The 115343-nt window shown below is 70.7% G+C and carries 101 protein-coding genes, 5 tRNA genes, 2 pseudogenes and 1 riboswitch (2 of these 109 cut by a window edge); of the genes and pseudogenes, 73 read left to right on the top strand and 35 right to left on the bottom strand.

What is annotated here, in order from left to right:
• Positions 1 to 1976, top strand: partial view of an alpha-glucan family phosphorylase gene (glgP, locus tag ABH928_RS00795; RefSeq protein WP_370060831.1) — the 3' portion only. The gene continues 715 nt to the left of window position 1, outside the view; only the last 1976 of its 2691 coding nucleotides appear in the window; the start codon falls outside the window, past its left edge; it ends in the stop codon at positions 1974 to 1976.
• Positions 1977 to 2026: 50 nt separating this feature from the next.
• Here the strand turns inward: glgP and ABH928_RS00790 are convergent, their stop codons facing one another.
• Both ABH928_RS00790 and ABH928_RS00785 read right to left on the bottom strand, forming a co-directional pair.
• Positions 2027 to 2845 (bottom strand): hypothetical protein, encoded by an 819-nt coding sequence (locus tag ABH928_RS00790; RefSeq protein WP_370060830.1) that lies wholly within the window; start codon positions 2843 to 2845, stop codon positions 2027 to 2029.
• On the bottom strand, positions 2838 to 3350 hold the full coding sequence (locus ABH928_RS00785; protein ID WP_370060829.1) for a SigE family RNA polymerase sigma factor: 513 nt from the start codon (positions 3348 to 3350) through the stop codon (positions 2838 to 2840). The genes ABH928_RS00790 and ABH928_RS00785 overlap by 8 nt, the downstream gene beginning before the upstream one ends.
• A gap of 218 nt (positions 3351 to 3568) precedes the next feature.
• Here ABH928_RS00785 and ABH928_RS00780 point away from each other — a divergent pair, with 218 nt between their 5' ends.
• Positions 3569 to 4318: a hypothetical protein gene (locus tag ABH928_RS00780; protein WP_370060828.1), complete on the top strand. Its 750-nt coding sequence runs from the start codon at positions 3569 to 3571 to the stop codon at positions 4316 to 4318.
• Between the two features lie 70 nt (positions 4319 to 4388).
• Here ABH928_RS00780 and ABH928_RS00775 read toward each other — a convergent pair whose 3' ends face one another.
• From ABH928_RS00775 to ABH928_RS00760, 4 genes are all read right to left on the bottom strand, one after another.
• Positions 4389 to 6290 (bottom strand): ABC transporter ATP-binding protein, encoded by a 1902-nt coding sequence (locus ABH928_RS00775; protein WP_370060827.1) that lies wholly within the window; start codon positions 6288 to 6290, stop codon positions 4389 to 4391.
• A complete protein-coding gene (locus tag ABH928_RS00770) occupies positions 6287 to 8182 on the bottom strand; it encodes an ABC transporter ATP-binding protein (RefSeq protein ID WP_370060826.1) in 1896 nt (631 codons plus the stop codon). The genes ABH928_RS00775 and ABH928_RS00770 overlap by 4 nt, the downstream gene beginning before the upstream one ends.
• Positions 8183 to 8368: 186 nt before the next feature.
• Entirely contained in the window at positions 8369 to 9103 is a 735-nt protein-coding gene (locus ABH928_RS00765) for an anti-sigma factor (RefSeq protein ID WP_370060825.1), read from the bottom strand.
• A complete protein-coding gene (locus tag ABH928_RS00760) occupies positions 9100 to 9633 on the bottom strand; it encodes a sigma-70 family RNA polymerase sigma factor (protein WP_370060824.1) in 534 nt (177 codons plus the stop codon). Before ABH928_RS00760 ends, ABH928_RS00765 begins: the two co-directional genes overlap by 4 nt.
• Positions 9634 to 9754: 121 nt before the next feature.
• On the opposite strand from ABH928_RS00760, the gene ABH928_RS00755 reads away from it, so the two are divergent.
• Positions 9755 to 10351, top strand: a complete 597-nt coding sequence (locus tag ABH928_RS00755) for a hypothetical protein (RefSeq protein ID WP_370060823.1) — start codon at positions 9755 to 9757, stop codon at positions 10349 to 10351.
• Positions 10352 to 10420: 69 nt separating this feature from the next.
• Here the strand turns inward: ABH928_RS00755 and glgX are convergent, their stop codons facing one another.
• Positions 10421 to 12736, bottom strand: a complete 2316-nt coding sequence (gene glgX / locus ABH928_RS00750; RefSeq protein WP_370060822.1) for a glycogen debranching protein GlgX — start codon at positions 12734 to 12736, stop codon at positions 10421 to 10423.
• 261 nt (positions 12737 to 12997) lie between these two features.
• Here glgX and ABH928_RS00745 point away from each other — a divergent pair, with 261 nt between their 5' ends.
• A complete protein-coding gene (locus ABH928_RS00745; protein WP_370060821.1) occupies positions 12998 to 14188 on the top strand; it encodes an Ig-like domain-containing protein in 1191 nt (396 codons plus the stop codon).
• A 34-nt stretch (positions 14189 to 14222) separates the two neighbouring features.
• On the opposite strand, the gene ABH928_RS00740 is transcribed toward ABH928_RS00745, so the two are convergent.
• Positions 14223 to 15113, bottom strand: a complete 891-nt coding sequence (locus tag ABH928_RS00740; RefSeq protein WP_370060820.1) for a LysR substrate-binding domain-containing protein — start codon at positions 15111 to 15113, stop codon at positions 14223 to 14225.
• 150 nt (positions 15114 to 15263) lie between these two features.
• On the opposite strand from ABH928_RS00740, the gene ABH928_RS00735 reads away from it, so the two are divergent.
• The 5 genes from ABH928_RS00735 to ABH928_RS00715 all read left to right on the top strand — a co-directional run bounded on the left by ABH928_RS00735 (position 15264) and on the right by ABH928_RS00715 (position 20057).
• Entirely contained in the window at positions 15264 to 15683 is a 420-nt protein-coding gene (locus tag ABH928_RS00735) for a nuclear transport factor 2 family protein (protein WP_370060819.1), read from the top strand.
• A gap of 167 nt (positions 15684 to 15850) precedes the next feature.
• The gene (locus tag ABH928_RS00730; protein WP_370060818.1) at positions 15851 to 17095 is read left to right on the top strand and encodes an Ig-like domain-containing protein; all 1245 of its coding nucleotides are present in this window, start codon (positions 15851 to 15853) and stop codon (positions 17093 to 17095) included.
• Between the two features lie 125 nt (positions 17096 to 17220).
• Positions 17221 to 17997, top strand: coding sequence for an enoyl-CoA hydratase/isomerase family protein (locus ABH928_RS00725; protein WP_370060817.1), 777 nt, complete (start codon positions 17221 to 17223; stop codon positions 17995 to 17997).
• 269 nt (positions 17998 to 18266) lie between these two features.
• Positions 18267 to 18767, top strand: coding sequence for an ATP-binding protein (locus tag ABH928_RS00720; RefSeq protein WP_370060816.1), 501 nt, complete (start codon positions 18267 to 18269; stop codon positions 18765 to 18767).
• A gap of 315 nt (positions 18768 to 19082) precedes the next feature.
• Positions 19083 to 20057 (top strand): oxygenase MpaB family protein, encoded by a 975-nt coding sequence (locus ABH928_RS00715; protein ID WP_370060815.1) that lies wholly within the window; start codon positions 19083 to 19085, stop codon positions 20055 to 20057.
• On the opposite strand, the gene ABH928_RS00710 is transcribed toward ABH928_RS00715, so the two are convergent.
• Positions 19984 to 20304 (bottom strand): MazG-like family protein, encoded by a 321-nt coding sequence (locus tag ABH928_RS00710; protein WP_370060814.1) that lies wholly within the window; start codon positions 20302 to 20304, stop codon positions 19984 to 19986. The two genes, ABH928_RS00715 and ABH928_RS00710, sit on opposite strands and share 74 nt — an antisense overlap.
• A gap of 93 nt (positions 20305 to 20397) precedes the next feature.
• Between ABH928_RS00710 and ABH928_RS00705 the strand changes: the two genes are divergently transcribed.
• Positions 20398 to 21087 carry an aspartate/glutamate racemase family protein gene (locus ABH928_RS00705; RefSeq protein ID WP_370060813.1) on the top strand — a complete coding sequence of 230 codons (690 nt, stop codon included), beginning with the start codon at positions 20398 to 20400 and terminating at the stop codon, positions 21085 to 21087.
• Between the two features lie 71 nt (positions 21088 to 21158).
• On the opposite strand, the gene ABH928_RS00700 is transcribed toward ABH928_RS00705, so the two are convergent.
• The 8 genes from ABH928_RS00700 to gcvT form a co-directional block, all read right to left on the bottom strand.
• Positions 21159 to 23699, bottom strand: coding sequence for a collagenase (locus ABH928_RS00700; RefSeq protein ID WP_370060812.1), 2541 nt, complete (start codon positions 23697 to 23699; stop codon positions 21159 to 21161).
• A gap of 147 nt (positions 23700 to 23846) precedes the next feature.
• Positions 23847 to 24803 carry a LysR family transcriptional regulator gene (locus ABH928_RS00695; protein WP_370060811.1) on the bottom strand — a complete coding sequence of 319 codons (957 nt, stop codon included), beginning with the start codon at positions 24801 to 24803 and terminating at the stop codon, positions 23847 to 23849.
• Positions 24804 to 25058: 255 nt separating this feature from the next.
• Positions 25059 to 25517 carry a type II toxin-antitoxin system VapC family toxin gene (locus ABH928_RS00690; RefSeq protein ID WP_370060810.1) on the bottom strand — a complete coding sequence of 153 codons (459 nt, stop codon included), beginning with the start codon at positions 25515 to 25517 and terminating at the stop codon, positions 25059 to 25061.
• Entirely contained in the window at positions 25507 to 25776 is a 270-nt protein-coding gene (locus ABH928_RS00685; RefSeq protein ID WP_370060809.1) for a type II toxin-antitoxin system Phd/YefM family antitoxin, read from the bottom strand. Before ABH928_RS00685 ends, ABH928_RS00690 begins: the two co-directional genes overlap by 11 nt.
• A gap of 224 nt (positions 25777 to 26000) precedes the next feature.
• The gene (locus tag ABH928_RS00680) at positions 26001 to 27368 is read right to left on the bottom strand and encodes an L-serine ammonia-lyase (protein WP_370060808.1); all 1368 of its coding nucleotides are present in this window, start codon (positions 27366 to 27368) and stop codon (positions 26001 to 26003) included.
• Between the two features lie 158 nt (positions 27369 to 27526).
• Complete coding sequence (glyA, locus tag ABH928_RS00675; RefSeq protein WP_370060807.1) at positions 27527 to 28795, bottom strand: serine hydroxymethyltransferase; 1269 nt, start codon at positions 28793 to 28795, stop codon at positions 27527 to 27529.
• Positions 28796 to 28867: 72 nt separating this feature from the next.
• The gene (gene gcvH / locus ABH928_RS00670; RefSeq protein WP_370060806.1) at positions 28868 to 29245 is read right to left on the bottom strand and encodes a glycine cleavage system protein GcvH; all 378 of its coding nucleotides are present in this window, start codon (positions 29243 to 29245) and stop codon (positions 28868 to 28870) included.
• 133 nt (positions 29246 to 29378) lie between these two features.
• Positions 29379 to 30497 (bottom strand): glycine cleavage system aminomethyltransferase GcvT, encoded by a 1119-nt coding sequence (gcvT, locus tag ABH928_RS00665; protein ID WP_370060805.1) that lies wholly within the window; start codon positions 30495 to 30497, stop codon positions 29379 to 29381.
• A 203-nt stretch (positions 30498 to 30700) separates the two neighbouring features.
• A riboswitch (glycine riboswitch) is annotated at positions 30701 to 30831 on the bottom strand.
• 145 nt (positions 30832 to 30976) lie between these two features.
• Here gcvT and ABH928_RS00660 point away from each other — a divergent pair.
• Positions 30977 to 31741 carry an enhanced serine sensitivity protein SseB C-terminal domain-containing protein gene (locus ABH928_RS00660; RefSeq protein ID WP_370060804.1) on the top strand — a complete coding sequence of 255 codons (765 nt, stop codon included), beginning with the start codon at positions 30977 to 30979 and terminating at the stop codon, positions 31739 to 31741.
• A gap of 87 nt (positions 31742 to 31828) precedes the next feature.
• Here ABH928_RS00660 and ABH928_RS00655 read toward each other — a convergent pair whose 3' ends face one another.
• Entirely contained in the window at positions 31829 to 32488 is a 660-nt protein-coding gene (locus ABH928_RS00655) for a trimeric intracellular cation channel family protein (protein WP_370060803.1), read from the bottom strand.
• Between the two features lie 488 nt (positions 32489 to 32976).
• On the opposite strand from ABH928_RS00655, the gene ABH928_RS00650 reads away from it, so the two are divergent.
• From ABH928_RS00650 to ABH928_RS00630, 5 genes are all read left to right on the top strand, one after another.
• Entirely contained in the window at positions 32977 to 34017 is a 1041-nt protein-coding gene (locus tag ABH928_RS00650; protein ID WP_370060802.1) for an ABC transporter permease, read from the top strand.
• 73 nt (positions 34018 to 34090) lie between these two features.
• Entirely contained in the window at positions 34091 to 35767 is a 1677-nt protein-coding gene (locus tag ABH928_RS00645; RefSeq protein ID WP_370060801.1) for an ABC transporter substrate-binding protein, read from the top strand.
• Between the two features lie 135 nt (positions 35768 to 35902).
• Positions 35903 to 36895 (top strand): ABC transporter permease, encoded by a 993-nt coding sequence (locus ABH928_RS00640; protein WP_370060800.1) that lies wholly within the window; start codon positions 35903 to 35905, stop codon positions 36893 to 36895.
• A 65-nt stretch (positions 36896 to 36960) separates the two neighbouring features.
• Positions 36961 to 38019 (top strand): ABC transporter ATP-binding protein, encoded by a 1059-nt coding sequence (locus ABH928_RS00635; RefSeq protein WP_370060799.1) that lies wholly within the window; start codon positions 36961 to 36963, stop codon positions 38017 to 38019.
• A gap of 24 nt (positions 38020 to 38043) precedes the next feature.
• Complete coding sequence (locus tag ABH928_RS00630) at positions 38044 to 39141, top strand: ABC transporter ATP-binding protein (RefSeq protein WP_370060798.1); 1098 nt, start codon at positions 38044 to 38046, stop codon at positions 39139 to 39141.
• Positions 39142 to 39233: 92 nt separating this feature from the next.
• Here ABH928_RS00630 and ABH928_RS00625 read toward each other — a convergent pair whose 3' ends face one another.
• Together ABH928_RS00625 and ABH928_RS00620 are read right to left on the bottom strand one after the other, a co-directional pair.
• Positions 39234 to 40007, bottom strand: coding sequence for an enhanced serine sensitivity protein SseB C-terminal domain-containing protein (locus ABH928_RS00625; protein WP_370060797.1), 774 nt, complete (start codon positions 40005 to 40007; stop codon positions 39234 to 39236).
• Between the two features lie 170 nt (positions 40008 to 40177).
• The gene (locus ABH928_RS00620; protein WP_370060796.1) at positions 40178 to 40924 is read right to left on the bottom strand and encodes an IclR family transcriptional regulator; all 747 of its coding nucleotides are present in this window, start codon (positions 40922 to 40924) and stop codon (positions 40178 to 40180) included.
• A 181-nt stretch (positions 40925 to 41105) separates the two neighbouring features.
• Between ABH928_RS00620 and ABH928_RS00615 the strand changes: the two genes are divergently transcribed.
• From ABH928_RS00615 to ABH928_RS00605, 3 genes are all read left to right on the top strand, one after another.
• Positions 41106 to 42284, top strand: coding sequence for a cysteine desulfurase family protein (locus tag ABH928_RS00615; RefSeq protein ID WP_370060795.1), 1179 nt, complete (start codon positions 41106 to 41108; stop codon positions 42282 to 42284).
• 146 nt (positions 42285 to 42430) lie between these two features.
• Positions 42431 to 43585, top strand: a complete 1155-nt coding sequence (gene mnmA / locus ABH928_RS00610) for a tRNA 2-thiouridine(34) synthase MnmA (RefSeq protein WP_370060794.1) — start codon at positions 42431 to 42433, stop codon at positions 43583 to 43585.
• Positions 43586 to 43756: 171 nt separating this feature from the next.
• Complete coding sequence (locus ABH928_RS00605; RefSeq protein ID WP_370060793.1) at positions 43757 to 44287, top strand: TIGR00730 family Rossman fold protein; 531 nt, start codon at positions 43757 to 43759, stop codon at positions 44285 to 44287.
• On the opposite strand, the gene ABH928_RS00600 is transcribed toward ABH928_RS00605, so the two are convergent.
• Positions 44266 to 46128 carry an NAD-binding protein gene (locus ABH928_RS00600; protein ID WP_370060792.1) on the bottom strand — a complete coding sequence of 621 codons (1863 nt, stop codon included), beginning with the start codon at positions 46126 to 46128 and terminating at the stop codon, positions 44266 to 44268. The two genes, ABH928_RS00605 and ABH928_RS00600, sit on opposite strands and share 22 nt — an antisense overlap.
• Before the next feature lie 96 nt (positions 46129 to 46224).
• Between ABH928_RS00600 and ABH928_RS00595 the strand changes: the two genes are divergently transcribed.
• The 20 genes and pseudogenes from ABH928_RS00595 (at position 46225) to serA (ending at position 72375) form a co-directional block, all read left to right on the top strand.
• Entirely contained in the window at positions 46225 to 46914 is a 690-nt protein-coding gene (locus ABH928_RS00595) for an SDR family oxidoreductase (RefSeq protein ID WP_370060791.1), read from the top strand.
• Between the two features lie 114 nt (positions 46915 to 47028).
• Entirely contained in the window at positions 47029 to 48042 is a 1014-nt protein-coding gene (locus ABH928_RS00590; protein ID WP_370060790.1) for a methionine synthase, read from the top strand.
• Between the two features lie 42 nt (positions 48043 to 48084).
• Complete coding sequence (gene ligA, locus ABH928_RS00585; protein ID WP_370060789.1) at positions 48085 to 50256, top strand: NAD-dependent DNA ligase LigA; 2172 nt, start codon at positions 48085 to 48087, stop codon at positions 50254 to 50256.
• A gap of 329 nt (positions 50257 to 50585) precedes the next feature.
• A pseudogene (locus ABH928_RS00580) lies at positions 50586 to 52055 on the top strand (putative bifunctional diguanylate cyclase/phosphodiesterase); the annotation flags it as partial.
• 253 nt (positions 52056 to 52308) lie between these two features.
• A complete protein-coding gene (locus tag ABH928_RS00575; RefSeq protein WP_370060788.1) occupies positions 52309 to 52437 on the top strand; it encodes a lasso RiPP family leader peptide-containing protein in 129 nt (42 codons plus the stop codon).
• Between the two features lie 175 nt (positions 52438 to 52612).
• Positions 52613 to 54442, top strand: a complete 1830-nt coding sequence (locus ABH928_RS00570) for a lasso peptide isopeptide bond-forming cyclase (RefSeq protein WP_370060787.1) — start codon at positions 52613 to 52615, stop codon at positions 54440 to 54442.
• A gap of 3 nt (positions 54443 to 54445) precedes the next feature.
• A complete protein-coding gene (locus ABH928_RS00565; protein WP_370060786.1) occupies positions 54446 to 54697 on the top strand; it encodes a lasso peptide biosynthesis PqqD family chaperone in 252 nt (83 codons plus the stop codon).
• Between the two features lie 8 nt (positions 54698 to 54705).
• Complete coding sequence (locus tag ABH928_RS00560; protein WP_370061835.1) at positions 54706 to 55113, top strand: lasso peptide biosynthesis B2 protein; 408 nt, start codon at positions 54706 to 54708, stop codon at positions 55111 to 55113.
• A gap of 167 nt (positions 55114 to 55280) precedes the next feature.
• Positions 55281 to 55577 (top strand): Asp-tRNA(Asn)/Glu-tRNA(Gln) amidotransferase subunit GatC, encoded by a 297-nt coding sequence (gatC, locus tag ABH928_RS00555; protein WP_370060785.1) that lies wholly within the window; start codon positions 55281 to 55283, stop codon positions 55575 to 55577.
• Between the two features lie 6 nt (positions 55578 to 55583).
• Positions 55584 to 57077, top strand: coding sequence for an Asp-tRNA(Asn)/Glu-tRNA(Gln) amidotransferase subunit GatA (gatA, locus tag ABH928_RS00550; protein WP_370060784.1), 1494 nt, complete (start codon positions 55584 to 55586; stop codon positions 57075 to 57077).
• Positions 57074 to 57313: a hypothetical protein gene (locus tag ABH928_RS00545; RefSeq protein WP_370060783.1), complete on the top strand. Its 240-nt coding sequence runs from the start codon at positions 57074 to 57076 to the stop codon at positions 57311 to 57313. Before gatA ends, ABH928_RS00545 begins: the two co-directional genes overlap by 4 nt.
• Positions 57314 to 57349: 36 nt before the next feature.
• Positions 57350 to 58861 carry an Asp-tRNA(Asn)/Glu-tRNA(Gln) amidotransferase subunit GatB gene (gene gatB, locus ABH928_RS00540; protein ID WP_370060782.1) on the top strand — a complete coding sequence of 504 codons (1512 nt, stop codon included), beginning with the start codon at positions 57350 to 57352 and terminating at the stop codon, positions 58859 to 58861.
• 244 nt (positions 58862 to 59105) lie between these two features.
• Entirely contained in the window at positions 59106 to 59291 is a 186-nt protein-coding gene (locus tag ABH928_RS00535) for a hypothetical protein (protein WP_370060781.1), read from the top strand.
• A 29-nt stretch (positions 59292 to 59320) separates the two neighbouring features.
• A complete protein-coding gene (locus ABH928_RS00530; RefSeq protein WP_370060780.1) occupies positions 59321 to 62419 on the top strand; it encodes an AAA family ATPase in 3099 nt (1032 codons plus the stop codon).
• Between the two features lie 127 nt (positions 62420 to 62546).
• The gene (locus ABH928_RS00525) at positions 62547 to 63473 is read left to right on the top strand and encodes a 2-hydroxyacid dehydrogenase (protein ID WP_370060779.1); all 927 of its coding nucleotides are present in this window, start codon (positions 62547 to 62549) and stop codon (positions 63471 to 63473) included.
• Positions 63474 to 63722: 249 nt separating this feature from the next.
• Positions 63723 to 66641, top strand: coding sequence for a putative bifunctional diguanylate cyclase/phosphodiesterase (locus tag ABH928_RS00520; protein WP_370060778.1), 2919 nt, complete (start codon positions 63723 to 63725; stop codon positions 66639 to 66641).
• Positions 66642 to 66899: 258 nt separating this feature from the next.
• Positions 66900 to 68732, top strand: a complete 1833-nt coding sequence (locus ABH928_RS00515) for an acetolactate synthase large subunit (RefSeq protein ID WP_370060777.1) — start codon at positions 66900 to 66902, stop codon at positions 68730 to 68732.
• Positions 68733 to 68759: 27 nt separating this feature from the next.
• The gene (gene ilvN, locus ABH928_RS00510; protein WP_370060776.1) at positions 68760 to 69284 is read left to right on the top strand and encodes an acetolactate synthase small subunit; all 525 of its coding nucleotides are present in this window, start codon (positions 68760 to 68762) and stop codon (positions 69282 to 69284) included.
• Positions 69285 to 69526: 242 nt separating this feature from the next.
• Positions 69527 to 70525: a ketol-acid reductoisomerase gene (gene ilvC / locus ABH928_RS00505; protein WP_370060775.1), complete on the top strand. Its 999-nt coding sequence runs from the start codon at positions 69527 to 69529 to the stop codon at positions 70523 to 70525.
• 257 nt (positions 70526 to 70782) lie between these two features.
• Positions 70783 to 72375: a phosphoglycerate dehydrogenase gene (gene serA, locus ABH928_RS00500; RefSeq protein WP_370060774.1), complete on the top strand. Its 1593-nt coding sequence runs from the start codon at positions 70783 to 70785 to the stop codon at positions 72373 to 72375.
• Between the two features lie 169 nt (positions 72376 to 72544).
• On the opposite strand, the gene ABH928_RS00495 is transcribed toward serA, so the two are convergent.
• The gene (locus tag ABH928_RS00495) at positions 72545 to 73180 is read right to left on the bottom strand and encodes a DUF2461 domain-containing protein (protein WP_370060773.1); all 636 of its coding nucleotides are present in this window, start codon (positions 73178 to 73180) and stop codon (positions 72545 to 72547) included.
• A 208-nt stretch (positions 73181 to 73388) separates the two neighbouring features.
• Here ABH928_RS00495 and ABH928_RS00490 point away from each other — a divergent pair, with 208 nt between their 5' ends.
• From ABH928_RS00490 to cimA, 4 genes are all read left to right on the top strand, one after another.
• Positions 73389 to 73529: a hypothetical protein gene (locus ABH928_RS00490; RefSeq protein ID WP_370060772.1), complete on the top strand. Its 141-nt coding sequence runs from the start codon at positions 73389 to 73391 to the stop codon at positions 73527 to 73529.
• Positions 73530 to 73622: 93 nt separating this feature from the next.
• On the top strand, positions 73623 to 74669 hold the full coding sequence (locus tag ABH928_RS00485) for a 3-isopropylmalate dehydrogenase (RefSeq protein WP_370060771.1): 1047 nt from the start codon (positions 73623 to 73625) through the stop codon (positions 74667 to 74669).
• 178 nt (positions 74670 to 74847) lie between these two features.
• Positions 74848 to 75945 carry a branched-chain amino acid aminotransferase gene (locus tag ABH928_RS00480; protein WP_370060770.1) on the top strand — a complete coding sequence of 366 codons (1098 nt, stop codon included), beginning with the start codon at positions 74848 to 74850 and terminating at the stop codon, positions 75943 to 75945.
• Between the two features lie 266 nt (positions 75946 to 76211).
• Positions 76212 to 77801, top strand: a complete 1590-nt coding sequence (gene cimA / locus ABH928_RS00475; protein WP_370060769.1) for a citramalate synthase — start codon at positions 76212 to 76214, stop codon at positions 77799 to 77801.
• Between the two features lie 71 nt (positions 77802 to 77872).
• Here the strand turns inward: cimA and ABH928_RS00470 are convergent, their stop codons facing one another.
• From ABH928_RS00470 to ABH928_RS00435, 8 genes are all read right to left on the bottom strand, one after another.
• On the bottom strand, positions 77873 to 78469 hold the full coding sequence (locus ABH928_RS00470) for an ATP/GTP-binding protein (RefSeq protein WP_370060768.1): 597 nt from the start codon (positions 78467 to 78469) through the stop codon (positions 77873 to 77875).
• The gene (locus ABH928_RS00465; RefSeq protein WP_370060767.1) at positions 78450 to 79040 is read right to left on the bottom strand and encodes a DUF742 domain-containing protein; all 591 of its coding nucleotides are present in this window, start codon (positions 79038 to 79040) and stop codon (positions 78450 to 78452) included. The genes ABH928_RS00470 and ABH928_RS00465 overlap by 20 nt, the downstream gene beginning before the upstream one ends.
• 213 nt (positions 79041 to 79253) lie before the next feature.
• Positions 79254 to 79667, bottom strand: coding sequence for a roadblock/LC7 domain-containing protein (locus ABH928_RS00460; protein WP_370060766.1), 414 nt, complete (start codon positions 79665 to 79667; stop codon positions 79254 to 79256).
• 15 nt (positions 79668 to 79682) lie between these two features.
• Positions 79683 to 83114, bottom strand: a complete 3432-nt coding sequence (locus tag ABH928_RS00455; RefSeq protein ID WP_370060765.1) for an ATP-binding protein — start codon at positions 83112 to 83114, stop codon at positions 79683 to 79685.
• Positions 83115 to 83480: 366 nt separating this feature from the next.
• The gene (locus ABH928_RS00450; protein ID WP_370060764.1) at positions 83481 to 84065 is read right to left on the bottom strand and encodes an ATP/GTP-binding protein; all 585 of its coding nucleotides are present in this window, start codon (positions 84063 to 84065) and stop codon (positions 83481 to 83483) included.
• On the bottom strand, positions 84046 to 84414 hold the full coding sequence (locus tag ABH928_RS00445; protein ID WP_196192550.1) for a DUF742 domain-containing protein: 369 nt from the start codon (positions 84412 to 84414) through the stop codon (positions 84046 to 84048). The genes ABH928_RS00450 and ABH928_RS00445 overlap by 20 nt, the downstream gene beginning before the upstream one ends.
• Positions 84415 to 84647: 233 nt before the next feature.
• Entirely contained in the window at positions 84648 to 85061 is a 414-nt protein-coding gene (locus tag ABH928_RS00440) for a roadblock/LC7 domain-containing protein (RefSeq protein ID WP_196192549.1), read from the bottom strand.
• 14 nt (positions 85062 to 85075) lie between these two features.
• Entirely contained in the window at positions 85076 to 88879 is a 3804-nt protein-coding gene (locus ABH928_RS00435; protein WP_370060763.1) for an ATP-binding protein, read from the bottom strand.
• 514 nt (positions 88880 to 89393) lie between these two features.
• Between ABH928_RS00435 and ABH928_RS00430 the strand changes: the two genes are divergently transcribed.
• The 8 genes from ABH928_RS00430 (at position 89394) to ABH928_RS00395 (ending at position 91738) form a co-directional block, all read left to right on the top strand.
• On the top strand, positions 89394 to 89585 hold the full coding sequence (locus ABH928_RS00430) for a hypothetical protein (RefSeq protein WP_370060762.1): 192 nt from the start codon (positions 89394 to 89396) through the stop codon (positions 89583 to 89585).
• A 130-nt stretch (positions 89586 to 89715) separates the two neighbouring features.
• A complete protein-coding gene (locus ABH928_RS00425; protein ID WP_370060761.1) occupies positions 89716 to 90483 on the top strand; it encodes a fumarylacetoacetate hydrolase family protein in 768 nt (255 codons plus the stop codon).
• Positions 90476 to 91234, top strand: coding sequence for an HAD family hydrolase (locus ABH928_RS00420; RefSeq protein ID WP_370060760.1), 759 nt, complete (start codon positions 90476 to 90478; stop codon positions 91232 to 91234). The genes ABH928_RS00425 and ABH928_RS00420 overlap by 8 nt, the downstream gene beginning before the upstream one ends.
• 77 nt (positions 91235 to 91311) lie before the next feature.
• Positions 91312 to 91386 (top strand) — tRNA-Gln (locus tag ABH928_RS00415).
• A 17-nt stretch (positions 91387 to 91403) separates the two neighbouring features.
• A tRNA-Glu gene (locus tag ABH928_RS00410) sits at positions 91404 to 91476 on the top strand.
• A 20-nt stretch (positions 91477 to 91496) separates the two neighbouring features.
• A tRNA-Glu gene (locus ABH928_RS00405) sits at positions 91497 to 91569 on the top strand.
• 20 nt (positions 91570 to 91589) lie between these two features.
• Positions 91590 to 91662 (top strand) — tRNA-Glu (locus ABH928_RS00400).
• A gap of 4 nt (positions 91663 to 91666) precedes the next feature.
• Positions 91667 to 91738, top strand: a tRNA-Gln gene (locus ABH928_RS00395).
• Between the two features lie 132 nt (positions 91739 to 91870).
• On the opposite strand, the gene ABH928_RS00390 is transcribed toward ABH928_RS00395, so the two are convergent.
• Positions 91871 to 92584: an IclR family transcriptional regulator gene (locus ABH928_RS00390; protein ID WP_370060759.1), complete on the bottom strand. Its 714-nt coding sequence runs from the start codon at positions 92582 to 92584 to the stop codon at positions 91871 to 91873.
• Between the two features lie 122 nt (positions 92585 to 92706).
• On the opposite strand from ABH928_RS00390, the gene leuC reads away from it, so the two are divergent.
• From leuC to ABH928_RS00370, 4 genes are all read left to right on the top strand, one after another.
• Positions 92707 to 94131, top strand: a complete 1425-nt coding sequence (gene leuC, locus ABH928_RS00385; RefSeq protein WP_370060758.1) for a 3-isopropylmalate dehydratase large subunit — start codon at positions 92707 to 92709, stop codon at positions 94129 to 94131.
• A gap of 6 nt (positions 94132 to 94137) precedes the next feature.
• A complete protein-coding gene (gene leuD / locus ABH928_RS00380; RefSeq protein WP_370060757.1) occupies positions 94138 to 94734 on the top strand; it encodes a 3-isopropylmalate dehydratase small subunit in 597 nt (198 codons plus the stop codon).
• A 136-nt stretch (positions 94735 to 94870) separates the two neighbouring features.
• Positions 94871 to 95149 (top strand): hypothetical protein, encoded by a 279-nt coding sequence (locus ABH928_RS00375; RefSeq protein ID WP_370060756.1) that lies wholly within the window; start codon positions 94871 to 94873, stop codon positions 95147 to 95149.
• Between the two features lie 125 nt (positions 95150 to 95274).
• Positions 95275 to 95967, top strand: coding sequence for an HU family DNA-binding protein (locus ABH928_RS00370; protein ID WP_370060755.1), 693 nt, complete (start codon positions 95275 to 95277; stop codon positions 95965 to 95967).
• Between the two features lie 367 nt (positions 95968 to 96334).
• Here ABH928_RS00370 and cofC read toward each other — a convergent pair.
• A pseudogene (gene cofC / locus ABH928_RS00365) lies at positions 96335 to 96961 on the bottom strand (2-phospho-L-lactate guanylyltransferase); the annotation flags it as partial.
• A gap of 162 nt (positions 96962 to 97123) precedes the next feature.
• Between cofC and ABH928_RS00360 the strand changes: the two are divergent.
• From ABH928_RS00360 to ABH928_RS00350, 3 genes are all read left to right on the top strand, one after another.
• A complete protein-coding gene (locus tag ABH928_RS00360) occupies positions 97124 to 97969 on the top strand; it encodes a lysophospholipid acyltransferase family protein (protein WP_370060754.1) in 846 nt (281 codons plus the stop codon).
• Positions 97966 to 98970: an NAD(P)H-dependent glycerol-3-phosphate dehydrogenase gene (locus tag ABH928_RS00355; protein WP_370060753.1), complete on the top strand. Its 1005-nt coding sequence runs from the start codon at positions 97966 to 97968 to the stop codon at positions 98968 to 98970. The genes ABH928_RS00360 and ABH928_RS00355 overlap by 4 nt, the downstream gene beginning before the upstream one ends.
• 120 nt (positions 98971 to 99090) lie before the next feature.
• Positions 99091 to 100251: a D-alanine--D-alanine ligase family protein gene (locus ABH928_RS00350; RefSeq protein ID WP_370060752.1), complete on the top strand. Its 1161-nt coding sequence runs from the start codon at positions 99091 to 99093 to the stop codon at positions 100249 to 100251.
• Positions 100252 to 100308: 57 nt separating this feature from the next.
• On the opposite strand, the gene ABH928_RS00345 is transcribed toward ABH928_RS00350, so the two are convergent.
• Entirely contained in the window at positions 100309 to 100845 is a 537-nt protein-coding gene (locus ABH928_RS00345) for a DUF3515 family protein (protein ID WP_370060751.1), read from the bottom strand.
• Between the two features lie 19 nt (positions 100846 to 100864).
• Positions 100865 to 101098, bottom strand: a complete 234-nt coding sequence (locus ABH928_RS00340; protein WP_370060750.1) for an Lrp/AsnC family transcriptional regulator — start codon at positions 101096 to 101098, stop codon at positions 100865 to 100867.
• Between the two features lie 225 nt (positions 101099 to 101323).
• Here ABH928_RS00340 and ABH928_RS00335 point away from each other — a divergent pair, with 225 nt between their 5' ends.
• The 3 genes from ABH928_RS00335 to thiD all read left to right on the top strand — a co-directional run bounded on the left by ABH928_RS00335 (position 101324) and on the right by thiD (position 104263).
• Entirely contained in the window at positions 101324 to 102292 is a 969-nt protein-coding gene (locus ABH928_RS00335) for a thiamine-phosphate kinase (protein WP_370060749.1), read from the top strand.
• Positions 102293 to 102402: 110 nt separating this feature from the next.
• A complete protein-coding gene (locus ABH928_RS00330) occupies positions 102403 to 103428 on the top strand; it encodes an ATP-dependent 6-phosphofructokinase (RefSeq protein WP_370060748.1) in 1026 nt (341 codons plus the stop codon).
• Positions 103429 to 103453: 25 nt separating this feature from the next.
• Positions 103454 to 104263 (top strand): bifunctional hydroxymethylpyrimidine kinase/phosphomethylpyrimidine kinase, encoded by an 810-nt coding sequence (gene thiD, locus ABH928_RS00325; RefSeq protein WP_370060747.1) that lies wholly within the window; start codon positions 103454 to 103456, stop codon positions 104261 to 104263.
• Positions 104264 to 104378: 115 nt separating this feature from the next.
• On the opposite strand, the gene rpmB is transcribed toward thiD, so the two are convergent.
• Complete coding sequence (gene rpmB, locus ABH928_RS00320) at positions 104379 to 104564, bottom strand: 50S ribosomal protein L28 (protein WP_014138233.1); 186 nt, start codon at positions 104562 to 104564, stop codon at positions 104379 to 104381.
• Between the two features lie 257 nt (positions 104565 to 104821).
• Here rpmB and ABH928_RS00315 point away from each other — a divergent pair, with 257 nt between their 5' ends.
• From ABH928_RS00315 to ABH928_RS00260, 12 genes are all read left to right on the top strand, one after another.
• Positions 104822 to 106594: a DAK2 domain-containing protein gene (locus tag ABH928_RS00315; RefSeq protein WP_370060746.1), complete on the top strand. Its 1773-nt coding sequence runs from the start codon at positions 104822 to 104824 to the stop codon at positions 106592 to 106594.
• An 82-nt stretch (positions 106595 to 106676) separates the two neighbouring features.
• Positions 106677 to 108917 (top strand): ATP-dependent DNA helicase RecG, encoded by a 2241-nt coding sequence (gene recG / locus ABH928_RS00310; RefSeq protein WP_370060745.1) that lies wholly within the window; start codon positions 106677 to 106679, stop codon positions 108915 to 108917.
• Positions 108918 to 109046: 129 nt separating this feature from the next.
• Positions 109047 to 109559, top strand: a complete 513-nt coding sequence (locus ABH928_RS00305; protein ID WP_370060744.1) for a hypothetical protein — start codon at positions 109047 to 109049, stop codon at positions 109557 to 109559.
• A gap of 344 nt (positions 109560 to 109903) precedes the next feature.
• Complete coding sequence (gene rsmD, locus ABH928_RS00300) at positions 109904 to 110482, top strand: 16S rRNA (guanine(966)-N(2))-methyltransferase RsmD (protein ID WP_370060743.1); 579 nt, start codon at positions 109904 to 109906, stop codon at positions 110480 to 110482.
• A 17-nt stretch (positions 110483 to 110499) separates the two neighbouring features.
• Positions 110500 to 111009 (top strand): pantetheine-phosphate adenylyltransferase, encoded by a 510-nt coding sequence (gene coaD, locus ABH928_RS00295; RefSeq protein ID WP_370060742.1) that lies wholly within the window; start codon positions 110500 to 110502, stop codon positions 111007 to 111009.
• A gap of 63 nt (positions 111010 to 111072) precedes the next feature.
• The gene (locus tag ABH928_RS00290; protein WP_370060741.1) at positions 111073 to 112209 is read left to right on the top strand and encodes a cell division initiation protein; all 1137 of its coding nucleotides are present in this window, start codon (positions 111073 to 111075) and stop codon (positions 112207 to 112209) included.
• Between the two features lie 215 nt (positions 112210 to 112424).
• Positions 112425 to 113021 carry a DUF177 domain-containing protein gene (locus ABH928_RS00285; protein WP_370060740.1) on the top strand — a complete coding sequence of 199 codons (597 nt, stop codon included), beginning with the start codon at positions 112425 to 112427 and terminating at the stop codon, positions 113019 to 113021.
• A gap of 2 nt (positions 113022 to 113023) precedes the next feature.
• On the top strand, positions 113024 to 113197 hold the full coding sequence (gene rpmF / locus ABH928_RS00280) for a 50S ribosomal protein L32 (RefSeq protein ID WP_196192528.1): 174 nt from the start codon (positions 113024 to 113026) through the stop codon (positions 113195 to 113197).
• Positions 113198 to 113215: 18 nt separating this feature from the next.
• Positions 113216 to 113956 carry a ribonuclease III gene (gene rnc / locus ABH928_RS00275; RefSeq protein ID WP_370060739.1) on the top strand — a complete coding sequence of 247 codons (741 nt, stop codon included), beginning with the start codon at positions 113216 to 113218 and terminating at the stop codon, positions 113954 to 113956.
• A 41-nt stretch (positions 113957 to 113997) separates the two neighbouring features.
• Entirely contained in the window at positions 113998 to 114864 is an 867-nt protein-coding gene (mutM, locus tag ABH928_RS00270; protein ID WP_370060738.1) for a bifunctional DNA-formamidopyrimidine glycosylase/DNA-(apurinic or apyrimidinic site) lyase, read from the top strand.
• Between the two features lie 62 nt (positions 114865 to 114926).
• Positions 114927 to 115241 carry a hypothetical protein gene (locus tag ABH928_RS00265; protein ID WP_370060737.1) on the top strand — a complete coding sequence of 105 codons (315 nt, stop codon included), beginning with the start codon at positions 114927 to 114929 and terminating at the stop codon, positions 115239 to 115241.
• A 2-nt stretch (positions 115242 to 115243) separates the two neighbouring features.
• A protein-coding gene (locus ABH928_RS00260) for a WXG100 family type VII secretion target (RefSeq protein WP_370060736.1) crosses the window boundary here: on the top strand, positions 115244 to 115343 show its 5' portion. The gene runs 1037 nt beyond the window's last position; only the first 100 of its 1137 coding nucleotides appear in the window; its start codon is at positions 115244 to 115246; its stop codon lies off the right edge, out of view.

Below are 115343 nucleotides of genomic sequence, written 5' to 3'. Positions count from 1 at the left end.
GCCTCTACGGCGGCGGCAGCGAGCACCGGCTGCTCCAGGAGATGCTGCTGGGCATCGGCGGCGTCCGCGCGGTGCGCACCTTCTGCCGCCTGACCGGCCATGCCGACCCCGAGGTCTTCCACACCAACGAGGGACATGCCGGGTTCCTCGGCGTCGAACGCATCCGCGAGCTCACTCGTCCGGCGGAAGACGGCGGCATGGGTCTCGACTTCGACGCCGCGCTGGAGGCAGTACGCGCGGGCACACTCTTCACCACCCACACGCCGGTCCCGGCGGGCATCGACCGGTTCGACCGGTCCGTGGTCCACCGTCACTTCGCCACCGACGGTCCGGTCGGCTCCGGCGAGCCGCTCGGCGGCGTCCCCGTCGACCGGGTGCTCGCGCTGGGCGCGGAGACCTGGCCCGGCGGTGATCCGGCGCTGTTCAACATGGCCGCGATGGGTCTGCGCCTGGCGCAGCGCGCCAACGGCGTCAGCCTGCTGCACGGTCAGGTGAGCCGTTCCATGTTCAACGGCCTCTGGCCCGGTTTCGACGCGGCCGAGGTCCCGATCACCTCGATCACCAACGGCGTCCACGCGGCCACCTGGATCGACCCCGAGGTGGTCCGGCTGGCCGCGAGGGAGCTGGGCGCCGAGCGGATCGAGGACGCCATGGTCCTCGGCGAGGCCCGCCGCTGGGACGGCCTGGACGCCATCGCGGACGGTGAGATCTGGGAGATGCGGCGGCGGCTCCGGGCCCAGCTGGTCGACGAGGCGCGTGCGCGGGTGCGTGCGTCCTGGCGTCAGCGCGGCGCTGCCGTGGCCGAGTTGGGCTGGACGGGTGACGCGCTCGACCCGGACGTGCTGACCATCGGCTTCGCCCGGCGGGTGCCCTCCTACAAGCGGCTCACCCTGATGCTGCGCGACGCCGAACGGCTGCGCGGCCTGCTGCTGCACCCGACCCGTCCGATCCAGATCGTGGTGGCGGGCAAGGCGCACCCTGCGGACGACGGCGGCAAGGCGCTGATCCAGAAGCTGGTCGCCTTCGCCGACGACCCCGCCGTCCGGCACCGGATCATCTTCCTGCCGGACTACGACATGGACATGGCCGCGAAGCTCTACCCCGGCTGCGACGTCTGGCTGAACAACCCGCTGCGTCCGCTGGAGGCCTGCGGCACCTCGGGCATGAAGGCCGCGCTCAACGGGGCGCTCAACCTGTCGGTGCTCGACGGGTGGTGGGACGAGTGGTTCGACGCCAGCAACGGCTGGGCCATCCCGACCGCCGACGGCGAGCCCGACGAGGACCGCCGCGACGAGATCGAGGCGGCGGCGCTGTACGACCTGATCGAGCATCAGGTCGCCCCGCGCTTCTACGACCGCGACGCGCACGGGCTGCCGCGCCGGTGGATCCAGATGGTCCGCCACACGCTCAGCACGCTCGGCCCGAAGGTCCTGGCCGGCCGGATGGTCCGGGAGTACGTCGAACGGCTGTACCTCCCGGCGGCGGAGGCGAACCGCGCGCTTGCCGTGGAGGGGGTCGTGGCCCCCGGCTCGGTCGAGACGGCGTATTCCGGGGCCCGGGAGCTGGCGGAGTGGAAGTCCCGGATCCGCTCGCGCTGGCCCCAGGTACGGGTCGAGCACGTCGAGGCGGCGGGCGGCGCGGACGCGCCGGAGCTCGGCAGCACGCTCACCCTGCGGGTGCAGGTCCGTCTGGACGGTCTGGACCCGTCCGACGTCGACGTCCAGGTGGTGTCCGGGCGCGTCGACGACGCGGACGTGATCTCGGAGGTCGCGACGGTTTCGCTGAAGCCCGCCGACCGCGCGGACGTCGACGGCCGCTGGCGCTACGAGGGCCCTCTTGAGCTGAGCCGAACCGGCCCGTTCGGGTACACGGTCCGGATCCTGCCCAGCCACCGGCTGTTGGCGAACGAGGTCGAGCTGGGACTCGTGGCTGTCCCGGCCGAGATGTCCGGCCTGGCTGACGGAGTACTCCGGTAGGTGCGAATGTCGGGGGCGCGGGGCGGAGCCCCGTGCCCCCGGTCAGTGCACTACGGCTTGGCGGTGGGCTCGGTCACCTGGTTGTAGATCTCCTTGCCGGTTGCGTTGTAGGCGTGGACGTAGGGGGTCGCGGTGGCGGCGTTGCCCCCGGGGCTGGTGATGGCCGCCGAGTAGACGAACGCACCGCCTGCCATCACGGCCGGGTACTCGGTCGGGTTGTCGCCGTAGCTGATGGTGACCTTGGCGACGTCGGACGTGTAGTGCCCCGCGCCCAGCTGAAGGAACTGTCCCCCGTCGGCCGGCTCGCCGAGGCTGTCGAAGAACTCGATCAGGTGACCGGTGCCCCACAGACGGTCGTTGATGAACGTGGCCGGCATCGACATGCTGCTGCCCTTGTCACCCTTCGACTCGCACTGCACGTACTGGTGGGCGGCGTTGACCGCGACGACCACCCCGTCCGTGTCCTGCGCAGCCACGGAGCTGCGGACCGCGATCACCGCGTGGTAGTTCGAAGCGTCCGAGCCCAGGCAGGACGCCAGGATCCCGCCGACCGCACCCGCACCGATCGGGGTCGTCCTCGTGTCGGCAACGGTCGACTCCGCCGGGGGGCGAGGGGAAGCCGACACGGAGGAGGTGTCCGTGTCCGTCGGGGCTGCCTCGTGCAGCGGAGTGGGCGAGCGCAGCACGGTCGGGAGAGCCACGCACAGGGCTGCCGCGGCGCAGGCCGCGGTCGCGCCGAGGGCGTGCCGACGGCGGCGGCGCCGGTCGGCGCGTCGGCGGATCTCCGCGGCGGGCAGGGTCGGTGCCGGCGTCCCCGTGCCGAGCAGCCGCAACCGGTCGCCCAGGGAGTCGTGGCGGGGGTCAGACACGGAGTCGTCCTTCCGAGCCGGCCGTGGGCAGGTCGCCGAGTCGGGCCGCCAGCGCGGTCCGGCCGCGGGCGAGGCGGCTCTTGACGGCGCTGACGCTGGCGCCGGTCTCGGCCGCGACCTGCTCGACGGAGAGGTCGCACATGTGGTGCAGGACCATGGCGCTGCGCTGCGCCTCGGGCAGGTCGCGGAGCGCGGTGACCAGCATCAGGTGTTCCTCGGTGGGCGGCTCGACGGTGGGTGGTTCCTGCGGGTGGTGACGTCCAGCCAGGTGCAGGCCCCGGGCCAGACGCCGCCAGCGTGAGATGGCCAGCCGCCGGGCCGTGGTCCGGATCCACGCCTCCGGGGCCTCGTCCGTGTCGAACGTGCGCCTTCGGTCCCACGCGCGGATGAAGGCCTCCTGGACCACGTCCTGTGCTTCGGACCAGTCGCTGGTCATCGCGTAGAGCTGCCCGGTCAGTCGGGAGAAGGACGCCGCGTAGAACGCGTCGAACTCCTGTGGCGTCATCAAGGGCCTCTCTCCTGGTGCTGTCGATCGGCTCGCGTCAGCTTCCTGATCCTGGGCGGAGCTGCACTGCCTAAGCCTGTACGCACGAGCACCGTGCCCGGGTCGCACCCTCGCCTTGTGACATGGACCACGTGCCCGGGATGCGACCGCACGGGCGCCGGGTGGCGTACAGGGGTGCGAGCGTCAACCGGACGCCCCGCAGGAAAGGACACGGATTCATGCGTATTCGCCCGATCATGCTCATCGCGGCCACCACTGCAGCCATCGCGGCGGCGGGGGGAGTGGCCAGCGCAGCGACCGGCACCTCCCAGCCCACCGCCAAGGCGCACGCCAAGGCCCACGGCAAGCCGTCCGCTGCGCCCGCCGCCAAGGCCCACGGCGGCAACGTGACCGCGGTCCGCGTGGCTTCCACGCCGACCGCGTTCTCGGTGACCAGCACGAGGACGACCCCGATCGGTGCGGGTGCGGTCGCCGGGATCCTGGCGTCCTGCCTGGGTTCGGACGCTTCGAACTACCACGCGGTGATCGCGGTCCGCAGCTCTGTGGCTGCGCAGGACACGGACGGGGTGGTCGTCGCGGTCAACGCCGCCCACCAGTACGTGCAGTGCGAGTCGAAGGGTGACAAGGGCAGCAGCATGTCGATGCCGGCGACGTTCATCAACGACCGTCTGTGGGGCACCGGTCACCTGATCGAGTTCTTCGACAGCCTCGGTGAGCCGGCCGACGGGGGACAGTTCCTTCAGCTGGGCGCGGGGCACTACACGTCCGACGTCGCCAAGGTCACCATCAGCTACGGCGACAACGCGACCGAGTACCCGGCCGTGATGGCGGGCGGCGCGTTCGTCTACTCGGCGGCCATCACCAGCCCCGGGGGGAACGCCGCCACCGCGACCCCCTACATCCACGCCTACAACGCAGCCGGCAAGGAGATCTACAACCAGGTGACCGAACCCACCGCCAAGCCGTAGGCGCACAGTCCGGGGGCGCGGGGCCCCGCCCCGCGCCCCCGATGGCGCAACCAGCTCACCTGCCCAGCGGCTAGACCAGGCTGTCCTTCCAGGCCTGGTGCAACCCCGCGAAGCGGCCCGCGCCCGCGATCAGCTCGGCCGGGGTGCCGTCCTCGACGATCCGTCCCAGGTCCATGACCAGGACCCGGTCCGCGATCTCCACGGTCGACAACCGGTGCGCGATGATCACGGCCGTCCGTCCCGCCAGGACGGTGGCCATCGCCCGCTGGACCGCCTGCTCGCCGGGCACGTCCAGGGACGACGTCGCCTCGTCGAGGATCAGCACCGCGGGGTCCGCCAGCAGGGCGCGGGCGAAGGCGACCAACTGCCGCTGGCCGGCGGAGATCCGGCCGCCGCGCTTGCGGACGTCGGTGTCGAAGCCGTCTGGGAGCGCCGCGATGAAGTCGTACGCTCCGATCGCCCGCGCCGCGGACTCGACCTCCTCGCGGGTCGCGTCCGGGCGGCCGATGGAGATGTTCTCGGCGACCGTTCCCGAGAAGAGGAACGACTCCTGAGTCACCATCACGACGCCGCGCCGCAGCTCCGCCGTGGCGAGGTCGCGCAGGTCGACGCCGTCCAGGGCGACCCGTCCGGAGGAGGGGTCGTAGAACCTGGCCAGCAGCTTGGCCAGGGTCGACTTGCCCGCGCCGGTCGCGCCGACGACGGCGACGCTCTGGCCCGCCGGGACGCGCAGATCGAAGCGCGGCAGCACCTCGCGGCCGGTGCGGTAGGCGAACGAGACGCCGTCGAAGTCGACCGTGCGTCCCCGGACCCCCTCCTTCTCGCCCGCGAGTTCGGGAAGCTCGGCCGGCTCGGCCGGCTCGGGGACGGACGGCTCGTGGGCGAGCAGGCCCGCGATCTTCTCCAGCGCGGCGGACGCCGACTGGTAGCTGTTGAGGAACATCCCGACCTGGTCGATCGGGTCGAACAGCCGTCGCAGATACAGCACGAACGCGGCCAGCACGCCGAGCTGCAACTCGCCGTGGGCGACCAGGTACGCGCCCCAGACGACCACCCCCGTGATCCAGATGTTGGCCGTGGCCCGGGAGGTGGCGACGAACTTGGCCATCGACAGCAGACCGCCCGCGTTGGCGTCCGCGTAGTCGGCGTTGGCGATGCCGAAGGCCTGCTCGTTGGCCGCCTCGCGGCGGAACGCCTGGACCGGGCGGATGCCGTTCATCGTCTCGGTGAAGCGGACGATGACCGTTGCCACCGCCGTGCGCGAGCGGCGGTAGATGATCTGCGACCGCCGCCGGTACGCGCGGGTGAAGTAGTAGATCGGCACGACCGACGCGAGCGAGGCCAGGCCGAGGCGCCAATCCAGCACCAGCAGCAGGCCGCTGATGTACATCAGCGAGAGGATCACCGAGAGCAGCTCCTGCAGGCCCTCGTTGAGCAGTTCGCGCACCGTGTCGACGTCGCTGGTGGCACGGGAGATGATCCGGCCCGAGGTGTAGCGCTCGTGGAAGTCCAGGCTCAGCGCCTGGGCGTGCCGGAAGATCCGGCGGCGCATCTCCAGCAGGATGGCCTGGTTGAGTACGCCGGAGAGCCGGATGAAGGAACGTTGCAGCAGCGTGGCGACCGCCGCGCAGCCGAGGTAACCGGCCGTCACCGCGATCAGCGGGCCCGCGTCGTGGTGCTGCAGCGCCGGGATGCCGCGGTCGATGGCGTAGGAGACCAGCAGCGGGCCGACCTGCAGGGCGCCCTGCTGGACGGTGATCATCACCATGGCGAGGACCACCCGCGCCTTGTGCGGGCCCAGCAGCGAACGCAGCAGCGCGCGTGGCGCGCCGGGCGGGACGGGGATGTCCTCGCCGTCCTCGCTGCCGGTGGCGGGAGCGTCCTCGTCGGGCAGCGCGGCGCGGTCGGGTTCGAGCTCCTCCGAGAGCTCCGTCTGTTCGGACTCCGGCTGTTCGGTCTCGGTCACGCTCATCGCGTCAGGCTCCCGTCCTCGGCCCGCTCACCCGACATCAGTTCGCGGTACTCGGGGCTTGTTTCCAGCAGTTCGTGATGGGTGCCGACCGCCTCGATCCGCCCGTCGGCCAGCAGCGCGACGCGGTCGGCCAGCATGACCGTGCTCGGCCGGTGGGCGACGACCAGGGCCGTCGTGCCCTTGAGCGCGTCGCGCAGCGCCTGCTCGACCAGGGCCTCGGTATGGACGTCCAACGCGGAGAGCGGATCGTCCAGCACCAGGAAGGGCGGCGATCCGACGACCGCCCGGGCCAGCGCGAGACGCTGACGCTGGCCGCCGGAGAGGCTCAGGCCCTGCTCGCCCACCTGCGTCCCGGCGCCCTCCGGCAGGCCGCGGACGAAGCCCGCCTGGGCCACGTCCAGCGCGCGGTCGAGCGCCTCGGTCGACGCGTCGGGCGCGCCCATCAGCACGTTGTCGCGGACCGAGGCGGAGAAGAGGGTCGGTTCCTCGAAGGCCATCGAGACCAGCTCGCGCAGCCGGGGCCGGGGCAGGTCGCGGATGTCCGTGCCGTCCAGGGTGATCCGGCCGCCGTCGGTCTCGTAGAGGCGGGGCAGCAACGCGGTGAGCGTGGTCTTGCCGCTGCCGGTCAGACCGACCAGGGCCATGGTCTCGCCGGAGCGGATGTGCAGCTCGACGCCGCGCAGCAGGTCCGGGGAGTCGTCCGGGGCGTCCGGGTAGCGGAAGTGGACGTCCTCGAAGCGGATGCCGTCGCGGGCATGCTGCTCCGTGTCCGCGAGGTCGGTCGACTGGCCGTCAGGCGCGTCCTGCTCCTCGTCGAGGTCGGTGTCCATCACCTCGAAGAAACGGTCCGTCGCCGTGGACGCCTCGTTGCTGTAGGCGAGCAGCCAGCCGAGGGACTCGACCGGCCAGCGCAGGCCCAGCGCGGTGGAGAGGAAGGCCACCAGGGTGCCCGCCGTGACGCTCCCGTGGGCGACCTGGACGACGCCGACCGCCAGCGAGCAGCCGAGCGCGAGCTCGGGCAGGCCGACGATGACGGCCCAGAGGTCGGCCAGCAGCCGGGCCTTGCGCAGTTCGGTGTCGCGCAGCAGCTCGGCCTGGACGCGGTAGCGGGCGGCCATGGTGCGGTGACGGCCGAAGGACTTGAGGATGCGGATGCCGAGCACCGACTCCTCCAGCACGGTGGCCAGGTCGCCGTTCTGGTCCTGGGAGAGCCGGGCGGCGGCGGAGTAGCGCCCCTCGAAGTACGAGCAGAGCAGGATCAGCGGCACCGCGGGGAGGACCGTGATCAGCGCCAACTGCCAGTCCAGGCCGAACATGATGCCGATGCCGGTCAGGAAGACCATCGAGTTGACGATCAGGAAGACCAGCGGGAAGGCCAGGAACAGCCGGATGGTGAACATGTCCGAGGTGGCCCGCGAGAGCAACTGCCCCGAGGGCCAGCGGTCGTGGAAGGAGACCGGCAGCTTCTGCAGCTTGGCGTAGAGGTCGCCGCGCATCCGCCGTTCGACGCCGGCCAGTGGGCGGGCCACCAGCCATCGGCGGGTGCCGAAGAGCCCGGCCTCCAGCATGCCCAGCACCAGCAGCAGTGCGCCCTGCTGCCAGAGCCCGGCGGTGTCGTGGTGGGCGACCGGGCCGTCCACGATGTCCTTCAGCACCAGCGGGATCACCAGCGCGGCCAGCGAGGCGAGCAGTGCCGCAAGCGTCGAACCGGCCAGGTACCAGCGGATCGGCCGGACGTAGGGGCGCAGCCGGAGCAGCGACCGGATCGCGGAGTGCTTCGGCACGGCCGGCGGCGCGGCGTCTGCGGCGTCGGGGGTGGAGTCGGAGTCAGGCGGGGGAGAGGGACGGTCGGGGTCGAGGGACGTCTGCGGCTGGGTGGACAGCTCAGTCATCGGCTCTACATCCAGGGATCACGGTGGCGGACTTTCAGGCAGTTCTCAGGACAATGTCCGGAGCCTAGACCGCGGCACTGACAGCCCTCACCCCAATTTCCGCCCCTTACATCGCCCTGTCTCCCCGGCCGCTTCCCATACGCACCATCTGTCCCGTCTGTCGGTTGCCGCTCCGCGTGGCTCTGTTCAGCCCTGGACGTGCACCAGCACCGTGCCGCTGCCGTCGACGACGTCCAGGCCCGCGATGTCCGAGGGGCCGATCGAGGTGGACGCCGGGATGTCGGCCTTCGCGTTGTAGCCCGAGCCCCAGGTCCCGGCCGTCTCGCTCTGCCCGTCGCGGGCGTGAACGACCAGGTGGCAGGTGATGCCGACGGGGAGGTTGCCCAGCGCCAGCTCCATCTGGGTGCCCCAGGACTCCGGGGTCAGCGAGGCGGTCGCGGTGACGTGGGTGGTCGGGTTGCTGCCGGTCCAGGTCATCGCCGCCGCCGGGGGCGCGGACGTACCGCCGTGCACGCCCCCGGCATACACCCATGCGCCGACCACGGCCGCCGCTCCGGCCAGCACCAGACCGGCGGTCACCAGCACCCGTCGCCGCGGCCGCCGGTGCGGCACGGGGACGGCGGTCGGCACCGGGGAGGCCGTCGACTCCGCCGACGCGACCGCATTCGGCGTCGGCGTCGGTTGCGCAGGCGTCGGCGTCTCCGTCAGTGGCGGCGTCAGCGACTCCGCCAGCGCGGCGCTCTCGTCCAGCTCGTCGAACGGGGTGTGCCGGAGCAGGCCCGGGAGCGGGGCCATGGCCAGCAGCTCCTCGCGGCAGTGCGGGCAGGTGGAGATATGGGACTCCAGCGCGGACCGCTCCTCCGGGTCGAGGGCCCCGAGCAGGTAGGCGCCCAACTGCACGCTCTCCTGACAGGTCGTCATCGTGAGGTCACTCCTCTCTCCTCCAGAACGTTCCGTAGTGCCCGCAGCCCGTAGAAGCAGCGTGACTTGACCGTGCCCGGCGGGATGCCGAGCTGTTCGGCGGTCTCGGCGACCGTGCGGCGCAGGTAGTAGACCTCGATCAGCACCTCGCGGTGCTCTGGGCGCAGACCGCGCATGGCCTCCAGAAGCTGCCAGCGTTCCAGCATCCGGTCCAGCTCGGCCTCGCCGCCGAGGTCCTCGGGACCGCCGCGGTCGTCGTCCGGCAGGGGCGCCTCGGCGGGCCGGGCCCGCGCCCGGCGGTAGGCCGAGACCACCAGGTTATGGGCGACCGTGTGCAGCCACGGGCCCGCCCGCTCAAGGTCCAGCGCGTCACGGTGCTGCCAGGCGCGCAGGAAGGTCTCCTGGGTGAGGTCCTCCGCACGCTGGTAGTCGCCGTGCACCAGCCGCAGGACGTGTCCGAGCACCGAGCGTCCGTAGCGCGCGTAGAGCGCGGACACGAAGGCCGCGTCCGGGGTCGGTGCGTTGTCCACACCCCCAGTACGCGCCCGGCCGGTCGCCGGTTCAAGCTGGAGGGAAGACAAATGAACTGAACCGGCGGGCTGTCCCCGGCGTAACCCGGGACAGGATTCCCGAGAGCCCTTGGGGGCGACCATGAAGACCCGCGTTCTCGTAGCGACCGCCACCGTGTTGCTGGCCGGGGGAGTGGCGGCCGGGTGCTCGTCCAGCGGCTCGACGTCAGGGAGTGCGTCGAGCGGCGCTCCGGCACCGACCTCCGCACCGGCGAGCGGCGGCACCAGCAGTCCGCTCTCGCTGACCACGCACACGGTGAGCGGCGTCGGCACGGTGGTCGACGTCAACGGCAGGGCCGTCTACTTCGACGACCAGGACACCACCGGCAAGATCCTGTGCACCGGGGCCTGCACCACCGTCTGGGTTCCGGTCACCGTGACGTCCACGCCCGCCCCGGTCGACGGCATCACGTTCGGCACGGTCGCCCGCCCGGGTGGGACCGAGCAGCTGACCGCCGACGGCCACCCGCTCTACACCTTCGCCCGCGACACCTCCGCGAGCGACGCCACCGGCCAGGGCGCGAAGGACGCCTTCGCGGGCCAGTCCTTCAGCTGGCACGCGTTGACCACGGCCGCGGCCGGAACGTCCGGCGGCGCCGGCGGCAGCAGCAGTACGCCGAGCGCTCCACCCTCGACGCCCTCCCCGACCGCGCCCAGCGGCGGCTACGGCGGGTACTGAGCACCGCCTGCCGCGCATCACTCCGCTTACTCCTCGCCCGCTCGTACGCCTCGCTCGTACGCCTCGCTCCTACTCCTCAGGCGCGCAGACGCGGAGCAGCAGCAGCGAGCGGCCGGGAACCACGATCGGCTCGCCCGCAGGGCAGTGCCGACCGTCGGGCGCGGACTGCTGCTCCGACGCGGTGTCGACGACGGTCTCGTAGCAGCGCGCCCACGGCAGCCCGGGCAGGGTGAACCGGGTCGCCCGGTGGTGCGCGTGCAGGATCAGCAGGAAGCTGTCGTCCTGGAGCGGGTCGCCGCAGGCGTCGCGTTCGGTGAGGTCGTCGCCGGAGAGCAGCATGGCCAGGGTCGCGCCGGGTGCGTACCAGTCGGCCTCGGTCATCTCCTTGCCGCGCGAGGTGAACCAGGTCAGGTCGGGCAACCCGCCCGGATGCGCCGGACGGCCGGAGAAGAAGGCCCGCTGCCGCAGCACCGGGTGGGTGCGGCGCAGCCGGATCAGCCGCGCGGTCAGGTCGTGGAGCGGTCGCCACTCCGGTGAGTCGAGCAGCGACCAGTCCACCCAGCCGACCTCGTTGTCCTGGCAGTACGCGTTGTTGTTGCCGCCCTGGGTACGGCCGAACTCGTCGCCCGCGACCAGCATCGGCACGCCGGTGGACAGCAGCAGTGTCGAGAGCAGGTTGCGCAGCTGGCGGCGGCGCAGCGCGTTGATCGACGGCGACTCGGTCGCGCCCTCCGCGCCGCAGTTCCAGGAGTGGTTGTCGTCCGTCCCGTCGCGGTTGTCCTCGCCGTTGGCCTCGTTGTGCTTGCCGTTGTAGGAGACCAGGTCGCGCAGGGTGAAGCCGTCGTGCGCGGTGATGTAGTTGACCGACGCGAACGGCCGCCGCCCGGCGCGCTGGTAGAGGTCGGAGGAGCCGGCCAGCCGGTAGCCGAGGTCCCGCACGTCCGGACGCGCCCCGCGCCAGAAGTCGCGGACGGTGTCCCGGAAACGGTCGTTCCACTCCGTCCACAGCGGCGGGAAGTTGCCCACCTGGTAGCCGCCCAGGCCCACGTCCCAGGGCTCGGCGATCAGCTTCACCCGGCTCAGCACCGGATCCTGGAAGACGGCGCCGAGGAAGGGCGCGCGCATGTCCACGTCGTAGCCGGTCCGGGCCAGGGTGGCGGCCAGGTCGAAGCGGAAGCCGTCCACGCCCATCTCGGTGACCCAGTAGCGCAGCGAGTCGGTGATCAGCCGCAGCGCCTGCGGCTGGGCGGCGTCCAGGCTGTTGCCGCAGCCCGTGAAGTCCTGGTAGCCACGCCGGTTGTGCGGCTGGAGCCGGTAGTAGGCCGCGTTGTCGAACCCGCGCAGCGACCAGGTCGGCCCGCCTTCGCCGCCCTCGGCGGTGTGGTTGTAGACGACGTCGAGAATGACCTCGATGCCCGCCGCATGCAGGGATCTGACCATCCGTTTGAACTCGCCGACCTGTTCGCCGCGCGAGCCGGAGGCGGAGTAGGCGGCGTGCGGCGCGAAGTAGCCGATGCTGTTGTAGCCCCAGTAGTTGCGCAGCCCGAGCCGCTGCAGGTGCTCCTCGTCGGCGAACTGATGCACCGGCAGCAGCTCGACGGCGGTGACGCCGAGCCCGGTCAGGTAGTCGAGCGTGGCGGGGTGACCCAGCCCCGCGTAGGTGCCGCGCAGCTCGGGCGGGACGCCGGGGAGGTTGCGGGTGAAGCCCTTGACGTGCAGCTCGTAGAGGACGGTGTCGGCCCACGACGTCTTGGGACGCCGGTCGTCGAGCCAGTCGTCTCCGTCGTGCACGACCACGCCCTTGGGCACGTGGCGGGCCGAGTCGCGGTTGTCCCTGACCGTGTCGGCGACGTCGGCCTCCGGCCAGCCGCGGACATGGCCGTGGACGGCGTCGTGGAGCACGAACGGGCCGTCGACGGCCCGGGCGTAGGGATCGAGCAGCAGCTTGGCGGGGTTCCACCGGGCGCCGGTCCACGGGTCCCAGCGACCGTGCACCCGATACCCGTACCGCTGGCCCGGACGGACGCCCGGGAGGTGGCCGTGCCAGACCTGGAAGGTCTGCTCACGCAACGGATGGCGGGTCTCCTGGCCGTCGTCGTCGAAGAGGCAGAGCTCGACGGCCTCGGCGCCGCCCGCCCAGACCGCGAAGTTGGTCCCGGGCCGCCCGTCCGGCCCCTGGTGGTACCGAGCACCCAGCGGCTGCCAACTGCCGGGCAGCACCGCGCGCTTCGGGGCTCTGCTCGCTTCGGCGGCGGTTTGGTCGTCGGCCCGGTCCTCGGTCTGGTCCTCGGGTTGGTCGTCGGCGTGGTCCGCGGCGGACCGCTCCGACGAGTGGGATCCCTCCGGTTCCTCCTGCTCCAGTCTCAACTCAGCGGGCAGCGCCATGAGCCCCACCTCCCCGTCCCGGTGAACGTCCCGATCCTCCGGCTTACGGTTACGTTCCCCACTAGCCGTCAGATGTCACCCGCCCGGTCACGTTCGGTCCGGCGAGAACCCTTCGGCGGGGTGCTGCTGTGCAGGCGGGGGAGGCGCGGGGGGACGGGGCGGAAGAGCTCAACTTCCTTGCGCGCCAGAAGGTGACGTGCCCGTGTCGTTCGATTCGACTCCTCGTTGAGCCCTTCGGAGCAAACACAGGAGTGAGGCGGCGTGAGCGTGAACGTGTGGGCCGGACGGATGAGGCGTGCGGCGGTCGGGGTCATTCTCCCGCTCGCTCTGCTGCTGGCGGGCTGCTCGGGTTCGGGCTCCGACGCCAGCAGCGACGCCGCACGGATCTCCGCCGCGCAGGTGACGCTGACGCCGGGCGACGGCGCGTCCGAGGTGCCCGCGCAGGGCGGCGTCCAGGCCACCGTCCGCGACGGACGGCTGACCCAGGTGACGCTCAAGGACGACGACGGCCACACCGTCCCGGGCACCGTCGCTGCCAACGGCGCCTCCTGGCAGCCGACCGGCAAGCTGCTGCCGGAGACCCGCTACACCCTCAACGCGGTCGCGGTCGACAAGGACGGCCTCCAGGCCGCCAAGCACGCCAGCTTCACCACCTTCGTGCCCAAGAACACCTTCATCGGCTTCTACAACCCGGTGGACAAGAGCACGGTCGGGGTCGGCTTCATCGTCAGCATCCGTTTCAACCGCGCGATCACGGAGGAGGCGGCGGTCCTGCAGGCGATCAGCGTCACCGCGAAGCCCGCCGTGCCGATCGCGCCGCACTGGTTCGGTTCGCAGCGGCTGGACTTCCGCCCGCAGAAGTTCTGGGCTCCGGGGACGGTGGTGACGCTCGCCCTGAACCTGCGTCATGTCGAGGGCGCGCCGGGCGTCTACGGCACGCAGCAGAAGTCGATCACCTTCACCATCGGCCGCAGCCAGATCTCCACCGCCGACACCGACTCCGACACCTTGACGGTCGTCCGCGACGGCTCGACGCTGCGCACCCTCTACATCTCCGCGGGCAGCCCCGGCCACTCCACCTACGACGGCACCATGGTCATCTCCGAACAGGACCAGGTCACCCGGATGAACTCGCAGACGGTCGGCCTCGGCAGCGAGTACGACATCCCGGCGGTCCCGCACGCGATGCGCCTGACCGACTCGGGCACCTTCGTGCACGGTGTCTACTGGCGTCCGGCCTCGGTCTTCGGCGCGCAGAACACCAGTCACGGCTGCATCGGCCTCTACGACGAGGCGGGCGGATACAGCGACAGCACACCCGCGGGCTGGTTCTTCGACCACTCGATGATCGGCGACGTGGTCCGCGTCGTCGGCTCGGACGGCGACCAGGTCGCCCCGGACAACGGCATGAGCGGCTGGAACATGTCCTGGACGGACTGGACCAAGAGCTGAGCGGCTGCCTCTGGACCGCCCCTCGGGCTGTGCGTCAGCCGCGCTCTTCGATGTGGCAGGCGTCGAAGAGCGGGGCGAGGTGGCGGGCCGGTGCGGAGGGCCGCACGGCCAGGGAGGTGCGGACGGTCGGTACCGGCGGGGTGAAGGGGCGGACGGCGATGGTGCGGCCGGGCGGGAGGGTCTCCGCCTGGGCGGCGTAGAAGACCGTCCAGCTCGGCCGGCCGCTGCCGATCGCGGCGAGCGTGTCCTGGTCGGTGGTGAACGGCGGGCCGAGCACCGGTTCGAAGCCCGCGGTCCGGCAGGCGTCGGTGACCAGGTCGACCAGATGCGGGTTGTTCTCGCGCGGGGTGATCCGCAGCGGCATGTCCGCCAGATCGGCGAGGGCCACGGACTCCTGCGCGGCCAGCGGGTGGTTCGCCGGGAGTACGGCGACCAGCGGATCCGTCCAGACCGGAACGAGCTCCAGGTCGGGGCTCCGGCGGGCACCGCGGACGAACGCCGCGTCGAGTTCGCCCTCGCGCACCAGGCGCAGTCGGGTCGAGGCGTCGGCGCTGTGCAACTCCACGCTGACGTGCGGGGCGTGCTCGGCCAGGGTGGTCAGCACCCGTTCGAGGCGGGCACCCAACCCGACGTTGGTGCCGAGTCGCAGCACCGTCGCGCGCTCGGCGCGGAGTGCGGCCATCGCCTCCGTCGCGGCCTGCTCGGCCCCGAGGACCGCGCGGGCGTGCGGTAGGAACGCGCTGCCCGCGGCCGTCAACGCGACGGACCGGGTGGTGCGGTCGAACAGATCGAGGCCCAGCTCCCGCTCCAGTCGGCGCACCTGCTGGCTGACCGTCGGCTGGACGATGCGCAGCCGCTCGGCGGCCCGCCCGAAGTGCAACTCCTCGGCCACCGCGAGGAAGTACCGCAGCTGGCGCAGTTCCACGCCCACCCCACCAGCCCCAAGCGCCGTCATTCATCACGATCGTCGATCAGTGTAGGAGCGAGGTGCTCATTGGTCACAGCCGACGATCGCGGTGAACTGAACCCGCAGCACAGACAGTGGCAGTCAAAGCCCCGACGAAAGAGGGAAGTTGTGAACGCCGGCAGCACCACCGAGCAGCAGGTCGTCCTCCGCTACTTCGACGCCCTGGCCAACGGCAAGCAGGACGTGATCCGGGACAGCTTCGCGGCGGACGCCACCTTCACCTACCCGGCGGACCTGCCGATGTCCGGCACCTGGACCGGTCCGGACGGCATCGTCGACGGCTTCCTCGCCGCGGCCTTCGCCCTGCTGGACCCGGAGAAGCCGGTCTCCGTCGACGTCACCGGCGTCTACCCGGCAGGTCAGCACGTGATCGTCGAGTGGACGTCACGCGGGACCGTGCGCAACGGAAACCCGTACCTCAACCACAACATCGCCGTTTTCACCGTGCGCGAGGGCAGGATCGTCTCCGCTCGCGAGTACGCCGACACCCAGCACTGGGAGCACGCGCTGCGCAGCACCGAGAACTGAGTCCCCGAGGGCTGATTCTCCGAGAGCCGAGACGGCGGAATCACGGCGGAACCGCTCTCCCAGGCATAGGCGTCCCCGTTTTCGGGGAGTTCCCAGCTTGCGAGGTTATCCTCGCCGCAGTGCCCAAAAGGGACAAACCACAGCAGCTGCCGTGAGGGGAGAAACGGTTGTTCGCGCGCATCGGTGTCCTGCACGCCGCACACGTCCGACGAGGTCTGCTCGGGATAGCCACCGGGGCCCTGGTCCTCGCGGCCAGTGCCTGCGGGGGAAGCACGGCCCCGGGCCAATCCGGCGGCGGCGCGGACGGCGGCAAGCCGGGTGCGACCGCGGTGGCCGTGCCCGCCGCCACCGTGACGATCCTGCCGAAGGCCGGCGCGACCGGCGTCGACACGACCGGGACGCTGCACGTCAGCGCCGCGTCCGGGCGGCTCACCGCGGTGACCGTCACCGGCGCCGACGGCAGCACCGTCAGCGGCGCGATAACCGGAGACGGGACCGGCTGGACGCCCAGCGCGGTCCTGCACACCGGCACCCGCTACAGCGTGGTGGCCACCGCCGCCGACTCGCAGGGACGCACCACCACCCAGCGCTCCTCCTTCACCACGCTGACCCCGGCGGCCAGCGACATCGCCAACTTCAACATCAACCCCGGTGAGACCTACGGCGTGGGCATGGAGGTCTCGCTGCAGTTCAACGACCCGGTCTCGCAGCAGTACCAGGCGGACGTACTGAAGGCGGTCACTGTCACCGCGAACCCGTCCGTGGACGTCGAGGGCCACTGGTTCGGCGACAGCCGCGTGGACTTCCGTCCGCAGAACTACTGGGCGCCCGGCACCCAGGTCACCCTGCACCTGCACCTGGACGGCGTCCGCACCGGCTCGCAGGAGTACGGCCAGCAGGACAAGGACGTCAGCTTCACCGTCGGCCGCTACCAGGTCAGCGTGGCCGACAACAACGCGCACACCCTCACCGTCTACTCGGCCCCTGGCGTGGTCCGCCGGACGCTGCCGGCCAGCCTCGGCGACCCGCAGCACACCACCTGGAACGGCAAGATGGTGATCAGCGAGAAGTACTCGACCATCGACATGAACTCCCAGACGGTGGGCCTGGGCAGCGCGTACAACATCCCGGACGTCCCGCACGCCCAGCGGCTGACCACCTCGGGCACCTTCGTCCACGGCAACTACTGGCGTCCGGCCTCGACCTTCGGCAGCCAGAACACCAGCCACGGGTGCGTCGGCCTCCAGGACGTCCAGGGCGGCGGCGACCCGAACACGCCCGCGGCGTGGTTCTACGACAACTCGCTGATCGGCGACGTCGTCCAGGTCGTCAACGCGCCGGACGCGGTCGTCAGCCCGGACAACGGGCTGAACGGTTGGAACATGAGCTGGTCCGCCTGGACGTCCAACTGACCCGCTACCACTGAGCCCCCTGACCCGCTCCTCGTGATCGCCCCGGGCCCGCGTTAACATCGGTTCACTCTGCGCTCTACTCGGCGCTCTGCGCCCTTCTTCATCCCGCCCGGGGAGGCACGTACATGGACCGCTTCGTGACGCTCGAGGTCGACCAGGACGCCGTCGGTGTGATCCGGCTCGACCGCCCCAAGATGAACGCGCTCGACATCGCGATGCAGGACCAGCTCAAGGAGGTCGCCGAGGAGGCGTCCGCGCGTGCCGACGTGCGCGCCCTGGTGATCTGGGGCGGCGAGAAGGTCTTCGCGGCCGGCGCTGACATCAAGGAGATGCAGCGCATGGGCTACGCCGACATGGCGCTGCGCGGCGGCGCGCTCCAGGGCGCCTTCGACGCGGTGGCCCGGATCCCCAAGCCGGTGGTCGCCGCGGTCACCGGCTATGCCCTCGGCGGCGGTTGCGAGCTGACGCTCTGCGCGGACATCCGTGTCGCCGCGGAGAACGCCAAGTTCGGCCAGCCGGAGATCCTGCTCGGCATCATTCCGGGTGCCGGCGGCACCCAGCGGCTCTCGCGCCTGGTCGGCCCGGCCAAGGCCAAGGACCTGATCTTCACCGGCCGCATGGTCGACGCCGCCGAGGCCCACCGGATCGGCCTGGCCGACCAGGTCGTCCCCGCCGACGAGGTCTTCGCCACCGCGCACGCCTGGGCCGCGAAGCTGGCCGCCGGTCCCGCGCTCGCGCTGCGCGCCGCGAAGGAGGCCGTGGACCGCGGCCTGGAGACCGACCTGGACACCGGCCTGACCATCGAGCGGAACCTCTTCGCGGGTCTCTTCGCCACCGAGGACCGGGAGATCGGCATGCGGAGCTTCGTCGAGGAGGGCCCTGGCAAGGCCAAGTTCAACTGACGCGACCGGCTTCACCGGCCTCACCGGCTTCTCCGGTTTCCTCGGTTTTCACTGCATCCACTGGCTCCACTGACGCACCACGGCGAGGGGTGGCCGGTGGTCAACGACAGGTGTCAACTGTCGTCCCACCGGCCTCTGTTGTCCCGCTCTGCCGGGTTCACCGGGCTGAGCTGGGCGTATGCAAACCTCTTTGGCATATGCCCGAAGCAATAGATGATTTTTTGTCCATTCGCCTCCCCAGAGCGCTTCTGACGCGCCATCATTGCTCCATGGCAGTACAGGGCGAAGTGGTGCGGGCGCGGACAGTGATCAATGAGCGGGTGGATTCGGCCGATTCGGCCGTCTCCGTCGAGTTCGACGACGCCGCCCGGCTCCTTTCCCCGGAGGGCGACGGCAGCTGCCTGGTCGCCGCTCCGGGTGTCACCGCGCGCGCCCGCCGGCTCACCTTGTCCGCCCTGGAGTCCTGGGGACTGGGCGGACAAGGTGAGGTGGCGGAGCAGCTGGTGGCCGAGCTGGTGGCCAACGCGATCCGGCACACCGGCGGTCGCAGCTTCGTTCTGCGGGTGCTGCGCGGCTCCGGCCGCGTCCGCGTCGAGCTGCGCGACCCGTCGCGGGCGCTGCCGTGTCTGATCAAGGGAGACACCGAGGACGAGTCGGGGCGCGGCCTCCGGCTGGTCGATCTGCTCTCCGACCGCTGGGGCGTGGACCTGCTCTCGCGGGGCAAGTCCGTCTGGTTCGAGCTCAAGATCCGCGCAGCCGCGGCGGCGTAACCTCGGGCTCGGAGTGGAGTTCGAAGGGGCTCGGAACGTCATGCGGGGCCCCATGGATCCGTTGATCCTCGGGGCCCCTGCATTGGGCCGGGCAGCCAAGGGGGTGTTGCTGCCATGGCATCGGAAGCTCGGGTCAGAGGCGTTCCGGTCACCGACTATGGCACGAATCCCGGCATATGGGCAAAGTGCAAACCGGACCAATGGCGCTATTTCGTTATGGCGTGCCGTGGATCACAAGGCGCACTCCGCCATTTGCTTAGATTTCCCTTGTCTGCCACCTGGCAAACCTTGGATCTTTCGAGTAGATCTAAAGCTGTGTGTGCTGACCGCCTCAGTTCGTCCAGCCTGCCCAGCCGGTTCTCCCTGCGTGATGCGATCCGCGACCGGATCCGGCGCCAGGTCTATGCCACCGTCCACGGCGACGGCCTCGACTACGCCCGCTACGACCGGCCCGACGGCGATCCGGGCTTGTTCGGTCCGGACAGCATGGTCTGGCTGGTCCACGGTGACATGCCCGGCATGTTCACCGGCGGTATCGCGGCCCTGCTGCTGCAGTCGCTGCACCCGCTCGCCATGGCCGGGGTGGACCAGCACTCCGACTACCGCGAGCGCCCGATCGACCGGCTCAACGGCACGGCCGGCTTCGTCACCGTCACCAGCTACGGCGGAGCGGCGGAGGCGGAGGCCGCGATCGCCCGCGTCCGCCGGATCCACGAGCACGTCCGCGGCACGGCGCCTGACGGCCGCCCGTACGGCGCGGGCGACCCGGAGTTGCTGCGCTGGGTCCACGTCGCCGAGACCGGGTGCTTCCTGGCGGGCTACCAGCGTTACGCCCCACGGCCGTTGACCCGCTCCGAGCAGGACCGCTACTTCGCCGAGGTGGCCCTTCTGGCGGAGCGCCTCGGCGCGACGGACGTCCCGCACTCGCTCGCCGAGGTCCACGCCTACCTGGCCGAGGTCCGCCCCCAACTCGCCCTGACCGAAGCCGCATCGGCGGCCGTCGACTTCCTGCGCACGCCCGGCACGTTCGCCTCCGATCCCGGCAGCGCGGCGGCGATGCGGATCCTGGTCAACGGCGGGATCGACCTGCTGCCGGACTGGGCCCGGGCCCAACTCCGCCTCCCCGCACGGTCCGCGCTGGGCGTCACGGCGGTCCGCGCCTCCGTCCGCGCCCTGGCCGCGGCGCTGCGCTACGGCTGCGAGCCCTCCGACGTCATCACGACGGCCCGAGCGCGCGCTCTGCGACCCGCGCCAAGTGCCGGGCGAACATCCCCTCCGGATCCTCACTGACCCGTGTCAGCGCGACCATCGAGGTGATGATGACGTCGCACAGCTCCCTCTCCACGTCCTCCCACGTGTGCGAGGACCCCTTCCGCGGGTTCTGCCCGGTCGCCCCGATCACCGCCTCGGCGACCTCCCCGGCCTCCTCGGTGATCTTCAGGATCTGCAGAATGGTCCGGGTCTCGGCCGGGAGCTCGCTGTCCGTCGACAGCCAGCGCTCCAGCTCGGAGATCACGTTCCACGGGGAGTCAGTCACCGTGTCAGAGTAGAGGGCACCACTGATACCCGGTGCCCGTGGGGACCCGTGGGTGTCCGTCGGTACCCGCCAGCCGGAACTACAGTGCCGGGCATGAGGACCATCGGCCTGTTGGGCGGAATGAGCTGGGAATCGACCGCGGAGTACTACCGCGTCGTCAACGGGGGCGTCCGGGAGCGCCTCGGCGGGCTGCACTCCGCCCGGTGCGTGGTCTACTCGGTGGACTTCGCCGAGGTTGAGCGACTCCAGGTCGAGGGCCGCTGGGAGGAGGCTGGCGCGCTGCTCGCGGAGGCTGCCCGGTCGTTGGAGGCCGCCGGTGCGGAGATCGTGGTGCTGTGCACCAACACGATGCACAAGGTCGCCGACGCGATCACCGCGGCGGTCTCCGTCCCCCTGCTGCACCTCGCGGATGCCACCGCCGCCGCAGTCCGGGCCCAGGGGCTGCGCAGGGTCGGGCTGCTCGGGACCTCGTTCACCATGGAGCAGTCCTTCTACCGCGACCGCCTGGCGTCACACGGACTCGTGGTGGACGTCCCCGGGCCGGAGGCACGGGCGCTGGTCCATCACGTCATCTACGACGAGCTCTGCCTCGGCGTTGTCAACGACGCGTCGCGCGAGGCCTACCAGCAGGTCATCGCCGACCTGGTGGCCCTGGGCGCCGAGGGCATCGTGCTCGGCTGCACCGAGATCGAGCTGCTCGTCGGCCCCGAGGACAGCCCGGTCCCGGTCTTCGCCACCGCCCGCCTCCACGCCGAAGCCGCCGTGGACTTCGCGTTGGGGTGACCCCCGGTGCGGGCGTGCGGCCGGGAGCGGCCGCACGCCCGCACCGGGGCACGACGGGAAGGGCGGTGTGCTCAGAACTCCGCAGTCACCGTGACGCCGCTGAAGGACGTGTGGCCGTAGAGGCTGATGTAGCGCCAGCCGGGGGCCGTGTTGGTGACGGCGAGGGACTGGGTGGTACCAGTCCTGGTTGAGGACGCGGTGTGGAGGGCAGGGGAGGCCCAGGCCCTCGGGTCGTAGTAGAGGTATGCGGTCCCGCTGCCACCCGCGGTGCTGACGGTCAGGGTGGTCCGCCCGGCCGGGAGGTAGAGGTGCAGCTGTACCAGCCCGTCGGCGTGGGCCGACTCGCCGGAGCGGGAGCAGTCGCGGCCCAGCAGTCGCGGGTCGGGTCCGGCGCAGCGGGGTGCGGCGACGGTGACGCGCTGCGAGGCGGTCGAGGTGCGGCCGTTGGTGTCGGTCACGGTGAGGGTGACCAGGTAGCTGCCAGGGGCCGCGTAGGTCTTCGCCGGAGTGGCTGCCGTCGAGCCGGTGCCGTCGCCGAAGTCCCAGGCATGGGAGGTGATCCGGGCCTTGCCCACGTCGGTGGACCGGTCGGCCAGCCGGAGCGTCAGGCCTGCGGTACTCACTCGGAAGGCGGCCGTCGGTGAGCCGGCCCCTGCGCACGCACCCGCCGCACAGGCGTCCAGCCATCGGTCGAAGTCGGCGTCGTAGCGGGTGCCGGGGGAGTGGTAGATGGCGTAGCCGCCCTGGTAGTCGCCGACCCGGAAGCGGGCGAGCATCTGCTGCACCACGGCGGGGTGGTTCTCGACCATGTACCGGACAGCCAGGTAGCCCCAGGGGTAGGTGCGGGTCACGTCGCTGTTCTCGTAGGTGTTCTGGAACAGCGTGCTCAGCGCATAGGTGTGCTTGGCCGCCTCGGCGACCGCCTCGGTGTCGGTGACGCCGCGATAGGTGTAGGAGACGTACTCGGCCACCCCCTCGATCCACCAGACGTCGGGGACGGCCGTCTCCGCGGTGAAGTCGCCGAGCATGTCGTAGCGGCCGTCGAGGTCGTGGGTGTACTCGTGGTTGAGGTTCCAGATCCGCGCGGCGAAGCCGTCGTCGGTCGGCTTCTGGTAGACGATCGAGAGCGGCCGGTTCTTCGGGTCGGTCGGGTCGCCGGTCAGGGTGATGCCGCCGTTGTCCGTGTCCACCCCGAAGAGCGCGCCAGCGTAGGTCTGGTAGTCGGTGGGGCTGGCGAAGACCACCATGGTCACGGTGGACTCGTGCTGGTGCGGCAGCGGCTGCCGTTCCTCGACCAGCTTCTGGAAGAACGGGTCCTGTCCGCGCAGGCTGGCACAGACGGCGGCGAGGTCGGCGGGCGTGAGCGCCTGGGCCTGGACGGTGTGGGTCGCGTCGCAGGTGTGGGTGACGGGCAGCGCGGCCAGGGTCAGCTGTCGGGGCAGGTCGCAGACGCCGTAGTAGCCGCACTGCGTCGGGTCCTCGCTGGCGGCGAGGTTGGCGACGCCGACCCAGAGGGGTGCGGTCCGGCCGGTGATCGACGAGGCCGCGAGCAGCCCCTTGACCAGGGGGCGCACCAGCGCCTGGAGCGCCTGGTGCTGTAGGAACCGGGCGGTCTCGACACCGGCGTTGGCATCCAGGAACGCGTCGGCGGTGCCGAGCAGGTCGGTGTGGCGCACGGTGAAGGCGTCGAGGGTGCTGACGACGGAGGGATCGGTGGTGACGGCGGCGACGAAGTCCGGGAACTGGTGGCCGCGGTAGAGCGGGGTGAAGACGTCGTTGACGAAGTCGACCATGTACGGGGAGGCGTTGTACGCGGCGCTGTAGCCGTTCAGCACCCGTTGGTAGAGGCCTAGGTAGCGGGCCTGGAGGCCAGCGCTGTCGGTCAGCGTGACGACGTCGCCCGCGACCTGGCCGTTGGCGTCGCTGACGTCGGTGAAGTGCGCCGAGGCGGTGAACGCGTCGATGCCTGCGGCGACCGCCGAGGTCAGGGCCGCGCCGTAGCCGCCGACGTCGGCGCTGTCGTTGTACTGGACGTAGTAGCCGGCGCGCAGGAAGAGCACCAGTTGCCAGATGCCGGTGGCGTCGTCGCCCGCGTACGAGGCGGACGCCGTGGTGAAGGCGTCGGCCACGCTCACCATCTGGTTCTCGCGGAAGATCGCTCCTGCTTCCGGGCCGGTGACCCCGAAGAGGGTGTTGAGGCAGTCGGTCGTCGCGGACTCGACGAAGGAGACCAGGGCCGTACCGCTGCGCCCACCGAAGTCCGCGGGAGTGCAGGACGCGGTCGAACCCTGCCCGCTGCTGGGCCGGGTGCCCGTCGGGAAGGTGGTCGGAGAGGTCGGCGGACTGTACGGCGGGAGCTGAGCGGCGGTCAGCCGCCCGGTCTGGACCGCCGCCTGGTCTCCGGCTCCGCTCGTACGTGTGCCCGTCGGGGGCAGCGGGCGATCCGGCCCGGCGGTGGCGACAGGGCTCGTGGCGGCGGTTCGGCCGGCTGTGCCGGTGACCGTGCCGTCGGCTCCGGCAGCCACGGCCGGGGGTGCGAGCAGTCCGGCCACGGCGGTACCGGCGGCCAGAACGAGAGCCAGTAATCCAGGCAGGGGGAAGTGGTGACGCATCGTCACTCCTTGGGGAAAGCGGACGGATGCGCCTCTGAAGAGATGCTGAGGCGTGCATGGCACCGTCTCATCGGTGCCGGGTCGGCCACAATAAGGTGTGACATGCTACTTGTCCGGGGTCTGCCATAACATCCCGGTGCGCAGGGGTCAGCTCCGAGTCGCCCACGCCTGGAAGTGCGCTGCCTGCGCGATCAGGTCCCGGTAGGACGCGGACGCCGCGCCGACGAGTGTCTCGGCCAGCTCGTCACAGACGCCGTCCCGTCGCCAGACGAGCAGATATCGGCACCACAATGGGGTGCCCTCCAGCGGCTTGACCCGCACGCCGGTGATCGGCCGCAGTGTCGCCTGCACCACCGATACCCCGAGGCCCGCGGCGATCATGCGCTGCAACTGCAACTGGTCGCCCAGGAACTCGTGCACCGTGGCGGGGGAGAACCCGGCCTGCGCACAGGCGCGGTGGAACACGCCGGGCCAGCCCGCTCCGTCGTCGGGTGTGGCGAACCAGGCGTCCTCCGCCAGGTCGGACAGTGCGATCTCGGTCCGGTGGCGCAGCCGGTGGCGGGCGGGCAGTGCGACGAAGGACGGCTCGGTCACGATTCCACGGTGTCGGACCGCGTCCGAGTGGCGCAGCTCCTGGCCCGGGTAGTCGGCGGCGATCCCGGCGTCCAACTCGCCGCGCTCCAGCAGCGCGACGATCTCCGAGGAGGCGTAGACGCTGCTCAACTGCAGGGCCAGCTCGGGTACGCGGCTGCGCAGTCGCGCCACCAGGCCCGGCAAGACGGGCGAGTTGGTGGCCGCCAGCCGTAGGGTTCGCCGGGCCTCCGCAGCTGCTGCATCCAACGCCTCCGGGATCGGGCGGCGGCCGATCCCGGCCATCCGCGTCAGCACGTCCCGCGCCCGGCCCAGCACCTCCGCGCCGTACCGCGTCGGCTCGACGCCCCAGGAGTTGCGCTCGAACAGTGGAGCATCGAAGTGCTGCTCGATCCGCCGGAGTTGCGTGCTGAGCGCCGGTTGCGAGTACCCGAGCACGGCGGCTGCCCGGCTCACACTCCCTGCGTCCGCTATCGCACACAACACCCGCAGATGCCGCACCTCCAGCTCCACCCGCGCCCCTTCCGCCTTCACGCGCCGACCGGCGCCCGCACCGGCGCGCCCGGACCGCGACGGCCCGGCTCCACGGAGCGTAGCCAGGCCTCGCGGGGGTCCGGACCCGCCGAAAGGCTGCTGATCAACGCAGGTTGGGGGATGAACCGGGGGAGTCGCGTGGCACGGCCACCTCTGCGTCACCGGTCCGGCGGCACCACCGGACCGGTGACCGGCGCCAGGCTGGGTCCCGATGCGCCGAGTGCCGGTGCCCGGCTAGCGATCGTGCAGAAGCGCGGGACGCGTGACCGGCACGATGGTCAGCAGGGTTTCCAAGCCTTTGAAGTCGTCGGGGTTGGTGGTGAACAAGGGGAGGTCCTCGGCGACGGCGATGGCGGCGATCATCAGGTCGGCCACGCGCCTTCGCGGTTTGCGGCCAGCGCCGATCACAGCAGCGCAGATCCGTCCGTAGATGCGTGCGGCCTCGGTATCGAAGGGAATGGGATCGAATTCATTCTCGGCACGCTGAAGGACGTCGAGCCGACGCGCCCGCTCCGCGTATTCGTCGTAGTCGCCCTGCTCCTCGTTCCGTCGGACCTCGTGCGGCCCGGCGGACAGTTCCGCCAGAGTGATCGCGCTGATGGCCACCTCAGTCGGCAGCTCGGCCGGGTCCACCCAGCGGCGCAGGATCATGATGTTGGTGTCGAGAAGACCCCGCTCGTGCTCAGCGGGCATAGGGATCGTCCATCTCCTGCGCGGCTGTGACGTCCTGATCCGCCCGGAAGGCATCCAGGGAGATGTCGGGTGCGCTCCGCGACATCGCAGCGAATTCTGCCCGGGGAACGAAGCGCCTGCGTCGCTTCAGCGGGATCAGCTCTCCGATCCGGCGGCCGTCACGGGTGACCGTGAACGACTGGCCGGCCTCGACGGCGTCCATGATCTCTCTCGACCTGCTGCGCAGGTCCCGCTGGGTGATCTCCGGTTGCGCTGCCATGCCATCAGACTAGCGATGTGTGCCACGTGGTGCTACGGGGTTGCACTCGGTTCGGGCACAAGGCCACGACCCCGATGAGAACGCCCAAGGCTCTTGTGTGCGTCCAGGAAGGCCCTGGTCGGCAACTGTCCGCCCAGGGCCTCCTCAGGGACTCCGCGTCGTGCACACAGGGAAGGCCCCGACAGTCCTGGATGACGCGAAGTTGCAGATCAGGGTGTGTTTCGTCAGCACTCGATGACGTTGACCGCGAGGCCGCCGCGCGAGGTCTCCTTGTACTTGACCTTCATGTCGGCGCCCGTCTCCTTCATGGTCTTGATCGCCTTGTCGAGGGAGACGTGGTGGCGCCCGTCGCCGCGCAGCGCCATCCGGGCTGCGGTGACGGCCTTCACGGCCGCCATGCCGTTGCGCTCGATGCACGGGATCTGGACCAGGCCGCCGACCGGGTCGCAGGTGAGGCCGAGGTTGTGTTCGATGCCGATCTCGGCGGCGTTCTCGACCTGTTCGGGCGTGCCGCCGAGGACCTCGGCGAGGCCGCCGGCGGCCATGGAGCAGGCGGAGCCGACCTCGCCCTGGCAGCCGACCTCGGCGCCGGAGATGGAGGCGTTCTCCTTGAAGAGCATGCCCACCGCGCCCGCTGCGAGCAGGAAGCGGACGATGCCGTCCTCGTCAGCACCCGGAATGAAGTTCAAGTAGTAGTGCAGCACCGCCGGGATGATGCCGGCCGCTCCGTTGGTCGGCGCGGTCACCACCCGGCCGCCCGCCGCGTTCTCCTCGTTGACCGCCATCGCGTAGAGGGTGACCCACTCCATCGCGTTGGCCGGGCCGATGCCCTCGACGCGCAGCGCCCGCGCTGCCGATGCCGCGCGGCGGCGGACCTTGAGGCCTCCCGGGAGGATGCCCTCGTGGTGCATGCCGTTGCGGACGCACTCCTGCATCACGGCCCAGATCTCCAGCAGGCCCGCCCGGATCTCCGCTTCGCTGCGCCAGGCCTTCTCGTTCTCCAGCATGAGGGAGGAGATGGACAGGCCGGTCTCGGCGGTCAGGCGGAGGAGATCGGCGCCGGTGCGGAACGGGTACGTGAGCACGGTGTCGTCGAGCTTGACGCGGTCCGCGCCGATCGCGTCCTCGTCGACGACGAAGCCGCCGCCGACCGAGTAGTAGGTCTTCTCCAGCAGCGGCACGCCCGCCGCGTCGTAGGCGCACAGCGTCATGCCGTTGGCGTGGTAGGGAAGGGACCGACGCCGGTGCAGGATCAGCTCGTTGTCCGGGTCGAAGGCGATCTCGTGGGTGCCCAGCAGCGAGATCCGCTTGGTCTCCTTGATCCGCGCCACGTCCAGGTCGGCCTGCTCGATGTCGACCGTGCGCGGCGAGTTGCCTTCCAGGCCGAGCAGCACCGCCTTGGGTGTGCCGTGGCCGTGGCCGGTCGCGCCGAGGGAACCGAAGAGCTCGGCCCGCATCGCGTGGACGTCCGTCAGCAGGCCCTCGGACTTCAGGCGGCGCGCGAAGATCCGGGCCGCCCGCATCGGGCCGACCGTGTGCGAGCTGGACGGGCCGATGCCGATGGAGAAGAGGTCGAAGACGCTGATGGCCACGAGGACGCCCTTGTCTTGTGGGTGGGGCAGGAAACTGCGCGGGAGGGTGCGAGCGGTGTCATGGGTAGGGGCACCGCGCGCACTGTCTGGTTCCAGTGTGCGCGGTGCCCCCACCTTTCAGGGATCACGTCAGGGATGACGAATCCCCTACCGGAGGCTTACAGGTCCGGGTACAGCGGGTGCTTCGCGGCCAGCGCGCTCACGCGGGCGGACAGTTCGGCCGCCTTGGCGTCGTCGAAGGACGGCTTGAGGGCCTCGGCGATGATGTCGGCGACCTCGCGGAAGTCCTCGGCCTTGAAGCCGCGGGTGGCCAGCGCCGGGGCGCCGATCCGCAGGCCGGAGGTGACCATCGGCGGACGCGGGTCGAACGGCACCGCGTTGCGGTTGACCGTGATGCCGACCGCGTGCAGGCGGTCCTCGGCCTGCTGGCCGTCCAGCTCGGACTTGCGCAGGTCCACCAGGACCAGGTGCACGTCCGTGCCGCCGGACAGCACGGAGACGCCCGCCTCGACCGCGTCCGGCTGGGTCAGCCGCTCGGCGAGGATCTTGGCGCCCTCGAGGGTGCGGCGCTGGCGGTCCTTGAACTCCTCCGAGGCGGCGACCTTGAAGGACACGGCCTTGGCGGCGATCACGTGCTCCAGCGGACCACCCTGCTGGCCCGGGAAGACCGCGGAGTTGATCTTCTTGGCGTACTGCTCCTTGCAGAGGATCACGCCACCGCGCGGACCGCCCAGGGTCTTGTGCGTGGTGGTGGTGACCACGTCCGCGTAGGGCACCGGGGACGGGTGCAGCCCGGCGGCGACCAGGCCCGCGAAGTGGGCCATGTCGACCATGAGCAGCGCGCCGACCTCGTCGGCGATCCGGCGGAACTCGGCGAAGTCCAGCTGGCGCGGGTAGGCGGACCAGCCGGCAATGATCAGCTTCGGGCGGTGCTCCTTGGCCAGACGCTCGACCTCGGCCATGTCGACCAGGCTGGTCTCGGCGTCCACGTGGTAGGCCACCACGTTGTAGAGCTTGCCGGAGAAGTTGATCTTCATGCCGTGGGTCAGGTGGCCGCCGTGGGCCAGGTCCAGACCGAGGATGGTGTCCCCGGGCTTGATCAGCGCGAACATCGCGGCGGCGTTGGCCTGCGCGCCGGAGTGCGGCTGGACGTTGGCGTGCTCGGCGCCGAACAGCGCCTTGATGCGGTCGATCGCGAGCTGCTCGACCACGTCGACGTGCTCGCAGCCGCCGTAGTAGCGGCGGCCGGGGTAGCCCTCGGCGTACTTGTTGGTGAGCACCGAGCCCTGGGCCTCCAGAACCGCCACGGGGGCGAAGTTCTCGGAGGCGATCATCTCCAGGGTGGACTGCTGCCGGTGCAGCTCGGCGTCCACCGCGGCGGCGACCTCGGGGTCGAGGCTGTGCAGGGACTGGTTCAGGACGGTCATGACGGTGAGATCCCTCAGGTCGTCGGTCGTCGGACGTCGTGTTGGCGGACGTCGGTTGTCAGCCGCCGGAGTTCACTCGCCGAACTGGGCGGTGTACTCGTCGGCGCTGAGCAGACCCTCGGGCTCGCCGGCAAGGCGCAGCTTGAACAGCCAACCGCCGGTGAACGGCTCGGAGTTGACCAGCGCCGGGTCGTCGACGACGGCCTGGTTGACCTCGACGACCTCGCCCGTGGCCGGGGTGTAGAGGTCGCTGACGGACTTGGTCGACTCCAGCTCACCGCAGGTGTCGCCGGCGGTGACGGTGGCGCCGACCTCGGGGAGGTCGACGTAGACCACGTCACCGAGCGCGTCGGCGGCGAAGGCGGTGATGCCCACCGTCGCCACGCCGTTCTCGGCGCCGGTCAGCCACTCGTGCTCCTTGCTGTACGTGAGGTGCTGGGGGTTGCTCATGACGTGATTCTCCCGGATGAGGTGTGGGTACGGCGAAACGGGGGTTGGGACCCCGGGAAGTGTTCTCCGAGGTCGACCGGTAGGTCGACGCTCGGGAGCGTGTGTGGCGGGCGTGCGGCGGACGCGGGTCGGACTACCGCGCGCGCTTGTAGAACGGCAGGGCGACGACCTCGACCGGCTCGTGCGTGCCGCGCACGTCGACGAAGACGGAGGCGCCCGGCGTGGCGTGGGCGGCGTCGACGTAGGCCATGGCGATCGGCTTGCCCAGCGTCGGGGACGGGGCGCCGGAGGTGATCGAGCCGATCACCGTGCCCTCGGCGTCCACCACGTTCATCTCGGCGCGCGGCACGCGGCGGCCGGGGGAGACCAGGCCGACCAGCACCCGCGGCGGGCTGGCGAGCGCCTGCTCGGCGGCCTTCTCCAGCGCCTCGCGGCCGACGAACGCGCCGTCGTTGGTGGTCTTGTCGAAGCGGACCACGCGGCCCAGACCGGCGTCGAACGGGGTCAGCGCGGTGGTGAGCTCGTGGCCGTAGAGCGGCATCCCGGCCTCCAGGCGCAGGGTGTCGCGGCAGGAGAGGCCACAGGGGATCAGGCCGTAGGAGGAGCCGGCCTCGGTCAGCGCGGTCCACACGTGGGCGGCGTCGGCGGGGGCGAGGAAGAGCTCGAAGCCGTCCTCACCGGTGTAGCCCGTCCGGGCCAGCAGGGCCGGGCGACCGGCCACGGTGGCGGGCAGGGCGGTGTAGTACTTCAGGCCCGGCAGGTCGGCGTCGGTCAGCGAGCCGAGGATGGCGGGGGAGTTCGGGCCCTGGACGGCGATCAGCGCGTAGGCGTCGCGGTCGTCGCGCACGGTGGCGTCGAAGCCGTCGGCGCGGGCGGTCAGCTCGTCGAGGACCAGCTGGGCGTTGGAGGCGTTGGCGACGATCATGAACTCGGCCTCGCCGGTGCGGTAGACGATCAGGTCGTCCAGGATGCCGCCGTCCGCCGCGCAGATCATGGTGTAGCGGGCCTTGTTGACCGCGAGCGCGGAGACGAAGCCGACCAGCGCGTGGTCGAGCATCTCGCCCGCCTGCGGACCGGAGACGGTGATCTCGCCCATGTGCGAGAGGTCGAAGAGACCGGCCTTGGTGCGGACGGCGAGGTGCTCCTCGCGCTCACTGCCGTAGCGCAGCGGCATGTCCCAGCCGGCGAAGTCGGTCATGGTGGCGCCGAGGGAGCGATGGAGGCTGTCCAGCGCGGTCAGGCGGAGAGACATTCGGTGATCTCCTAGCAATCAGGGCATGCTGCGGCAGGGCCCTCCCCGTCTGTCGCTGCGACCTGAGAGCTTCACCGCGCCGACGCGCGGGGCGTGGGCGGCTTGCACCGTGGGTGGACCAGCGCGGTACGGAGCCACGACGCGGACGGTGTCGTCCGCGCCCTCTCCGTCGCTTCCTGCGACTGGTCGCTTTCCAGAACTGCCTCGCCCGTGCGGTGTGGTGCCTGAGAGATTCGGGGGAGGCCTTGCTCCTTCGGCGCCGGCGAACTCCCACTGCGCAACCGCTGGTACGGGTGGGTGCAGGGGTGTCGCCGAGCTCTCCCGCGCGGGTTCGAACGGCCGGTATGCAATTGTGGGTGCGCTCATCATGGCATGGCGCCTGGACTGTGGCGAACAGGCTGCGATCCGGCAGCGACACAGCTGAGAACCGGCAAAAGGCCGCGAACGGGCACAACGGGCGTAACGGGCGGAGGCAGACGGTGGAGCAGTACGCGGGCATCCCGCAGCAGGGCGTGCAGCACGGCGTGCAGCCGGGGAGCTGGCCGGAGAACGAGCTGGAGCAGGTGCTGGCCGCGTCGGTCGGTGATCCCGGGGCCACGCCCCGGGTGATGGAGGTGCTGGGCCGCAGCCAGGTCTGGGTCCCGCTGCCCGCCGGGCCGACCCGGGACGGCACCACACTCGACATGCCCACCACCGAGCTGGCCGGGCAGCCGTTCGTCCCGGTCTTCAGCTCGGAGTCGCAGCTGCGCGCCGTCGCGGGCGACGCCATGTCGTACGCGATCGCGCCGGTACGCGAACTGGCCCGTGGGCTGCCGCAGGGCGTCGGCATCGCGGTGAACCCTGAGGGCGCGGTCGGCCTGCCGGTCCCCGCCGCCGGCGTCCCGGACCTCTGCGGCGGCGGTGACGAGGGCGTCCGCGCCACGGCGTGGGAGCCGGAGGCGCACGAGGAGCCGTACGACTTCCTGGCCGCCGCGGCGAGCGAACTCGCCGTGCTGCCCGTGGTGCTGACGGCACGACGGGCTCTGGTGCAGGTCGAGGGCGACGCGCCGAAGCTGTTCGTGGGCGTGCAGTTGGCCCGGTACGAGCCGGGCGACCACGAGGCGGTGGGCCTGGCCCTCGGTCGCGCGCTGGGCGTGGCCCCGCTGGGGTACGAGGTCTCCCTGATCCTGCTGGACGTGGTGGCCGAGGACCCGACCGTGCAGTGGATGCTGTCGACGGTCGCCCCCTTCTACGCGCAGGGGTGACCGAGGCGCAGCCCTGAGGTGAAGCGGTGACCGGTGAGGCGTAGGGAGGAGCTCCCTACGCCTCGGCCGTCCTACGCCTCACGCGCCCTACGCCTCACCCGTCTGCGAGCTGCCGCGGTGCCAGGCACGGGGTGCGCGCAGGTTGTAGTGCAGCGCCAGCATCCGCAGCCCGAAGGCGACCAGCGTGGCAGCGGTCCCGGTCACGGCGTTGAGGTCGCCGAAGGCGATGAGCGCGGCGGTGATGCCCGCTCCCAGCATCGCCGGGACCGCGTAGAGCGACCGGTCCCAACGCAGCAGCGACGGCGTCTCCATGGCCAGCAGGTCGCGGAGGACGCCGCCCCCGACCGCGGTGATCATCCCGAGTGCCACGGACGCGATCACGCCCAGGCCGAAGTCGTGCGCCTTCGCGGTCCCGGTGACGGAGAACAGGCCCAGGCCCAGGGCGTCGAGGGTCTGCACGGTGCGGTTGATCCGGGTGACCTCGGGGTGGAGGAAGAAGACCACCGCCGCGGCGATCAGCGGGGTGACGAAGTAGCCGGTGTTGGTGAACGCCGCCGGCGGTACGGCGCCGATCAGTTCGTCGCGGATGACCCCGCCGCCGAGCGCCGTCGCCTCGGCGAGCACCGCCAGTCCGAACACGTCGAAGTTCTTGCGTACCGCCAACAGGCTGCCGGACAGGGCGAAGACGAAGATGCCGGAGATGTCGAGCACCTGTTCGACGTCGGGGGCGAAGATCTGGGAAGCCACGTCGCCTTTTCTACAGGGTGCGACGCGATGGTCGGGGGAGCGCTGGGCCGGGCGTGCGCCTGCACAGCCTGTGCACAGCCGTCCCGAAGCCAGCGCGCGGCCTTCTTTGAATCTTTCCAAAGAGGGGCTTTTTGAATGTGTCCATTCATCTTTCCCCGAGCCTTGGTCCCACGCGCCCCAGAAAGCCCATTCGTCTCACATGGTGAATCGCGGAACGTTTCTTGGCATTGAGCACCATCGGAAGGGGTGTCTCCGACAAATGCTGGCAAATCGGGCATAACACCCGACCGCATGCACCCCGTTTGCGCCGTGTCAAGGCTATATATGGCACCAAAACGGACATTGGATCACAACAGCTGTATCTCGCATGATCTCATTCTGGTTTCGGCGGGTCACGGCCTCTTGAGCAGAGAAAAGCCACGTGCATAGAGTCCCCTCACCGCGCCGCGCCATGCACACCTGAACTGAGATCCGGGGATGTCCGCACCATGACCAAGCAACCCCAACCGACCGATCCCGCAGGGGAATCGTCGACCCTCGTGGCTGATCCAACGGCCGAACAAGAGGCTCCGGCGGTCCAGGGGGACTCCTCCGCAGGCCGTTCTCCTGCACGGATGGCCTGGACGCGACTGAAGCGCGACCGTGCCTCGATGATCGCTCTGGTCGTCACCGTGCTATTCATTCTGGCTGCCGTTTGCTCGCCTCTTCTCTCCACTTTGGAGGGCTGGGGGCCGATACAGCCCGACCTGAAGGCCATCAATCCGGACACGGGTAATTTCCCGATCGGTTCATTGGGTGGCGTCAGTGGTCACCACTGGCTCGGAGTCGAGCCCGGAACCGGTTTCGACGTGTTCGCCCGGCTGATCTACGGTCTCCGGACGTCGCTGATCGTGGCGATTACCGCGGCGGTCATCTCGACGGTTATCGGCGTGGTGGTCGGCCTTGCGGCGGGCTACTTCGGCGGCAAGATCGACACCGCGCTCAACTGGATCATGAACGTCATGCTCGCGTTCCCGCAGCTGCTGTTCATCATCGCCGTGACGCCGGTGATCACCAACGCCTTCACCACCAACTCCCACGGCGGCACCAGCGAGACGCTGCAGCTCAGCGCCATCATCGCGATCATCGCCCTCTTCGCCTGGGCCTACACCGCCCGACTGGTGCGCGGTCAGGTGCTCTCCCTGCGTGAGCGGGAGTTCATCGACGCGGCACGGATCATGGGCGCCGGCTGGCGGCACATCCTGTTCAAGCAACTGCTGCCGAACCTCTGGGCGCCGATCCTGATCTCCTTCGCGCTGGCGGTGCCGATCAACATCGCCACCGAGGCGGCCCTCTCCTTCCTGGGCGTCGGCGTCGTCCCGCCGAACCCGGACCTGGGCGGGATGCTCAACGCGGCCACCCAGTACTACCTGTACGACCCGACGTACCTGGCCGTACCCGGCCTCGCTCTCCTGGTCATCGTCCTGGCCATGAACCTCCTGGGTGACGGCGTCCGCGACGCGCTCGACCCGCGGGCCAACCGCAGCTGAACTTCCGCACCTCCGGGCCGATCCGTCGGCCGGGCGAGGCGGGGCAACCAAGAAGACAAGAGGAGACCCACCCATGATGCGCAGCAAGCGCACGGTCACCATGACCGCTATCGCGATATCCGTCGCCTTGGGGGCCAGCGCCTGTGGTGGCGGCGGAAGCACCACTGGTGGAGCGCCGACCAAGGGCGGCACCCTGCTGTACTACGCGCCCAGCGACTTCGACCACATCGACCCGGGGCGTACCTACACCACCCAGGGCCAGAACATCGGCCGCGAGATCTACCGCTCGCTGACCGGTTGGACCCAGCCGTCCGACCAGCCGGACGCCACCCCGAAGCTCGTGGGTGACCTGGCGACCGACACCGGCACCGCCAGCAACGGCGACAAGACCTGGACCTTCCACATCCGTCCGGGCGTCAAGTGGCAGGACGGCTCGACCGTCACGGCCTACGACGTCAAGTACGGCGTCGAGCGCACCTTCGACCCGGACCTGTCCGGTGGCCCGACCTACGCGCAGCAGTGGCTGGCCAACGACAAGAGCTACAAGGGCCCGACGAAGAGCGGCGACCTGGCCGCGATCCAGACCCCCGACGCCAGCACGATCGTCTTCCAGCTGAGCACCCCGGTCAACGACTTCAACGAAGCGACCGCGATGTCGGACTTCTCGGCGGTGCCGAAGGCCCACGACACGGGTGCCACCTACGACACGCACGTGTGGTCGGACGGCCCCTACGAGCTGAAGTCGTACACCCAGAACAAGGAACTCATCCTGGTCAAGAACCCGGAGTGGTCGAAGTCCGTCGACCCGCTGCGGGACCAGAACGTCGACGAGATCGACGTCAAGATGGGCCAGGACATGGCGTCCATCGACCAGCTGATGAAGGCCGACGGCACGGACGCGCAGAACGCGATCATCGAGGACCCGATCGCGGGCACCGACCTGAACTCCTTCGTCAACGACCCGACGCTGCAGTCGCGTCTGCACAAGGTCGCCGCCCCGGGCACCAACTACATGGCCATCAACACCACCACGGTGAAGAGCCTCCAGGTCCGCCAGGCGATCGAGTACGCGATCAACAAGCAGACCGTCCGCGGTGCCTTCGGTGGTTCGGCCTACGGTCCCTACGCCACGGTCTTCCTGCCGCCGGGCACCGCCGGTCGCCAGGACAACGCCGCGCCGTACGGCAGCAACCCGGCCGGTGACCTGACCAAGGCCAAGGCGCTCATGGCGCAGGCCGGCGTCAAGAACCTGACCCTGTCGCTGGCGGTCGAGGCGACCCCGACCCAGGGCAAGGTCGCCACCGCGATCGCGACCTCGCTGGCGCAGATCGGCATCACGGTCAACATCAAGCAGATCGACCGTGGTTCCTACTTCAACACGGTCGGGAACCTGTCCAACCACTTCGACCTGATCTGGGGTGACTGGATCGCCGACTGGCCGAACGCCAGCACGATCCTGCCGCCGCTCTTCGACGGCCGCCAGATCATCCCCCAGGGCAACCAGGTCTTCTCGCAGCTGCAGGACCCGGCCGCCGAGAAGCAGATGGACAACATCAACCAGATGGCCGACCCGAACCAGGCCAACGCCGCCTGGGGCGCGCTCGACACCCAGCTGCTGCAGAACGACGCCGCGGTCGTCCCGCTCGTCTACATGACCTTCTACGAGCTGCAGGGCAAGAACGTCGGCGGTCTGACCAACGACACCGAGCTCGCCGAGATGAACCTCGCGCACGTCTTCGTGAAGCAGTAACACCTCCGGGTCCGGGCGGCGGCGTACCCGCTGCCGCCCGGACCCACGTCCGAACCATCACTCCGCGCGCAGGTCACACCCGGCCGCCCGAAGCGAGAGGGAGGCGGGCCAGGCAGAGCCCGGTCCAAGCACCACATGACTCGTTATCTGATTCGGCGCTTGCTCAGCGCCTTCACCATCATCCTGATGGTCAGCCTCGTTACCTTCCTCATCTTTTTCGCGGTGCCGAGCAACCCGGCCGTCCTGGCTTGTGGCAAGGCCTGCAACCCGGGCCGCATCCTGGAGATCAAGCACTCCCTGGGACTCGACAAGAGCCTCTTCACGCAGTACTTCGAGTTCCTCAAGGGCATCTTCGCCGGCCGGACCATCGGCGACGGGCCCCTGGCGGTCCAGTGCCCGGCTCCCTGCCTGGGCATCTCGTTCCACGACGACTCCAACGTCTTCGACACCCTGATGAACCGTCTGCCGGCGGACATCTCGCTGGCGGCCGGTGCGGCTGTGGCCTTCCTCATCACCGGTGTCGGCCTCGGCATCCTCGCGGCCGTCCGCAAGGGCAAGCTGGTGGACAAGCTCGCCGTCGGACTGGCGATGGTCGGTATCTCGCTGCCGATCTACTTCCTCGCGCTGGTGCTGCAGTACGCCTTCGTGGACAAGTGGCAGCTGCTGCCGACCCCCAACTACTCCCCGATCACGCAGGGCTTCGGCCAGTGGTTCCAGGGCCTTCTGCTCCCCTGGGCCTCGCTGACGATCGGCTTCCTCGCCTACTACACCCGGCTCACCCGCTCCAGCATGCTGGAGACCCTGGGCGAGGACTTCATCCGCACCGCCCGTGCCAAGGGCCTGGGTCAGCGAACCCTGGTCTTCAAGCACGCGCTGCGTGCCGCGATCACGCCGATCGTCACCATCTTCGGCATGGACTTCGCCACCCTGGTGGGCGGCTCGGCAGTCATCACCGAAAGCGTCTTCGGCATCCCCGGCATCGGTCAGCTGGCCGTCCAGGCCGTGGAGAACGTCGACCTCCCCGTCATCATGGCCACCACGCTCTTCGCCGCCGTGGCCGTCGTGCTTGCCAACGTCGTCGTCGACGTGGTGTACGGCATCATCGACCCCCGCGTCCGCCTCGCCTGAAGCCGGGCCAGAACCATCCGGCGCGGGTCGGCGATCCCGACCCCCTGTCGACTGAGGAACTACCAGTGGCCATCGAAATCTCGCCGCAGACCGTCCCCGTCAGCCCGCCGTCGACCTTCCTGGAGGTGCGCGACCTGAAGGTGCACTTCCCGACCGAGGACGGGCTCGTCAAGTCCGTGGACGGGGTCTCCTTCAGCCTGGAGCACGGCAAGACCCTGGGCATCGTGGGCGAGTCCGGCTCCGGAAAGTCCGTCACCAGCCTTGCCCTGCTCGGTCTCCACAAGGGAACGCGGGCGAAGGTCTCCGGCGAGATCTGGCTGGACGGCGACGAGCTCGTCGCGCTCGACGAGCGCGAGATGCGCCCGCTGCGCGGCAACAAGGTGTCCATGATCTTCCAGGACCCGCTCTCCGCGCTCCACCCGTTCTTCACGGTGGGCGCGCAGATCGCCGAGGCGTACCGGGTCCACCACAAGGTCTCCAAGAAGGAGGCCAACGTCCGCGCGGTCGACATGCTCAAGCGCGTCGGCATCCCGCAGCCGGAGCGCCGTGCGAAGAGCTACCCGCACGAGTTCTCCGGCGGTATGCGCCAGCGCGCCATGATCGCCATGTCGCTGGTCTGCGACCCGCAGCTGCTGATCGCCGACGAGCCGACCACCGCCCTGGACGTCACCGTCCAGGCGCAGATCCTGGACCTGATCCGGGACCTGCAGGAGGAGTTCGGCTCGGCGGTCATCATCATCACCCACGACCTGGGCGTGGTCGCCGAGATCGCCGACGACATCCTGGTGATGTACGGCGGCCGGCGTATCGAGTACGGCAGTGTGCGCGAGGTGCTCAAGGCCCCCGAGCACCCGTACACCTGGGGTCTGCTCCAGTCGATGCCGCACCTGGGTGGCGACGTCAACGAGCGGCTCAACCCGATCCCGGGGTCCCCGCCCAGCCTGATCAACCTCCCGAGCGGTTGCGCCTTCAACCCCCGATGCGCGTTCAAGGGCCAGGTGCCGGACGGACGTTGCATGTCGGAGCGGCCCGAGCTGCTCCCGGTCCTCGACTCGGACCGCCACATCGCGGCGTGTCACCTCAGCGGGGAAAGCAAGATCGAGATCCGCAAGGCCGCGAAGTAAGCCGCGGACGAACAGGAGCATGCCGTGAGCACCACCGACACCATTCCTGGCCCCCGCGAAGGGGCCACTCCGGGGGCATCCGAGGGCGAGTCGCTGCTTGAGGTCAAGGACCTCAAGATGCACTTCCCGATCCGTCAGGGCATCGTCTGGCAGCGGCAGATCGGCGCGGTCAAGGCCGTCGACGGTCTCGACTTCAGCGTCAACGCCGGCGAGTCGCTCGGCCTCGTGGGTGAGTCGGGCTGTGGCAAGTCGACCACCGGCCGACTCGTCACCCGTCTGCTGGAGCCGACCGGCGGCAGCATCCGCTTCGACGGCGAGGACATCACGCACAAGCGCGTCTCCTCGATGCGGGCCGCCCGGCAGAACCTGCAGATGATCTTCCAGGACCCGTACTCGTCGCTGAACCCGCGGCACACGGTCGGGACCATCATCGAGACCCCGATGAAGCTCAACGGGATCAACCCCGAGGGCGGTCACCGCAGGCGTGCCAAGGAGCTGCTGGAGATCGTCGGTCTCAGCCCCGAGCACTACAACCGCTACCCGAACGAGTTCTCGGGCGGTCAGCGCCAGCGCATCGGCATCGCCCGCGCGCTCGCGCTCAAGCCGAAGCTGATCGTCGCGGACGAGCCGGTCTCCGCGCTGGACGTGTCCATCCAGGCGCAGGTGGTCAACCTGCTCCAGGACCTGCAGCGCGAGTTCAACCTGGCGTTCGTCTTCATCGCGCACGACCTCGCGGTGGTCCGCCACTTCTCCGAGCGCGTCGCGGTGATGTACCTCGGCAAGATCGTCGAGATCGCCGACCGGGAGACGCTCTACTCCCGTCCGCAGCACCCCTACACGCACGCGCTGCTCTCGGCGGTCCCCGAGGCCGACCCGGACAGCGAGGCGCGCCGCGAGCGGATCCGCCTCACCGGGGACGTGCCCAGCCCGATCAACCCGCCGTCGGGTTGCCGGTTCCGCACCCGCTGCTGGAAGGCGCAGGACATCTGCGCCAGCCAGGAGCCGCCGCTGGTCCAGTTGGTCGGCTCGGCCGAGGGACACCAGGCCGCCTGCCACTTCCCGGAGGTCAAGCAGGTCGTCGCGGCGGAGGAGATCCCCTCCGCGCCCGCGTCGGCGGAGTGACGCCGACAGGTTGTCGTTGAGCGGGGCCGATCCGGACGCGTCCGGATCGGCCCCTTCGCATGTCCGGTGACAGTACGTCTGGTGACGGTCTGTCAGCTTCCCGAGGTGGCGAGGTCGAGGTCGAGGTCGCGGTCGTAGAAGGCCGGGACGCGGGCGGAGAGCCAGGTGGCCACCGGGTCGTACGGGTCGGACATCGCCACCGTCGAGAGCGGCAGCGCCTCCGGGGCCGATGCCAGCGAGCGCTCGACCATCTGCCGGACCGTCTCCGCCGCGGCGGCCGACGCGTCGTGCAGGTCCAGTCCGATGACCAGGTAGGGCTCGCCCCAGGAGGGTTCCACCCAGGCCCGGCGCAGCGTGCGCACCGCAGGCGTCTCGCGGGCCTCGGCGGCGAGCCGGGAACAGAAGGGGGCGAGCGCGTCCATCGAGCTCACGCTCGAGGGGACGGCGGACGGGGGAGAGCCGACCGCCGTCAGGTTCAGCGGTCCGGCGGGCAGCCGGTCGAGCCCGCCGGCGACGCGTCTCAGGTCCGCCCACGGGATGCCGAGCCCGCCGCCCGGCTGGTGCGGGTTGAGCCAGAGTCCCCAACGCTCGTGGTAGAGCGCGGAGGCGACCTCGGGCCCGGAGCAGACCTTGTGCTGCCGGGTCCAGCCGCAGGCCGCGAGCTGCTCGGCGGAGGTGACGCACGGGGCGTAGCCGTAGCCGCCGACCTCCAGGCTGCCGTACTGGGCGTCCGGGCTGCCGGGGGTGCCGTGCCAGAGCAGCATCCACAGCTCCCCCTGGGCGATGGCCTGGAGCAGCGCCTCGTAGCGGTCGTACCGACCCGGCGAGACCTCCGGCAAGACCTCCTGCAAGGCCTGCTCGATCATGGCTTCGCGCCCCCTTCCTGGTCCACCCGGGTCTCTTGCCGCGCCACTCGTTCCGCTGGTACTGCCGGTGCCGCTTGTACTGCCTGAACTGCGTGAACTGCCGTGATGGTGTCGCCCGCCACAGCGTAGAGGCGGGGCGGGAGGGAGATCATCCGGTCGTCATCGGGTCCTCATCCGGTCCGGCCGCCGTACTCGTGGGAGATCGCCTCCGCCGTGGCCAGCAGGTCGGGGATCAGTCGTCGCAGTGCGCTCAGCGGCGCGACCACGGTCGGGGTGGAGATGGAGCAGGCGGCGATCACCTGTCGCTCGATACCCCGGATCGGCACGGCCACACAGTTGACGCTCTCCTCGTACTCGCTGCGGTCCATGGCCCAGCCCTGGTCCCGCACCGTCTCCAGTTCGGCGAGCAGCGCCTCGGGCGTGCGCAGTGAGCGCGGTGTGTACGCCGGGTAGTCCAGCCGCCGGGCCAGCTCCGTCCGGCGGCCCTCGGGCAGCCCGGCCAGCAGCACCTTGCCCACCGCGGACGCCGTCAGCGGCGCGCGCTTGCCGATGCGCGAGTACATCCGCACCGGGTAGCGGCTCTCCAGCTTGTCGACGTAGGTGGCCTCGCCGTCCTCGTAGACGGCCAGATGCACGGTGTGCCCGCAGCGGTCGTTCAGCTCGGCCAGGTGCGGGGCCGCGACGCCGCGCACGTCGATGCTCTCCAAGGCCAGCTGGGCGAGGGAGAAGAGGCGTCCGCCGAGCCGGTAGCGGTAGTCGGCCTGGCGGTGCACGAAGCCGTGCTCCTCCAGGGTCCGCAACAGCCGCAGGGCGGTCGACTTGTGCACCCCGATCCGCGCGGCGGCCTGCTCCAGCGAGACCGGCCCCTCGGCCAGCGATGCGAGCACGGTCAGCGCCCGGTCCACCGACTGCGACATGCCCCGCCCCGTTGTGCTCGACTGTGCTGTGAGCGTAGGGACGCCATTGCACAGGCTGCAATGGATGATGCGCATTCGGGACCTTTTCGCCGCGTGGCTCTTGCTTCCGCGCGGCTCCGCATGTCCGAATCCCGTACCACCCACCGGACTCCGTCGGTGGGCGCACTACACTTGGGCCGCCATGCCCTACCTCGACCACGCCGCCACCACTCCGATGCTGCCGGAGTCGGTCCACGCGATGACCGCGCAGTTCGGCAGCACCGGCAATGCCTCGTCCCTGCACGCCGCCGGACGCCGCGCCCGTCGCGTGGTCGAGGAGTCGAGGGAGAGCCTGGCCGCCTCCCTCGGCGCCCGCCCGAGCGAGATCGTCTTCACCGGCGGCGGCACCGAGTCGGACAACCTGGCGGTCAAGGGCCTGTTCTGGGCCCGCCGGGACGCCGACCCGGCACGGCGCCGGATCCTGTGCAGCCCCGTCGAGCACCACGCCGTCCTGGACGCCGTCCACTGGCTGGAGCAGCACGAGGGCGCGGTCGTCGAGTGGCTCCCGGTCGACCCGCTCGGCCGCGTCGCGCCCGAGGGCCTGCGCGCGGCGATCGCAAGCAATCCCACAGACGTCACGCTCGCAACCGTCATGTGGGCCAACAACGAGGTCGGCACCATCCAGCCGATCCGCGAGCTGGCCGCCGTGGCACGGGAGTTCGGCGTCCCGATGCACGCCGACGCGGTGCAGGCCGCCGGGCAGCTGCCGCTCTCCTTCGCGGACTCCGGCCTGGACGCGATGACCGTCACCGGCCACAAGATCGGCGGCCCGTACGGCGTCGGCGCGCTGGTGCTCTCCCGCGAGGCCGCCCCGGTCCCGCTGCTGCACGGCGGCGGCCAGGAGCGCGAAGTCCGGTCCGGCACCCTCGACGTCCCCGCGACCGCGGGTTTCGCCGCCGCCGCGCGGATCGCCGTGGAGCGGCAGCCGCAGTTCGTCCAGGAGATCGGCCGCCTGCGGGACCAGTTGGTCGACGCGGTCCGCACGGCCGTGCCGGAGGCCGTCCTCAACGGCGACCCGCGCCCGGAAGGACGGCTCAGCGCCAACGCGCACTTCACCTTCCCGGGCTGCGAGGGCGACGCGCTGCTGATGCTGCTCGACGCGCGCGGCATCGAGTGCTCGACCGGCTCCGCCTGCTCGGCCGGGGTGCCGCAGCCCAGCCACGTGCTGCTGGCCATGGGCGCGGAGCCGGCGATGGCCCGTGCGTCGCTGCGGTTCTCGCTCGGCCACACCTCCACCGAGGCGGACGTGAAGGCGCTGGCCGAGGCGATCGGCCCGGTCGTCGACCGCGCCCGCCAGGCCGGCGCGGCGACCCGGCGGTAGCGTGCGGGATCGGGCGGGATCGCGCGCGATCGCGCGTGCGGACGGCCCCGGTGGTCGGCGCTGTTGGTAGGTCGCGATGGTCGGCCCTGGTGGTCGGTCGGGAGGGGGTCGGGTGCCGGTCGGCAGCCCGTACCCTGGTAGGCACTATGTCTGACTTCCCCGGTGCCCCCGCCCAGCCCGCCGCCGGTCTGCCCGGCGGTCGTCTCCGCGTCCTCGCTGCCATGTCCGGTGGCGTCGACTCCGCCGTGGCCGCCGCGCGCGCGGTCGAAGCGGGGCACGAGGTCACCGGCGTGCACCTGGCGCTCTCCAGCAACCCGCAGTCCTTCCGCACCGGCGCGCGCGGCTGCTGCACCCTGGAGGACTCGCGGGACGCGCGCCGCGCGGCCGACGTGATCGGCATTCCCTTCTATGTCTGGGACCTGGCCGAGCGCTTCCGCGAGGACGTGATCGACGACTTCGTCGCCGAGTACGCGGCGGGCCGCACGCCGAACCCCTGCCTGCGCTGCAACGAGAAGATCAAGTTCGCGGCCCTGCTGGACAAGGCCGTCGCCCTCGGCTTCGACGCCGTCTGCACCGGCCACTACGCGCGCGTTCTCGACCTCCCGGGCGGAGGCCGCGAGCTGCACCGGGCCGTCGACCCGGCCAAGGACCAGTCGTACGTGCTCGGCGTGCTGGACGCGCAGCAGTTGGCGCACGCGATGTTCCCGCTCGGGGACACGACCAAGGAGCAGGTCCGCGTCGAGGCGGAGCAGCGCGGGCTGGCCGTTGCCAAGAAGCCGGACAGCCATGACATCTGCTTCATCGCCGACGGCGACACCCAGGGCTTCCTCGCCGACCGGCTCGGCACGGCGTCCGGCGAGATCGTCGACGTCGACGGCGCCGTGGTCGGCGAGCACAGTGGCGCCTACGGCTTCACCATCGGCCAGCGCAAGGGCCTCCGCATCGGCCGTCCGGCGGCGGACGGCAAGCCGCGGTACGTCCTGGACATCTCCCCGGTCGACAACCGCGTCACGGTCGGCCCGGTGGAGGCGCTCGACGTCTCCGCGCTGAGCGGGGTCAAGCCCCGCTGGTGCGGGAATACCGCGCCGTCCGGCACGGGCCGGTACCTCGCCCAACTCCGCGCCCACGGCGAGCCGGTGGCGGTCACTGCGGAGATCGCCGCGGACGGCGGCCTGCGCGTCGTCCTGGACGACCCGCAGCGCGGTATCGCCCCGGGACAGGCGGTCGTCCTCTATGACGGCACCCGCGTGGTGGGGTCCGCGACGATCGCGACGACGGAGCGGGCCGCGGCAGAGCTGTAGTTGCAGCAAACCAGGGCGCGGGGAACTGCGCGACAAATCACCCACGCCGGTAGAGCCCCGAACGCGCAGGGCCGTCCGCTCGTCGGCGGTTCTCGCGCAGTTCCCCGCGCCCCTGGCAGTGCATGGCACCTCTCCTGCAAATCGTTTGCGTCGTAATGGGATAATCATCGGGTGAATATCACCGTCTTCTGCTCCGCCGCCGACCTCGACGACCGCTACACCGCTCCCGCGCGTGAGTTCGCGCGTGCCCTGGGCGCGCACGGACACACCCTCGTCTGGGGTGGGTCGCACGCGGGCCTGATGGGTGTCGTCGCCGACGAGGCGAAGGCCGCGGGGGCCAAGTTGGTCGGCATCTCCGTCGAGATGCTGCGCCACAAGGCGTACCGGGGCGCGGACGAGCTGATCACCGCCGCAGACCTGCCCGAGCGCAAGACGATGCTGTTCCAGCGTGCCGACGCGATCGTCGTCCTCGTCGGCGGGCTGGGCACGCTGGACGAGGTGACCGAGGTGCTGGAGCTCAAGAAGCACGGCCTGCACGACAAGCCGGTCGTCCTGCTCGACACCGACGGTTTCTACGACGGCATGCGCACCCAGCTGGAGCGGATGGAGCGCGAGGGCTTCCTCCCGCGTCCGGTACGCGAGTTGGTGCGGTTCGCCGGCGACGGCGAGGAGGCGCTGCGCTACGCCGAGGGCGCTGCCTGATCGGGAATCCGGCCGGGAACCCCGCCAGGGATCCGACCAGGGATCGGGTCGGGGAGGACCGCGCCGGTCCCGGATCCCGCGTCACGCCGCAGCAGGCGGCCCAGGCCCTCGCGGGTCGCGACGACGATGACCCGCTCGCCGACCGTCAGCTCGCGGCCTGACTGCGGCGTCCAGTTCAGCCCTGCCCCGCCGTTGCGCCGCGGAGTCGCGACGACCCGCCACTCGCCGGGCCGGAACGCCTGCGCGACGGTGCGTCCGGCGAGTTCGTCGCCGTCCTGCACCGTGACGTCGGCGAGCAGCAGCAGTTCCCGCCGGGCGGGGATCGCGGCCAGGACCTGGCGGCCCATCATCGCGGCGGCGAACTCGGGCGCGGCCAGGTAGGACACGCTGCGGCTACGGGTCCGTGCCTCCGGATGCGCCTGCCGCAGGGCGTCGTAGACGGTGCGGGCGAAGGCATCGTCGAAGAGCCGCAGCACCACCCGCAGGTCCGGCCGCTGCTCGCGGGCGAAGAGGACCGCCTGCAGGTTGGCGCTGTCGTTGTTGGTCAGCGCCATCAGCGCCGCCGCCCGGTCGCCGCGTGCCGCGCGGAAGACGGACTCGCGGGTGAAGTCGCCGATCACCACCGGTACGCCGAGCGCCCGCATGGCGGCGACCCCCGGTACGGACGCGTCGCGTTCGATGGCGACCACCGGCACCCGCATGTCGACCAGTCGGGAGGCCACCGCCCGGCCGACGTTGCCCAGCCCGATCAGCAGCACGTGGTCGGAGACGGTCCGCCGGACCCGCCGCACGGCCGCCGTCGGCCGCACCGCGCCGACGCTGTCCAGGACCACGGCCGCGACCAGGCCGAGCAGCAGCATGCCGGTGAACATGGTGATGATCTGCAGGATCTGCCGGGCCAGCGGCTGCCCGAAGGCCGGGTTGCCCGCCGAACAGAGGTCCATCAACACGAGGTAGAGCGAGAGCCCGAGGCTGGTCCCGGTCAACTGCCAGGTGAGCACGGTGAGCAGGGCCACCAGCACGGCCAACGCCACCGCCGCGACCTGGAGCTTGCGGGAGAAGAAGCCACGGACCATCGCGAGCAACCGCCGTCCGCCCCAGGCCCGTTCGCGCGGCAGCGGCGGCGCGTCCTCGAGGTGGCGCAGGCGCACGACCGTGGTCTTGGCGTCCGCGGGAACCAGGTCGGGGCCGGGCAGCAGCGTTCCGGTGTCCTCGGTGAGCACCGCGATCGGGACGCCCTCGCTGTCCGGCAGTCCGGTCGCGTCCTCCGGCAGCACCTCGGTGACGACGGCGCAGGTGCCGCCGTTGATCGGGATCACCTGCCGGTGGCTCGGCAGCGCCGCCGAGACCAGCGCGGGGGCGGCCGTCGCCGATGCGGAGGCGACGGTGGTCGGCGCGTCCTCGCGGTCCAGCAGGGCGCGGAGCCGCTGGCCCAGCGCAGTGCTGTGGAGGCGCAGCGCCAGCCGGACGGTCGGGTTGATGCTGCGGGCGATCAGCGCGGCCTGGGTGACCGCCTGGTCGTCGTCGAGGACCAGCGCCAGCGCGTCAGCGGACCCGAGGCCCGCCCGGCGCAGCGTCGCGGCGTCCGGCTGCTCGCCGCCGAGGACCGTGATCGGTCCCGTCTCGTGGTGCAGGGCCATGAGTTGCTGGCCGTGGCCCTGGTGCGGCTCGGGGACGATGAGGACGACCCGCTCGCCGTAGAGCGCCGCGAGGTCGGCGGCGAGACGGTGGGTCAGCGCGTCGTTGCCGACCACGACCATGTGGCCGCGTCCGTCGGCTGCTGACTCCTCTCCCGTTTCCGGGTCTGCTTCCGTGAGTTGGTCCTGCAGACCGTCCGGCACCGATACCCCCAGCTCGTCGGTGGTGTGCTGTCGTCAGCACGTTGTCGACCATGGTGGCGCAACGTCGGAGCGTGCGGGCGTGGTACTGATGAACCCATGGGTACGCATGTGATCACCGGAGCGGGTTCCGGCATCGGCGCGGCGGTGGCCGCCAAGCTCAGCGAGCGCGGCGAGGAGCTGTGGCTGTTCGCCCGCGACGCGCGCCGCGCGGCGGAGCTGCGCGAGCAGTTCCCCGGCGCGCGCACGCTGGTCGGTGACCTCGGCCAGCCGGAGCGGCTCAGCTGGGCGCTGGGCCACCAGGAGCAGCCGCAGCGGATCGATTCGCTGCTGCACATCGCCGGCGTCGTCGAGCTGGGCCGGGTCGGGGACATGGGCGTCAAGGTCTGGCAGGAGACCCTGGCGGTCAACCTGCTCGCCCCCGCCGAACTGACCCGGCTGCTGCTGCCGACCGTCCGGATGGCGCGCGGCCATGTCGTCTTCGTCAACTCCGGTGCGGGCCTGCGGGCCAACAGCGAGTGGGGTGTCTACGCGGCGTCGAAGTTCGGCCTGAAGGCGCTGGCCGACTCGCTGCGGGACGAGGAGCACGGCAACGGCGTCCGGGTCACCACGGTCTACCCCGGCCGCACGGCCACGCCGATGCAGGCCAAGGTGCACGCCCAGGAGGGCCGCGACTACGAGTCGGACGCGTGGATCGCGCCGGAGTCCGTGGCCACGGCCGTGCTCACCGCGATCGACCTGCCGCGTGACGCGGAGATCACCGACCTGTCCGTACGGCCGGGCCGTTGAGCGGCGAGCTGAGGCGCAGCGCAGCGGAGCCGAAGCGAAGCGCGAGAGGACGACGGTGAGCGGCGAGCTGAGGCGTAGCGCAGTGGAGTCGAAGCGAAGCGCGAAAGGACAAGGATGAGTGCAGTGCTGCCTTTCCCCACCCTGGCAGGTCCCGGCGCGACCGGCATCGGCTCCATGCCCGGTACGGACGCCCGCGAGGCGGCCAAGACCGTCACCGGCTCGCTGGAGGCGCTGCCGCACCTGCCGGAGCTGCCCGCGCGCGGACCGGGCGCCGACATGATCGGCCGCAGTCTCGGCCTGCTGGTCGAGCTCTTCGCCAGGGTCGAGCCGTCCGGCTGGCGTTTCGGCGACCACCCCGGCCGGGACACCCGTCGGGCCCACTCCTGGCTCGGCGAGGACCTGGACGCGCTGGAGGAGTTCACCCAGGAGCGCACCGGCCCGGTCAAGGTCCAGGCCGTCGGTCCGTTCACGCTGGCCGCGTCGGTGGAACTGCAGCGCGGCGAGAAGGCGTTGGCCGATCCCGGCGCGGTCCGCGACATAGCCGCCTCGCTGACCGAGGGCCTGCGGCTGCACCTCGCCGAGGTCCGCCGCCGGATCCCGGGCGCGGAGGTGCTGCTCCAGCTGGACGAGCCGTCGCTGCCCGCGGTCCTGGCCGGGACGGTGAAGACGGCCAGCGGCTGGCAGCGGCTGCGCGCGGTCGACCGCGGCGTCGCGCAGGAGGTCCTGGGCGACGTGATCGGTTCCCTCGACGCCCCGGTCGCGGTCCACAGCTGCGCGCCCGGAGTCCCGATCGACCTGCTGCGGCGCGCGGGCGCCTCGGCGGTGTCGCTGGACGCATCCTTGCTGACGGAGCGTGACGATGATGCGATCGGTGAGGGAGTGGAAGGAGGGACGGTCTTTCTGCTCGGTGTCGTGCCGTCCGCCGACCGAAAATTGTCAGACCCGGCCGGTAGTGTCAGCGGTGTGAGGACGTTGTGGCGGCGGCTGGGCCTCGACCCGGCGCTGCTGTGGCGTTCCGTCGTGGTCACCCCGACCTGCGGCCTGGCCGGGGCGTCCCCGGCGTATGCGCGCACCGCGCTGTCACACAGCGTCATCGCGGCGCAGAGTCTGGCCGACAATCCCGAGTAGTACCGAGCCGTCATCCGAGCAGTCAACAAGGGGGTAGTTCCAGTGGCGTTGGAGGATGCTCGCGTCCGCCATGCGGAGCTCGCGCAGGAGATCGAGGACCACCGGTTCGCCTACTACGTGAAGAGCGCGCCGACCGTCAGCGACGCCGAGTTCGACCGGCTCATGCACGAGCTGGAGGCGATCGAGGAGCGTCACCCGGAGCTGCGCACGCCCGACTCCCCGACGCAGAAGGTCGGCGGGTCCTACTCCAACGAGTTCGCCGAGGTCGAGCACCTGGAGCGGCTGCTCAGCCTGGACAACGCCTTCACGGACGAGGAGCTCGACGCCTGGGCGGACCGGGTCGAGCGGGAGCTGGCCGGCCAGGAGTTCCACTACCTGTGCGAGCTGAAGATCGACGGCCTGGCGGTCAACCTCACCTACGAGAACGGCCGTCTGGTCCGCGCCGCCACGCGTGGCGACGGGCGCACGGGCGAGGACATCACCCCCAACGTCCGCACCATCGCGGAGATCCCGCACGAGCTGCGCGGCGACCAGGGCCACCCGGCGCCCGAGCTGGTCGAGATCCGCGGTGAGGTGTACTTCCCGACCGAGGCCTTCGAGGAGCTCAACGCCTCCCGGGTCGCGGCGGGGGAGGCCCCCTACGCCAACCCGCGCAACTCCGCGTCCGGTTCGCTGCGCCAGAAGGACCCGGCGGTCACCGCGCAGCGCCCGCTGCACATGATCGTCCACGGCATCGGCGCCCGGCGCGGCTTCGACATCGACTGCCAGTCCCACGCCTACGAGCTGCTCCACGCCTGGGGCCTGCCCACGGCCAAGCACAACGCTGTGGTGTCCACGCTGGCCGAGGTCAAGGAGTTCATCGCCCGCTACGGCGAAGAGCGCCACAGCGTCGAGCACGAGATCGACGGCGTGGTGGTCAAGGTCGACGAGATCGCGCTGCAGGGCCGCCTCGGCTCCACCTCGCGCGCGCCGCGCTGGGCCATCGCGTGGAAGTACCCGCCGGAGGAGGTCAACACCAAGCTGCTCGACATCCGGGTCAACGTCGGCCGCACCGGGCGCTGCACGCCGTACGCCGTGATGGAGCCGGTCCATGTCGCCGGTTCGGTGGTCGAGTACGCCACCCTGCACAACCAGGACGTGGTCAAGGCCAAGGGCGTGCTGATCGGCGACACCGTCGTGCTGCGCAAGGCGGGCGAGATCATCCCCGAGGTGCTCGGCCCGGTGGTCGAGCTGCGCGACGGCACCGAACGTGAGTTCGTCATGCCCAGCGTCTGCCCCGAGTGCGGCAGTGAGCTGCGGCCCATGTCCGAGGGCGACATCGACCTGCGCTGCCCCAACGCCCGCTCCTGCCCGGCGCAGCTGCGCGAGCGCATCTTCTATCTCGCCGGGCGCAAGGCCCTGGATGTCGAGGCGCTGGGTTACGTCGCGGCCACCGCGCTGACCCAGCCGCTGGAGCCCGTCGAGTCGCCCATCCTCAACGAGGGCGACCTCTTCGACCTCACCATCGAGAAGCTGCTCCCGATCAAGGTCGTCGTCCGGGACCAGGACACCGGCCTGCCCAAGCGCGACGAGAAGACGGGCGAGGAGAAGATCGTCAGCTTCTTCGCCAACCTCAAGGGCGAGCCGAAGAAGACGGCCACGGCCCTCCTGGAGAACCTTGACGCGGCCAAGCAGCGTCCGCTGGCCCGGATCCTCACGGGCCTCTCCATCCGCCACGTCGGCCCCGTCGCCGCGCAGGCGCTGGCGCGCGAGTTCCGCGATCTGGACCGGATCGCGAGCGCGGGCGAGGAGGAGCTGGCCGCAGTCGAGGGCGTCGGCCCGATCATCGCCAAGGCCGTCGTCGCCTGGTTCGCCGAGGACTGGCACCGCGAGATCATCGAGAAGTGGCGTGCGGCGGGCGTCCGCTTCGTCGACGAGGCGACGGAGGAGGAGTCCGGCCCGCGCCCGCTGGAGGGGCTCACCGTCGTCGTCACCGGCACGCTCGCCGACCACACCCGCGACGGCGCGAAGGACGCCCTTCAGACGCGCGGGGCGAAGGTGACGGGCTCGGTCTCGAAGAAGACCGACTTCGTGGTCGTCGGGGACAACCCCGGCTCCAAGTACGACAAGGCGGTCCAGCTGAAGCTGGCGGTCCTGGACGACGCCGGCTTCGCCGTCCTCCTCTCCGACGGCCCGGAGGCGGCCCGCGCGGTGGCCCTGCCTCTCGAGGAGTAGGAGCCGAGGGGAACGGCCGGCGTCCGTCCGTCGTTCCCCTTTGTTGTCGGCTGAACGCCCGTCAGGACCGGATCGTCCCGGGTCGGCTTCATGGTGATTTCGCATCAAGTGACGTGAAGCGAACTGGAGAACGGTCATTCACGGTTATTGACGGGCAAACAGGTCATTCCAGCCATGGATAGGACACCGGTCGGTCACAGGGCGTCCGATTGTCGCTCACATGTGGGAGGCGCGGCTTAGGCTGGTTCCGACCCGGTCGATTTGGACCAGTCGGTCCCCTCGGGGCGAGCGGGGAAGCAAGAGGAACACCCATGGAGCGCACGTCCAGGCCTGACCGCGCCGGGCTTGCAGCCCGGGTCGCGATCTTCCTCGGCGTGGCCGTCGCCGGGGCGGCGCCGCTGGTGCCGCTGGCTCAGGTAGTAGGGCGGCATGCGCCGTTGCTGTTGCCGCTCTTCGCCGTGCCGGTGGCCGTGCTCTTCGCGGCGTGGTGGTTCGGGCGGCAGCGGCTGCGCGAAGGGGTGACCGACCGGCTGACCGGGCTGCCGAACCGGTCCGGTCTGCGGCTGGCAGCCGCGCGGGCGGGTGCCGCGCACGACCGGTACGCGCTGCTGCTGCTCGACCTGGACCGCTTCCGCTCGCTCAACGACACGCTCGGGCATCTGGCCGGAGACCGGCTGCTGGTCCAGGTGGCCCGGAGGCTGCGGACGTTGGCCGCCGAGCACGGTGCGCTGGTGGCGCGCATGGGCGGGGACGAGTTCGCCGTGCTGGTGCTGGACCCGCCACGCGAGTCCGCCGAACTGCTGCGGCTGGCACGGGGGTTCACTGCGGGCGTGGCCGTGCCGATCCATGTGGACGGGCTGCAGCTGGTGTTGGAGTCGAGCAGCGGCATCGCCGTCCTGCCCGACCACGCCCCGGACGCTGAATCGTTGCTGCGCCGCGCCGACATCGCCATGGCGCATGCCCAGCGCAGCCGGGCCGGGGTGGCCGTCTACCAGTCGGGCCAGGAGGAGGACACCCCGCTTCGGCTCGGCCTCCTCGGCGACCTGCGGCGCGCGCTCGACCTGGGTGAGGTGCAGATCCACTACCAGCCCAAGGTGGCCTTCGACGGCAGCGTCGTCGGCCTGGAGGCGCTGGTCCGCTGGTCGCGCGCCGGGCGCGGACCGGTGAGCCCCGAGGAGTTCGTCGGCCTGGCCGAGTCCAGTGGCCTGATGCCGCAGCTGACCGACTACGTGCTGGAGGCCGCCGTCTCGCAGTTGGCGAGCTGGCGGGAGGAGGGCATCGGGGTCAAGGTCGCGGTCAACGTCTCGCCCAGGGACGTGCTGCGTCCCGGGTTCGCGATGGGCGTGGCCGACCGGCTGGCCCGGCACGGGGTTCCGGCGGACGCGCTGCAACTGGAGATCACCGAGCGTCTGCTGCTGGAGGACGGCCAGCGGGCCGCCGAGACGCTGGAGGAGCTGCGCCAGCACGGCGTCGGCATGTCGCTCGACGACTTCGGCACCGGCTATTCCTCGCTGGTCCGGCTGCGCAGGCTGCCGGTGGGTGAGCTCAAGATCGACCGGTCCTTCGTCAGCCGCATGGTCGCCGACGACCACGACGCGGCCGTGGTCCGCTGTTCGGTGCAGTTGGCGCACTCGCTCGGGCTGACCGTGGTCGCCGAGGGCGTCGAGGACGACGAGACCTGGGAGCAGCTCCAGGGCATGGGCTGCGACGCGGTCCAGGGCTGGCTGGTCTCCGCCGCCCTCCCCGCCGACCAGGCCACCGCCTGGCTGCGGACGCATGTGACGACTGCGCACGCCTGACGATTCGTGCGCACTCCTGAGCGCTCCTGAGCATGCGCACATCTGACCAGCGGCAACAATTCTTTGACGAATCTTCAACGATTGAGATCGCCTTTCGTGACCAGCGCTTTTGTCGTGTCTGGCCGAAAAGCATCGGCTGAAAATCGTGTGATGTGGATCACTTATGAGTTGACCGTGTACATGCTAGATTGCAGCGCGTTCGAGGAATTCCTCGGGCGTGGCATTCGCGATTTTGTGTATCCGGGAGGTTCTCATGGTTGAGGTCATGGAGCAGTCGCACGAATACATGCCGCCGGCGCTGGTCGAGGTCGGAGAGTTCAACGAGGACACCCTCGGTGGGCTGGGAACCGTGCCGGACTGGTTCTTCAACATGAACTGGTAGTCACGGCTGCCCTCCGCTCACCGCGCGGAATCGTGGCGCAGGCCGGATCACATTTCCGCCCGCCGGTCTGCGCCACTCCCGCCGGTCTGTGCAACTCCCCGTGCTGCGCAACTTCCCGAACGTCCCTGCATCTTCCCGAACTTCCCTGCGACTTGAACGGTGGTGGCGGCAAGCGATGGGTCCCGGCTTCGTGGTCCTGCCCGACCTCCCCGGCGCGGAGGAGATCGCCGAACGCGCGGCGGCCGCGGCGACGGTCGCGCAGGTCGTCCCGCACGCCTCGGGTCGCCCCTGGTTGGTGGGGAGTTGGGCGCCCGGAGCGGTGACGCTCGCCACGGCCGGTCCGGCGCGCCTCGCGGTGATCGGCCGCTGCCCGTTGCCCGTACGGGAGCTGGAAGCGCTGGCGGGCTGCATCCAGGGCCCCTCCGACGCTGGACGCACCCTCGCGCCGCTACGCGGAGCCTGCCACCTCGCCCTGTCCCTCCCCGGACGGGTGCGCGTCCAGGGCAGCGCCTCCGGACTCCGACGCGTCTTCCGCGTCCAGGTTGCGGGTGTCACCGTCGCCGCCGACCGCGCCGACCTGTTGGCCGCGCTGACCGCGGCGCCTCCGGACGAGCAGGTCCTCGCCCTGCGCGTCGCCTGCGGCCTGCAACTGCCGTACCCCGCCAATGCCATGACCATGTGGTCGGGAATCACCGCCGTGGCCCCGGAAAACGCCGTCGAGTGGGACGGCGAGAGGGTCAGGGAATTCACGTGGTGGAAAGCACCCGAGCCCGTCCTCGGTCTTTCCGAAGGTGCGGAGGTCGTCCGCGAGGCGCTTCTCGCCGCCACCGCCGGAATACGACCGGAAAGCGGCAGGTTGAGCGCCGACCTCTCGGGCGGAATGGATTCCACCTCGCTCTGCTTTCTCGCCGCCCGCGAGGTTCCCGACCTGCTGACCTTCCGCTGGGGCGAGGCGGAGTCGGGAAACGACGACGCGCAGTTCGCGGAATTCGCGCGGAAGGAACTCGCCCGCGCGGACCATCTCGTGGTCCCGCAGGACGAGTTGCCGGACATGTTCGCCGCGCCCGGAGCGCCCGTGCCGGGTGACCTGCCCAGCCCGTTGACCCGCGCCACCGCCCGGATCCGGCACAGCGCCGAGCTGTTGGCCCGCCACGGCTCCGTCCGGCACCTGGCCGGGCACGGTGGCGACGAGCTCTTCTGTCCGATGCCCGGCTACCTCCACGGCCTGCTGCGCCGGCGTCCGCTCACCGCACTGCGACACGTCCGCGCGCACAGTGCGCTGCGCCGCTGGCCGCTCCGTCCCACCCTGGCCGGGCTGGCCCGACCGGGCTCCGTCACCGGCTGGTGGACCGAGCAGGCCGAGCAGTTGACGGACCCCCGACCGCCCCGGCGTCTCCCGCCGCTCGGCCGGGGCCTCGGCCCTATGCGTGCGCCGTCCTGGGTCACTGCCGACGCGGCGGACCTCGCACGCAGCGCGCTGCGCGGCGTGGCCGAGCAGGCCGCGCCGCTGGCCGACGACATCGGCGTGCACCAGACGCTGCTGGTCGTCCGCTCCAACACGGTCACCTACCGCCTCCTCGGCGGCCTCTACGCCGAACACGGCATCGAGCTGGAGTCGCCGTACCTCGACGACCGGGTGCTCGACGCCGTGCTGCGCGTCCGCCCGTACGCGCACGCGGGGCCCTGGCGGTTCAAGCCGCTGCTGACCGAGGCGGTCGCCGGGCTCGTCCCGGACCGGGTCCGCAACCGAAGCACCAAGGGCGAGTTCGGCGAGGACGTCCGCCGCGGCCTGCGTCGCAACCTGCCCGCGGTGCTGGAGCTGCTGGGGCCCGACTCGGAGCTCGCCTCCCGGGGCCTGATCGACCCCGTCGAGCTGCGCACCCGCCTGACGGGCCCTCAGGCGGACAACGCCGCGGTCCAGGCGCTGGAGAACCTTCTCGGCTGCGAGAGCTGGCTGCGTGTGGCCGATCGTCCGCCCCTTTCCGCTGTAGCCCAGGAGGCCTGACCGGTGCGACTCCACCCCGACGTCTCGATGACCGACACCGAGGACGGCACGGTCCTGCTGCACGGCCGTACCGGCCGCTACTGGCAGCTCAACACCACCGGCCGCGACGTCCTCCAAGGCCTCCTCGCCGGCCGGACCCCGACCGAGCTGGCCGCCACGCTGGCGGCGGCACACGGGATCGGCGTCGAGCGCGCGAAGACCGACGTCAAGGCGGTGCTGTCGCAGCTGGCCTCGGCGGAGCTGATGCTGCCGTGAGCGTGCAGATGTCCCTCGACCACCGTGCGGCCCTCCCGCTGTGGCGGCGTCCGGCGCCGCTGCTCGCCGTGGGCGTCGCGCGTCTGCTGGCGCGGGTCAAGCCCGCGACACTGCGGAAGGTGCTGGAGTTCGCCCGTCGCGGCGCGGATGCCGCGACGGCGCGGCAGGCAGCGGTCGCGCGGGAGCAGGTCGTGGCCGTGAGCGCGCGGTGTGCGGGCAATAACTGCCTCCAGCGGTCGATCGCGGCGGCGTTGCTGTGCCGCGCGCGCGGCACCTGGCCGACCTGGTGCACGGGGGTGCGTACGCACCCGTTCGCGGCACACGCCTGGATCCAGGTGGACGGCGAGCCGATCGGCGAACCGCACCCGGCAGGGTTCTTCCACCCGCTGCTCGCGGTCCCGCCTCAGTCTGTTTAGGCGGTGCGGACGTTGCACCCACCTCAGAGCCCCGCGCCCCTGAGGTGGATGGTTCCCGCCACCCGAATAGTGCGCGCAGCGCTTCGCGGACCTCCGTAGGATGGGGACACCTCCGTGTCAATAGACTCGGCCAGGTCCGTTTCCTTCACCCACCAGAGGATCGCTGCATGCCTGGCATTACGCGCGAGGAGGTCGCCCACCTCGCCCGGCTGTCGCGGCTGGAGCTCAAGAGCGAAGAGCTTGACCACTTCGCCGAGCAGCTGAACGACATCGTGGACGCGGTCGCCCGCGTCAGCGAGATCGCCGCCGAAGACGTCCCGCCGACCTCGCACCCGCTGCCGCTGACCAACGTCATGCGCGCCGACGAGGTGCGCCCCTCGCTCAGCCCCGACGAGGTGCTGGCCTGCGCTCCGGCCGCGGAGGAGCAGCGCTTCCGTGTCCCGCAGATCCTCGGGGAGGACTGAGAAACCGTGGCCGACCTGATCCACTACACCGCCGCCGAGACCGCCGAGGCGATCGCCTCCGGCACGGTCTCCGCCGTCGAGGTCGCGCAGGCGCACCTGGACCGCATCAACGCCGTGGACGAGAAGGTGCACGCCTTCCTCCACGTGGACACGGACGGCGCGCTCGACGCCGCCCGCGCCGTGGACGCCAAGCGCGCCGCAGGCGAGGAGCTCGGCCCGCTGGCCGGTGTCCCGCTCGCGCTGAAGGACGTCTTCACCACCAAGGGCGTGCCGACCACCGCCGGGTCCAAGATCCTCGAGGGCTGGATCCCGCCGTACGACGCGACCCTGACCCGCCGCCTCAAGGAGGCGGGCGTGGTGATCCTCGGCAAGACCAACATGGACGAGTTCGCCATGGGGTCCTCCACCGAGAACTCCGCCTACGGCCCGACCGGCAACCCGTGGGACCTCTCCAGGATCCCGGGCGGCTCCGGTGGTGGCTCCGCCGCCGCGCTCGCCGCGTACGAAGCGCCGCTGGCCATCGGCACCGACACCGGTGGCTCGATCCGTCAGCCGGGCGCCGTCACCGGCACCGTGGGCGTCAAGCCGACCTACGGCAGCGTCTCCCGCTACGGTCTGATCGCCTTCTCGTCCTCGCTCGACCAGGGCGGTCCCTGCGCCCGTACGGTCCTGGACGCGGCGCTGCTGCACGAGGCCATCGCCGGGCACGACCCGATGGACTCGACCTCGATCAACGCCCCCGTCCCGCAGGTCGTGGCCGCGGCCCGCCAGGCGGACGTCAAGGGCATGCGCGTCGGCGTGGTCACGGAGTTCGGCGGCGAGGGCTACCAGGCCGGTGTGATGCAGCGCTTCCACGAGTCGGTGGAGCTGCTCCGCTCGCTGGGCGCCGAGATCGTCGAGATCTCCTGCCCGTCCTTCACCTACGCGCTCCCGGCGTACTACCTGATCGCCCCGTCCGAGGCCTCCTCCAACCTGGCCCGCTTCGACGCGATGCGCTACGGCCTGCGCGTCGGCGACGACGGCAACCGCTCGGCGGAGGAGGTCACCGCGCTGACCCGCGAGGCCGGCTTCGGCCCGGAGGTCAAGCGCCGCATCATGCTCGGCACCTACGCGCTGAGCTCGGGCTACTACGACGCCTACTACGGCTCGGCTCAGAAGGTCCGGACGCTGATCACCCGCGACTTCGACCGCGCCTTCGCGGACGTCGACGTGCTGATCTCGCCGACCACGCCGACCACCGCCTTCCCGATCGGCGAGCGCGCCGACGACCCGATGGCGATGTACTTGGCGGACCTCTGCACCATTCCGTCGAACCTGGCGGGCAATGCGGCCATGTCGGTCCCCGTGGGGCTGGCTCCGGAGGACAATCTCCCGGTCGGCCTGCAGATCATCGCCCCCGCGCTGGCCGACGACCGGCTGTACCGCGTGGGTGCGGCGGTCGAGGCGGCACTCAACGAGAAGTGGGGACACCCCCTGCTGGAGGAGGCACCGGCACTATGAGCAAGCTCGAAACGGCCAAGGGCTTCAAGCACACCAAGCCGGGCCTGATGGTGGGCATCGGCGGCAGCGCCTTCGGCGCCTTCGGCATCGTCAAGGACCTGAAGAAGGCCCGCGCCGAGGCCGACACCCTCAAGCTGATCAACGCCGCCGTCGGCGCCCTCGCCCTGGTCACCAGCACTCTGCTGCTCGTCCGCGAGCTGCGCCGGCTGGGCCAGGACGACATCCTCGCCGACTGACTCAGACCGCAAGCCACACCCTGAAAGGACGCCTTTGTGAGCGTCATTGACCTGGTCCCGTACGAGGAGGCCCTGGCCTCGTACGACCCGGTGATGGGCCTTGAGGTCCATGTCGAGCTGGGTACCAAGACCAAGATGTTCTGCGGTTGTTCGACCGCGCTGGGCGCGGAGCCGAACACCCAGGTCTGCCCGACCTGCCTGGGGTTGCCGGGCTCACTGCCGGTCGTGAACGCGATCGGCGTGGAGTCCGCGATCCGCATCGGTCTCGCGCTGAACTGCGAGATCGCCGAGTGGTGCCGCTTCGCCCGGAAGAACTACTTCTATCCGGACATGCCGAAGAACTTCCAGACCTCCCAGTACGACGAGCCGATCGCCTTCAACGGCTACCTGGACGTCCAGCTGGAGGACGGCGAGGTCTTCCGGGTGCAGATCGAGCGCGCCCACATGGAGGAGGACACCGGCAAGTCCACCCACGTCGGTGGTGCCACGGGCCGTATCCACGGCGCCGAGTACTCGCTGCTGGACTACAACCGGGCCGGCATCCCGCTGATCGAGATCGTCACCAAGCCGATCGAGGGCGCGGGCGACCGCGCGCCCGAGGTGGCCCGTGCCTACGTGGCGGAGCTGCGTGAGCTGATCCGTGCCCTCGGTGTGTCCGAGGCCCGCATGGAGATGGGTCAGATGCGCTGTGACGTCAACCTGTCGTTGATGCCCAAGGGTGCGACGAAGTTCGGCACCCGCAGCGAGACCAAGAACGTCAACTCGCTGCGCAGCGTCGAGCGGGCCGCCCGGTTCGAGGTCCAGCGGCACGCCGCGGTCCTCAACGCGGGTGGCACGATCGTCCAGGAGACGCGCCACTTCCACGAGGAGGACGGCTCCACCACCTCGGGCCGGATCAAGGAGGAGGCGGAGGACTACCGCTACTTCCCCGAGCCGGACCTGGTCCCGGTCGCGCCCGCGCGCGAGTGGGTCGAGGAGCTGCGCGCCTCGCTGCCGGAGCTGCCGCGCGTCCGCCGCCAGCGGCTGCAGCAGGAGTGGGGCATCTCGGCCACCGAGATGCAGTCCGCGCTCAACGCCGGTGCCATCGAGCTGATCCTGGCCACCATCGACGCCGGCGCCCCGGCCGACCAGGCCCGCAAGTGGTGGCTGGGCGAGCTGGCCCGCCGCTCCAACGAGGACGGCGTCGAGCTGGCCGCGCTGCCGATCACCCCGGCCCAGGTGGCCCGGGTCTCGGCGCTGGTGGCCGAGGGCAAGCTGAACGACAAGCTGGCCCGCCAGGTCATCGAGGGCGTGCTGGCCGGCGAGGGCGAGCCGGACGCGGTCGTGGAGAAGCGCGGCCTGGCCGTCGTCTCCGACGACTCCGCGCTCGGCGCGGCCGTCGACGCGGCGCTGGCGTCGCAGCCGGACGTGGCCGACAAGATCCGCTCGGGCAAGTTCGCCGCGGCGGGCGCGCTGGTCGGCGCGGTCATGAAGGCCACCCGTGGCCAGGCCGACGCGGCCCGCGTCAAGGAGCTGATCTTCGAGAAGCTCGGCGTACAGCCTGAATAGCAAAGACAGGCCGAGTCGGACCGGTGCCTAAGGACTTCTCCGTCTAAGGCCCCGGTGTCTTAGGCCGAACGGACCGCCGTTCTGAGTACTCATCGGGTACTCGGGGCGGCGGTCCGTCGTTTCTAAGGCTCCCGGGTGGATCAGGATCGGGCATGCGCCCCATGTGGGGGACCCCACTGGGAGAGGAGATTGGACATCGTCAAGGGGGCGTCCCCCGAGAAACCACCCACAGGGGAGAACGACGATGTTCGAGTTCCAGATGATCCAGGCCCGCCAGGACGAGCTGATCGCTGCCGCCGACCAGCACCGGCTGGTCCGTGAGGCCGCCCGCGCCAACCGCAGCAACAAGGACCGGGGGGCGGGTGAGTCGCGCCGGAGCCGTCGGAGCAGCGGCTCGGTACGCGACGTCCTCCACTCCGTGGCCCGCTAAATAACAGCTGATCAGCCCGGAGATGTGCCATGCTGCCGAGCGTGGAGCGGATATCTGTCAGTCCCGTGTTCATCGGACGCGGATCGGAGATGGCCGCCCTCACCCAGGCGCTGCAGCGAGCTGACGGGGGACAGCCGCAGGTTCTGCTGATCGGGGGAGAGGCGGGGGTCGGCAAGACCAGGCTGCTGGAGGAGTTCCAGCACGCCGCCGAGGCTCGGGGGGCTTCGGTGGTGGTCGGGGGATGCCTGGAGATCGGCGCGGAGGGCCTGCCCTTCGCGCCGTTCGCCACCGTCCTGCGGCGGTTGCACCGCGGCGAGCTCGGGCCCGGGCTCGAACTCGCCGCGGTCGGCCGGGAGAGCAGCCTGGCCCGGCTGCTGCCCGACATGCTGCCGGACCTGGGCGAGGCGCCGCCCGAGGCCCATGACGAGTACGCCCGGGCCCGGCTCTTCGACCACACCGCGCAGCTCTTCGAGCAGCTCACCGCCGAGCGCACGCTCGTCCTCGCGGTCGAGGACCTGCACTGGTCCGACCGCTCGACCCGGGAGCTCTTCGCCTTCCTGGTCCGCACCCTGCACCGGGCGCGGCTGGTGCTGCTCGGCACCTACCGCACCGACGACCTGCACCGGCGTCACCCGGTCCGGCCCTACCTGGCCGAGCTGGAGCGGCTCCGCACCGTCCAGCGGCTCGAACTGCCGCGCCTGGCCCAGCGCGAGGTGGCCCGTCAGCTGGCCGGGATCCTCAGCCCGGCCCGGCCCACCGCCGAGCTGGTGCAGAAGATCTTCCGCCGCTCCGAGGGAAACCCGTTCTTCGTCGAGGAGTTGGCCGTCTCCCATCAGCAGGGCTGCAGCACCGGACTCACCGACTCGCTGCGTGACCTGTTGCTGGTCCGGATGGAGGCGCTGCCCGAGGAGACCCAGTCGATGCTGCGCGTGCTCGCGGCCGGGGGTTCCCGCGTCGAGCACGGCCTGCTGGCCGCCGTCCTCGAGTCCGCCGGAGTGCTCGACGAGGACGAGCTGATAGACGCGCTGCGCACCGCCGTCGGCGCCAACATCATCCAGCCCACCTCCGACGGCGACGGTTACCGCTTCCGGCACGCCCTGGTCCGGGAGGCGGTCGGCGACGACCTGATGCCGGGGGAGAGCACCCGGATCAACCGCCGCTACGCCACCGCCCTGGAGGCCGACCCGGCCCTGGTCTCCGCCGACCAGCGCTCGGCCCGGCTCGCGGGCTACTGGTACTGCGCCCACGACGCCGCCCGCGCCGTCCCGGCCGTGCTCAACGCCGGACGCGAGGCCCGCCGCCGCAACGCCTTCGCCGAGCAACTGCGGATGCTGGACCGCGCGTTGGAGCTGTGGGACGACGTGCCCGACGAGGTCCGCGCCACGCTGCGCGACTACGACCGCGCGGACGAGAGCTACCCGGCCTGCCGCGGCGTCCACGGTTCCGCCGGTGGCGGCGAAGGTGACTGCGGCGGGGAGTGCGGTTCTGACTGCGGCGCGATCCAGCTGGTCGACCTGCTGGCCGAGGCCACGGTCGCGGCGCGGCTCAGCGGTGAGACCGACCGCGGTCTGCGCTACACCAAGCGCGCGCTGCGCCTGCTCGACGAGCAGCGCACCCCGGAGCGCGCCGCCTGGTTCCGGCTGGCCCGCGCGCGGGCGCTGCGCCACGACGTCGGCTCGCGTTCGGAAGAGGACCTGCAGAGAGCGCTCGAGTTGCTCGAAGGGCGCAAACCGAGCGCGGTCCTGGCCGAGCTGCTGCACCGTCAGGCTGTCGACGGGATGCTGGGCGACCCGCGCCGCGAGCACCTCGACGCCGCCCGCCGTTCGGCCGAGATCGCCGAACAGGTCGGCGCGACGTCACTGCGGCTGCACGCCCGGCTGACCCTGGGCATGCTGCACTGCGCCTTCGGCGAGCTGGAGACCGGTGCGGCGCTGCTCGCCGAGATCCAGGAGCAGGCGGACGCGTCCGGCGACATGGACCTGCGCTCCCGCGTCTACACCAACCTCTCCAGCCACCACGAGATCCAGGGCCGCTCGCGTCGCGCGGCCGAGGTGGCCCGCACCGGGCTCGCCGTGATCCGCGCCAACGGCATGGCCGGCTACACGGGCACGATCATCCTGGGCAACCTGGCCGAGCCGCTGATCTCGCTCGGCGAGCTGGACGAGGCCGCCCAGTTGCTGGCCGAGGAGCCCAACTGGTCCGGGCAGCGCGCCCATCGGGACTTCATGGAGCGGCTGCGCGGCGAGATCGCCTACCTGCGCGGCGACCTGGCGTCCGCGACCGAGCATCTCGCCGAGGCCCGCCGTCCCGGAACGATCTGGCAGCCGCAGAAGTACCTGCCGGTCACGCTGCTGGCGATGCGGCTCGCCGCCGCGCAGGGCCGCTATGCGGACGCGCGGGCGGAACTGCTGACGCTGCTGGAGGCCGGACGCGTCGAGGGTCACGACCGCGCCTGGTGGGCCCTGTTGGCGACCGCCGCCGCGGTCGAGGCGGACGCCCGCCACCTGCCGACGATGGCCGCGGGCCGGGCGGAGATCCTCGCCCGGATCCGGGAGGTCGCCGCGGGTCTGGCCCGGGGCCTGCCGCTGTTCGAGGGCTGGTCGGCGGTCCTCACGGCGGAGTTGGCCCGTGCGGAGGGCACGGCCCGCGTGGCGGACTGGCGGCGTGCGGCCGAGGCGTTGTCCCAGCTGGAGTGCCCGTTCCCGCGCGACCTGGCCCTGCTGCGCCTCGCGGAGGCGCACGCGGCGGACGGCGAGAAGGCGGCGGCAAGCGCGGTCGCCCGCGAGTCCGCGGCGCTGGCGCGCCGCCACGGCGACCAGCTGATGCAGCGCGAGCTGCGCAGCCTCGCGGAGCGGGCGCGGCTCAGCCTCTCGGAGGGTGACGCCGCCGCGCCGGACGACGGAGCGGACGAGACGTTCCAGGACGCGTTCCACCTGACTCCGCGCGAGCGTGACGTCCTGAAGCTGCTCGCCCTGGGACGGACGAACCGTCAGATCGCGGAGGAGCTGTTCATCTCACCGAAGACGGCGAGTGTGCACGTCTCGAACATTCTCGCCAAGCTGGAGGTCACGGGCCGAGGAGAGGCCGCGGCGGTCGCACACCGGCTTCGCCTGGTTTCGGCGGGATGAGTGCGGTTCTCTGAGCAGACTCATTTGCAAGGCGAGGTAGTTGCACCCTCAGGGGCGCGGGGCTCTGGACAGTGCAACGTCCCCGCCGGTCCGGAAGCGCTCCGCCGTCCCGCGTTAGGGTCACTGCATGAGCGCCCGCTACCTGCTTCCGTACGCCCCCGATGATCTCGGTCCGCTCCCGGACCGCCTCGCAGCGGACGTGCTGGTCTGGGACGGGGACAGCCCCGCGCCCGCCCCCGCGGAGCTGGAAGGCATCGAGTTCTTCTGCCTCCCGTACATGCGCCACCCCGTCGCCCTCCGGCTGTTCCCGAACCTCCCCGCGCTGCGGGTCGTCCAGACGCTCACCGCCGGGATGGACGACGTGCTGCCGCACGTGCCCGCCGGGGTCACCGCGTGCAACGCACGCGGGCTGCACGACGCGAGCACCGCCGAGCTCGCGGTGACGCTGATCCTCGCCTCGCTGCGCGGGATCCCGCGCTTCTCCCGGCTCCAGGCCGAAGGCCAGTGGCGGCAGGAGTTCCACCAGTCGCTCGCCGACAAGACCGTGCTGATCCTCGGGCACGGTTCCATCGGCCACGCCCTCGCCGCGCGCCTCGCGCCGTTCGAGTGCGAGGTCGTTCCCGTCGCCCGGACCGCCCGTCCGGACGAGGGCGTCCACTCCGTCTCCGAGTTGCCGACGCTCCTGCCGACCGCCGACGTCGTGGTGCTGCTGACGCCGCTCACGCCCGAGACGCGACACCTCGTCGACGCCTCGTTCCTGGCCCGGATGAAGGACGGCGCGTTGCTCGTCAACGTCGCGCGCGGTCCCGTCGTGGACACCGACGCACTGCTCAAGGAGCTGACCGCCAAGCGGCTGCGTGCCGCGCTGGACGTGACCGATCCCGAGCCGCTGCCCGCCGACCATCCGCTGTGGCACGCGCCGGGAACACTGATCACCCCTCATGTCGGCGGTCCCAGCTCGGCGTTCCTGCCGCGGGCGAAGCGCCTGCTCCGGGCGCAGGTGCTGCGCTACGAGGGCGGGGAGACCATGGCCAACGTCATTCCTATGGTCTGAACCACCTGAACGATCCCCTCGCGCAACCGTGCGCCCCCGGCGTGCGCCCACGACTTCTCCTTCTTTTGCGCACGCAGCGCCCGATTTCGTCCGAATCGGGTACAGCTACCCTGACACTCGCCATTACTCTGAGTTGAGTGTGCATGTCTCTGAGTGACGACTGTGGTGTAGGTTCCCGACCGGGAGATCCGGTAGGGAGTTGTCCGCCCCGCTGGTCCGAACGCACCCGGGGCCGGAGGGGGATTGCCCATGCTGAGCACTGACACGTTGCCGCCCGGCTCCTGGGCCGAGGAGCGCTGGACGACCGCCGGACGCTCCGGGTTCCCGGGGCCGCCGGGAGGGGAGGGCACGGCGACGGCCGCGCTCTCCCCGTTCGCCTACGGAGACCCCGCGCACCTGGAGTTCGACGACGTCCTGGCCGATCCCGCCACGGCGCACCCGCACGTCCAGGAGCCGCTGCGACTGTCCCAGGCCGCGGCGCGGCTGCCGCGGATACTCATCATGGTGGTCTGCCTGCTGTATCTGGCGGGTGCAGCCTACGGCTGGGGGTCCCAGGGCCTGGCCGACTTCATGGGCGACTTCGGCCTGGCCGGGGCCGCACTGGCCGCGTCGGTCTCCTGCTTCGCGTACGGGTCGGCCTCCGGCGGGCGGAGTCGGCCCGCCTGGTTCTGCTTCGGCCTCAGTTCGCTGATGGTCAGCCTCGGAAACGGCATCTGGGGGTGGTACGAGTGCGTCCTCGGGCAGACGCTGCCGTCGCCCTCGATCGCCGACGTCGTGTTCCTCTTCTTCGCCCCGCCGGCCATCGTCGGTCTGGTGAAGCTGTCCAACCGGCCCCGCAACGCCGCCGGTTGGCTCTGCCTCGCGCTGGACGGGTGGCTGATCGCCGGTTCGCTGCTGACCCTCAGCTGGAGCCTGGCACTCGGCCGCACCGCCGCGGGCGACCAGAGCAGTCCGCTGCGGCTGGCGATGGGCCTGGCCTATCCGCTGCTGGACATCCTGCTCATCAGCATGGTCCTCGGGCTGCGGTTCCGCCGTCCGGACAGCAACCGCGCGGCGGTGCACACGGCCATAGTGGCCCTCGCGCTGACCGTCCTCTGCGATGCCGTCTTCACCAGCCAGTCCTTCAAGGACGCCTACCACTCCGGCGAACTGCTCGACGCCGGCTGGTTCTGCGGCTCGATGCTGCTCGCCTGGGCGCCGTGGGCCAGCAGCAGCCGGTCGGCCCGGCAGATCGCCGGGGTCCCGCGCCGCCCCCGGGTGGCGTCCACCTTCAGCGCGCTCACCCCGTATGCGGCGACCGGCGTCTGCACCGTCGGCCTGCTCTACAACGCGCTCGACCGGCACCACCTGGACCGGTTCGTGCTCATCGTCAGCTGCACCGTGGTGATCGCGCTGATCCTGCGGCAGGGCGTCATGCTGCTCGACAACCTGTCCCTGGCGCAGAAGTTGAGCCACCAGGAGAACCACTTCCGCTCCCTGGTGCAGGGCTCCAGCGACGTCATCATGATCGCCGACCCGGACGGCGTGCTCCGCTACGTCAGCCCGGCCGCCACCGGCGTCTACGGGCGGCCCGCCGAGGAGTTGGTGGGCACCCGACTGCCGGAGATGGTCCATCCCGACGACCTCGGCCACGTGCTCTGGGAGGTGCAGCGCTACCTGGCCAAGTCCCCAGCCGAGCCCACCGCCCGGATCGAGTGCCGGGTGCGCTCGGGCGCGGGCGACTGGCTCGACGTCGAGTCGACCGTCAACCGCTACCGTGACGGGCTGATCTTCAACTGCCGCGACGTCTCCGAACGCGTCCGGCTCCAGGCGCAGTTGGAGCACAACGCGTTCCATGACGCGCTCACCGACCTGCCCAACCGCGCGCTGTTCCTGCAGCGCAGCCGCAGCGCGCTGGCGGGAACGCAGGAGCAGCGCCCCGAGGTGGCGGTGCTCTTCGTCGATCTGGACGGCTTCAAGGCGGTCAACGACACGGCCGGACACCAGGTCGGCGACGAGCTGCTGATCCAGGCCGCGCGCCGACTCGAGGAGTCGGTCCGCTCCGGCGACACGGTGGCCCGGCTCGGCGGTGACGAGTTCGCGGTGCTGCTGGTCGGCGAGGTCGACCGGGACCAGGCCTTCGCCGTCGCCGAACGGCTGCGCGTCGCCGTCTCCGCGCCGTACCAGGTCGGCAACGAGGAGCACGCGGTCGCCGCCAGCATCGGCATCGCCTTCGCCGACGCTGAGGCCACCCCGGAGGGCGCGGCCGACCTGCTGCGCAGCGCGGACCTGGCCATGTACCAGGCCAAGCGCCGTGGCAAGGACCGCGTCAGCGAGTACTCGCCGGAGCTCCGCACCGAGCTGCGCCGCCGCACCGAGCTGGACCAGCGGCTGCGGGTCGCGGTCCGCGAGGGCGAGTTCACCCTGCTCCACCAGCCCGTCGTCGACCTGGCCAGCGGCGCGGTCACCGGCCTCGCCGCGCAGGCGCGCTGGCGTTCGACGCAGGGGCTGGTGCTCACGCCCGCCGAGTTCCTGCACGCCTCCGGAGGGGGTGAGCGCGCGTCGCGGTTCGCCCACTGGACGGTCGACCACGCGCTGCGGCAGGCCGCGGAGCGCGAGGTCGACCTGCCGGTCTCGGTACGGCTGCCCACGCGTGTGGTCGCCGCGCCGGGGCTCTGCGAGGCCGTCGAGACGGCGCTGCACCGGACCGGCCTGCCGCCCGCCCGGCTGCTCGTCGAGCTGGCCGACGGCGGCGGGGGAGTGGCGGACGGGCGGTCGCACGGGTTCGACGACCTGGTGCAGCGGCTGGCCCAGCTCAAGCGCCTCGGCGTGGGTGTGGTGCTGGACGGGTTCGGTGGCGGCACCACGCCGCTCAGCGGGCTGCGCAGGCTGCCCGTGGACGCGCTCAAGCTGGAACGCGGCGTGGTCGACGGGCTGCTCGACTCGTCGTTCCAGCGCACCCTCGCCGCGTCCGTGCTGCGGGTCGGCCGGGAGCTCGGTCTGGACACGGTGGCCGAGGGCGTGGACACCTCCGCCCAGGCGCAGTTGCTCCGCGAGCTGGGCTGCGCACGCGGCCAGGGCCGGTGGTTCGCCGAGCCGCTGGACGAGTCCGACCTGGCGAAACTGCTCGCCGCTGAGCCGTTCGGGGGTGTTCCGGGCGCACGGGTGTCCGACGGAGGTTTCGCATGATGAGACACGATCCCGATCGGCTTGACACCCCACGGGCCGTCGGAGGAAGGTCGTCAGCATGCGCACCCGAATTCTCGTACTTGGCGGGCGCGTCGGCTGATTCGGGAGTGAATTCCCGAGCACGAAGAGCCGACGCGCTACCCCTCGCATGCCCACACTGGGCACGAGGGGTTTTTTGTTGCCGCAAGGCAGCGCGTGCAGCGCACCGCCGGCTAAATCCCTCCGAGAACTCCGAGCAGTCCCGATAGGAATCAGCAGATGACTGAGCAGGCAGCAACGCCCGTCCCGCCGCACGCGGGCCCAGAACCGATGACCGGTGCCCAGTCGCTCATCCGCTCCCTGGAAGCGGTCGGCGCGGAGACGGTGTTCGGGATCCCGGGTGGCGCGATCCTCCCGGCCTACGACCCGTTGATGGACTCGGTGAAGGTCCGCCACATCCTGGTCCGCCACGAGCAGGGCGCGGGACACGCGGCGACGGGTTACGCGCAGGCGACCGGCAAGGTCGGCGTCTGCATGGCGACGTCCGGTCCGGGCGCGACCAACCTGGTGACGCCGCTGGCGGACGCGTACATGGACTCCGTCCCGGTGGTCGCGATCACCGGTCAGGTGGCGTCGAAGGCGATCGGCACGGACGCCTTCCAGGAGGCGGACATCTGCGGCATCACGATGCCGATCACCAAGCACAACTTCCTGGTGACCGACCCCTCGGAGATCCCGCGCGTGATCGCGGAGGCCTTCCACATCGCCTCGACCGGGCGGCCGGGGCCGGTGCTGGTGGACATCTCCAAGGACGCGCTGCAGGCCCGGACGATCTTCCGCTGGCCGGTCGAGCAGCAGCTGCCGGGCTACCGTCCGGTGACCAAGCCGCACGCCAAGCAGATCCGCGAGGCGGCCCGGATGCTGGCCACCTCCAAGCGCCCGGTCCTCTACATCGGCGGCGGCGTGCTCAAGGCCCAGGCCACGGCGGAGCTGCGGATCCTGGCCGAGCTGACCGGCGCCCCGGTCGTCACCACGCTGATGGCGCTGGGCGCGTTCCCCGACAGCCACGACCAGCACCTGGGCATGCCGGGCATGCACGGCTCGGTCGCCGCGGTCACCGCGCTGCAGAAGGCGGACCTGCTCTTCGCGCTGGGCACCCGCTTCGACGACCGGGTCACCGGTCGCCTGGACACCTTCGCCCCGTTCGCCAAGATCGTCCACGCGGACATCGACCCGGCGGAGATCGGCAAGAACCGCACCGCAGACGTGCCGATCGTGGGCGACGCCCGCGAGATCATCGCCGACCTGATCGTCGCGGTCCAGCAGGAGCAGGCCGCGGCGAAGGAGGGCGAGGCCCGCTTCGAGTACGACGCCTGGTGGGAGCAGTTGAACACCTGGCGCAAGACCTACCCCGTCGGCTACGACCCGGCCCCCGAGGGCATGCTCAGCCCGCAGCAGGTGATCGAGCGGATCGGCCAGAAGGTCGGCTCCGACGCCATCTACGCGGCGGGCGTGGGCCAGCACCAGATGTGGGCCAGCCAGTTCATCACCTTCGAGAAGCCGGGCACCTGGCTCAACTCCGGCGGCGCGGGCACGATGGGCTACGCGGTCCCGGCGGCGATGGGCGCGAAGGCGGGCTGTCCGGAGTCGGCGGTCTGGGCGATCGACGGCGACGGCTGCTTCCAGATGACCAATCAGGAGCTGGTCACCTGCGCGCTGAACAACCTGCCGATCAAGGTCGCGATCATCAACAACGGCTCGCTGGGCATGGTCCGCCAGTGGCAGACGCTGTTCTACAACGAGCGCTACTCCAACACGGTCCTGCACGCGGGCCCGGAGCACGACGGCAAGGGCCCGTCGGCGGGCACCCGGCTGCCGGACTTCGTCAAGCTGTCCGAGGCGATGGGCTGCCACGCGCTGCGCTGCGAGCGCCCGGAGGACCTGGACGCGGTGATCGAGAAGGCGATGGAGCTGAACGACGCACCGGTCGTCATCGACTTCATCGTCCACCAGGACGCGATGGTCTGGCCGATGGTCGCCGCGGGCACCAGCAATGACGAGATCCTGGCCGCGCGCGACGTCCGTCCGGACTTCGGCGACGAGAACGACTGAGACGAAGACGAAGGGGCCACGAAAGCCATGTCCAAGCACACCCTCTCCGTCCTGGTCGAGAACAAGCCGGGCGTCCTCGCCCGGATCGCGGCACTGTTCTCCCGCCGCGGGTTCAACATCGACTCCCTGGCGGTCGGACCGACCGAGCACCCGGACGTCTCCCGGATGACCATCGTGGTCAACGTGGAGGACCTTCCGCTGGAGCAGGTCACCAAGCAGCTGAACAAGCTGATCAACGTGATAAAGATCGTCGAGCTGGACCCGACCGCGTCGGTGCGCCGCGAACTGATGCTGGTCAAGGTCCGCGCGGACGCGGAGACGCGCTCGCAGGTGACGGAGATCGTCCAGCTCTTCCGCGCCAAGACGGTCGACGTCTCCCCGGACGCCGTCACCATCGAGGCGACCGGCAGCGGCGACAAGCTCGAGGCGATGCTCAAGATGCTGGAGCCGTACGGGGTCAAGGAACTCGTGCAGTCCGGCATGGTCGCCATAGGTCGCGGCGCCAGGTCGATTACCGACCGTTCCCTGCGTTCGGTCGAGCGATCGGCGTAGCCGATAGGGGCGCGGGGAACTGCGCGACAAGCCACCGTGTGTGGTGAGTCGCCGAACGCGCAGGGCCGTCCTCACAGGGTGGTTGCTCGCGCAGTTCCCCGCGCCCCTGGACAGTGCAGCCGCGCCCCCGACCTGCATCTACGTGTGAGACGCTAATCTCACCCTCTGAGACTCCACCGTCCCGAAAATTCCTTCGGCGTACGGTGTTCCCAAGGAATCCATCCCGCAAGGAGAAGCCAGCGATGGCCGAGCTGTTCTACGACGACGACGCCGATCTGTCCATCATCCAGGGCCGCAAGGTCGCCATCCTGGGCTACGGCAGTCAGGGCCACGCGCACGCGCTCTCCCTGCGTGACTCCGGGGTCGACGTCCGCGTCGGGCTGCTGCCGGAGTCCAAGTCCCGTGCCAAGGCCGAGGAGCAGGGTCTGCGCGTGGTCACGCCGGCGGAGGCTGCGGCCGAGGCCGACGTGATCATGATCCTGGTGCCGGACCCGATCCAGGCCGACGTTTACAAGGAGGTCGTGGAGCCGAACCTGAAGGCGGGCGACGCCCTCTTCTTCGGCCACGGCCTGAACATCCGCTACGGCTTCATCGAGCCGCCGGCGAACGTCGACGTCTGCATGGTCGCCCCGAAGGGCCCGGGCCACCTGGTCCGTCGCCAGTACGAGGAGGGTCGCGGCGTCCCCTGCATCGTGGCTGTCGAGCAGGACGCCACGGGCAAGGCCCTGGAGCTCGCGCTCTCCTATGCGAAGGGCATCGGCGGCACCCGTGCCGGCGTCATCAAGACGACCTTCACCGAGGAGACCGAGACCGACCTCTTCGGCGAGCAGGCCGTCCTGTGCGGTGGCACCGCCGCGCTGGTCAAGGCCGGTTTCGAGACCCTGGTCGAGGCGGGCTACCAGCCCGAGATCGCCTACTTCGAGTGCCTCCACGAGCTGAAGCTCATCGTCGACCTCATGTACGAGGGCGGCCTGGAGAAGATGCGCTGGTCCGTCTCCGAGACGGCCGAGTGGGGCGACTACGTCACCGGCCCGCGCATCATCACGGACCAGACCAAGGCCGAGATGAAGAAGGTCCTCGGCGACATCCAGGACGGCACCTTCGCCAACACCTGGATCGCCGAGTACAAGGCCGGTCTGCCGAAGTACAACGAGTACAAGAAGGCCGACAGCGAGCACCTGCTGGAGACCACCGGCAAGAAGCTCCGCAAGCTCATGAGCTGGGTCGACGACGAGGCGTAAGTCGCCTCTTCCGCGGGGGCGGTCTTCGGACCGCCCCCGCGGCTTTGTACGGAACGTATGGTCCCGTGCGGGTGATTCTTCCGCTCGGGCGATCGGCGGATGCGCCTCCGCCGATAGACTCAATTCTGCGCGTCAGGCTCACAGCGTCGTGCGTCTCCAACGCGGCATGCCACCCTCCCCCTCCATGCCGTCACCGCAACGCGGGTGCCACCCCCATCGCACGGCTTCGGGGACACCGGACAGTAAGGACCACTGTCGTGAGCAGCAAGCCTGTAGTTCTCATCGCCGAAGAGCTCTCCCCCGCCACCGTCGACGCGCTCGGCCCGGACTTCGAGATCCGCCACTGTGACGGTGCCAACCGCTCCGAGCTGCTCCCCGCGATCGCGGACGCGGACGCGATCCTGATCCGCTCGGCCACCAAGGTGGACGCAGAGGCCATCGCCGCCGCCCGCAAGCTCAAGGTCGTCGCCCGCGCCGGTGTCGGCCTCGACAACGTGGACGTCCCGTCGGCCACCAAGGCCGGCGTCATGGTCGTCAACGCGCCGACGTCCAACATCGTCACCGCCGCCGAGCTGGCCTGCGGCCTGCTGATCTCGACGGCACGTCACATCCCGTCCGCCAACGCCGCGTTGAAGAACGGCGAGTGGAAGCGCAGCAAGTACACCGGCGTCGAGCTGGCCGAGAAGACCCTCGGCGTCGTCGGCCTCGGCCGGATCGGTGTGCTCGTCGCCCAGCGGATGTCCGCCTTCGGCATGAAGGTCGTCGCCTACGACCCCTACATCCAGGCCGCGCGCGCCGCGCAGATGGGCGTCAAGCTGCTCCCGCTGGACGAGCTGCTCGAGGTCGCCGACTTCATCACCGTGCACCTGCCCAAGACGCCGGAGACCATCGGTCTGATCGGTGACGAGGCGCTGCACAAGGTCAAGCCGAGCGTCCGCATCGTCAACGCCGCCCGTGGTGGCATCGTCGACGAGGAGGCGCTGGCCGCCGCGCTCAAGGAGGGCCGGGTCGCCGGCGCGGGCCTGGACGTCTTCGTGAAGGAGCCCTGCACCGACTCGCCGCTCTTCGGCTTCGACAACGTCGTGGCCACCCCGCACCTCGGCGCCTCCACCGACGAGGCGCAGGAGAAGGCGGGCATCTCGGTCGCGCGCAGCGTGCGGCTCGCCCTCGCGGGTGAGCTGGTACCGGACGCGGTCAACGTCCAGGGCGGCGTCATCGCCGAGGACGTCCGTCCGGGCCTGCCGCTGGCCGAGAAGCTCGGCCGTATCTTCACCGCGCTCGCGGGCGAGGTCGCGGTCCGTCTGGACGTCGAGGTGCGCGGCGAGATCACCCAGCACGACGTGAAGGTGCTGGAGCTGTCCGCCCTCAAGGGCGTGTTCGAGGATGTCGTCGCCGAGACGGTCTCCTATGTCAACGCCCCGCTGTTCGCGCAGGAGCGCGGCCTCGAGGTACGGCTGACGACCACCAGCGAGAGCCCCGAGTACCGCAACGTCATCACCGTCCGCGGCACGCTCACCGACGGCCGCGAGGTCTCGGTCGCGGGCACGCTGACCGGCCCGAAGCGCCAGCAGAAGATCGTCGGCGTCAACGACTTCGACGTGGACGTCGCCCTGACCGACTACATGGGCTTCTTCCGCTACGAGGACCGCCCGGGCGTCGTCGGCACGCTGGGCCGCCTGCTGGGTGACGCGGGCATCAACATCGCCGGCATGCAGGTCTCCCGCGAGGCGGAGGGCGGCGACGCGCTGGTCTCCCTGACGGTCGACAGCGAGATCCCGCAGGGGCTGCTCGGCGAGATCGCCGCCGAGATCGGCGCGCAGTTCGCGCGCAGCGTGAACCTGTCCGCGTAAGCGGAACCTTCGCTCCGCAGGTAGTTGCACTTTCAGGGGCGCGGGGAACTGCGCGACAAGCCACCGTGTGTGGTGAGTCGCCGAGCGCGCAGGGCCATCCACACAGGGTGGTTCTCGCGCAGTTCCCCGCGCCCCTGATGCGCTGCATGGTTCCTCGTCGCCGCAAAGGTCAGGCCGGCTCCCCGCCGACGTTGGCGTCCAGCCAGTCGTTCAGCGGCCTCGTCGCCTTGAGGAACTGCACCAGGCGCTTCTTCGCCTCCGCCGTGCCCAGCCACGGTTCGACCGGCCACTGGCGCCACGCAGCAACGCTCTTGTTGCGCAGCAGTTCGATGCGTGGGTGGTCCTTCGGGTAACCGCGCGGCGCACTCTTCAGGCGGTCGCGGGACATGAGCTCGATCTCGCCACCGCGCGTCAGCTTCGCGAGGACCGCCTCCAGCGCAGCGCCCCGCCGGTCGTCCGATACCGCCGCGCGGTAGCGCGCCAGCTGGTCGGGGGACATCACATAGCGGCCGCTCCCCGCGCCCAGGCCGTCGGCCGAGAGTTGGACGTAGCCGCCTCCCTCCAACACCGCGCCGATGTGGGTCTTGTACGGCGACTTGTCGGCCGAGAAGCGGACGTCGCGGTAGGGGCGGAAGATCTTGCCCTCGCCGTACGCGGGCGCCAGCTCCTCCAGGAGCTGTTCCAGCGGCTCGCGCACGCAGCGCTCGTACGCGTCCTTGTGGGACGTCCAGTAGGTCTTGGAGTTGTCGGCCTCCAAGCCCTCGAAGAACTCGAGGGCCTCCGCCGGCCAGCCTTGGAAGCTCATGATCACCCGTCCAGGGGACGCGCTGTCTCGGATAGTAGGAAATCCAAGTATCTCTGGAGACAGTTCGACGAGCTTGTCGTACCGTGAAATGCATGCAGTCGGACTGTCTGCCGTATCCACGGCCGGTTCCGACTCGGCCCCAGTACAGGTGACCCCTGTCCGGCCCGCTTTCCCCAGAACGGACCGCACACACCACAGGAGTCTCCCCATGAACGCTCCGAAGCCGCGTACCCGACGCACCCCGCACACCACCGCCGAGCGCGCCCAGGCAGCCGCTGCCCTGCAGCGGGCGCTGGACCGCCGGGACAACGGCGGCGTCACCGGACACCAGGACGGTTCCGCCCACTAGATCCGACGGGCCGTCCAGAGCCGATGCATCGTCAGTCGTCCGGATGGCGGACAGTACGGTGTCAGCCAATGGACCCGGGAGTATGGTCTCCGCATGTCTCGCACTCTCCGCCTTGCAGTGATCCCTGGTGACGGAATCGGCCAGGAGGTCGTTGCTGAAGGACTGAAGGTCCTCTCCTCGGCCCTCCCCGCCGACGTCAAGGTGGAGAGCGTCGAGTACGACCTCGGCGCCCGCCGCTACCACGCCACCGGTGAGACCCTGCCGGACAGCGTGCTCGACGAGCTCAAGGGCGCGGACGCCATCCTGCTGGGCGCCATCGGCGACCCGTCGGTGCCGTCCGGCGTGCTGGAGCGCGGGCTGCTGCTGAAGCTGCGCTTCGCCTTCGACCACCACGTCAACCTCCGTCCGGGCAAGCTCTTCCCGGGCGTGCAGTCGCCGCTCGCGGGCGACCACGACATCGACTTCGTCGTGATCCGCGAGGGCACCGAGGGCCCGTACGTGGGCAACGGCGGCTCGCTGCGTACCGGCACCGAGCAGGAGGTGGCCACCGAGGTCAGCCTCAACACGGCGTTCGGCATCGAGCGCGTCGTCCGCGACGCGTTCGCCCGGGCGCAGGCGCGTCCGCGCAAGAAGCTGACCCTGGTGCACAAGAACAACGTCCTGGTCCACGCCGGCCACCTGTGGAAGCGGATCTTCGACCGGGTCGGGACCGAGTTCCCCGAGGTCACCACCGACTACCTGCACGTCGACGCGGCGACGATCTTCTTCGTCACCCAGCCCGAGCGCTTCGACGTCATCGTCACCGACAACCTCTTCGGCGACATCATCACCGACCTGGCCGCGGCCGTCACCGGCGGCATCGGCCTGGCCGCCTCGGGCAACATCAACCCCTCCGGCGCGTTCCCGTCCATGTTCGAGCCGGTCCACGGCTCCGCCCCGGACATCGCCGGCCAGGGCAAGGCCGACCCGACCGCCACCGTGCTGTCGGTCGCCATGATGCTGAGCCACCTCGGCTACGCGGAGCAGGCCGCGGCGATCGAGTCCGCCGTCGCCGACGACCTGGCCGACCGCGCCTCGCTCACCGCTCCGCGCACCACCTCGGAGATCGGCGACGCGCTCGCCGCCCGAGTAGCCGGCTGACCCGCCGGCCCCTCACGTAGTACCCAGCACCGGGCCGGCGACGGCCCGGTGCTGCGCGTTTGTGCGTGTCATCCGATACACCGGCTGTCGCTGCCGCCCCCATTAGTGCGACCATCGACCGTGGGAACCGCCCTGGTCGAGGTTTCCGCAATGACGACACGGTGAAGGACAAACGTCGATGACCTCCCTCTCAATCGAGCTCAAGCCCTCGGCTCACCCGCTCTCCGCCGCCGAGCGCGAGGCCCGCCTGGCCTCTCCCGGCTTCGGTCGCTTCTTCACCGACAACATGGTGACCATCCGTTGGACCGAGGGCCGGGGTTGGCACGACGCGCAGCTGGTGCCCTACGGCCCGCTGGAGATCGACCCGGCCAACATGACGCTGCACTACGGCCAGTCGATCTTCGAGGGCCTCAAGGCCTACCGCACCGCGGACGGCCGGATCCAGACCTTCCGCCCGGAGGCCAACGCCCGCCGCTTCCAGGCCTCCGCCGCGCGTCTGGCCATGCCGGAGCTGCCCGAGGAGCTCTTCGTCGCCGCCGTCGAGGCGCTGGTCCAGCAGGACCAGGCGTGGGTGCCGGACCAGGACGAGGCCAGCCTCTACCTGCGTCCGTTCATGTTCGCGACCGAGGTCGGGCTGGGCGTCCGCCCGGCCAACGAGTACCTGTTCATGGTCATCGCCTCGCCGGCCGGCGCCTACTTCCCGGGCGGCATCAAGCCGGTCTCGGTCTGGATCTCCGAGGAGTACGTCCGCGCCGCGCCCGGCGGCACGGGCGCGGCCAAGTGCGCGGGCAACTACGCCGCCTCGCTGGTCGCCCAGGCCCAGGCCGCCGAGAAGGGCTGCGACCAGGTCGTCTGGCTGGACGCCGTGGAGCGCCGCTGGATCGAGGAGATGGGCGGCATGAACCTCTACTTCGTCTTCGGCGAGGGAGAGAACGCGAAGATCGTCACCCCGGAGCTGTCCGGTTCGCTGCTGCCGGGCATCACCCGCGACTCGCTGCTGAGCATCGCCGCCGACCTCGGCTACGCCACCGAGGAGGCGAAGATCTCCACCGACGAGTGGCGCGCCGGCAACGCCGACGGCACCCTGACTGAGGTCTTCGCCTGCGGCACCGCCGCCGTGATCACCCCGGTCGGCTCGGTCAAGTCCGCCAGCGGCGACTGGACGGTCGCCGACGGCAACCCGGGCCCGATCACCACCAAGCTGCGTGAGACCCTGCTGGCGCTGCAGACCGGCCGCCGTGAGGACACCCACGGCTGGATGCACCCGATCGTCTGACACCCCGGTCACCAGGGAAATCACCAGGTGAATCACCGGAGGTGACACCACTCGTCCGGGTGGCGGGCCGCGCATCTTGCCATGCGAGATGCGCGGCGCCTTTCGTTCCGCGCTGTGTCAGACTGCGATCGTGCCAACGTTCGCACTGATTACCAGCTGCAGCGCGCCGGTCTGAGTTCGCAGGAACAGACCAGCGTGCAGACCTCTCGCATCCGCGGGGGGTCTTTTTCGTTGAACGGGCAGCCCCCGACAGGAGACCACCGGCCATGACCCCCCTCAGCGACGACTTCCACGTCTTCGACACCACGCTGCGCGACGGAGCCCAGCGCGAGGGCATCAACCTCACCGTCGCCGACAAGCTCGCCATCGCCCGGTACCTCGACGACTTCGGTGTGGGTTTCATCGAGGGCGGCTGGCCCGGGGCAAACCCGCGCGACACCGAGTTCTTCGCCCGTGCCGCGAACGAACTCCAGCTCGGCAACGCCCAGCTGGTCGCCTTCGGTGCCACCCGCCGGGCGGGCGGCAAGGCCGCCGAGGACCCGCAGTTGGCGGCCCTGGTCAACTCCGGTGCGCCCGTCGTCACCCTCGTCGCCAAGTCCCACGACCGCCACGTGGAACTGGCGCTGCGCACCACGCTGGAGGAGAACCTGGAGATGGTCCGCGACAGCGTCGCGTACCTGCGCGCCCAGGGACGCCGGGTCTTCATCGACTGCGAGCACTTCTTCGACGGCTACAAGGCCAACCGGGACTACGCGCTCTCCGTCGTCTCAGCCGCCCACGAGGCGGGCGCGGACGTGGTGGTGCTCTGCGACACCAACGGCGGCATGCTGCCGGGCGGCGTCCGCGAGATCGTCGCCGACGTGCTGGCCGCCACCGGCGCGCGTCTCGGCATCCACGCCCAGGACGACACCGGCTGCGCCGTCGCCAACACCCTTGCCGCGGTGGACGCGGGCGCGACCCACGTCCAGTGCACCGCCAACGGCTACGGCGAGCGGGTCGGCAACGCGAACCTCTTCCCGGTCGTCGGCGCGCTGGAGCTCAAGCACGACCTCCGGGTGCTGCCGGAGGGCCGCCTGGCCGAGATGACGCGCATCTCGCACGCCATCGCCGAGGTGGTCAACCTCGCGCCCTCCACCCACCAGCCGTACGTCGGCGTCTCCGCCTTCGCCCACAAGGCCGGCCTGCACGCCTCGGCGATCAAGGTCGACCCCGACCTCTACCAGCACACCGACCCGGCGCTGGTCGGCAACAGCATGCGGATGCTCGTCTCCGACATGGCCGGACGCGCCAGCGTCGAGCTCAAGGGCAAGGAGCTCGGCTACGACCTGTCCGCCGACCGCGAGTTGGTCGGCCGCATCGTCGACCGGGTCAAGGAGAAGGAGCTGGAGGGCTACACGTTCGAGGCCGCCGACGCCTCCTTCGAACTCCTGCTCCGCGCCGAGGCGCACGGCGGTGCGGACCGCTTCTTCACCCTCGAGTCCTGGCGGGCCATCGCCGAGCAGCGGACGGACGGCACCGTCGCGAACGAGGCCACGGTGAAGCTCTGGGCGAAGGGAGAGCGCATCGTCGCCACGGGGGAGGGCAACGGCCCCGTCGACGCGCTGGACGGGGCTCTGCGGGCCGCGGTGGGCCGCTTCTACCCGCAGCTCGCCAAGCTGGAACTGACGGACTACAAGGTCCGCATCCTGGAGGGCCAGCACGGCACCGGGTCGCAGACCCGCGTCCTGATCGAGACGACGGACGGCGAGGCGACGTGGTCCACGGTCGGTGTCGCGGAGAACGTCATCGTCGCCTCCTGGCAGGCCCTCGACGACGCCTACACCTTCGGCCTGCTCCGGTCCGGTCTGACGCCGTGAGGTAGCGAAGGGGCGCGGGGCAGAGCCCCGCGCCCCTGAAGAACGTGCAACTACCAGCGGCAGCGCGGCGGTTACCGCAGGCGCGCCAGCAGCGCGTGCTCGACGAGCGTGATCAGCGCGGACTTCGCGCTGTCGCGGCGGCGCGCGTCCGTCGAGATGATCGGCGTCTCGTGGTCGAGCTGCAGCGCCTCCCGCACCTCCTCGGGACTGTGCGTCTGGCTCCCGTCGAAGGTGTTGACCGCGACGATGAACGGCAGGCCGCTGTTCTCGAAGTAGTCGATCGCGGGGAAGCAGTCTGCCAGGCGGCGGGTGTCCACCAGGACGACGGCGCCGATGGCGCCGCGGACCAGGTCGTCCCACATGAACCAGAAGCGGTCCTGGCCCGGTGTGCCGAACAGGTAGAGGATCAGGTCCTCGTCCAGCGTGATGCGGCCGAAGTCCATGGCGACCGTGGTCGTCGTCTTGCCGCTCACGTGGCTGAGATCGTCGATCCCGGCGGAGGCCGAGGTCATCACGGCCTCGGTGCGGAGCGGGTTGATCTCGGACACCGCGCCGACGAGGGTCGTCTTGCCCACGCCGAAGCCGCCCGCCACCACGATCTTCGCGGAGGTCGTACTACGGCCCCCTGTCGCAGCGGGGGCAGTCGGCCTAGAGCTTGCGTAGTCCACTGAGCACCCTTTCGAGCAGTGTCACATCAGGCGTTCCGCCGGATTCGCCCCCGGCGGCGGGCTGGTGGATCGCGACCAGGCCGGACTCGGCCAGGTCGGCGACAAGGATTCGGGCCACCCCGAGCGGGATGGACAGCAGCGCCGAGATCTCGGCCACCGACTTGATCTCCGTGCACAGCCCGCAGATCCGCTGGTGTTCCGGCAGCAGCGTGCCGATCCGCTCCGGCGCGGCCGTCGTCGAGACCAGGGCCTCGATGGCGAGCTGGTAGCGCGGACGGGTCCGGCCGCCGGTCATGGCGTAGGGCCGGATCAGCGGCTCCTCGTCCTGGGGCTCCGGCTCGGGCGTCGGAACGCGCCCCATGCCGCGGTGCATCGAGCTCTGCTGCTGAGACGGCCAGTCCTGCTGCTGGTCCTGCCAGTAGCCGGACTGACCTCCGTGGCCGACGGGCTGGTCGTAGCCGGGATACCCAGGGGCGGCGCCGTAGCCGCCGACGGGACCGCCGAACGCGTCATGGCCTGTACCGGGGTAGGCAGCGCCGTACTGGCCGTTCTGGTCCTCTGGCGGTGTCACGGTTCCTCCTCACACTTAACGACGTGGCATTGCGGCTAACTGAGCAGCTGCGCCAGTGGAGTTGACGCCGCTTCACTGCGGATGCGGTGCTGTTCGAGTGCTGCGGTCGTGCGGGTGGTGCGGGGTGGTGCTGGCTCGTGCGCTCGTACGAGTCCTACGAGGCTTGTGTGATTGTTGCGCGTCTGTGCGGGTACTGCGAAGTAGTTCGGGAGATCAGTGCAGCAGGCTGCCCTGGAGTTCGGCGCGGAGCGCCGGCGTCAGCACCGTCCCCGCGCGGTCGACGAGGAGGGCCATCTCGTAGCCGACCAGGCCGATGTCGCTGTCGGGGGAGGAGAGGACGGCGAGGGAGGAGCCGTCGGAGACGGCCATGATGAAGAGGAAGCCGCGTTCCATCTCGACCACGGTCTGGGTGACCTTGCCGCCTTCGAAGATCCGGGAGGCGCCCTGGGTCAGCGAGGTGAGGCCGGAGGCGACGGCGGCGAGCTGGTCGGCGCGGTCACGCGGGAAGCCCTCGGACATGGCGAGCAGGAGGCCGTCGGCGGAGACCACCACGGTGTGCGACACCCCGGGGGTGTTGTCCACGAAGTTGGTGATCAACCAGTTGAGGTTCTGGGCCGCTTGGCTCATCTGGCTCATCTTTGATCAACGCTCCTGGGAGTTGGTGCCGTACGGGCCAGAGCCCGGTTGGGGGGTGTCGCCCGCATTGTGGCCCTGCTGGATGCCGCGGCGCAGGTTCGTCAGGCGACCGCGGACCTCCTCAGGGGATCGGGACAGCTGGGACGGCGGCTGGGGCGTCTCCTGCGCGCCCGCTCCGGCCGGGTCCTGGATCTGTCCGGGGAGCAGGTTCTGGCGCGGCACACGGCGCGGCAGACCCGCTCCGGTGGTGCCGCCGGTCCGCGTCTCGCGCGTCGGGAGACCAGGCGTCGGGGTGGCGGGCAGCGCCGGGGTCTCTCCCCGGTCGCCCGCGGAGACGGTCGAGCCGGTCGGGTGGGCCGACGGCATGACCGGCATGGATGCGGTCGACTGGCCGCTGACCTTGGCGCCGGTGAACCAGTTGGGACGCTCGTCGCCGCCCTGGCTGCTGGTCGGACCGCCCAGGGCCGCGCCCGGACGCCTGACCGGCAGTCCGGCGGAGCCGGGCAGGTCCAGGCCTCCGGCCCCGTGCATCGGCTCCGGCTCGAAGCCGCGGTCGCCCCGGCCGGTGCCGAAGCCGGCGTTCGCGTCGGCGCCCGCCGAGCCGCTCGCACCGTAGTGCTGCATGCCCGGAGTGCTGCCCGGGGTCAGGTAGTTGTCGTCGGCGGAGTCCGCGCCGTAGGGGCGGCGCTCGGCGGCGCCGGACTCGAAGCTCTGCGCCGTGTAGCGCCCGGCCTCGAAGCCGGAGTCAGGCGTCGGGTAGGACGGCCCGCCGGAGCGGTCGCCACCGAAGTCGCTGCCGCCGAAGTCGGAACCACCGAAGGCGTTGCCACCGAAGTCGGACTGGCCGCGGGCTGCGGCGCCGAAGTCGTTGCCGCCACCGAAGTTCGAGCCGCTGCCCGAACCGGAGGCGGAGCCGAACCGCGCGTCGAAGTCCCGGCCGTAGTCGTCGCGCTGATCAGCGCCGAACTCGTTGCCGTACTCGCTGCCGCCGTACTCCTGCTGGTAGCCGTTGTTCTGCGGGTACCCGCCGGAGTAGCCCGGGGCCGCGAACTCCTGCGTCTGCTGGTAGCCCTGGTCGCCGAAGCCCTGACCGGGCTGCGCCGGCTGACCGGGCTGACCGTTGAAGCCCTGGCCGCCCTGACCCTGACCGGGGAAGCCCTGCGGCGCAGGGGCCGGAGTGGGCGCCGCAGGAGGCACGGAAGCCGACGAGGGCGCGATCCCGGTCTCGGGACCGGACTCCAGCGCGGCCTGCTCACGGCGGTGGCCGAGCCGCAGCGACCGCTGCACCGGGTCCAGCGCCAGCGTCTGCTCGGCAGGCTGCTCGGCAGCCGGCGCGGCGCGGTTGTAGCGGCTGTCGTCGAAGCCGAGGTCGCTCGCGGTCCGCATCGGGTTGCCGTCGGGGCCGGCGCCGAACGCGGCGTGCTGGCGGTCCTGCGGGCTCTCCGGGTAGATCCGGGAGACGGTGAACTGCTCCTCGGGCTGCAGCACGGGGCGCGCCACCTGGGTCAGCGCCTCGGTGAGCATCACCAGCGAGGTGGTCCCGGCCGACTCGCCCGAGGGGCGCAGCTGGACGCGGATGCTGTGGCGCTCGGCCAGGCGGCCCACCACGAAGAGGCCCATCTGCCGGGAGACCGAGGCGTCCACGGTCGGCGGCTCGGCCAGCTTGGCGTTGATCTCGGCGAAGTCGTCGGCCGTCAGGCCGATGCCCTTGTCGTGGATCTCCACCAGCACACGCTGATCGGGAAGTCGGGTCGCGGTGACCCGGACCCGGGTCTGCGGGCTGGAGAAGGTGGTGGCGTTCTCCAGCAGCTCGGCCAGCAGGTGCACGAGGTCGGTGACGGCGGGACCGACGACGTCGGTCTCGGGTATGCCGGCCAGCTCGATGCGCTCGTACTGCTCCACTTCGGACGCGGCGGCGCGGAGCACGTCGACCAGCGGGATCGGCTCACCCCAGGTGCGCCCGGCGTCCTCGCCCGCCAGAACGAGCAGGTTCTCGCCGTTGCGGCGCATGCGGGTGGCCAGGTGGTCCAGCTTGAAGAGGTTCTCCAGCTGGTCCGGGTCGGCCTCGTTGTTCTCCAGGTCCGTGATCAGGTCGAGCTGACGCTCGATCAGGCCGTGCGAGCGGCGGGACAGGTTGGTGAAGATCGCGTTGACGTTGCCCCGGAGCAGCGCCTGCTCGGCGGCGAGTCGGATCGCCTCGCGGTGGACGTCGTCGAAGGCGCGGGCGACCTCGGCGATCTCGTCCTTGCCGGAGACCGGGATCGGCTCCACGGAGAGGTCCACGCGGCCGGGATCGGTCTTCGACAGCTGGCGGACCAGCTCGGGCAGGCGCTCGCTGGCGATCGTCTGGGCACTGTCACGCAGGCGGCGCATGTTGCGGGTCATCGACCGGGAGACCAGCGTGGTCACGATGCTCGCCAGGATCAGCGCGGCCAGCGCGGCCGCACCGTTGATGATCATGTCGCTCTTGGCCTGGCCGGCCGCGGCCGTGGCCTGCTCGACGGAGGTCGAGGTGAGCTGCTTCTCGACGCCGCGGAAGGCGTTGAAGGAGAGCGTCATCACGGCGTCCCAGTTCTGGACCGTGACACCCTTCGCCGCCAGCTCGTGGTTGTCCAGCGAGCCGCTGGAGATGTAGTTCACCATCGTCTGGATGTCAGCCGGTGGCGGAACGTAGCTCTGGTGGGACTGTGCGGCCTGCTGGGCGGCCTGCGCGGCCATGGCCTTGGCCTGCTGGGCAGCCTGGGCCTCGTCCTGGGCGAGCAGCTGCTTGAACTGCGGGTCGGCCGCGTTGTCGAACTCGTTCTCGGCGACCTGCTCGAGGAACAGGAAGCTCCACAGGTGGATCATCTGGTTCTGGCGACCGGCGACGTCCTTGCTGCTGGACGGTGTCGGCTCCAGCAGCATGTGCAGGCCGATGGCGCGGTCGACCGAGATCGCGTCCTTGGTGAGCGTGATCGCGTAGATGGAGCGGGCGTCGGAGTTGATGGAGCTGCCGTTGCCGACGACGAGCTCGTTGTCGAGAGCCTGCAGAGCGGACAGAAGGTGGGAGTACCCCTCCTCCGTCGTGGTGTCGTAGGCCTGGTAGCGACCCGCGCGGAGCTGCGCGAGGCCCTTCAGCTCGTCGTTCGCCGTCTTGACGCGCTCCTGGAGGTGGCCGACGTTCGGGGCGTTCGCGGCCAAGCCCTGGAAGTAGGCGATCGCGGAGTCGCTGGTCGCGCGCGCGTTGACGACCACCGGATTCTTGTCGTCGCCCTTGATCAGGTAAGGGAGTGAGCTGTCGCGTTCCTCGTCCAGGTCCTGTGCGACCTCGGTCGCCGCCTCGACGATCTGCGCGGTCTTCACCGCGTCCTGGGCCGCCCTCCACGTGGTGTACGAGCTCTGCACCCGCAGTCCCGCGAAGGTCAGTGCGGCGAGCACCGGGATCAGCAGGATCGTCACCAGCTTGAAGGATAGACGCCTGTTGCTCAGCGAGAGCCGACCCGCAGGCCGGACCTGGGGCGCGCTGCCGGCGCCTGGAGCTGCCTCGTTCTGGCTCACTCGACTCAACCTCTCGGCCGGGGCGGCCTTGTCGTGCATCCGGGGGTCAACCCGCAGTGGCAGGCATTCCAGCACGGGCCCGTGGCCTTGGCCAAACACCCGTGCCGGAATGGGTTCCTGGTGGTAAATCGGACATAAGGGGCCACTGGCGGCGAATGCCTACGCTCCATTCGGCGGAGCGTAGGCGTCCGCTCACCGGCGGTGAGATCTGGGGGGGAAATGCGTGTCGAACCGTTATGGAAAGTTCAACGCCCGCTCTTACCCCGGTTACCGCAGCCGAGCGAGCAGCGCGTGCTCGACGAGCGTGATCAGCGCGGACTTCGCGCTGTCGCGCCGACGGGCGTCGGTGCTGATGATCGGCGTGTCCGGACCCAACTGCAGTGCCTCGCGCACCTCTTCGGGATTGTGGGCCTGAAAGCCGTCGAAGTTGTTGAGTGCCACGACGAACGGCAGGCCGCTGTTCTCGAAGTAGTCGATCGCGGGGAAGCAGTCGGCCAGGCGGCGGGTGTCGACCAGGACGACGGCGCCGATGGCGCCGCGGACCAGGTCGTCCCACATGAACCAGAAGCGGTCCTGGCCCGGCGTACCGAACAGGTAGAGGATCAGGTCCTCGTCCAGCGTGATGCGGCCGAAGTCCATGGCGACCGTGGTCGTGGTCTTCCCGCTCACATGGGTCAGGTCGTCGATCCCCGCGGAGGCCGAGGTCATCACGGCCTCGGTGCGGAGCGGGTTGATCTCGGACACTGCTCCGACGAGGGTCGTCTTGCCCACGCCGAAGCCGCCCGCCACCACGATCTTCGCGGAGGTCGTGGCTCGGGACGCCATGGGCGGGCTAGAGCTTGCGTAGTCCACTGAGCACCCTTTCGAGCAGTGTGACGTCAGGCGCGCCGCCGCTGTCGGTTGCGGCGGCGGGCTGGTGGATGGCGACCAGGCCGGCTTCGGCCAGGTCGGCCACGAGGATGCGGGCGACGCCCAACGGCATCGGGACGAGGGCGGAGACCTCGGCGACCGACTTCACCTCACGGCACAGGTCCACGATCCGGGCGTGCTCGGGGAGCAGCACACCGGCCCGGTAGGCCTGTGGGGTTGCGGAGACCAGGGCCTCGATGGCGAGCTGGTAGCGCGGGCGGGTCCGGCCGCCGGTCATGGCGTACGGACGCACCAACGGCCGGCCGCCCTGGCCTCCGTGTGGTGAAGTCATCTGTCCTCCTTGGTGCTGCAGCGGCCGTCGTGCCTCTCCGCGGCGAGGTGGATCATGCTGGTCCTGACGGTCTTTGATCTGCCAGTGCTCGGTGGCGCAATCGGGACGGAGTGTACGGGGCCCCGGTGAGCGAATCCCCGGCGACCCCGGGGATTCGCTCACCGAGTGGCGCATCTCTCACCATGGGTGATGTCTCGTCAAGCTTCGTTACCACTGGTGGATCAGAGTCCGGCTCAGTGCAGCAGGCTGCCCTGGAGTTCGGCGCGGAGCGCCGGGGTCAGCACGTCGCCGGCGCGGTCGACGAGGAGGGCCATCTCGTAGCCGACCAGGCCGATGTCGCTGTCGGGGGAGGAGAGGACGGCGAGGGAGGAGCCGTCGGAGACGGCCATGATGAAGAGGAAGCCGCGTTCCATCTCGACCACGGTCTGGGTGACCTTGCCGCCTTCGAAGATCCGGGAGGCGCCCTGGGTCAGCGAGGTGAGGCCGGAGGCGACGGCGGCGAGCTGGTCGGCGCGGTCACGCGGGAAGCCCTCGGACATGGCGAGCAGGAGGCCGTCGGCGGAGACCACCACGGTGTGCGACACCCCGGGGGTGTTGTCCACGAAGTTGGTGATCAACCAGTTCAAGTTGTGAGCTGCCTGGCTCATCTGAGTCATCTTGATCAACGCTCCTGGGGGTTGCTGCCGTACGCACCGTTGCCCTGGTCAGGACCGGCCGCCCCCGCGGCACGACCCTGCTGGATACCACGACGCAGGTTGGTGAGACGACCGCGGACCTCATCGGGGGACCGGGAGACCTGCGGGCCGGGAAGGGAGGACGCCTCGGCGGTGCCGGGGACCAGGTTGGCCTTCGGCACGCGGCGCGGCAGACCGGACGGCATCATGCCGCCCGCACTCGGCTCGCGGACCTGCTCGGCCCGCCGCCACGTCTCGTCGTTCGCGGAACTGCGCCACGGCGCCTGACTGTCGCCCATGCCGGACATGGCGCTGGCGCCGGCCGGCTGCCCCGGGTGTCCGGGCTGCTGCCCGTGACGCGGGTCCGGCTGCGGTGCCTGACGCGGATCCGGCTGCTGCGCGGTCAGTTCGTCGGCGGAGACCTGCACGCCGCGCATCCGCTCGGCGCGACCGGCGCGGAACCAGGTCGTCTCCATCTGCTCGAAGATCGGGGACGAGCTGCCCGCCCCGGCCTCGACGGCCGGAAGCGCACGGGTCAGCGGGTCCGAGCCGTGGTCCGGCTGCGGGCGCTGCGGGAAGGGCTGCGGCTCGGCCGGGGCCGGACGCGCGGGCGCCTCCTCCTCGAAGCGTGACCGGGCGAACTGCCCGGTGCTGTCGCCGCCCGACGGCTGTCCGGCGGCCGAACCGTGCTGCGGCTGCTCGGACCAGAGGCCGCCCTCGTAGGGCTGCGGCGGCTGCGGGACCGGCGGCAACGGAGCCTGCGGCTGCGCCGGTGCCGGGAAGCCCGAGTCGATCGGCAGGCCAAGGCCGTTGGTGTGGCTCGGGTCGAAACCGCCCGCTCCGGAGCCGGAGTCGGCGCCCTGGCCGGTGCCGGGGAGCGGAATGCCACGGCCGTCGGTACGGCTGGGGTCGAATCCGCCCGGCTGCTGGCCGGGTTGCTGACCGGACGGCTGACCGCCGCGCTGCGGCAGGCCGGAGCCGGTGCCGAAGTCGGCGTGGCCGTCCTGGCCCGCGCCCGGGATCGACAGGCCGCGGCCGTCGGTCTGGCCGGGGTTCCAGCCACCCTGCTGCTGGCCCGACAGGCCCGGCTGGCCGAACTGCCCCTGCTGACCGAACTGCCCCTGCTGGCCGGGCTGTCCGGACGGGCCGGACTGTCCCTGCGAGCCCGGCTGACCGCCGCGCTGCGGCAGGCCGGACTGCGCGGACGCAGCGGACGGCATGCCACGGCCGTCGGTCTGACCGCCGTCGAATCCGCCCGCCTGGCCGCCGCCCTGCGGCTGACCGCCGCGGCGCGGAAGGCCGGTCTGGGAGGAGCCGGAGGGCGCGCCGGCACCGGTGCCACCGGGACCCGCGGGCAGACCCGGCTGCGACTGCTGCGACTGCTGCGACTGCTGCGGCAGCGACGGGCGCGAACCCGGGCCGCCGAGACCGCCCAGGCCGCCGGAACCGCCTGGACCACCGGGGGAGGTCTGCGGGCCGGAGCCCAACGGGGTGCGCTGCGGACCGCTCGGCGCGGCCGGACGCTGCGTGGCGGCACCCGCCGCCGGAGCACCCGAACCGGCGCGACGCTCGGCCACGTTGGTGACGTCCACCGGCAGCATGACCAGCGCGGTGGTGCCGCCCGAGTCGCTCGGGCGCAGCTGGATCCGGATGCCGTGACGCAGCGAGAGTCGACCGACCACGAAGAGACCCATGCGGCGGGAGACGGAGACGTCCACCACCGGCGGGTTGGCCAGACGCTCGTTGATCTCCGCCAGGTCGTCGGGGGAGAGGCCGATGCCGGTGTCGTGGATCTCGACCAGCACCCGGCCGTCCGGCAGCGCGTGACCGGTGACCTTGACGCGCGTCTGCGGGCTGGAGAACGAGGTCGCGTTCTCCAGCAGCTCGGCCAGCAGGTGGACGAGGTCGTTGACGACGCGGCCGGCGACCTCGGCCGTCGGCACCGAGGCCAGCTCGATGCGCTCGTACTGCTCCACCTCGGACGCGGCGGCGCGGAGCACGTCCACCAGCGGCACCGGGCGGGTCCAACGACGACCCGGGTCCTCACCCGCGAGGACGAGGAGGTTCTCACCGTTACGACGCATACGCGTCGCCAGGTGGTCGAGCTTGAACAGCTGGGCCAGCTGGTCCGGGTCGGCCTCGCGCGACTCCAGCTCGGAGATCATCGACAGCTGGCGCTGGATCAGACCCTGCGAGCGGCGCGAGAGGTTGGTGAACATCGCGTTGATGTTGCCTCGGAGCAGGGCCTGCTCGGCGGCCAGTCGGACCGCCTGGCTGTGGACCTTGTCGAACGCGCGGGCCACGTGCCCGATCTCGTCCGTGGTGTCGATGCCGATCGGCTCGATCGTGACGTCCACGTCCTGCGGATCAGCCTCGGAGAGCTTGCGGACCATCTCCGGCAGCGTGTGCTCGGCGACGTCCTCGGCGGTCTCCTGCAGCTTGGCCAGCGTGCGGACCATCGAGCGGGCCACCAGACCGGCGCCGAGGATGGCGAAGAGGAGGACCAGGACGATCAGACCGGCGTTGACGTAGGCGTCCGTCGCGGCGTTGGAGCGCAGCGTGGCCGCGGTGTTGTCGAGCTCCTGGACCAGGAAGCTTTCGTCCAGGCCCATCTGCTGCATGATCGTGCCGGACTTGGAGAACCAGTCCTGGCCGTTCAGCAGGTTCGGCTGCGCGGAGAGCGGCTCGCCGCTGCTCAGCACCCGCTGCGCGAACTGCATGCTCTCCGTGTAGACGGAGTTGTTCTGCCAGGGGCCGATCAGCGAGTTGGACTGGTCGGCGCCGTAGAGCGCGGAGAACTCGTGCTGCTGGATGCCGGCGTCCTGGAACGCGCCCAGCGCGTAGATGCGGTCGCTCGCCTGAAGGGCGTTGGCGACCGGCACGCCGTTGGAGTCGGTGTTGACCAGTGCCGCGGTCAGCGTGGACCGGACGATGGCCATGTCCTCGTGCCACGCGGTGAACGCCTGGAGCGAACGGGTCGCCTGGACCAGCTGCAGGTTGGACGAGGCGAGGGCCAGGTCCTGGGTGATCTGGGTCAGCGGGGTGATCAGGCTGTCGAACCCGGCGACTGTCTTCTGCAGGTCGCCGCCCTGGCTCGCCTGGAACGCGGACTGCTCGATCGAGTGCAGCCCGTTCAGCCGGGTGAGGACGTTGGTGATGTCGACACCACCGCCGGGGAGCGTCGACTTGTCCAGCGAGTCGACCAGGCTCTCCAGCTTGGTCAGCTTGGTGCCGGTCTGCTTCATGTCGAACACGACCTGGTCGGCGGTCAGGGGATTGTTCCCCGGACTGCTGGAGAGGGCCATGTCGTCGCGCTCGGTCTCGAGCGAGATCGCGAGCAGCGTCGCCGCCTGGGCGACGTCACCGAGCTTCGACACGTTGTCCAGCTGCTGCTGGGTCTGGAGCGAGCCCTGGATACGCAGACCACCGAGGACGATGGCCGCGATCACCGGGAGGATCAGCAGCGCGGTCAGCCTGGTGCGGATCTTCCAGTTGTTGAGCGCGTAGCGGCGCATGCCGCTGACCTTCGGCGGCGTGATTCTGCCTATTCGGCTCGCGCTCGAACCGTCGCCACCGGAGCCGGTGGCCTTGCCGGAAGCCTTGCCGGATGTCTTACCGGCGGGCTTGGCAGTTGGCTTGGAACCCTTGGGATCGCCCTCGGGCCGGCTCTGCGTGGGCCCGGGGCGGGAGCCCTCGGCGGCATGGGGGGCATTCGGCGACGACTGCTGGCCTGCGGCTCCGCGGTCCGCCGGGTTGCCCGCGCCGCCACCCCTCTTGATACGTCCCTGCACTAGCGTCGCAACCTCTGGACCAGGCGCCCCTCGCGCGAAGCGGTCGGGACGGTGTCGAGTTCTCGGTGGGCGTGGGCCCCGGTCGGGCCCGAGTGGACGCCCGTATGCCTCCGTCGGATCGGCCCCGGCCGGTTCAGCGTGTGGAGGGGCGGACTCCGACGGTCCGAGGCATTCCAGCACAGTGCCCGATCTCCAACAAGGGGCGACGCTACGTGACGGTAGGAGTGACCCCATGTGGGGTCGAAGTGACGCTGCGTGCGGCTGGGCGCAGGGAAACCGTACCTTTCGGACACGCGGGTGGCCAGCAATACCGCGAAGGTCGTGACGCCGCGTCATGATTTTGTCCGATATGACTTTTATGGCCGGTTTATTGGGGTGGCCACAATCGCGTAACTGTGCTGCCTACCCATATGCAAAGTGAGCAAACTCACAGCTGATTCGGTAGTGCTCGGTGACCACGGTGTGGAATGAGATCCTGGATGTGCCACTGAACGATTCCGAGGTGAGGTTCCGCGTGACCTTCAAGACCACCATGAGCTTCCGGCCGACGGCCAACCCCCGCCGCACGAAGCTCGACGCCCTCCCCGCGGACGGCGGCCCCGCGCTGCGCGCCTCCGCCGCCGCTCCTGCGGAGCTCCCGCAGCACACGGCCAACCCGCGCCGCACCAACCTCATGATCGCCCCGGAACCGCGAACGGTCCAGTAGTCGTTCACCCGCGCGTCCCCCGAAGGCCCCGCCACGGTGGGGCCTTCGGCATGCCCGGGATCGGGGGCCTAGGCTGAAGTCGGTTCGATCACCGTCCAGCAAGAGTCCAGTAAGAGGAGACGTCCCCACCGTGCGTATCGCCAGGTTTTCCTTCGAGGGGGCGGTCACTTTCGGCGTGGTGGACGCCGAGGCCGAGACCGTCGCCGTGCTCGCCGGTCACCCGTTCGGCGAGCCGCAGCCGACCGGCCAGGTGCTGCCGTTGGCCGACGTCCGGCTGCTGCCGCCGATGCTGCCCAGCAAGATCGTCGCGGTGGGCCGCAACTACGCCGCCCACGCGGCCGAGCTGGGCAACGAGGTGCCCGAGGCGCCGCTCACCTTCTTCAAGCCGTCGACCTCGGTCGTCGGTCCGACCGAGAACATCGCCTACCCGCCGTTCTCCTCGGACGTGCAGTACGAGGCCGAACTCGCCGTCGTGATCGGGCGGATGTGCCGCGAGGTGCCCCACGCCCGCGTCAACGACGTGATCCTCGGCTACACCTGCGCCAACGACGTGACGGCGCGTGACATCCAGCAGCGCGAGGGCCAGTGGGCCCGGGCCAAGGGCTTCGACACGGCCTGCCCGCTCGGCCCGTGGATCGAGACCGATCTGGACCCGAACGACCTCGCCGTCACCTGCACCGTCAACGGCGAACTCCGCCAGGCCGGGCGCACCTCGCAGATGGTCCGCTCCATCGCCGACCTGATCGTGCACATCTCCGACGCGATGACCCTGCTGCCCGGCGACGTCATCCTCACCGGCACCCCGGCGGGCGTCGGGCCGCTGCAGATCGGCGACGAGGTCTCGGTCAACGTCGAGGGCATCGGCACGCTGACCAACCGCGTCGTCAAGCGTGGCTGAGATACGGACGACTGAGGTCGGCCAGGGCGTCCTCGGTGTCCTGTGGGACATCGACGACACCCTGGTCGACCACTCGGGGGCCGAACGCGCCGCGATCCTGGAGCATCTGGACGCGCAGGGCATCCTCGACTCCTTCCCCTCTCCGGAGCGGGCCGCCGACTGGTGGAAGGACGAGGTGGAGCGGACCTACCCGCGCTACCTCTCCGGGGAGCTGACCTTTCCCGAGCAGCGGCGGCTGCGCGTGCACGACTTCCTCGGCCGCGCGGGCCTCTCGGTGGCGGACGCCGACGCCTGGTTCGCGGGCTACCGCGTGCGGCACATCGCCCACCGCCGCGTCTTCGACGACGCCCTGCCGGCCCTGGACGCGCTCTCCGGCTACCGGCACGGGCTGCTCTCCAACTCCTCGGTCGCCTACCAGCACGAGAAGTTGGCGGTGTTGGGCTTGCGGGACCGCTTTGCTTCACTGGTCTGCTCCGAGGAGCTCGGCCACGCCAAGCCGGCGCCGGAGGCGTTCCTGGCCGGCTGCAGCGCTCTCGGCCTCCCGCCCGACCGCGTCGTCTACGTGGGAGACCGGTTGACCACCGACGCGTTGGGGGCCCGGGCCGCCGGTCTGCACGCCGTCTGGCTGGACCGCTCCGGTGCCGGCGACGGCCTCCCCGAGGCCGCCGATATGCCCCGCGTCCACACCCTCGCTGACCTGCCGGAGCTGCTGCGGGTTATCGATTTTGGAGCGCCGCCCACCATCCGGTAGTGTTCTTCTTGTTGCGCCGCCCGGTAGGGACGGGGGAGGGCCGAGAGGCACTCACCAAGATCACCTGGACAGTGCGATGGGGTATGGTGTAATTGGCAGCACGACTGATTCTGGTTCAGTTAGTCTAGGTTCGAGTCCTGGTACCCCAGCCACAAATTCCATAGTTCTTGCCCCCGTTGTGTAGCGGCCTAGCACGCTGCCCTCTCACGGCAGTAGCGCCGGTTCGAATCCGGTCGGGGGTACTCGGTCCGCAAGGACCAACGCCCCCGTTGTGTAGCGGCCTAGCACGCTGCCCTCTCACGGCAGTAGCGCCGGTTCGAATCCGGTCGGGGGTACTCGGCTCGCAAGAGCCAACGCCCCCGTTGTGTAGCGGCCTAGCACGCTGCCCTCTCACGGCAGTAGCGCCGGTTCGAATCCGGTCGGGGGTACTTTTGGGGTATGGTGTAATTGGCAGCACGAGTGATTCTGGTTCATTTAGTCTAGGTTCGAGTCCTGGTACCCCAGCTCTGATTGCGTCACTGAAAAGCAGTGCAAAGACCCGCGAGGGTCTTTTTTGTTTTCCGGAACGAATACGAAAGGGCGGACCGCCGTGGCGGTCCGCCCTTTTTGCGAGCGGTTGTGAGGTGTTGCGAGGGGTCAGGCGCGACGGAGCGCCTCGCTGAGGCGTGCCGCCGCCTCGACGATGGCCTGGGCGTGCAGGCGGCCGGGGTGGCGGGTCAGCCGCTCGATCGGGCCGGAGACGGAGACCGCCGCCACCACGCGGTTGGACGGCCCGCGGACCGGAGCCGAGACGGACGCCACGCCGGGCTCGCGCTCGCCGATCGACTGCGCCCAGCCGCGACGGCGGACGCCGGAGAGCGCGGTCGCGGTGAACCGCGCGCCCTGCAGGCCGCGGTGCAGCCGCTCCGGCTCCTCCCAGGCGAGCAGCACCTGGGCCGCCGAACCCGCTTTCATCGGGAGCGTGCTGCCCACCGGGACGGTGTCTCGCAGGCCGGAGAGCCGCTCCGCCGCTGCCACACAGATGCGCAGATCGCCCTGTCTCCGGTACAGCTGCGCGCTCTCGCCCGTCACGTCGCGGAGGTGGGTGAGCACCGGGCCGGCCGTGGCCAGCAGCCGGTCCTCGCCCGCCGCGGCGGAGAGCTCGGAGAGGCGGGGCCCCAGGATGAAGCGGCCCTGCATGTCACGGGTGACCAGGCGGTGATGCTCCAGAGCGACCGCCAGCCGGTGCGCCGTGGGGCGCGCCAATCCGGTTGCCGAGACGAGCCCGGCCAGGGTCGCGGGGCCTGCCTCTAGCGCGCTCAGCACCAGAGCAGCCTTGTCGAGAACGCCGACGCCACTAGAGTTGTCCATGCCCTGATATTGCAGTCTCGGATCGCGAGACGCAAGTTCAATCTTCTGGGATCTGCGCCACTCTGGAAAACAGAGAGCAATCGACGGCTGTACCGGCGACGTCGCCGGTCGGAGGGATGGCGATGGGACGCACACTCGCGGAGAAGGTCTGGGACGACCACGTCGTTCGGCGCGCCGAGGGCGAGCCCGACCTCCTCTTCATCGATCTGCACCTCCTCCACGAGGTGACCAGCCCGCAGGCCTTCGACGGGCTGCGTCTCGCCGGGCGGAAGGTGCGTCGTACCGATCTCACGATCGCGACCGAGGACCACAACACGCCGACCCTGGACATCGACAAGCCCATCGCGGACCCGGTTTCCAAGGTGCAGCTGGAGACGCTGCGCAGCAACTGCGCGGAGTTCGGCGTACGCCTGCACTCGCTGGGCGACGTCGAGCAGGGCGTCGTCCACGTGGTGGGACCGCAGCTGGGACTGACCCAGCCCGGCACCACCGTGGTCTGCGGTGACTCGCACACCTCGACGCACGGCGCGTTCGGCGCACTGGCGTTCGGCATCGGCACCAGCCAGGTCGAACACGTGCTGGCCACCCAGACGCTGCCGATGGCGCCGTTCAAGACGATGGCCATCACCGTCGAGGGCGAACTGCCCGAGGGCGTCACGGCCAAGGACCTGATCCTGGCCGTGATCGCCAGGATCGGCACCGGCGGTGGCCAGGGCTACGTCCTGGAGTACCGCGGTTCGGCGATCCGCGCGCTGTCGATGGAAGCGCGGATGACCATCTGCAACATGTCGATCGAGGCCGGCGCCCGCGCCGGGATGATCGCCCCGGACGAGACCACCTTCGCGTATCTCGAAGGCCGTCCGCACGCCCCCAAGGCCGAGGACTGGGACGCCGCGGTGGCGTACTGGAAGACCCTGGGCACCGACGAGGACGCGGTCTTCGACGCCGAGGTCTTCATCGACGCGAACGAGCTGACGCCGTTCGTCACCTGGGGCACCAACCCGGGCCAGGGCGCCCCGCTGGGCGCCGACGTGCCGGACCCGGCCTCGTTCGAGGACCCGCAGGAGCGCACCGCGGCCGAGAACGCGCTGCGCTACATGGGCCTTACGGCCGGAACCCCGCTGCGCGAGGTGAAGGTCGACGCGGTCTTCGTCGGCTCCTGCACCAACGGCCGGATCGAGGATCTCCGTAACGCCGCTGCCGTCGTTGCGGGCCGCAGGGTCGCCGACGGGGTGCGGATGCTGGTCGTCCCCGGCTCCGTCCGGGTCGCGCTGCAGGCCGTCGAGGAGGGCCTGGACAAGGTCTTCACCGCGGCCGGTGCCGAGTGGCGTCACGCGGGTTGTTCGATGTGCCTGGGCATGAACCCGGACCAGCTGGCCCCGGGTGAGCGCTGCGCGTCCACCTCCAACCGCAACTTCGAGGGCCGCCAGGGCAAGGGCGGTCGCACGCACCTGGTCTCCCCGCAGGTGGCCGCCGCCACCGCGGTGCTGGGGCACCTGGCCTCGCCCTCCGACCTGTCCGACGCTCCGACGCTCGTGGAGGCCTGAACCGTCATGGAGAAGTTCACTTCGCACACCGGCCGGGCCGTTCCGCTGCGCCGCAGCAACGTCGACACCGACCAGATCATCCCGGCCCACTGGCTCAAGAAGGTCACCCGGAACGGCTTCGAGGACGGTCTGTTCGAGGCCTGGCGCAAGGACGACGCGTTCGTCCTCAACCAGCAGGAGTACCAGGGCTCGACGGTCCTGATCGCCGGTCCCGAGTTCGGCACCGGCTCCTCCCGCGAGCACGCGGTCTGGGCGCTGCAGAACTACGGCTTCAAGGCCGTCATCTCCTCCCGCTTCGCCGACATCTTCCGCGGCAACTCGCTCAAGAACGGCCTGCTGACGGTGATCCTGCCGCAGGAGACCGTCGAGCAGCTGTGGGCGCTCGTCGAGGCCGACCCGCAGGCGGAGGTGACCGTCGACCTGGAGGCCCGCGAGGTCCGCGCGGAGGGCGTCAACGCCCCCTTCGAGCTGGACGAGAACGTGCGTTGGCGTCTCCTGAACGGCCTGGACGACATCAGCATCACGCTGCAGCAGGAGGCCGACATCACGGCCTACGAGGTGACCCGTCCGAGCTTCAAGCCCGTGACGCAGCCTGCGGCCTGAGGCCTTCGCAGGAGCGATTTTCCGTCAGCCCCCCGGTCTTCACCGGGGGGCTGATTGCTGCTCTGCTCGTGACTGTGTGTAAGGTCGTTGTGAACTACGGCGGAGAACAACTGGCCTCGGATGGCACAATCTCCGCATGAGTCGGAGCGACCAGCCGTCGGGCGACGACGACGCGGAGTGGTTCGAGGAGGCTGCGGACGCCGAGCTCTACCGGCTGGTGGCGCTCCGACTCAAGGATGCACACGCCCGTGTGCGTGCTCTGGACGTGTCGGACGCGGAGAGGGCCGCGTTGACCCGTTCGTTGCTCATTGTGACGGAGGCGGCGAAGCGCGATCTCCCGGAAGCAGCACGGAGGTTGGCGCGTTTCGTAGCGGACCTGGACGCCGGTCGGCGACCCGGTCCGACGGCGGGCTGAAACCCGAATCCATTGCGACACAAGGGTGATGCGCCCGTTTGGTTATTGAAATGGCGTATATACATGCCTAACGTGCGAATTGCCCAGAAAGAATCTTCCGGGCAACCGTTTCCGAAGGGGAAGACGTGAACAAGGCGCAGCTTGTTGAAGCGGTGGCCGAGCAGCTTGGTGGCCGTCGCGCCGCCGCAGAGGCAGTGGATGCTGTGCTCGACACCATCGTGCGTGCGGTGACCGCGGGAGACCGCGTGTCCGTGACGGGTTTCGGCACTTTCGAGAAGGTGGACCGCGCAGCGCGGTTCGCCCGCAACCCGCAGACCGGCGACCGGGTCAAGGTCAAGAAGACCGCGGTTCCGCGGTTCCGTCCCGGCCAGGGCTTCAAGGACCTGGTCAGCGGCTCGAAGAAGCTGCCGAAGTCGGGCGTGGCGGTCAAGAAGGCCCCCAAGGGCTCGCTGACCCCGGGCAAGAGCGGCATGGCCGCGCCGGCCGGTTCGCCGGCGGCGAAGAAGGCTGCCGCGAAGAAGGTCACGGCGAAGAAGACCACCGCAACGGTCAAGAAGGCCGCCGCCAAGAAGGCTTCGGTCAGCCAGGCCGCTGCCAAGAAGACCACGGCCGCGAAGAAGACCACTGCCAAGAAGGCCACGACCGCGGCTGCGGTCAAGGCCCCCGCGAAGAAGACGGTCACCGCGTCCGCCACTCGCCCCGCCGCCAAGAAGGCGACGACGGCGAAGAAGGCGGTCGCGGCCAAGAAGACCACCGCAGCGGCGAAGAAGACCGCCGCCAAGAAGGCCCCGGCCCGCAAGGCCGCGGCCAAGAAGTAGCCCCTCCTGTTCAGGCTCCCTGCACTCCCGTGCGGGGAGCCTGTGCGTTTGCAGACGGGGAAGTTGCACTAGCCGTGGCGCAGGGCCCGTCCGCTCGTCAGCGGTTGTTCGCGCAGTTCCCCGCGCCCCTGGACAGTGCAGCTACCGGCGGGACCGCAGGTGCTGCTCAGAACGTCTGCAACGTAATGAGCGTGATGCGGCGTTCGCCGCCCTCGCCCTCGGTTTCGATACGGACGCGCTGCCCCGGGCGCAGCAGCCTCAAGCCGCCCGCGTCGAACGCTGCCGCGTCGAACTTCAGCGCCGTGCCGTCGTCGAGGAGCACCTGGCCGCTGCGGCTGTCGGGGGAGTACGTGTACGCGGTTGCCTGCATGCGTCCAAGCGTAGCCAGCGTGCGTGGGCCCACGCCCAGCGCCAGGGCCACGCCGAGGTCCGCGCCGGTGTCCACGTCCCGGCGAACGGTCGCCACGTCGACCGGCCGCAGCTCGACCGCCCCGGACGCCGCGTGCCGGGCACGCGACTCGCCGCCGAACGCCGGCGCCAGCCTGACGCCCGCGCCTGCGGCCAGCAGTACCGTGCCGACACCCTGGGTGTCCGCCAGGAACGCCCGGGGAAACGTGTGGGCGGCCGTCAGGACGCGCGTCAGTTCCGCCGGAAGCAACGCCGGGAGGTCCGCCGACATCGCCGCCACCGCGCCCGCCCCCAGCGCGCTCCGCGCGTACTCCGCGCCGTGGTTGAGCGCCGTGTTGAGCCCGGCCGCCGGGGCGTCAGGGACCACGACCGCGCCCGCCAGGGCCAGCTCCGCACCTGCTGCCGGGTCGTCGCAGACGGCCACCACGCCTGCGACGCAGGCGCTCCGCAACGCCGCGTTCACCGTGTCGAGCGCGAAGGCCAGTGCCAGCTCCGGTCGCAGCGCGCCGACCGCAGGGGCCAGGCGTGACTTGGCCGCGGCCGGCGGCTTGAGCGGTATCACGAGGGTGTACTGCGGGGTGGTCATCGGGGGTCATTCTGCCCCGCACGGGACCTGTGCCCGCGCGGCGGCCGACCGGAACGGCCGGGGGTGCCTCGACAGTCGGTCGAGGCAGGGGCGACACTTGTGCGGTTGAACATCTGAGTTCCCCGGCGACACCGGCGAGGAAGCAAACGAGGAGGAGTGCTCGTGCCCGGCTCCAGCACCAGGGCGGCGCGTCGCAGATACGGCTTCTGGTACCGCCTGGCGGCGGCCATCGCCAAGCCGCCGCTGTTCGTGCTGACCAAGCGGGACTGGCGCGGATACGAGAACTTTCCGGCGGAGGGCGGATTCCTCACCGCGATCAACCACAACTCGTATTTGGACCCGCTGGTCTACGGCCACTATCAGTACGACTCCGGACGACCCGCACGATTTCTGGCGAAGGCCGGGCTCTTCAAGGTGCCCGGAGTGAAGCAGATTCTGCACGGTGCCGGAATGATCCCGGTCTACCGGGGATCCGCGGACGCGGCGCACGCATTCCGGGCCGCGATCGCAGCCGTCAACCAGGGCGAATGCGTCGCGTTCTACATCGAGGGAACGCTGACCCGCGACCCCGCTCTCTGGCCGATGACCGGCAAGACGGGCGCTGCCCGCATCGCGTTGGAGACCGGCGCGCAGGTCATCCCGGTGGCCCAGTGGGGCGCGCACGAGATCATGCCGCGCTATGCGAAGGGCGGTAGGGGCAACCGGCGTTTCAAGCCCTTCCCCCGACACACCGTCAAGGTCCTGGCGGGCCCGCCGGTCGACCTCGACCGCTGGCGCGGGCAGGAGCTCACCGGAACGGTTCTGCGCGAGGCGACGGACGCCATCATGAACGACATCACCGCGCTGCTGGAGCAGTTGCGCGGCGAGAAGGCCCCGGCCGAGCGCTTCGACATGGCCAAGGCCCGTGCCGGCGCCGAGCGGGAGAACGCCCGGGAGCACGAGCGGGAGAGCGCCCCGGAGCACGAGCGGGAGAACGCCCGGGAGATCGAGAAGGAGTCCGCCGAGTGACCACCCGTTGCGCCGTCTTCGGCACCGGCTCCTGGGGCACGGCCTTTGCGATGATCCTGGCGGACGCCGGCTGCGAGGTGAGTCTGTGGGGACGGCGACAGGAAGTCGTCGACGCCATCAACGGCACCCGGATGAACCCGTGGTACCACCCCGACATCGAGCTCCCGCCGGGCATCACCGCCACCACCGACCCTGCGAAGGCCGCGGCCGAGGCGGAGTTCACCGTCCTCACCGTCCCCTCCCAGACGCTGCGTGCGAACCTCACCGAGTGGGCGCCGCTGCTGGCCAAGGACACCGTGCTGGTCAGCCTGATGAAGGGCGTCGAGGTCGGCACGGCCAAGCTGATGAGCGAGGTCATCGGCGAGGTCGCCGGCGTGCCGGACGGGCGGATCGCGGTCGTCTCCGGTCCGAACCTGGCGCCCGAGATCGTCCGCAGGCAGCCTGCGGCGAGCGTGGTCGCCTGCACGGACACGGAGGTCGGTCGTCGGCTCCAGACGGCTTGCATGACGGGCTACTTCCGCCCGTACACCATCACCGACGTGGTGGGCGCGGAGCTCGGCGGCGCGGTCAAGAACGTCATCGGCCTGGCCGTCGGCATCGCGGACGGCATGGGTCTCGGCGACAACACCAAGGCCTCCCTGATCACCCGCGGGCTCGCCGAGACCACCCGCCTCGGCCTGGCGATGGGCGCCGACGCCCACACCTTCGCAGGCCTCGCGGGCATGGGCGACCTGGTGGCGACCTGCTCCTCCCCGCTCTCGCGCAACCACACCTTCGGCACCAACCTCGGCCGCGGCATGAGCCTGGACGAGGCGATCGCCGCCACCCGGCAGACGGCGGAGGGCGTCAAGTCCTGCGTCTCGGTCCTCGACCTGGCCCAACGCCACGGCGTCGACATGCCGATCACGGCGACGGTGGTCGACATCGTCCACGGCGGGAAGGCGCCCCAGACGGCGCTCAAGGAACTCATGGGCAGGTCGGCCAAGCCCGAACGCCGGTAGCGCTCTTTGGACGTGGCAGCCGGTCGCGCGGCATCCCGCAGAAGTCCTCACGCTCCCTGACAGTGCAACAGCACGCCGGGCGGGCCTTCGCTGGACAGGGCGGGTAATGTCCTACGGGATATGAGCACTCAGCCTTCCACTCCCAGCCCCCGCCCCGCCTCGGAAGGCCACCGCAAGCCACGCGTCGCCGTGGTCTTCGGCGGCCGGAGCTCCGAGCACGGCGTGTCCGTCGTCACCGCGGGAAGCGTCCTCCGCGCGCTCGACCGCAACGCGTACGAAGTGCTGCCGATCGGCATCACCCCGGACGGTCGCTTCGCGCTGACCACCGACGAGCCCGAGCGCATGGCCATCACCGACGGCAAGCTGCCCGACGTGGACCAGCTGGCCGAGTCCGCGGACGGGCAGGTGAACCTGCCCGCGAGCCCGCTCGCGCGTGAGGTCCTCTACACCGAGCCCGGCGCGGTGCCGAAGGCGCTCGGCGAGGTCGACGTCGTGCTGCCGCTGCTGCACGGTCCGTGGGGCGAGGACGGCACCCTGCAGGGGCTGCTGGAGCTGTCCGGTGTGCCGTACGTCGGCTCGGGCGTGCTCTCCAGCGCCGTGGGGATGGACAAGGAGTACACCAAGCGGGTGCTCCAGGCCTTCGGCCTGCCCGTCGGCCCGTACACGGTGATCCGTCCGCGCGAGTGGGAGAGCGAGGCCGGCCGTGAGGCCGCGATCGCCCGGATCAACGAGATGCGGTACCCGGTCTTCGTGAAGCCGACCCGCGCCGGTTCCAGCATCGGGATCACCAAGGTCGACGACCCGGCGGACCTGGTCCGTGCCGTCGAGTTCGCCCGGGAGCACGACCCGAAGGTGATCGTCGAGGAGGGCGTCCGCGGCCGTGAACTGGAGTGCGGCGTCCTGGAGTTCGAGGACGGCCCGCGCGCCAGTCTGCCGGCCGAGGTGATCGTCGGCGAGGGCTTCGACTTCTACGACTTCGACGCCAAGTACATCGACTCCAGCGACGTGAAGATCCCGGCCGAGCTGACCGCCGACGAGACCGCGAGGCTGCGCCAGCTCGCCGTGGAGGTCTTCGAGGCGCTCTCCTGCGAGGGCCTGGCCCGCGTCGACGTCTTCCTCAAGGAGGACGGCGAGTTCGTGGTCAACGAGGTCAACACCATGCCGGGCTTCACGCCGATCTCGGCGTTCCCGAAGATGTGGGAGGCCACCGGCCTCGACTACCCGCGGCTGGTGGACCACCTGCTCCAGGCCGCGCTCCGCCGCTCCACCGGCCTGCGCTGAGGCGTCCGTCAAAGGCGACGACGGCCCGCTCGCGGTGACGCAAGCGGGCCGTCGACGTCACGCGTCGGAGCAGTTGAACTTGTTGTCCGGCAGGACCGGGCTCACCTTGGCCACGGCCGGGGCGAGCTGGGTCATCGGGGACTGCTTGCCCGTGTACGCGGACGGGATGTTCACCTCGACGATCGCCTGCAGGTCGACGGAGGAGAACGTGAAGCTGCGGTCGTTCTGGTTGTAGACCGAGGCCCAGCAGACCCCGCCGATCTCCGCCCCGCTGACGTTCTCGCTCTCGGGGTCGTAGTCGTGGGAGTGCGGGTCGAGGATGCCCGGCAGGCCCGCACCGCAGCGCAGCGTCACCGCGGGGTCGCCCCAGGCGGCGGTGTTGGCGCTGGTCGGCGAGGTGTCGCGCTTGGACAGGCCCATCAGCGTGCTCGGCAGCTCCGTGGAGAGCGTGGTGCACTGCTGCGTGACGGCGCCCGTGGTCCGCGGGGCGGAGACGGGCACGCTGCCGCTCCCGCCACCGCCACAGGCGGTCAGCAGGAGGGCGGCTGTTGCTGGCAACGCGGAGGACGCGGCAAACCTGGCAAACCTTGTCACCCCGCGATGCTAACGGGCGCTACAGATGGACCACCGGGCAGGTAAGGGTCCTGGTGATGCCTTCGATCTTCTGGATCGACGCGACGACCAGGCGTCCCAGGTCGTCGACCGTGTCGGCCTCGGCCCGGACGATCACGTCATAGGGACCGGTCACGTCCTCGGCTTGGACCACTCCTTCGATCGCGGAGATGACCTCGGCCACATTGGACGCCTTGCCGACTTCTGTCTGGATGAGGATGTACGCCTGTACCACGTGGGACTCCCGGCGGCTCGAAACGGAGATCTTGCGGAAGTTGTGGTTCCCCGGCTGAGCCGAAGGAAACGGGGAACCGCAACGCTATCGCTCTGCGTGCCGCACAGCGAGACCGAAGACGCCCCCGTAGGGCGTACGCTGCGCGCGGGAGCGTGCGTGAGCGTCCGCACCAGTGACCAGAGTGACCAGAACGACGAGATGTTGACGAGATCCGGAAGGACACCCATGCAGGTCGGCGAGCTCGGTGAGTTCGGACTGATCCGGGAGCTCACCTCCCGGCTGCCGATGACGTCGGCCGTGGAACTCGGACCCGGCGACGACGCCGCTGTTGTCGCGGCGCCGGACGGCCGCGTGGTGGCCACCACCGACGTCCTGCTGGAGGGCCGCCACTTCCGCCGCGACTGGTCCACCGCCTACGACATCGGCCGCAAGAGCGCCGCGCAGAACCTCGCCGACGTGGCCGCGATGGGCGCGGTGCCGACCGCGCTGCTGCTGGGCCTGGTGGTCCCGACCGAACTGCCGGTGACCTGGGCCCTGGAGCTGATGGACGGCCTGCGGGACGAGTGCCAGGTCGCGGGCGCGGCCGTGGTCGGCGGCGACGTGGTGCGCGGCGACCTGATCACCATCTCCATCACCGCCCTGGGCGACCTGCAGGGACGCAAGGCGATCACCCGAACGGGAGCGAAGCCCGGCGACAAGGTCGCCGTGACCGGCTGGCTCGGCTGGTCGGCGGCGGGCTTCACCGTCCTCTCGCGCGGCTTCCGTTCGCCGCGCGCCTTCGTCGAGGCGCACCGGCGTCCGGAGCCGCCGTACCACGCGGGTCCGGCGGCGGCGGAGCTCGGCGCGACGTCGATGATCGACATCAGCGACGGTCTGGTGGCCGACCTGGGCCATGTCGCCGAGGCCAGCAACGTGGTCATCGACCTGCGCGCCGCGGACTTCGACATCCCCGCGCAGATGGCCGACATCGGCCAGGCCGTGGGCGTCGACCCGCTGACCTGGGTGTTGTCCGGGGGGGAGGACCACGCGTTGGTGGCGACCTTCCCGGCGGACACGCCACTGCCCTCGCGCTGGCGCGTGGTCGGCGAGGTGGTCCGCCCGGCGGGCCTGTCCCGCAAGGGCACCGTCACCGTCGACGGCGCACCGTGGGACCGTACGGGCGGCTGGGACCACTTCGGCAGCGTGCAGGCCTGACAGCCAGGGGCCTGACAGCGGCGGGCCCGACCTCGACGGACCTGATCTCGACAGGCCTGACGGCCCGCGGACGTCGGGGCGGGGCGCCCCTTTGTGCATAGTCTTCCCTTATGCGAATCGGCGTGCTGACGAGCGGGGGCGACTGTCCCGGCCTGAACGCGGTGATCCGCTCGGTGGTCCACCGGGCGGTCACCGAACACGGAGACACCGTCATCGGCATCGAGGACGGCTTCCTGGGCCTGATCGAGGGCCGCGGCAGGCCCCTCGGGCTGGACGCCGTCACGGGCATCCTGACACGGGGCGGCACCATCCTCGGCTCGGCCCGTGTCGCCCGTGACCGGATGCGCGACGCGGTCGGCCGCGCGGCGGAGTTGGCCTCCGCCCTGGGCATCGACGCGCTGATCACCATCGGCGGCGAGGGCACGCTCACCGCGGCCCGCCTGTTCAGCGAGGCCGGACTCCCGGTCGTCGCGGTGCCGAAGACCATCGACAACGACATCGACGCGACGGACGTGACCTTCGGCCACGACACCGCCGTCTGGGTCGCCACGGAGGCGATCGACCGTCTGAAGACCACCGCGGAATCCCACCAACGTGTGATGGTGCTGGAGCTGATGGGTCGCCACACCGGGTGGATCACCCTCCACGCGGGCATGGCGGGCGGCGCGCACGGCATCCTGATCCCGGAGCGGCCGTTCGACGTGGAGGCGGTCTGCTGCATGGTCGAGGAGCGGTTCTCGCGCGGCAAGAAGTTCGCCATCGTCGTGGTCGCGGAGGGCGCCCAGCCCGCACCCGGCACGATGCGGTTCCAGCACGGCGGTACGGACGCCTTCGGCCACCAGACGTTCGGCGGCATCGGCGCGCGGCTGGCCGGCGAGATCGCCCAGTGGATCAACAAGGAGTCCAAGCCGGTCATCCTCGGCCACGTCCAGCGCGGCGGCACGCCCACCGCCCAGGACCGCGTCCTGGCCACCCGCTTCGGCTGGCACGCGGTGGAGGCGGTCCACGACGGCGCCTTCGGTCACATGACCGCTCTGCGGGGGACGGAGATCCACCTCGTGCCGATCGCTGAGGCCGTCGCCCGGCTGAAGACCGTCCCGGAGTCCCGCTGGACGGAGGCAGAGGCGGTTCTCTAGACAAGCGGGTCACTAGAGTGAGGCCATGGCTTCCCCCCACTCCGCCCCGCCCCGCGTGCTCACCATCGCCGGATCCGACTCCGGCGGCGGCGCCGGGATCCAGGCAGACCTCAAGACGATGCTCGCCCTCGGGACGCACGGCATGAGCGTCATCGCGGCCGTCACGGCGCAGAACTCCGTGGGCGTGCAGGGGTACTGGGAGCTCCCGGTCGAGGCCGTCATCGCGCAGTACCGGAGCGTCGTGGACGACATCGGGGTCCAGGCCGTGAAGACGGGCATGCTCGCCAGCGCCGAACTCGTCGATGCCGTCGCCACGCTGCTCGGCGAGCGGCCCGCGCCCGTCGTCGTGGATCCGGTCGGGGTCTCCAAGCACGGGGACACGTTGCTCGCGCAGTCCGCCGTCTCGGTCCTCCGGGACCGCCTGTTGCCGCAGGCCACCCTCGCCACCCCCAACCTGCACGAAGTGGCGCAACTCACGGGCGTCGAGGTGACCGGAGAGGCCGGACTCCACGACGCGGCGAAGGCCGTGCAGGATCTCGGGCCCGAGTGGGTGCTGATCAAGGGCGGCCACCTGGAGGGCGACGCGGTCGACCTGCTGCGCGGACCGGACGGCGCCGAGCGGCTGTTCCGGGCGCCGCGTTACGACAACCGGCACACCCACGGCACCGGCTGCACGCTCGCCAGTGCCATCGCCTCACACCTGGCGCTGGGATTGGACGTCCCGGACGCGGTGGCCGCGTCGAAGGCGTACATCACCGGCGCGATCGCCGCGGGTTTCCCGCTCGGCTCGGGCATCGGTCCGGTCGACCACGCCTGGCGCTGGCGCAACGCCTGAGGAGTCCGGTCCGGCCCGTCAGCCGTCAGCCGTCAGCCGAAAGTCGGAACACAAGAGCAAGGGCCGGTCCACCTTTCGGTGGACCGGCCCTTGCGAAGCCGGAGGCGTGGCCGCGTCAGCGGGAAACCTTGCCGGCCTTGATGCACGAGGTGCAGACGTTGAGCCGCTTCGGCGTACGCCCGATCACAGCGCGGACCGTCTGGATGTTGGGGTTCCAACGACGGGGGGTCCGGCGGTGCGAGTGGGAGATACTGTTGCCGAAGCCCGGCCCCTTGCCGCAGACGTCGCAGTTGGCAGCCACGGGAGTCACTCCAAAGACTTCAGATGCACTAACGATTCCAACCCCGTCGGCGCGAGCGCCGCTGGCTAGCAGCTCGCACTGCTTTCCTGGGGGTGGCCCGGACGGAAGTCCAGGCAACCGGAGCAGCATACATCGGCTGACTCCGTACAACGAAACTACCATGACCCCGCTGCTGACCTCGCATCGCCGACCACGACTGCGCAGGCAACCGGGCGGTAGCCTGCGAGTGACGCCCCTGCCTGCGAGGAGACTTTCCGGTGCCGCACGCCCTCGACGCCCAGGCCGTCCGCAACTGGTGCCGGCTCTCCCTGGCCGCCCTGGGGCAGGCGCGCGAGGAGATCGACGCCATCAACGTCTACCCCGTGCCGGACGGGGACACCGGGACCAACCTCTATCTGACCGTCGAGTCCGCCACCCAACAGGTCGAGGCCCTCTTCGCGGACCGACCGGCCCGACCGGCCCGGCCCGCCGCAGCGACGCAAGCGGACGACGCGGAGGACCGGGACGACGCGGCCCGGCCGAGCACCGGGAGCGCGCTCCGCGCCCTCGCCCACGGCGCGCTGCTCGGCGCGCGGGGCAACTCCGGCGTGATCCTGTCGCAGCTGCTGCGCGGCATCGCGGCCTCCGTCGCGGACGGGCCCGCCGACGCCGACGCCCTGCGGACCGCCCTGCGACGCGCGGCCGAAGCGGGGTACGAGGCGGTGGCCAGGCCCGTCGAGGGGACGATGCTGACCGTGGCCGCCGCTGCTGCGGACGGGGTCGTGCACCTCCCGGCGGACTGCGGGCTCGACACCGTGGCGGAGGGCGCGTACGAGGCAGCTCGCGCCGCGCTCGCGCTGACACCGAGCCAGTTGGACGTCCTCGGCCGGGCCGGTGTCGTGGACGCAGGCGGCCGTGGACTGGTCGCGGTGCTGGGCGCGCTGGCGGATGCGGTCAGCGGCCAGTCACCGATGGGCCCGCTGGCCCTCGGTATGCGTCCGGCCGTCGATCCGGTCGCCGCCCACGCGGCCCATGCCGCCCATGCCGCTCTGGCCGCCGACCAGCACCTGCAGGCGACGCCACCCGTCGGGGTCGTGGGCGGGCCGGCCTACGAGGTCATCTACCTCCTGGACGCCGTCGACGGGAAGCTCCCCGCACTGCGCGCCCGGCTGGACGCGCTCGGCGAATCCCTGGTCGTGGTCGGCGGTGACGGGCTCTGGAACGTGCACGTCCATGTGGACGACCCGGGCGCCGCCGTGGAGGCCGGGATCGAGGCCGGGCGTCCGCACCGGCTCAGGATCACCCACTTCGCCTCCGCCGCCGCGTCCGCGTCCGCACTGGGTGCGGTCGGCGCGACCGGTGCGCAGGCGGGGGAGCTCGGCGACCAGCGCGCGGTCGTCAGCGTGGTCCAGGGCGAGGGCCTGGCCGAGCTCTGCCGTGGGTGCGGGGCGACCGTCCTGCACGCGGACCCCGACCGCGCGCCCAGCAGCGCGGAGTTGGCCGGTGCGATCCGGCTGACCCGCGCCCGCGAGGTGGTGCTGCTGCTCAACGACGCGGAGTTGCGCGCCGCCGCCGGCGCCGCCGCGGACCAGCTGCGTGACGAGGGGGTCCGGGTGGCCGTCATCCCGACCCGCTCTCCGGTGCAGGGGCTGGCCGCGCTCGCCGTCCACGAGCCGGGCCGCCGGTTCGACGAGGACGTGGTCGCGATGACCTCCGCCGCCGGAGCCACCCGCTACGCGGAACTGGCCCTGGCGGAGGGCGAGTCGTGGACCATGGCGGGCGTCTGCCAGGCCGGGGACGTGCTCGGCCTGATCGATGGCGACGTCGCCGTGATCGGCAGCGCGGGCACGACGGCGGCCACGGCAGCCGTCGTCCTGGACCGGATGCTCGCGGCGGGCGGCGAGATGGTCACCCTGATCCTTGGCGACGGCACCGACGCGGCGCTGGCCGACGAGTTGGTGGCCCACGTGCGGCGGTCGAACCCGGTCGTCGACACCGTCGTCTACCGGGGTGGCCAGGGCTCCTCGCCACTGGTCATCGGCGTCGAGTAGCGCGCCGGGCACTCCGCCGGACTCCGCCGGGCACGGCACGTGTTAAGGGGGCCTGTCGGTCGGATGGTGCAAGGTAGACCTTGTGCCTGCTCAGTCCCCGCTCGACGAACCGCTCAAGAAGCACCTCGGCGCCGCCGCGAAGCACCTCGCCGAGGGTCTCGACCTGCACACGGTCGGAGACCTGCTCCACCACTTCCCGCGCCGCTACAGCGAGCGCGGCGAACTGACCAGCCTCGACTCGCTCGAGGTCGACGAGCACGTCACGGTGATCGCCCGGATCGAGAAGTGCACGGTGATCCCCTTCCGCGGACGCAAGGGCGACCGGCTGGAGGTCGTGGTCACCGACGGGCGCGGGCGGCTCTCGCTGACCTTCTTCAACCAGCGCTGGCGCGAGAAGGACCTGCGCCCCGGCCGCAACGGGATGTTCGCGGGCAAGGTCGGCGTCTTCAACCGCACCCGGCAGCTGACCAATCCGGACTACGAGCTCTTCGGCGGGGCCGAAGGCGACACCGAAGGGGATTCCGATGCGATCGGGCGCTTCGCCGGGCGGCTGATCCCGGTCTACCCGGCGTCGGCCAAGGTCCCGTCCTGGCGGCTGGCGCTCGCGGTCGAGACGATCCTCGACCAGATGGACTGGGACCAGGTCCCCGACCCGGTCCCTGCCGAGCTGCTCGCCGAACGCGGGTTGATCCCGCTGCGCGACGCGCTGGAGCAGATCCACCGTCCGCGCAACCACGCCGAACGCCTCGCCGCGCAGGCGCGACTCAAGTGGGACGAGGCGTTCGTGCTCCAGGTCGCGCTGGCCAAGCGGCGCGCCGAGGACACGGCACGCCCCGCCGTTCCGCGCGCGCCGCGCAAGGGCGGCCTGTTGGACGCGTTCGACGCAAAGCTGCCCTTCACGCTGACGGAGGGTCAGCAGCAAGTCTCCGCCGAGATCTTCGCGGACCTGTCCGTCGAGCACCCGATGCACCGCCTGCTCCAGGGCGAGGTCGGCTCCGGCAAGACCCTGGTCGCGCTCCGCGCCATGCTCGGCGTCGTCGACACCGGCGGTCAGGCCGCCATGCTGGCGCCCACCGAGGTGCTGGCGCAGCAACACCACCGCTCCGTGGTGGAGATGATGGGCGAGCTCGCCGAGGGAGGGATGCTGGGCGGCGCCGAGCACGGCACCAAGGTCGCCCTGCTGACCGGCTCGATGGGCGTCCCCGCGCGGCGTCAGGCGCTGCTGGACCTGGTCAGCGGCGAGGCCGGGATCGTCATCGGCACGCACGCGCTGATCGAGGACAAGGTCCAGTTCCTCGATCTCGGCCTGGTCGTGGTCGACGAGCAGCACCGCTTCGGCGTCGAGCAGCGCGACGCGCTCCGGGCCAAGGCCGAACGTCCGCCGCACCTGCTGGTGATGACGGCCACGCCGATCCCGCGCACGGTCGCCATGACGGTCTTCGGCGACCTGGAGACCTCCGTGCTGGACCAGCTCCCGGCCGGTCGCTCGCCGATCTCCTCCCATGTCGTCCCGGCCGTCGAGAAGCCCAACTTCCTGGCGCGCGCCTGGGAGCGGGTCCGTGAGGAGGTCGGCAAGGGCCACCAGGCCTACGTCGTCTGCCCGCGGATCGGCGACGAGGAGGACGAGAAGGCGCTGAAGAAGTCCGCCAAGGGCGGTGGTTCGGGGAGCGGCGGTTCGGGAAGTGGCGGGGCGGAGGGCGACGACCGGCGTCCGCCGTTGGCCGTGCTCGACGTGGCCGAGGAGCTGCGCGGCGGCCCGCTCGCCGGCCTGCGCGTCGAGGTGCTGCACGGGCGGATGGCGCCCGACGCCAAGGACGACGTGATGCGGCGCTTCGCGACGGGCGCGGTGGACGTCCTGGTCGCCACCACGGTCATCGAGGTCGGCGTGAACGTGCCCAACTCCACAGTGATGGTGATCATGGACGCCGACCGCTTCGGCGTCTCCCAACTCCACCAGCTGCGCGGCCGGGTGGGCCGTGGCTCGGCCCCCGGCCTCTGCCTGCTGGTCACCGACATGCCCGCGGCCTCGGCAGCACGCCAGCGGCTGGACTCGGTCGCGGGCACGCAGGACGGCTTCGAGCTCTCCCGGATCGACCTGGAGCAGCGTCGCGAGGGCGACGTGCTGGGCCAGGCCCAGTCCGGCGTCAAGTCCTCGCTGCGGGTGCTGGCCGTCCTGGAGGACGAGGAGATCATCGTCGCGGCCCGCGCCGAGGCCGTCCGGCTGATCGACGCCGACCCGGAACTGACGGACCATCCGGCGCTGCGCAGCGCGCTGGACTCGCTGCTGGGCGCCGAGCGCGCGGAGTACCTCGAAAAGGGCTGAGGAAGTTTCTCCGAAGGCCCGCTCCGGGCCCGGAATTGTCAGTGCCCCGCGAGAGGATAGGGGTGTTGAGAACGCGGCTGTCCGTGCAGGTCAGCGGCCAATTCACCAACACTCTCAGGGGGTACGTCCATGGCTTTCCGTCACCTCAACGAGCTTCCGCTCGGTGACAAGGTCTTCCGCATCGAACTCACCAGTGAGGATGACCGCGAGGTCACTCTCACCCTCACCGGCTGGCGGGAGGGCCACGCCGCCGAGCCGATCGCCTCCGGCAAGCTCCGGCTCCCGGTGGAGGACACCGCCTCCCTTCGCATCGCGCTCAACCGCGCGCTCCGTGCCCTGTCCATCGTCGCCGACGTCTCCGAGCCCATCCCCGACCGCGACGTGCTCCGCGAGCTCTACCCGGGCCACGGCGCGCCGTGGGTCCCGCAGCACGAGGAGGAACTGGTCCGTCGCTTCCACGACGGCGAGACGATAGCCCGGGTCGCGGCACGCTTCGGCCGTACGCCGGACTCCGTCCGCACGAAGCTCCGCGAGCTGGGCCACGACCCCCGCCGCCCCGAGTACTGCCCGCCCGACGGCTGCCTCTCCTGGTCCCGCTACGCCTCCCCGGCGCTGTTGGGATCCGTGAACGACGAGAGCTAGTTGCACATGCCTCAAGGGGCGCGGGGATTCTGCACGCGAGGAACCAGGCAAGTGCTCAGGGGCGCGGGGAACTGCGCGGGTACCACTGATGTGGGGGTACCCCCGGCCGAAGGCTGGGGGAGGATGGCCCTGCTCGTTCGGGGTTCTAGCTCGCTGGGTGGCTTGTCACGCAGTTCCCCGCGCCCCTGGAGGTGCAACCGCGTGCGGCAGCGCACAGTCACTCGCCGTCTCTGCTGGCAGGGCGGAGCCCCGCGCCCCGGGATGGTGCAACTGCCCGAGCCTGCACGAAGTGCACTAGCGTGGAAGGTGCCCCGCCCCACCCCGCTCACCAGCAAGGACCCCGCATGACCCGCGTGATCGCCGGAGCCGCACGAGGTCGGCGGCTGGCCGTGCCGCCAGGCACCAGCACCCGTCCCACCTCCGACCGCGCGCGGGAGGCCCTCTTCTCCAGCTGGGAGGCGTTCCGGGGCAGCCTCGCCGGCGCGCGGGTGATCGACCTGTTCGCCGGATCCGGTGCGGTGGGGCTGGAGGCCCTCTCCCGGGGCGCGGCCCACGCGTTGCTCGTGGACGAGGATCCCTCCGCCGTGAAGACGATCCTGGCCAACGTCCGCACGCTCTCCCTCCCCGGCGCCGAGGTCCGTTCGGGGCGTGCCGAGCGCGTCATCGCGGGGGCGCCGCCGAGCGTGCCGTACGACCTGGTCTTCCTGGACCCGCCGTACGTCGTCACGGACGACGACCTGCGGGAGATCCTGATCACACTCGCCTCGGGGGGCTGGATCGACGGCGACGTGATCGTCACCGTGGAGCGCAGTACCCGGGGTGGCGAGTTCTCGTGGCCGGAGGGCTTCGAGGCGCTCCGGGAGCGCCGTTACGGCGAGGCGACCCTCTGGTACGGTCGCGCCGCCGTCAACGGAGCCGGGTAGTGAGCGAGGAGATGACGATGTTTCGCCGAGCGGTCTGTCCGGGGTCGTTCGACCCCATCCACAACGGGCACCTCGACATAATCGAGCGGGCCTCGCGCCTGTACGACGTGGTCCACGTCGCCGTGTTGATAAACAAGTCCAAGCGCGGCATGTTCACCGTCGACGAGCGGATCGCGATGATCGAGGAGATCACCGCGCAGTACGGCAACGTCAAGGTGGAGTCGCACCAGGGCCTGCTCGTGGACTACTGCAGGGAGCGCGAGATCCCGGCGATCGTCAAGGGTCTCCGTGCCGTCAGCGACTTCGACTACGAGCTGCAGATGGCCCAGATGAACCACGGCCTCTCCGGCGTCGAGACGCTCTTCGTGCCGACCGACCCGGCCTACAGCTTCATGTCGTCCTCGCTGGTCAAGGAGGTGGCCACGCTCGGGGGTGATGTGTCCCATCTCGTCCCGGAGTTGGTATTCCGTCGGCTGAGTGAGCGCGTCGCGGATATGCGCGCCGAACCCAAAGCGTCCTCCGACTGAGTACAGTTCGTTACTCAGTTCCTGCGTCGCTCCGACGCCTCCTCGTGGAAAGCGTGACCCCCGGTGGACGTGCAGCAGAAGCTCGACGAGATCACCCAGCTGGTAGAAGGCGCGAGGTCGATGCCGATGTCGGCGTCGATCGTCGTCAACAAGGCCGACCTGACCGTCATGCTCGCCGAACTGCGTGAGTCGCTTCCCAACGAGCTCGCCCAGGCGCAGCAGACGGTCGAGCGCGGCGACCAGGTCGTCGAGGACGCCCGGCGCGAGGCGGAGCGAGTGGTCGCCGCCGCGCACGAGGAGCGCCAGCAGCTGATCAACGGCACCGAGCTGATGATGCGCGCCCAGTCCGAGGCGGACCGCGTCCTCGCCGAGGCCCGCGCCGAGTCGGACGAGCAGCGCCGTGAGGCCGACGACTACGTCGACAGCAAGCTCGCCAACTTCGAGGTCGTGCTCACCAAGACACTGGGAGCGATCGGCCGTGGCCGCGCCAAGCTGCGCGTGGCCGGCGGTCCGGTCGAGGGCGAGGACGGCGAGGAGTTCACCCAGGACGAGTTCCGCTCGCCGAGCCCCGAGGTCGACGAGTACGTCGATGTGAAACTCGCCGCGCTGGAGACCGCGCTCAGCAAGACGCTGGAGGCCGTCGGCCGCGGCCGGGACAAGCTGCTCGGCAAGCGCCCGATCGACGAGCTCGGCGCGTACCTGGCCGCCGCCGACCAGGCGCAGGGCATCGAGCAGGGCGACGCCCGCCAGGCCGCCGTCGCCGCCGAGCTGGGCCGCCAGGGCCTGCTGTCCGGGTCCGACCAGTCGATGCACGAGATGCCTGAGCTGCACGATCCGCAGCAGGTGCAGCAGCCGCAGGTCGAGTACTGGCCGCCGCAGGACCCCTACGGCCAGCCGCAGCAGCCGGTCTACGACCCCTACACGGGCGGCTACGTCGACCCGCAGGTTGCCGCGCAGCAGCAGCCGGCGTACGACCCGTACACCGGTGGGTACCTCGACCCGCACGGCCAGCCGCAGCCCGCGTACGACGCCTACGGGCAGCCGGTTCAGGCCGTGCACGCGATTCAGCCGGTGCACCCGCAGCACGTGCAGATCCCGCAGCAGCAGCACTACGAGCAGCAGCCGCAGGAGGTCACGTCCTTCTTCGACACCGGATTCATCGACGTGACCAAGCTCCGCGAGTACGGTCAGGGTCACTGACCGCGCGCCCGGCGGAGCCTCGTCGGACCGGGCGAGTTGGGTCGGGGTTCCGGCGTCGGGTATCCTGACCTCTCCGGCTTGTTGTGCTGGACGATGTCTGCTGCCTCGAAGTGGCGGACGCGTCCAGGTGGGCCCCGTATACGGGCACCGACAGGCCAGGGCTCACGACCAGAGAAGGAAAGACGCTGAACCGCCTCGACCACCGCAACCCGCTCGTGTTCGACACACACGAGCTGGGCCGTCGGCCTGGGGCGATGCGGAAGGTCTCCCGCTCGGTCCCGGCCCCGGCCAACCTCGGAAACGAGGTGATCGGCGTCCGCGAGGGCGCCCCCATCGAGCTGGAGCTCCGACTGGAGTCGGTCATCGAGGGAGTGCTCGCTACGGGCACCGCCGAGGCCGAACTCAAGGGCGAGTGCGTACGCTGCCTGGAGCCGATCGAGCGCGAGCTCGACGCGGACTTCCAGGAGCTGTACTACTACCCCGAGGCGGCTGACCGCTTCGGGGGAGTGTCCGACTCCGACGAGGAGGAGGACGACCAGGATTCCCGTCTCGAGGGCGACTTGTTCGACCTCGAGCCGGTGCTGCGTGACGCGGTGGTGCTTGCACTGCCGTTGCAGCCGGTGTGCCAGGACGACTGCCTGGGCCTCTGCTCCGAGTGCGGAGCACGGCTCACGGACGACCCGGACCACCACCATGACGCCGTCGACCCCCGGTGGGCGGCATTGCAGGGACTCTCGGCCGCATCCAGCGCGACCGGTAGTGCAGAGGACAGCGTCACCCGGGAGGGTGCCGCCGAGAACCAGGAGAAGTAGCTGTGGCTGTTCCCAAGCGGAAGATGTCGCGCAGCAACACGCGCCACCGCCGTTCGCAGTGGAAGGCCACTGCTGCTGCGCTCGTGGCGTGCGACCGCTGCCAGCAGCCGAAGCTGGGGCACATCGCGTGCCCGAGCTGCGGCACCTACAACCGCCGTCAGGTCCTGTCGGTCTGACGGCTGGAGAGATACACGATGTCAGCGTCTGCGTCGCACGCCGACACCGGGTACAGCGTCCTGGAGGGGCGGCTCGGCTACACGCTTGAGCCGTCCCTTCTGACGCGTGCACTGACCCACCGCTCGTATGCGTACGAGAACGGCGGGCTGCCCACCAACGAGCGCCTGGAGTTCCTGGGCGACTCGGTGCTGGGTCTGGTGGTGACGGACACTCTTTACCGCGTTCATCCGGATCTCCCGGAGGGCCAGCTCGCGAAGCTGCGCGCCGCGGTGGTCAATTCGCGTGCGCTGGCGCAGGTGGCGCGGGGCCTTGAGCTCGGCACCTTCATCAGCCTCGGTCGTGGCGAGGAGGGCACCGGCGGGCGGGACAAATCGTCCATTCTGGCGGACACCCTCGAAGCCGTGATCGGCGCTGTCTACCTGGACCAGGGCCTGGACTCCGCCTCGGAGCTGGTGCACCGACTCTTCGACCCGCTGATCGAGAAGTCCTCGAACCTCGGCGCGGGCCTGGACTGGAAGACCAGCCTGCAGGAGCTCACCGCCGCCGTCGGTATCGGTGTGCCCGAGTACGTGGTCACCGAGTCCGGTCCGGACCACGAGAAGACCTTCATCGCCGCTGCCCGCGTGGCCGGCGAGGACTACGGCTCCGGTTCCGGTCGCTCCAAGAAGGAGGCCGAGCAGAAGGCCGCCGAGAGCGCCTGGAACGAGATCCGCGAGAAGTACGGCGACGGCGGCTCGTCGCAGACGGCCTCTTCCTGAGGCTGTCTGCCGGTCGGGCTCGGACGCACTAGGCTTTTGGAGTGCCTGAGCTTCCCGAAGTAGAGGTCGTCCGCCGCGGTCTGGACCGCTGGGTCAGCGGCCGTACCGTCGCGTCCGTCGAGGTGCTGCACCCGCGCGCGGTCCGTCGCCATGCGGCGGGCCCGGACGACTTCGCCGCGCAGTTGCGCGGTCGCGCCCTCGGCCCGGCGCTGCGCCGCGGCAAGTACCTGTGGGTGCCGCTGCCGGGCTCGGGCGCGTCGTTGCTCGGCCATCTCGGCATGAGCGGCCAGCTGCTGGTGCAGCCGGAGGGTTCGGCTGACGAGAAGCACCTGCGGGTCCGCGTCCGCTTCGACGACGCGGCCGGCACCGAGCTGCGCTTCGTCGACCAGCGCACCTTCGGCGGCTTGGCCGTCGAGGACGCCGACCCGAGCGACCCGGACGCGGCCCCGATGTCCCTGGCGCACATCGCGCGCGATCCCCTCGACCCGCGCTTCGACGACGCGGCCTTCATCGCCTCGCTCCGCCGCCGCAACAGCGGCGTCAAGCGCGCCCTGCTCGACCAGTCGCTGATCAGCGGCGTCGGCAACATCTACGCCGACGAGGCGCTGTGGCGCAGCAAGCTGCACTACGACCGCCCGGCCGACACCCTGACCCGCCCGGCGGCCGAGCTGCTGCTGGCCTCGGCCCGCGCGGTGATGACCGAGGCCCTGGCCCAGGGCGGCACCAGCTTCGACTCCCTCTACGTCAACGTCAACGGCGAGTCCGGCTACTTCTCCCGCTCCCTCGACGCCTACGGTCGCGAGGGCGAGGCCTGCAACCGCTGCGGCACGGCGATGCGCCGCGCGTCGTGGATGAACCGTTCCAGCTACTTCTGCCCCAAATGTCAGCGCTTGCCCCGACAAAGGTGATCCGGCGCACCTGTGGCAGGGTGTGCGCTGAAGATCACGCGTAAGACAACGGGGAGAGTGGCTTGAACGGGGACCAGTTCTTCGTCGGCAACGAGTATCTGACGGATCTCGCCAAGGAGTTCCAGGCGGCGTCCGACAACTTCGCTTCGATGACGCCGACGTTCCAGGGCAACGCGATCGTGGACGCCGAGGCCTTCGGTCTGCTGGGCGCGTGCACCGGCGCGTTCTCGCAGTACCAGGGCCTGGTGGAGCACACCGTCAACGGCCTGAACCAGATGATCCAGGCACTGGCCGCCGACGCGGCCGGACTGGCGAACACGGCGGACACGTACGGCCAGGTCGAGCACTACAACAAGCAGCTCCTCGGGGGGAACTGACCATGGGTCTCGACATCAACGGTGCGATCGCGGGCAAGGTCGCCCAGGTCCTCTCGCTGCTCGACCTCCCCTGGCCCGGCGGCGATCCCGCCGCGCTGCGCC

This window comes from Streptacidiphilus sp. MAP5-3 (assembly GCF_041262505.1).
GTDB lineage: Bacteria > Actinomycetota > Actinomycetes > Streptomycetales > Streptomycetaceae > Streptacidiphilus.
Note: the sequence above shows the minus strand (reverse complement) of the source record. Positions and strands in the feature narration are given on the sequence as shown.

What these genes read in the sequence shown, in the direction of transcription:
- ABH928_RS00785 (WP_370060829.1), bottom strand. Translation starts at nt 3,350, where the DNA reads ATGACGCCACAGGAGTTCGACGCGTTCTACGCGGCGTCCTTCTCCCGA.
- ABH928_RS00780 (WP_370060828.1), top strand. Translation starts at nt 3,569, where the DNA reads ATGCGTATTCGCCCGATCATGCTCATCGCGGCCACCACTGCAGCCATC.
- ABH928_RS00775 (WP_370060827.1), bottom strand. Translation starts at nt 6,290, where the DNA reads ATGAGCGTGACCGAGACCGAACAGCCGGAGTCCGAACAGACGGAGCTC.
- ABH928_RS00770 (WP_370060826.1), bottom strand. Translation starts at nt 8,182, where the DNA reads ATGACTGAGCTGTCCACCCAGCCGCAGACGTCCCTCGACCCCGACCGT.
- ABH928_RS00765 (WP_370060825.1), bottom strand. Translation starts at nt 9,103, where the DNA reads ATGACGACCTGTCAGGAGAGCGTGCAGTTGGGCGCCTACCTGCTCGGG.
- ABH928_RS00755 (WP_370060823.1), top strand. Translation starts at nt 9,755, where the DNA reads ATGAAGACCCGCGTTCTCGTAGCGACCGCCACCGTGTTGCTGGCCGGG.
- glgX (WP_370060822.1), bottom strand. Translation starts at nt 12,736, where the DNA reads ATGGCGCTGCCCGCTGAGTTGAGACTGGAGCAGGAGGAACCGGAGGGA.
- ABH928_RS00725 (WP_370060817.1), top strand. Translation starts at nt 17,221, where the DNA reads ATGGACCGCTTCGTGACGCTCGAGGTCGACCAGGACGCCGTCGGTGTG.
- ABH928_RS00720 (WP_370060816.1), top strand. Translation starts at nt 18,267, where the DNA reads ATGGCAGTACAGGGCGAAGTGGTGCGGGCGCGGACAGTGATCAATGAG.
- ABH928_RS00705 (WP_370060813.1), top strand. Translation starts at nt 20,398, where the DNA reads ATGAGGACCATCGGCCTGTTGGGCGGAATGAGCTGGGAATCGACCGCG.
- ABH928_RS00700 (WP_370060812.1), bottom strand. Translation starts at nt 23,699, where the DNA reads ATGCGTCACCACTTCCCCCTGCCTGGATTACTGGCTCTCGTTCTGGCC.
- ABH928_RS00690 (WP_370060810.1), bottom strand. Translation starts at nt 25,517, where the DNA reads ATGCCCGCTGAGCACGAGCGGGGTCTTCTCGACACCAACATCATGATC.
- ABH928_RS00685 (WP_370060809.1), bottom strand. Translation starts at nt 25,776, where the DNA reads ATGGCAGCGCAACCGGAGATCACCCAGCGGGACCTGCGCAGCAGGTCG.
- glyA (WP_370060807.1), bottom strand. Translation starts at nt 28,795, where the DNA reads ATGACCGTCCTGAACCAGTCCCTGCACAGCCTCGACCCCGAGGTCGCC.
- gcvH (WP_370060806.1), bottom strand. Translation starts at nt 29,245, where the DNA reads ATGAGCAACCCCCAGCACCTCACGTACAGCAAGGAGCACGAGTGGCTG.
- gcvT (WP_370060805.1), bottom strand. Translation starts at nt 30,497, where the DNA reads ATGTCTCTCCGCCTGACCGCGCTGGACAGCCTCCATCGCTCCCTCGGC.
- ABH928_RS00650 (WP_370060802.1), top strand. Translation starts at nt 32,977, where the DNA reads ATGACCAAGCAACCCCAACCGACCGATCCCGCAGGGGAATCGTCGACC.
- ABH928_RS00645 (WP_370060801.1), top strand. Translation starts at nt 34,091, where the DNA reads ATGATGCGCAGCAAGCGCACGGTCACCATGACCGCTATCGCGATATCC.
- ABH928_RS00640 (WP_370060800.1), top strand. Translation starts at nt 35,903, where the DNA reads ATGACTCGTTATCTGATTCGGCGCTTGCTCAGCGCCTTCACCATCATC.
- ABH928_RS00625 (WP_370060797.1), bottom strand. Translation starts at nt 40,007, where the DNA reads ATGATCGAGCAGGCCTTGCAGGAGGTCTTGCCGGAGGTCTCGCCGGGT.
- ABH928_RS00620 (WP_370060796.1), bottom strand. Translation starts at nt 40,924, where the DNA reads ATGTCGCAGTCGGTGGACCGGGCGCTGACCGTGCTCGCATCGCTGGCC.
- ABH928_RS00615 (WP_370060795.1), top strand. Translation starts at nt 41,106, where the DNA reads ATGCCCTACCTCGACCACGCCGCCACCACTCCGATGCTGCCGGAGTCG.
- mnmA (WP_370060794.1), top strand. Translation starts at nt 42,431, where the DNA reads ATGTCTGACTTCCCCGGTGCCCCCGCCCAGCCCGCCGCCGGTCTGCCC.
- ABH928_RS00595 (WP_370060791.1), top strand. Translation starts at nt 46,225, where the DNA reads ATGGGTACGCATGTGATCACCGGAGCGGGTTCCGGCATCGGCGCGGCG.
- ABH928_RS00590 (WP_370060790.1), top strand. Translation starts at nt 47,029, where the DNA reads ATGAGTGCAGTGCTGCCTTTCCCCACCCTGGCAGGTCCCGGCGCGACC.
- ABH928_RS00575 (WP_370060788.1), top strand. Translation starts at nt 52,309, where the DNA reads ATGGTTGAGGTCATGGAGCAGTCGCACGAATACATGCCGCCGGCGCTG.
- ABH928_RS00570 (WP_370060787.1), top strand. Translation starts at nt 52,613, where the DNA reads ATGGGTCCCGGCTTCGTGGTCCTGCCCGACCTCCCCGGCGCGGAGGAG.
- ABH928_RS00560 (WP_370061835.1), top strand. Translation starts at nt 54,706, where the DNA reads ATGTCCCTCGACCACCGTGCGGCCCTCCCGCTGTGGCGGCGTCCGGCG.
- gatC (WP_370060785.1), top strand. Translation starts at nt 55,281, where the DNA reads ATGCCTGGCATTACGCGCGAGGAGGTCGCCCACCTCGCCCGGCTGTCG.
- ABH928_RS00545 (WP_370060783.1), top strand. Translation starts at nt 57,074, where the DNA reads ATGAGCAAGCTCGAAACGGCCAAGGGCTTCAAGCACACCAAGCCGGGC.
- ABH928_RS00535 (WP_370060781.1), top strand. Translation starts at nt 59,106, where the DNA reads ATGTTCGAGTTCCAGATGATCCAGGCCCGCCAGGACGAGCTGATCGCT.
- ABH928_RS00530 (WP_370060780.1), top strand. Translation starts at nt 59,321, where the DNA reads ATGCTGCCGAGCGTGGAGCGGATATCTGTCAGTCCCGTGTTCATCGGA.
- ABH928_RS00525 (WP_370060779.1), top strand. Translation starts at nt 62,547, where the DNA reads ATGAGCGCCCGCTACCTGCTTCCGTACGCCCCCGATGATCTCGGTCCG.
- ABH928_RS00520 (WP_370060778.1), top strand. Translation starts at nt 63,723, where the DNA reads ATGCTGAGCACTGACACGTTGCCGCCCGGCTCCTGGGCCGAGGAGCGC.
- ABH928_RS00515 (WP_370060777.1), top strand. Translation starts at nt 66,900, where the DNA reads ATGACTGAGCAGGCAGCAACGCCCGTCCCGCCGCACGCGGGCCCAGAA.
- ilvN (WP_370060776.1), top strand. Translation starts at nt 68,760, where the DNA reads ATGTCCAAGCACACCCTCTCCGTCCTGGTCGAGAACAAGCCGGGCGTC.
- ilvC (WP_370060775.1), top strand. Translation starts at nt 69,527, where the DNA reads ATGGCCGAGCTGTTCTACGACGACGACGCCGATCTGTCCATCATCCAG.
- ABH928_RS00495 (WP_370060773.1), bottom strand. Translation starts at nt 73,180, where the DNA reads ATGAGCTTCCAAGGCTGGCCGGCGGAGGCCCTCGAGTTCTTCGAGGGC.
- ABH928_RS00490 (WP_370060772.1), top strand. Translation starts at nt 73,389, where the DNA reads ATGAACGCTCCGAAGCCGCGTACCCGACGCACCCCGCACACCACCGCC.
- ABH928_RS00485 (WP_370060771.1), top strand. Translation starts at nt 73,623, where the DNA reads ATGTCTCGCACTCTCCGCCTTGCAGTGATCCCTGGTGACGGAATCGGC.
- ABH928_RS00480 (WP_370060770.1), top strand. Translation starts at nt 74,848, where the DNA reads ATGACCTCCCTCTCAATCGAGCTCAAGCCCTCGGCTCACCCGCTCTCC.
- cimA (WP_370060769.1), top strand. Translation starts at nt 76,212, where the DNA reads ATGACCCCCCTCAGCGACGACTTCCACGTCTTCGACACCACGCTGCGC.
- ABH928_RS00460 (WP_370060766.1), bottom strand. Translation starts at nt 79,667, where the DNA reads ATGAGCCAAGCGGCCCAGAACCTCAACTGGTTGATCACCAACTTCGTG.
- ABH928_RS00445 (WP_196192550.1), bottom strand. Translation starts at nt 84,414, where the DNA reads ATGACTTCACCACACGGAGGCCAGGGCGGCCGGCCGTTGGTGCGTCCG.
- ABH928_RS00440 (WP_196192549.1), bottom strand. Translation starts at nt 85,061, where the DNA reads ATGAGCCAGGCAGCTCACAACTTGAACTGGTTGATCACCAACTTCGTG.
- ABH928_RS00390 (WP_370060759.1), bottom strand. Translation starts at nt 92,584, where the DNA reads ATGGACAACTCTAGTGGCGTCGGCGTTCTCGACAAGGCTGCTCTGGTG.
- leuC (WP_370060758.1), top strand. Translation starts at nt 92,707, where the DNA reads ATGGGACGCACACTCGCGGAGAAGGTCTGGGACGACCACGTCGTTCGG.
- leuD (WP_370060757.1), top strand. Translation starts at nt 94,138, where the DNA reads ATGGAGAAGTTCACTTCGCACACCGGCCGGGCCGTTCCGCTGCGCCGC.
- ABH928_RS00375 (WP_370060756.1), top strand. Translation starts at nt 94,871, where the DNA reads ATGAGTCGGAGCGACCAGCCGTCGGGCGACGACGACGCGGAGTGGTTC.
- ABH928_RS00350 (WP_370060752.1), top strand. Translation starts at nt 99,091, where the DNA reads ATGAGCACTCAGCCTTCCACTCCCAGCCCCCGCCCCGCCTCGGAAGGC.
- ABH928_RS00335 (WP_370060749.1), top strand. Translation starts at nt 101,324, where the DNA reads ATGCAGGTCGGCGAGCTCGGTGAGTTCGGACTGATCCGGGAGCTCACC.
- ABH928_RS00330 (WP_370060748.1), top strand. Translation starts at nt 102,403, where the DNA reads ATGCGAATCGGCGTGCTGACGAGCGGGGGCGACTGTCCCGGCCTGAAC.
- thiD (WP_370060747.1), top strand. Translation starts at nt 103,454, where the DNA reads ATGGCTTCCCCCCACTCCGCCCCGCCCCGCGTGCTCACCATCGCCGGA.
- ABH928_RS00305 (WP_370060744.1), top strand. Translation starts at nt 109,047, where the DNA reads ATGGCTTTCCGTCACCTCAACGAGCTTCCGCTCGGTGACAAGGTCTTC.
- rsmD (WP_370060743.1), top strand. Translation starts at nt 109,904, where the DNA reads ATGACCCGCGTGATCGCCGGAGCCGCACGAGGTCGGCGGCTGGCCGTG.
- coaD (WP_370060742.1), top strand. Translation starts at nt 110,500, where the DNA reads ATGTTTCGCCGAGCGGTCTGTCCGGGGTCGTTCGACCCCATCCACAAC.
- rnc (WP_370060739.1), top strand. Translation starts at nt 113,216, where the DNA reads ATGTCAGCGTCTGCGTCGCACGCCGACACCGGGTACAGCGTCCTGGAG.